This is a genomic window from Microbacterium sp. NFH-22A-Y (assembly GCF_021401375.1).
GTDB lineage: Bacteria > Actinomycetota > Actinomycetes > Actinomycetales > Microbacteriaceae > Microbacterium > Microbacterium hominis.
The window spans coordinates 113792-225471 of record NZ_JACBGF010000003.1 but is presented as its reverse complement, the minus strand read 5'-3'; the positions used below and the strand labels follow the sequence as shown (position 1 = coordinate 225471).

118 protein-coding genes, 3 tRNA genes and 1 other RNA gene (2 of these 122 running past the window's edge) are annotated in these 111680 nt (G+C 71.0%); 32 read left to right on the top strand and 90 right to left on the bottom strand.

Annotated elements, in window-relative coordinates; genetic code table 11:
• The 4 genes from frr to rpsB all read right to left on the bottom strand — a co-directional run.
• Positions 1-164, bottom strand: the start of a protein-coding gene (gene frr, locus L0965_RS12090; protein ID WP_060958581.1) for a ribosome recycling factor. It extends 391 nt beyond the left edge of the window; 164 of the gene's 555 nt are visible here — the first part of the coding sequence; its start codon is at positions 162-164; its stop codon lies off the left edge, out of view.
• Positions 165-220: 56 nt separating this feature from the next.
• The gene (gene pyrH, locus L0965_RS12085; protein ID WP_060958494.1) at positions 221-940 is read right to left on the bottom strand and encodes a UMP kinase; all 720 of its coding nucleotides are present in this window, start codon (positions 938-940) and stop codon (positions 221-223) included.
• 90 nt (positions 941-1030) lie between these two features.
• Positions 1031-1858: a translation elongation factor Ts gene (gene tsf / locus L0965_RS12080; protein WP_101306245.1), complete on the bottom strand. Its 828-nt coding sequence runs from the start codon at positions 1856-1858 to the stop codon at positions 1031-1033.
• Positions 1859-1950: 92 nt separating this feature from the next.
• Positions 1951-2820, bottom strand: coding sequence for a 30S ribosomal protein S2 (rpsB, locus tag L0965_RS12075; protein ID WP_060958492.1), 870 nt, complete (start codon positions 2818-2820; stop codon positions 1951-1953).
• Positions 2821-3110: 290 nt separating this feature from the next.
• Here rpsB and L0965_RS12070 point away from each other — a divergent pair, with 290 nt between their 5' ends.
• On the top strand, positions 3111-3713 hold the full coding sequence (locus tag L0965_RS12070; protein WP_101306244.1) for a murein hydrolase activator EnvC: 603 nt from the start codon (positions 3111-3113) through the stop codon (positions 3711-3713).
• Here L0965_RS12070 and L0965_RS12065 read toward each other — a convergent pair.
• From L0965_RS12065 to L0965_RS12020, 10 genes are all read right to left on the bottom strand, one after another.
• Positions 3698-4291, bottom strand: a complete 594-nt coding sequence (locus L0965_RS12065; protein ID WP_101306243.1) for a DUF3060 domain-containing protein — start codon at positions 4289-4291, stop codon at positions 3698-3700. The two genes, L0965_RS12070 and L0965_RS12065, sit on opposite strands and share 16 nt — an antisense overlap.
• A gap of 24 nt (positions 4292-4315) precedes the next feature.
• The gene (locus L0965_RS12060) at positions 4316-5218 is read right to left on the bottom strand and encodes a tyrosine recombinase XerC (RefSeq protein ID WP_101306242.1); all 903 of its coding nucleotides are present in this window, start codon (positions 5216-5218) and stop codon (positions 4316-4318) included.
• A gap of 85 nt (positions 5219-5303) precedes the next feature.
• The gene (gene dprA / locus L0965_RS12055) at positions 5304-6503 is read right to left on the bottom strand and encodes a DNA-processing protein DprA (protein WP_101306241.1); all 1200 of its coding nucleotides are present in this window, start codon (positions 6501-6503) and stop codon (positions 5304-5306) included.
• Complete coding sequence (locus tag L0965_RS12050; RefSeq protein ID WP_101306240.1) at positions 6500-8032, bottom strand: YifB family Mg chelatase-like AAA ATPase; 1533 nt, start codon at positions 8030-8032, stop codon at positions 6500-6502. The genes dprA and L0965_RS12050 overlap by 4 nt, the downstream gene beginning before the upstream one ends.
• Complete coding sequence (locus tag L0965_RS12045; RefSeq protein WP_101306239.1) at positions 8029-8391, bottom strand: YraN family protein; 363 nt, start codon at positions 8389-8391, stop codon at positions 8029-8031. Before L0965_RS12045 ends, L0965_RS12050 begins: the two co-directional genes overlap by 4 nt.
• Positions 8392-8508: 117 nt before the next feature.
• Complete coding sequence (locus L0965_RS12040) at positions 8509-8832, bottom strand: DUF2469 domain-containing protein (RefSeq protein WP_060958485.1); 324 nt, start codon at positions 8830-8832, stop codon at positions 8509-8511.
• Between the two features lie 54 nt (positions 8833-8886).
• On the bottom strand, positions 8887-9546 hold the full coding sequence (locus tag L0965_RS12035) for a ribonuclease HII (protein ID WP_101306238.1): 660 nt from the start codon (positions 9544-9546) through the stop codon (positions 8887-8889).
• Complete coding sequence (gene lepB / locus L0965_RS12030; protein WP_060958483.1) at positions 9543-10295, bottom strand: signal peptidase I; 753 nt, start codon at positions 10293-10295, stop codon at positions 9543-9545. The genes L0965_RS12035 and lepB overlap by 4 nt, the downstream gene beginning before the upstream one ends.
• 144 nt (positions 10296-10439) lie before the next feature.
• On the bottom strand, positions 10440-10784 hold the full coding sequence (gene rplS, locus L0965_RS12025; RefSeq protein WP_060958579.1) for a 50S ribosomal protein L19: 345 nt from the start codon (positions 10782-10784) through the stop codon (positions 10440-10442).
• Positions 10785-10951: 167 nt separating this feature from the next.
• Positions 10952-11446: an MFS transporter permease gene (locus L0965_RS12020; RefSeq protein ID WP_101306237.1), complete on the bottom strand. Its 495-nt coding sequence runs from the start codon at positions 11444-11446 to the stop codon at positions 10952-10954.
• Positions 11447-11498: 52 nt separating this feature from the next.
• Between L0965_RS12020 and map the strand changes: the two genes are divergently transcribed.
• The gene (gene map / locus L0965_RS12015) at positions 11499-12281 is read left to right on the top strand and encodes a type I methionyl aminopeptidase (protein ID WP_061781801.1); all 783 of its coding nucleotides are present in this window, start codon (positions 11499-11501) and stop codon (positions 12279-12281) included.
• 31 nt (positions 12282-12312) lie between these two features.
• Here the strand turns inward: map and trmD are convergent, their stop codons facing one another.
• The 4 genes from trmD to rpsP are packed head-to-tail and all read right to left on the bottom strand — an operon-like array spanning position 12313 to position 14272.
• Positions 12313-13005: a tRNA (guanosine(37)-N1)-methyltransferase TrmD gene (gene trmD, locus L0965_RS12010; protein ID WP_101306236.1), complete on the bottom strand. Its 693-nt coding sequence runs from the start codon at positions 13003-13005 to the stop codon at positions 12313-12315.
• Position 13006: 1 nt separating this feature from the next.
• Positions 13007-13615, bottom strand: a complete 609-nt coding sequence (rimM, locus tag L0965_RS12005; RefSeq protein WP_101306235.1) for a ribosome maturation factor RimM — start codon at positions 13613-13615, stop codon at positions 13007-13009.
• 1 nt (position 13616) lies between these two features.
• Complete coding sequence (locus tag L0965_RS12000; protein ID WP_060958478.1) at positions 13617-13847, bottom strand: RNA-binding protein; 231 nt, start codon at positions 13845-13847, stop codon at positions 13617-13619.
• Positions 13848-13852: 5 nt separating this feature from the next.
• On the bottom strand, positions 13853-14272 hold the full coding sequence (rpsP, locus tag L0965_RS11995; protein WP_060958477.1) for a 30S ribosomal protein S16: 420 nt from the start codon (positions 14270-14272) through the stop codon (positions 13853-13855).
• Between the two features lie 185 nt (positions 14273-14457).
• On the opposite strand from rpsP, the gene L0965_RS11990 reads away from it, so the two are divergent.
• The gene (locus L0965_RS11990) at positions 14458-15621 is read left to right on the top strand and encodes a glutamate--cysteine ligase (protein WP_101306234.1); all 1164 of its coding nucleotides are present in this window, start codon (positions 14458-14460) and stop codon (positions 15619-15621) included.
• Positions 15622-15696: 75 nt separating this feature from the next.
• A complete protein-coding gene (locus L0965_RS11985; RefSeq protein ID WP_101306233.1) occupies positions 15697-16446 on the top strand; it encodes an SGNH/GDSL hydrolase family protein in 750 nt (249 codons plus the stop codon).
• Positions 16447-16450: 4 nt separating this feature from the next.
• Here L0965_RS11985 and ffh read toward each other — a convergent pair whose 3' ends face one another.
• Positions 16451-18007, bottom strand: a complete 1557-nt coding sequence (gene ffh, locus L0965_RS11980) for a signal recognition particle protein (RefSeq protein WP_061781802.1) — start codon at positions 18005-18007, stop codon at positions 16451-16453.
• A gap of 32 nt (positions 18008-18039) precedes the next feature.
• Positions 18040-18582 carry a TetR/AcrR family transcriptional regulator gene (locus L0965_RS11975; RefSeq protein WP_082808016.1) on the bottom strand — a complete coding sequence of 181 codons (543 nt, stop codon included), beginning with the start codon at positions 18580-18582 and terminating at the stop codon, positions 18040-18042.
• Between the two features lie 118 nt (positions 18583-18700).
• Here L0965_RS11975 and lipB point away from each other — a divergent pair, with 118 nt between their 5' ends.
• Together lipB and lipA are read left to right on the top strand one after the other, a co-directional pair.
• Positions 18701-19348 (top strand): lipoyl(octanoyl) transferase LipB, encoded by a 648-nt coding sequence (lipB, locus tag L0965_RS11970; RefSeq protein ID WP_101306232.1) that lies wholly within the window; start codon positions 18701-18703, stop codon positions 19346-19348.
• A complete protein-coding gene (gene lipA, locus L0965_RS11965; protein ID WP_101306231.1) occupies positions 19345-20370 on the top strand; it encodes a lipoyl synthase in 1026 nt (341 codons plus the stop codon). The genes lipB and lipA overlap by 4 nt, the downstream gene beginning before the upstream one ends.
• Before the next feature lie 106 nt (positions 20371-20476).
• Here lipA and L0965_RS11960 read toward each other — a convergent pair whose 3' ends face one another.
• The 3 genes from L0965_RS11960 to smc are packed head-to-tail and all read right to left on the bottom strand — an operon-like array spanning position 20477 to position 25442.
• Positions 20477-20977: a DUF2004 domain-containing protein gene (locus tag L0965_RS11960; RefSeq protein WP_060958471.1), complete on the bottom strand. Its 501-nt coding sequence runs from the start codon at positions 20975-20977 to the stop codon at positions 20477-20479.
• Positions 20978-21025: 48 nt separating this feature from the next.
• Complete coding sequence (ftsY, locus tag L0965_RS11955) at positions 21026-21898, bottom strand: signal recognition particle-docking protein FtsY (protein ID WP_060958470.1); 873 nt, start codon at positions 21896-21898, stop codon at positions 21026-21028.
• A 34-nt stretch (positions 21899-21932) separates the two neighbouring features.
• On the bottom strand, positions 21933-25442 hold the full coding sequence (gene smc / locus L0965_RS11950; protein ID WP_101306230.1) for a chromosome segregation protein SMC: 3510 nt from the start codon (positions 25440-25442) through the stop codon (positions 21933-21935).
• Positions 25443-25834: 392 nt separating this feature from the next.
• On the opposite strand from smc, the gene L0965_RS16645 reads away from it, so the two are divergent.
• Positions 25835-25966: a hypothetical protein gene (locus L0965_RS16645; protein WP_255266054.1), complete on the top strand. Its 132-nt coding sequence runs from the start codon at positions 25835-25837 to the stop codon at positions 25964-25966.
• 58 nt (positions 25967-26024) lie between these two features.
• Positions 26025-27110 carry a GNAT family N-acetyltransferase gene (locus L0965_RS11945; protein ID WP_101306229.1) on the top strand — a complete coding sequence of 362 codons (1086 nt, stop codon included), beginning with the start codon at positions 26025-26027 and terminating at the stop codon, positions 27108-27110.
• Between the two features lie 19 nt (positions 27111-27129).
• On the opposite strand, the gene mutM is transcribed toward L0965_RS11945, so the two are convergent.
• The 6 genes from mutM to L0965_RS11915 are packed head-to-tail and all read right to left on the bottom strand — an operon-like array spanning position 27130 to position 32292.
• Positions 27130-28059 (bottom strand): bifunctional DNA-formamidopyrimidine glycosylase/DNA-(apurinic or apyrimidinic site) lyase, encoded by a 930-nt coding sequence (mutM, locus tag L0965_RS11940; protein ID WP_101306228.1) that lies wholly within the window; start codon positions 28057-28059, stop codon positions 27130-27132.
• Positions 28052-28744, bottom strand: coding sequence for a ribonuclease III (gene rnc, locus L0965_RS11935; protein WP_101306227.1), 693 nt, complete (start codon positions 28742-28744; stop codon positions 28052-28054). Before rnc ends, mutM begins: the two co-directional genes overlap by 8 nt.
• A 16-nt stretch (positions 28745-28760) precedes the next feature.
• The gene (gene rpmF / locus L0965_RS11930; RefSeq protein ID WP_005050211.1) at positions 28761-28970 is read right to left on the bottom strand and encodes a 50S ribosomal protein L32; all 210 of its coding nucleotides are present in this window, start codon (positions 28968-28970) and stop codon (positions 28761-28763) included.
• Positions 28971-28972: 2 nt separating this feature from the next.
• Positions 28973-29521, bottom strand: coding sequence for a DUF177 domain-containing protein (locus tag L0965_RS11925; RefSeq protein WP_060958465.1), 549 nt, complete (start codon positions 29519-29521; stop codon positions 28973-28975).
• Positions 29522-29573: 52 nt separating this feature from the next.
• Complete coding sequence (coaD, locus tag L0965_RS11920; protein WP_060958464.1) at positions 29574-30071, bottom strand: pantetheine-phosphate adenylyltransferase; 498 nt, start codon at positions 30069-30071, stop codon at positions 29574-29576.
• Between the two features lie 43 nt (positions 30072-30114).
• On the bottom strand, positions 30115-32292 hold the full coding sequence (locus L0965_RS11915; protein ID WP_234057989.1) for an ATP-dependent DNA helicase RecG: 2178 nt from the start codon (positions 32290-32292) through the stop codon (positions 30115-30117).
• 85 nt (positions 32293-32377) lie between these two features.
• Here L0965_RS11915 and L0965_RS11910 point away from each other — a divergent pair, with 85 nt between their 5' ends.
• Together L0965_RS11910 and rsmD are read left to right on the top strand one after the other, a co-directional pair.
• Complete coding sequence (locus L0965_RS11910; RefSeq protein WP_101307222.1) at positions 32378-32983, top strand: 1-acyl-sn-glycerol-3-phosphate acyltransferase; 606 nt, start codon at positions 32378-32380, stop codon at positions 32981-32983.
• Between the two features lie 21 nt (positions 32984-33004).
• Positions 33005-33562, top strand: coding sequence for a 16S rRNA (guanine(966)-N(2))-methyltransferase RsmD (gene rsmD, locus L0965_RS11905; RefSeq protein WP_101306225.1), 558 nt, complete (start codon positions 33005-33007; stop codon positions 33560-33562).
• Positions 33563-33606: 44 nt separating this feature from the next.
• On the opposite strand, the gene thiL is transcribed toward rsmD, so the two are convergent.
• Entirely contained in the window at positions 33607-34587 is a 981-nt protein-coding gene (gene thiL / locus L0965_RS11900) for a thiamine-phosphate kinase (protein WP_101306224.1), read from the bottom strand.
• A 22-nt stretch (positions 34588-34609) separates the two neighbouring features.
• On the opposite strand from thiL, the gene L0965_RS11895 reads away from it, so the two are divergent.
• The gene (locus L0965_RS11895; protein ID WP_060958460.1) at positions 34610-35089 is read left to right on the top strand and encodes a DUF3515 family protein; all 480 of its coding nucleotides are present in this window, start codon (positions 34610-34612) and stop codon (positions 35087-35089) included.
• 33 nt (positions 35090-35122) lie between these two features.
• On the opposite strand, the gene L0965_RS11890 is transcribed toward L0965_RS11895, so the two are convergent.
• The 7 genes from L0965_RS11890 to L0965_RS11860 all read right to left on the bottom strand — a co-directional run bounded on the left by L0965_RS11890 (position 35123) and on the right by L0965_RS11860 (position 42731).
• Positions 35123-36205: a D-alanine--D-alanine ligase family protein gene (locus L0965_RS11890; RefSeq protein ID WP_101306223.1), complete on the bottom strand. Its 1083-nt coding sequence runs from the start codon at positions 36203-36205 to the stop codon at positions 35123-35125.
• Positions 36105-37217 carry an NAD(P)H-dependent glycerol-3-phosphate dehydrogenase gene (locus L0965_RS11885; protein WP_060958458.1) on the bottom strand — a complete coding sequence of 371 codons (1113 nt, stop codon included), beginning with the start codon at positions 37215-37217 and terminating at the stop codon, positions 36105-36107. Before L0965_RS11885 ends, L0965_RS11890 begins: the two co-directional genes overlap by 101 nt.
• Positions 37218-37230: 13 nt before the next feature.
• On the bottom strand, positions 37231-38016 hold the full coding sequence (locus tag L0965_RS11880; protein ID WP_234057988.1) for a 1-acyl-sn-glycerol-3-phosphate acyltransferase: 786 nt from the start codon (positions 38014-38016) through the stop codon (positions 37231-37233).
• Positions 38013-39371 (bottom strand): UDP-N-acetylglucosamine 1-carboxyvinyltransferase, encoded by a 1359-nt coding sequence (murA, locus tag L0965_RS11875; protein WP_060958456.1) that lies wholly within the window; start codon positions 39369-39371, stop codon positions 38013-38015. The genes L0965_RS11880 and murA overlap by 4 nt, the downstream gene beginning before the upstream one ends.
• Positions 39372-39447: 76 nt before the next feature.
• The gene (gene leuD / locus L0965_RS11870; RefSeq protein WP_101306221.1) at positions 39448-40044 is read right to left on the bottom strand and encodes a 3-isopropylmalate dehydratase small subunit; all 597 of its coding nucleotides are present in this window, start codon (positions 40042-40044) and stop codon (positions 39448-39450) included.
• A 1-nt stretch (position 40045) separates the two neighbouring features.
• Entirely contained in the window at positions 40046-41515 is a 1470-nt protein-coding gene (gene leuC / locus L0965_RS11865) for a 3-isopropylmalate dehydratase large subunit (protein WP_082734050.1), read from the bottom strand.
• A gap of 148 nt (positions 41516-41663) precedes the next feature.
• Positions 41664-42731, bottom strand: a complete 1068-nt coding sequence (locus L0965_RS11860; RefSeq protein ID WP_101306220.1) for a TerC family protein — start codon at positions 42729-42731, stop codon at positions 41664-41666.
• 265 nt (positions 42732-42996) lie between these two features.
• On the opposite strand from L0965_RS11860, the gene L0965_RS11855 reads away from it, so the two are divergent.
• On the top strand, positions 42997-43560 hold the full coding sequence (locus L0965_RS11855) for an RNA polymerase sigma factor (RefSeq protein WP_101306219.1): 564 nt from the start codon (positions 42997-42999) through the stop codon (positions 43558-43560).
• The gene (locus L0965_RS11850; RefSeq protein WP_101306218.1) at positions 43557-44687 is read left to right on the top strand and encodes a DUF4349 domain-containing protein; all 1131 of its coding nucleotides are present in this window, start codon (positions 43557-43559) and stop codon (positions 44685-44687) included. The genes L0965_RS11855 and L0965_RS11850 overlap by 4 nt, the downstream gene beginning before the upstream one ends.
• A 77-nt stretch (positions 44688-44764) precedes the next feature.
• Here the strand turns inward: L0965_RS11850 and L0965_RS11845 are convergent.
• Positions 44765-44840 (bottom strand) — tRNA-Glu (locus L0965_RS11845).
• Positions 44841-44961: 121 nt separating this feature from the next.
• Between L0965_RS11845 and L0965_RS11840 the strand changes: the two genes are divergently transcribed.
• Positions 44962-45600 carry an MBL fold metallo-hydrolase gene (locus L0965_RS11840; protein ID WP_101306217.1) on the top strand — a complete coding sequence of 213 codons (639 nt, stop codon included), beginning with the start codon at positions 44962-44964 and terminating at the stop codon, positions 45598-45600.
• Positions 45601-45672: 72 nt separating this feature from the next.
• On the opposite strand, the gene L0965_RS11835 is transcribed toward L0965_RS11840, so the two are convergent.
• The 5 genes from L0965_RS11835 to L0965_RS11815 all read right to left on the bottom strand — a co-directional run bounded on the left by L0965_RS11835 (position 45673) and on the right by L0965_RS11815 (position 50722).
• Positions 45673-45945, bottom strand: coding sequence for an HPr family phosphocarrier protein (locus L0965_RS11835; RefSeq protein ID WP_060958450.1), 273 nt, complete (start codon positions 45943-45945; stop codon positions 45673-45675).
• A 40-nt stretch (positions 45946-45985) separates the two neighbouring features.
• On the bottom strand, positions 45986-48025 hold the full coding sequence (locus L0965_RS11830) for a fructose-specific PTS transporter subunit EIIC (RefSeq protein WP_101306216.1): 2040 nt from the start codon (positions 48023-48025) through the stop codon (positions 45986-45988).
• A 39-nt stretch (positions 48026-48064) separates the two neighbouring features.
• Positions 48065-49012 (bottom strand): 1-phosphofructokinase family hexose kinase, encoded by a 948-nt coding sequence (locus L0965_RS11825; protein ID WP_061781809.1) that lies wholly within the window; start codon positions 49010-49012, stop codon positions 48065-48067.
• Entirely contained in the window at positions 49009-49791 is a 783-nt protein-coding gene (locus L0965_RS11820) for a DeoR/GlpR family DNA-binding transcription regulator (RefSeq protein ID WP_101306215.1), read from the bottom strand. The genes L0965_RS11825 and L0965_RS11820 overlap by 4 nt, the downstream gene beginning before the upstream one ends.
• A gap of 157 nt (positions 49792-49948) precedes the next feature.
• Positions 49949-50722, bottom strand: coding sequence for a hypothetical protein (locus tag L0965_RS11815; RefSeq protein ID WP_060958446.1), 774 nt, complete (start codon positions 50720-50722; stop codon positions 49949-49951).
• Between the two features lie 135 nt (positions 50723-50857).
• Here L0965_RS11815 and L0965_RS11810 point away from each other — a divergent pair, with 135 nt between their 5' ends.
• The 4 genes from L0965_RS11810 to L0965_RS11795 all read left to right on the top strand — a co-directional run bounded on the left by L0965_RS11810 (position 50858) and on the right by L0965_RS11795 (position 57024).
• Positions 50858-52897, top strand: coding sequence for a DUF262 domain-containing protein (locus L0965_RS11810; RefSeq protein WP_101306214.1), 2040 nt, complete (start codon positions 50858-50860; stop codon positions 52895-52897).
• 116 nt (positions 52898-53013) lie between these two features.
• Complete coding sequence (locus L0965_RS11805; protein ID WP_223849523.1) at positions 53014-54453, top strand: diacylglycerol kinase family protein; 1440 nt, start codon at positions 53014-53016, stop codon at positions 54451-54453.
• 110 nt (positions 54454-54563) lie between these two features.
• Complete coding sequence (locus L0965_RS11800) at positions 54564-56219, top strand: serine hydrolase (RefSeq protein ID WP_232783896.1); 1656 nt, start codon at positions 54564-54566, stop codon at positions 56217-56219.
• 79 nt (positions 56220-56298) lie between these two features.
• The gene (locus L0965_RS11795; protein ID WP_101306211.1) at positions 56299-57024 is read left to right on the top strand and encodes a PBS lyase heat domain-containing protein repeat-containing protein; all 726 of its coding nucleotides are present in this window, start codon (positions 56299-56301) and stop codon (positions 57022-57024) included.
• A 125-nt stretch (positions 57025-57149) separates the two neighbouring features.
• On the opposite strand, the gene L0965_RS11790 is transcribed toward L0965_RS11795, so the two are convergent.
• Together L0965_RS11790 and L0965_RS11785 are read right to left on the bottom strand one after the other, a co-directional pair.
• On the bottom strand, positions 57150-57377 hold the full coding sequence (locus L0965_RS11790; RefSeq protein WP_060958434.1) for a hypothetical protein: 228 nt from the start codon (positions 57375-57377) through the stop codon (positions 57150-57152).
• A gap of 213 nt (positions 57378-57590) precedes the next feature.
• Positions 57591-57662: transfer RNA gene (locus L0965_RS11785), tRNA-Gln, on the bottom strand.
• A gap of 114 nt (positions 57663-57776) precedes the next feature.
• Here L0965_RS11785 and L0965_RS11780 point away from each other — a divergent pair.
• Positions 57777-58301: a hypothetical protein gene (locus L0965_RS11780; protein WP_157831614.1), complete on the top strand. Its 525-nt coding sequence runs from the start codon at positions 57777-57779 to the stop codon at positions 58299-58301.
• A 72-nt stretch (positions 58302-58373) separates the two neighbouring features.
• Positions 58374-60407, top strand: a complete 2034-nt coding sequence (locus tag L0965_RS11775; protein ID WP_232783895.1) for a glycosyltransferase family 39 protein — start codon at positions 58374-58376, stop codon at positions 60405-60407.
• 12 nt (positions 60408-60419) lie between these two features.
• Here L0965_RS11775 and gltX read toward each other — a convergent pair whose 3' ends face one another.
• Together gltX and L0965_RS11765 are read right to left on the bottom strand one after the other, a co-directional pair.
• Positions 60420-61934, bottom strand: a complete 1515-nt coding sequence (gltX, locus tag L0965_RS11770; protein WP_101306209.1) for a glutamate--tRNA ligase — start codon at positions 61932-61934, stop codon at positions 60420-60422.
• A gap of 73 nt (positions 61935-62007) precedes the next feature.
• The gene (locus L0965_RS11765; RefSeq protein WP_374198336.1) at positions 62008-62958 is read right to left on the bottom strand and encodes a LysR family transcriptional regulator; all 951 of its coding nucleotides are present in this window, start codon (positions 62956-62958) and stop codon (positions 62008-62010) included.
• 78 nt (positions 62959-63036) lie between these two features.
• Here L0965_RS11765 and L0965_RS11760 point away from each other — a divergent pair, with 78 nt between their 5' ends.
• Positions 63037-64089, top strand: coding sequence for an aminotransferase class V-fold PLP-dependent enzyme (locus tag L0965_RS11760; protein WP_101306208.1), 1053 nt, complete (start codon positions 63037-63039; stop codon positions 64087-64089).
• 351 nt (positions 64090-64440) lie between these two features.
• Here the strand turns inward: L0965_RS11760 and L0965_RS11755 are convergent, their stop codons facing one another.
• The 5 genes from L0965_RS11755 to L0965_RS11735 form a co-directional block, all read right to left on the bottom strand.
• On the bottom strand, positions 64441-65655 hold the full coding sequence (locus tag L0965_RS11755) for an MFS transporter (protein WP_101307220.1): 1215 nt from the start codon (positions 65653-65655) through the stop codon (positions 64441-64443).
• Positions 65656-65669: 14 nt separating this feature from the next.
• Positions 65670-66437: a fumarylacetoacetate hydrolase family protein gene (locus tag L0965_RS11750; protein ID WP_060958430.1), complete on the bottom strand. Its 768-nt coding sequence runs from the start codon at positions 66435-66437 to the stop codon at positions 65670-65672.
• Positions 66434-67564, bottom strand: a complete 1131-nt coding sequence (locus L0965_RS11745; RefSeq protein WP_101306207.1) for a branched-chain amino acid aminotransferase — start codon at positions 67562-67564, stop codon at positions 66434-66436. Before L0965_RS11745 ends, L0965_RS11750 begins: the two co-directional genes overlap by 4 nt.
• A gap of 49 nt (positions 67565-67613) precedes the next feature.
• Positions 67614-68666: a 3-isopropylmalate dehydrogenase gene (locus L0965_RS11740; RefSeq protein ID WP_101306206.1), complete on the bottom strand. Its 1053-nt coding sequence runs from the start codon at positions 68664-68666 to the stop codon at positions 67614-67616.
• 78 nt (positions 68667-68744) lie between these two features.
• On the bottom strand, positions 68745-70292 hold the full coding sequence (locus L0965_RS11735; RefSeq protein WP_061781816.1) for an MFS transporter: 1548 nt from the start codon (positions 70290-70292) through the stop codon (positions 68745-68747).
• Between the two features lie 67 nt (positions 70293-70359).
• Between L0965_RS11735 and L0965_RS11730 the strand changes: the two genes are divergently transcribed.
• Positions 70360-70902, top strand: coding sequence for a TetR/AcrR family transcriptional regulator (locus tag L0965_RS11730; protein WP_101306205.1), 543 nt, complete (start codon positions 70360-70362; stop codon positions 70900-70902).
• Positions 70903-71013: 111 nt separating this feature from the next.
• Here L0965_RS11730 and serA read toward each other — a convergent pair whose 3' ends face one another.
• The 10 genes from serA to L0965_RS11680 all read right to left on the bottom strand — a co-directional run bounded on the left by serA (position 71014) and on the right by L0965_RS11680 (position 81834).
• Positions 71014-72618, bottom strand: a complete 1605-nt coding sequence (gene serA, locus L0965_RS11725) for a phosphoglycerate dehydrogenase (RefSeq protein ID WP_101306204.1) — start codon at positions 72616-72618, stop codon at positions 71014-71016.
• Positions 72619-72720: 102 nt separating this feature from the next.
• Positions 72721-73092 (bottom strand): hypothetical protein, encoded by a 372-nt coding sequence (locus L0965_RS11720; protein WP_060958424.1) that lies wholly within the window; start codon positions 73090-73092, stop codon positions 72721-72723.
• A complete protein-coding gene (locus L0965_RS11715; RefSeq protein WP_060958423.1) occupies positions 73089-73625 on the bottom strand; it encodes a hypothetical protein in 537 nt (178 codons plus the stop codon). The genes L0965_RS11720 and L0965_RS11715 overlap by 4 nt, the downstream gene beginning before the upstream one ends.
• Positions 73622-74347, bottom strand: coding sequence for a copper homeostasis protein CutC (locus tag L0965_RS11710; protein WP_101306203.1), 726 nt, complete (start codon positions 74345-74347; stop codon positions 73622-73624). Before L0965_RS11710 ends, L0965_RS11715 begins: the two co-directional genes overlap by 4 nt.
• Before the next feature lie 106 nt (positions 74348-74453).
• Entirely contained in the window at positions 74454-75479 is a 1026-nt protein-coding gene (ilvC, locus tag L0965_RS11705; RefSeq protein ID WP_060958421.1) for a ketol-acid reductoisomerase, read from the bottom strand.
• Positions 75480-75550: 71 nt separating this feature from the next.
• Positions 75551-76060 carry an acetolactate synthase small subunit gene (gene ilvN / locus L0965_RS11700; protein WP_036290481.1) on the bottom strand — a complete coding sequence of 170 codons (510 nt, stop codon included), beginning with the start codon at positions 76058-76060 and terminating at the stop codon, positions 75551-75553.
• Position 76061: 1 nt separating this feature from the next.
• The gene (locus L0965_RS11695) at positions 76062-77861 is read right to left on the bottom strand and encodes an acetolactate synthase large subunit (protein WP_101306202.1); all 1800 of its coding nucleotides are present in this window, start codon (positions 77859-77861) and stop codon (positions 76062-76064) included.
• A 59-nt stretch (positions 77862-77920) separates the two neighbouring features.
• Positions 77921-79627 carry a dihydroxy-acid dehydratase gene (gene ilvD / locus L0965_RS11690; RefSeq protein WP_101306201.1) on the bottom strand — a complete coding sequence of 569 codons (1707 nt, stop codon included), beginning with the start codon at positions 79625-79627 and terminating at the stop codon, positions 77921-77923.
• A gap of 9 nt (positions 79628-79636) precedes the next feature.
• Positions 79637-80419: a trehalose-phosphatase gene (otsB, locus tag L0965_RS11685; protein ID WP_101306200.1), complete on the bottom strand. Its 783-nt coding sequence runs from the start codon at positions 80417-80419 to the stop codon at positions 79637-79639.
• Complete coding sequence (locus L0965_RS11680; RefSeq protein ID WP_101306199.1) at positions 80416-81834, bottom strand: trehalose-6-phosphate synthase; 1419 nt, start codon at positions 81832-81834, stop codon at positions 80416-80418. Before L0965_RS11680 ends, otsB begins: the two co-directional genes overlap by 4 nt.
• Before the next feature lie 43 nt (positions 81835-81877).
• Here L0965_RS11680 and L0965_RS11675 point away from each other — a divergent pair, with 43 nt between their 5' ends.
• On the top strand, positions 81878-82132 hold the full coding sequence (locus L0965_RS11675) for a hypothetical protein (protein ID WP_101306198.1): 255 nt from the start codon (positions 81878-81880) through the stop codon (positions 82130-82132).
• Positions 82133-82174: 42 nt separating this feature from the next.
• On the opposite strand, the gene L0965_RS11670 is transcribed toward L0965_RS11675, so the two are convergent.
• Positions 82175-82615 carry a GNAT family N-acetyltransferase gene (locus L0965_RS11670; protein WP_060958415.1) on the bottom strand — a complete coding sequence of 147 codons (441 nt, stop codon included), beginning with the start codon at positions 82613-82615 and terminating at the stop codon, positions 82175-82177.
• A 74-nt stretch (positions 82616-82689) separates the two neighbouring features.
• Positions 82690-84198: an MFS transporter gene (locus L0965_RS11665; RefSeq protein WP_232783894.1), complete on the bottom strand. Its 1509-nt coding sequence runs from the start codon at positions 84196-84198 to the stop codon at positions 82690-82692.
• A gap of 81 nt (positions 84199-84279) precedes the next feature.
• On the opposite strand from L0965_RS11665, the gene L0965_RS11660 reads away from it, so the two are divergent.
• On the top strand, positions 84280-84906 hold the full coding sequence (locus L0965_RS11660; RefSeq protein ID WP_101306196.1) for a TetR/AcrR family transcriptional regulator: 627 nt from the start codon (positions 84280-84282) through the stop codon (positions 84904-84906).
• A gap of 40 nt (positions 84907-84946) precedes the next feature.
• Here L0965_RS11660 and L0965_RS11655 read toward each other — a convergent pair whose 3' ends face one another.
• From L0965_RS11655 to L0965_RS11645, 3 genes are read right to left on the bottom strand one after another with little or no spacing between them, the layout of a single operon-like run.
• On the bottom strand, positions 84947-86131 hold the full coding sequence (locus L0965_RS11655; RefSeq protein WP_101306195.1) for an acetyl-CoA C-acyltransferase: 1185 nt from the start codon (positions 86129-86131) through the stop codon (positions 84947-84949).
• Entirely contained in the window at positions 86128-86781 is a 654-nt protein-coding gene (locus tag L0965_RS11650; RefSeq protein WP_198553613.1) for a 3-oxoacid CoA-transferase subunit B, read from the bottom strand. Before L0965_RS11650 ends, L0965_RS11655 begins: the two co-directional genes overlap by 4 nt.
• A gap of 1 nt (position 86782) precedes the next feature.
• Entirely contained in the window at positions 86783-87583 is an 801-nt protein-coding gene (locus L0965_RS11645) for a CoA transferase subunit A (protein WP_101306194.1), read from the bottom strand.
• Between the two features lie 107 nt (positions 87584-87690).
• On the opposite strand from L0965_RS11645, the gene L0965_RS11640 reads away from it, so the two are divergent.
• Complete coding sequence (locus L0965_RS11640; RefSeq protein ID WP_101306193.1) at positions 87691-88479, top strand: IclR family transcriptional regulator; 789 nt, start codon at positions 87691-87693, stop codon at positions 88477-88479.
• A gap of 121 nt (positions 88480-88600) precedes the next feature.
• Here L0965_RS11640 and L0965_RS11635 read toward each other — a convergent pair whose 3' ends face one another.
• The 9 genes from L0965_RS11635 to L0965_RS11595 are packed head-to-tail and all read right to left on the bottom strand — an operon-like array spanning position 88601 to position 97240.
• Positions 88601-89509: an alpha/beta fold hydrolase gene (locus L0965_RS11635; protein ID WP_101307218.1), complete on the bottom strand. Its 909-nt coding sequence runs from the start codon at positions 89507-89509 to the stop codon at positions 88601-88603.
• Positions 89506-90258 carry a 3-hydroxybutyrate dehydrogenase gene (locus L0965_RS11630; RefSeq protein ID WP_101306192.1) on the bottom strand — a complete coding sequence of 251 codons (753 nt, stop codon included), beginning with the start codon at positions 90256-90258 and terminating at the stop codon, positions 89506-89508. The genes L0965_RS11635 and L0965_RS11630 overlap by 4 nt, the downstream gene beginning before the upstream one ends.
• Complete coding sequence (locus L0965_RS11625; protein ID WP_101306191.1) at positions 90251-90928, bottom strand: TetR/AcrR family transcriptional regulator; 678 nt, start codon at positions 90926-90928, stop codon at positions 90251-90253. The genes L0965_RS11630 and L0965_RS11625 overlap by 8 nt, the downstream gene beginning before the upstream one ends.
• Positions 90915-92477 carry a class I adenylate-forming enzyme family protein gene (locus tag L0965_RS11620; RefSeq protein ID WP_101306190.1) on the bottom strand — a complete coding sequence of 521 codons (1563 nt, stop codon included), beginning with the start codon at positions 92475-92477 and terminating at the stop codon, positions 90915-90917. The genes L0965_RS11625 and L0965_RS11620 overlap by 14 nt, the downstream gene beginning before the upstream one ends.
• 22 nt (positions 92478-92499) lie before the next feature.
• A complete protein-coding gene (locus L0965_RS11615) occupies positions 92500-93642 on the bottom strand; it encodes a branched-chain amino acid ABC transporter permease (RefSeq protein WP_101306189.1) in 1143 nt (380 codons plus the stop codon).
• Positions 93639-94514 (bottom strand): branched-chain amino acid ABC transporter permease, encoded by an 876-nt coding sequence (locus L0965_RS11610; protein WP_101306188.1) that lies wholly within the window; start codon positions 94512-94514, stop codon positions 93639-93641. Before L0965_RS11610 ends, L0965_RS11615 begins: the two co-directional genes overlap by 4 nt.
• Positions 94511-95221, bottom strand: a complete 711-nt coding sequence (locus tag L0965_RS11605) for an ABC transporter ATP-binding protein (RefSeq protein ID WP_101306187.1) — start codon at positions 95219-95221, stop codon at positions 94511-94513. The genes L0965_RS11610 and L0965_RS11605 overlap by 4 nt, the downstream gene beginning before the upstream one ends.
• Complete coding sequence (locus L0965_RS11600; RefSeq protein ID WP_101306186.1) at positions 95218-96006, bottom strand: ABC transporter ATP-binding protein; 789 nt, start codon at positions 96004-96006, stop codon at positions 95218-95220. The genes L0965_RS11605 and L0965_RS11600 overlap by 4 nt, the downstream gene beginning before the upstream one ends.
• A gap of 25 nt (positions 96007-96031) precedes the next feature.
• Positions 96032-97240 carry a substrate-binding domain-containing protein gene (locus L0965_RS11595; RefSeq protein ID WP_060959369.1) on the bottom strand — a complete coding sequence of 403 codons (1209 nt, stop codon included), beginning with the start codon at positions 97238-97240 and terminating at the stop codon, positions 96032-96034.
• 155 nt (positions 97241-97395) lie between these two features.
• Here L0965_RS11595 and L0965_RS11590 point away from each other — a divergent pair, with 155 nt between their 5' ends.
• Both L0965_RS11590 and L0965_RS11585 read left to right on the top strand, forming a co-directional pair.
• A complete protein-coding gene (locus L0965_RS11590; RefSeq protein ID WP_101306185.1) occupies positions 97396-97827 on the top strand; it encodes a MarR family winged helix-turn-helix transcriptional regulator in 432 nt (143 codons plus the stop codon).
• Entirely contained in the window at positions 97824-99059 is a 1236-nt protein-coding gene (locus L0965_RS11585; RefSeq protein WP_060959362.1) for an MFS transporter, read from the top strand. The genes L0965_RS11590 and L0965_RS11585 overlap by 4 nt, the downstream gene beginning before the upstream one ends.
• 54 nt (positions 99060-99113) lie before the next feature.
• On the opposite strand, the gene L0965_RS11580 is transcribed toward L0965_RS11585, so the two are convergent.
• Positions 99114-99557, bottom strand: coding sequence for a hypothetical protein (locus L0965_RS11580; RefSeq protein ID WP_101306184.1), 444 nt, complete (start codon positions 99555-99557; stop codon positions 99114-99116).
• A gap of 123 nt (positions 99558-99680) precedes the next feature.
• Positions 99681-99756: transfer RNA gene (locus L0965_RS11575), tRNA-Lys, on the bottom strand.
• 114 nt (positions 99757-99870) lie between these two features.
• On the opposite strand from L0965_RS11575, the gene L0965_RS11570 reads away from it, so the two are divergent.
• On the top strand, positions 99871-100710 hold the full coding sequence (locus L0965_RS11570) for an inositol monophosphatase family protein (protein ID WP_101306113.1): 840 nt from the start codon (positions 99871-99873) through the stop codon (positions 100708-100710).
• Positions 100711-100730: 20 nt separating this feature from the next.
• Positions 100731-101330: a nitrate ABC transporter substrate-binding protein gene (locus L0965_RS11565; RefSeq protein ID WP_101306112.1), complete on the top strand. Its 600-nt coding sequence runs from the start codon at positions 100731-100733 to the stop codon at positions 101328-101330.
• An 84-nt stretch (positions 101331-101414) separates the two neighbouring features.
• Here the strand turns inward: L0965_RS11565 and ssrA are convergent.
• Positions 101415-101784: a transfer-messenger RNA gene (gene ssrA, locus L0965_RS11560) on the bottom strand.
• A gap of 84 nt (positions 101785-101868) precedes the next feature.
• Between ssrA and L0965_RS11555 the strand changes: the two genes are divergently transcribed.
• Entirely contained in the window at positions 101869-102525 is a 657-nt protein-coding gene (locus tag L0965_RS11555) for an SIMPL domain-containing protein (RefSeq protein ID WP_060959358.1), read from the top strand.
• Between the two features lie 65 nt (positions 102526-102590).
• Here L0965_RS11555 and smpB read toward each other — a convergent pair whose 3' ends face one another.
• From smpB to prfB, 4 genes are all read right to left on the bottom strand, one after another.
• The gene (gene smpB, locus L0965_RS11550) at positions 102591-103067 is read right to left on the bottom strand and encodes an SsrA-binding protein SmpB (RefSeq protein WP_060959357.1); all 477 of its coding nucleotides are present in this window, start codon (positions 103065-103067) and stop codon (positions 102591-102593) included.
• Positions 103068-103138: 71 nt separating this feature from the next.
• Complete coding sequence (gene ftsX, locus L0965_RS11545; protein ID WP_060959356.1) at positions 103139-104053, bottom strand: permease-like cell division protein FtsX; 915 nt, start codon at positions 104051-104053, stop codon at positions 103139-103141.
• On the bottom strand, positions 104050-105087 hold the full coding sequence (gene ftsE, locus L0965_RS11540) for a cell division ATP-binding protein FtsE (RefSeq protein ID WP_061781823.1): 1038 nt from the start codon (positions 105085-105087) through the stop codon (positions 104050-104052). The genes ftsX and ftsE overlap by 4 nt, the downstream gene beginning before the upstream one ends.
• Positions 105088-105177: 90 nt before the next feature.
• Positions 105178-106290, bottom strand: a complete 1113-nt coding sequence (gene prfB, locus L0965_RS11535) for a peptide chain release factor 2 (RefSeq protein WP_060959354.1) — start codon at positions 106288-106290, stop codon at positions 105178-105180.
• A gap of 73 nt (positions 106291-106363) precedes the next feature.
• Between prfB and L0965_RS11530 the strand changes: the two genes are divergently transcribed.
• On the top strand, positions 106364-107611 hold the full coding sequence (locus L0965_RS11530) for an MFS transporter (RefSeq protein ID WP_101307214.1): 1248 nt from the start codon (positions 106364-106366) through the stop codon (positions 107609-107611).
• A gap of 35 nt (positions 107612-107646) precedes the next feature.
• A complete protein-coding gene (locus tag L0965_RS11525) occupies positions 107647-108318 on the top strand; it encodes a DUF6226 family protein (protein ID WP_101306110.1) in 672 nt (223 codons plus the stop codon).
• Here L0965_RS11525 and L0965_RS11520 read toward each other — a convergent pair.
• From L0965_RS11520 to L0965_RS11490, 7 genes are all read right to left on the bottom strand, one after another.
• The gene (locus tag L0965_RS11520; RefSeq protein ID WP_101306109.1) at positions 108311-108736 is read right to left on the bottom strand and encodes a pilus assembly protein TadG-related protein; all 426 of its coding nucleotides are present in this window, start codon (positions 108734-108736) and stop codon (positions 108311-108313) included. The genes L0965_RS11525 and L0965_RS11520 overlap by 8 nt on opposite strands.
• Positions 108733-109215 carry a TadE family protein gene (locus L0965_RS11515; RefSeq protein ID WP_101306108.1) on the bottom strand — a complete coding sequence of 161 codons (483 nt, stop codon included), beginning with the start codon at positions 109213-109215 and terminating at the stop codon, positions 108733-108735. Before L0965_RS11515 ends, L0965_RS11520 begins: the two co-directional genes overlap by 4 nt.
• The gene (locus tag L0965_RS11510) at positions 109190-109579 is read right to left on the bottom strand and encodes a TadE/TadG family type IV pilus assembly protein (protein WP_101306107.1); all 390 of its coding nucleotides are present in this window, start codon (positions 109577-109579) and stop codon (positions 109190-109192) included. The genes L0965_RS11515 and L0965_RS11510 overlap by 26 nt, the downstream gene beginning before the upstream one ends.
• Before the next feature lie 12 nt (positions 109580-109591).
• Entirely contained in the window at positions 109592-109771 is a 180-nt protein-coding gene (locus L0965_RS11505) for a hypothetical protein (RefSeq protein ID WP_060959349.1), read from the bottom strand.
• 63 nt (positions 109772-109834) lie between these two features.
• Positions 109835-110761: a type II secretion system F family protein gene (locus L0965_RS11500; RefSeq protein WP_101306106.1), complete on the bottom strand. Its 927-nt coding sequence runs from the start codon at positions 110759-110761 to the stop codon at positions 109835-109837.
• Positions 110758-111615 (bottom strand): type II secretion system F family protein, encoded by an 858-nt coding sequence (locus L0965_RS11495; protein WP_101306105.1) that lies wholly within the window; start codon positions 111613-111615, stop codon positions 110758-110760. The genes L0965_RS11500 and L0965_RS11495 overlap by 4 nt, the downstream gene beginning before the upstream one ends.
• Positions 111612-111680, bottom strand: the final stretch of a protein-coding gene (locus L0965_RS11490) for a CpaF family protein (protein WP_374198335.1). Its footprint extends 1131 nt past the window's final position; the window shows 69 of its 1200 coding nt (coding positions 1132-1200); the start codon falls outside the window, past its right edge; the stop codon is at positions 111612-111614. Before L0965_RS11490 ends, L0965_RS11495 begins: the two co-directional genes overlap by 4 nt.

Here is a 111680-nt window from a genome sequence, read left to right as displayed (position 1 = left end):
GCGAGCTGCGCGAGCGGCGTCGGGGAGCCGTAGTAGTCGACCAGGATCTTCTGGAAGAGCTGGGGGTTCGCGCGGCCCGTGCGCACGGTCGCGAAGTCGTCCTTCGCGGCCTCGACGGCGCGGTCCATGCGGGCGGACGTGTCGGCCAGGATCTCGGCGATCACGGTCACTCCATTCATTCGGTACGTCAGGGAAAGTCTAGTGCGGGGCGTCGTCCGACTCAGACGGTGACGAGCGTGCCGATCGATTCGCCCAGCAGTGCGCGCGTGACGTTGCCGGCCGGCTCCATGCCGAACACGCGCATGTCGATGCCGTTGTCCATGCAGAGACTGAACGCCGTGGAGTCGACGACCTTGAGCCCGCGCTGGAGCGCGTCGCGGTACGTGATCGTGTCGATGCGCTCGGCATCCGGGTTCGTCTTGGGGTCGGCCGTGTAGACGCCGTCGACGCCGTTCTTGGCGACGAGCACCTCGTCGGCGCCGATCTCCAGCGCGCGCTGGGCGGCGACCGTGTCGGTCGAGAAGTAGGGCAGGCCGGCGCCGGCACCGAAGATGACGACGCGGCCCTTCTCCATGTGGCGCTCGGCGCGACGCGGGATGTAGGGCTCGGCGACCTGGGTCATGGAGATGGCCGACTGGACACGCGTGGCGGCCCCCGCCTGCTCGAGGAAGTCCTGCAGCGCCAGGGCGTTCATGACCGTTCCCAGCATGCCCATGTAGTCCGCGCGGCCGCGGTCCATCCCCCGCTGGCTGAGCTCGGCTCCGCGGAAGAAGTTGCCACCGCCCACGACGATGGAGATCTCGACACGATCAACGGCGGCGGCGATCTCACGCGCGATCTGACCGACCACGTCGGGGTTGACGCCGAGCTGGCCCCCTCCGAACGCTTCGCCGGACAGCTTCAGGAGGACGCGGCGGCGTCCGGTGTTCTCATCGATCACAGGGGGTTCCTCTCGTCGAGTTGCAGACTATCGAAGGCAGGGCATGGAAAAGGGGTCCGCATTCGATGAATGCGGACCCCTTCGAACGACTTACGCGCCGACCTTGAAGCGGGCGAAGTCGGTGATCGTGATCCCGGCGTCGCCGGCGACCTTGGCGACGGACAGCTTGTTGTCCTTCGCGTAGTCCTGGTCGAGCAGGGCGACCTGCTTGAAGAACGCGTTCACGCGGCCCTCGACGATCTTCGGAAGGGCCGCCTCCGGCTTGCCCTCGTTGCGGGAGATCTCCGTGACGATCTCGCGCTCCTTCTCGACCTCGTCGGCGGGGACGTCGTCGCGCGTGAGGTAGGTCGGGTTGGCGAACGAGATGTGCTGCGCGATGGAGCGCGCGGTCTCCGCGTCGTCACCGCTGTAGGCGAGCACCACGCCGACCTGCGGGGGGAGGTCCTTGCTCGTCTTGTGCAGGTAGATCTCGAACTTGTCGCCCGAGAGCGTGCGCACGCGGCGCAGTTCGACCTTCTCGCCGATGATCGCGGCCTCGTCGGAGATGAGGTCGGCGACGGACTTGCCGTCGGCATCCGCGGCCAGCGCGGCCTCGACGGAGTCGGCGCCGACGGCGGCGGCCGCGGCGAGCACCTTGTCGGCGAGGGCGATGAAGCGCTCGTTCTTGGCGACGAAGTCGGTCTCGGTGTTCAGCTCGAGGATGGTGACCTTGCCGTCGTTCAGCGCGGCGGTGACGAGGCCTTCGCTGGTGGAGCGGTCGGCACGCTTCGCGTTGCCCTTCGCGCCCTTGAGGCGGAGGATCTCGACGGCCTTCTCGAGGTCGCCGTCGGCCTCCTCGAGCGCCTTCTTGGTGTCGACCATGCCCGTGCCGAGCTGCTCGCGCAGGGCCTTGATGTCGGCGATGGTGAAGTTTGCCATGGGTGGTGGCTCCTTGCGTGTCGTGAGTTCTCGTGGGATGCCGGTGCGAAGCCGTCCCTCAGGAGCGGCTTCGCACCGGCGCGAAAGTGGTCTTACTCCGCAGCAGTCGCAGCGGCGTCGCCCTCGGCCTTGGCCTCGGCGCCCTCGACGTCGGCGGCCGACTCGGTGGCGATGGTCTCGACCTCGGCCACGTCGGTGACGACGGGCGTCTCGAGCAGCTCGCGCTCCCAGTCGGCGAGGGGCTCGGCGTCGGCGGACTCGTCGGTCGGCTGGTGACGCTGGATGAGGCCCTCCGCGGCGGCGTCGGCGATGATGCGGGTGAGCAGGCCCACCGAGCGGATCGCGTCGTCGTTGCCCGGGATCGGGAACTGGAACTCGTCGGGGTCGGCGTTCGTGTCGAGGATGCCGATCACGGGGATGCCGAGCTTCTTGGCCTCGTCGATCGCGAGGTGCTCGCGCTTGGCGTCGACGACCCAGATGGCCGACGGCGTCTTCTGCAGGTTGCGGATACCGCCGAGCGACTTGTGCAGCTTGTCGAGCTCGCGCTTCTTGAGCAGGAGCTCCTTCTTGGTGAAGCCGCTGTCGGCGGGGTTGTCGAAGTCGAGCTCCTCGAGCTCCTTCATGCGGGCGAGGCGCTTGCTGACGGTCGAGAAGTTCGTCAGGAGGCCACCGAGCCAACGCTGGTTGACGTAGGGCTGACCGACGCGGGTCGCCTGCTCGGCGATGACTTCCTGGGCCTGCTTCTTGGTGCCGACGAACAGCACGGTGCCGCCGTGGGCGACCGTCTCGCGGACGTACTCGTACGCCTTGTCGATGTACGACAGCGACTGCTGCAGGTCGATGATGTGGATGCCGGAACGCTCCGTGAGGATGAAGCGCTTGACCTTCGGGTTCCACCGGCGGGTCTGGTGTCCGAAGTGCACGCCGCTGTCGAGCAGCTGGCGGATGGTGACGACGGCCATGGCCGTTCTCCTTTTCGTTGGGTTGATCGCGGGGACCGGTCGGTCCCGTGCGCCTGGCGCCCGGCGCACACCCGCTCGCCGTTCTCACGGTGAGACCTCGGGGTGTGGATGCCGCGGAACCCGTCTCAGGACGGTTCCGCTGTGGGCACGCGGAGTCACCCCGACGCGCGGGGTGCAGGCAACAGTGTATCAGTCGCACCGCCTCCTCCCCCGCCGCGGCGACGCGGGTTCGCGTCCACGGATCGGGCGGTCGGCCGGCACGGACCGCATCTGTCGACCACGGTGGAGGGATGCGTGCACGCGGCCCCGCCGGGGCGATCATCGTGCTCTCGGCGGTCGCGTTCGTGCTGCCGCCCGGGGCGGCGACGGCCGCTGCGCGCCCGCCGGCGGTGCATGCCTCCGGGAACCCGTTCGAAGGTACCCCCGCGGACGTCTCCGCGGCGGCCGACGGCGACGCGGAGCATCCGCCGCGATGGGCCTGGCCGGTGCGCCCGCCGCGGATCAGCGAGCCGTATCGGGCACCTGCTCACGCGTACGGCGAGGGGCATCGCGGCATCGACCTGGCAGCGGCCGTCGGCAGCCCGGTGACCTCACCGGACGACGGAGTGGTCGCCTTCGCGGGCACCGTCGTCGACCGCGGCATCCTGACGATCGATCACGGCGGCGGCCTCGTCAGTACGCTGGAGCCGGTCGAGCCCCTGGTCGCCGCGGGAGCCGTCGTGCGCGCCGGCGACGTCGTGGCGACGGTGGGCACCGGCGGACACGCGAGAACCGGTGAGCTCCACCTCGGCGCGCGCGAGGACGGCGCGTACATCACCCCGCTGCGCCTTCTCGCCGAGGTGCCGCGCGCGATTCTCCTGCCGTGCTGCGACGCGCCTCACGACCCGGGGTAGGTGTTGCCGTCTCCGCTGACGGTGGAGGTGCCGATGCCGGGGGCGGCGATCGTATTGGCACTGCCCGCGATCTCAAGCGTCGCGATCCGGTCGGCGCTCGTGAGGCTGTTTCGTTGCCCGCGGATCGTCACGTCGTCCGCGCGACCGGTCGCGACGACGTTGTCCTGTCCCTCGAGGGTGACCGTCCCCGCGACACCGCTGCCGCTGATCGTGTTGCCGTCGCCCTGGACGAGGAGGGTGTCGATGGCGACGCCTCCCGTCTCGAGGATGATGGCGTTTCCGGCCACGGCGACGCGGGCACACGGCTCGGTCAGCACGTAGCTGCCGGAGCCCGCCGACACGCTGGCGCTTCCACCCGGACAGGCGACCTCGATCGCGCCGGCCGGTGCGGACGGCTCCCCCGTCGGGGACGGCGGGGTGGCGGGAGGCGTCGTCGGCGTGGTCGCCGAAGCGGATGCCGACGAGGTGATGCCCGGCGTCGGCAGCACGGTGCGGCGCGGGGCCGCCTCGGCGGCGCACGAGGTCAGAGCGAGAACGGCCGCGACGGTGACGGCGATGACGACGGAGCGTGTTCCCATGAGTGCAGGCTAGTGCCGCGACCCTCACGCCCGCGGATGAGCCAGACGATAGGCCGCGGCGAGGCGTTCCGCAGAGACGTGGGTGTAGATCTGCGTCGTGCCGAGACTCGCATGGCCCAGCAGCTCCTGCACGGTGCGCAGGTCGGCGCCGCCGTCGAGCAGATGGGTCGCCGCGGAGTGGCGCAGCGTGTGGGGCCCGGCCGCCGCGCCGACGGCCGGGCCGACCGCACGCGAGACGACGTCGTACGCGGTGCGTGCGCCCAGCCGCGCTCCGCGCGCTCCGAGGAACAGCGCCGGCGTCGCCGCGCCGATACTCGCGAGCTGCGGACGGCCGCGCACGAGGTACGCGTCCAGGGCGTGCGCCGCCGGCGCGCCGTAGGGCACGACCCGCTCCTTTCGCCCCTTCCCCATCACGCGCACGGTCCGGCGTGCGGCGTCGACGTCGTCGACATCGACGCCGCACAGCTCCGAGACGCGCAGAGCGGAGGCGTAGAGCAGTTCCAGGACGGCCGCGTCGCGCAGCGCGATCGGATCGGTCGCGTCGGCGTCGGCGCGGGCGCCGGCATCGGCGAGCACGCTCTCCATGGCTCCCGCCGTGGCCACTTTGGGAAGCGGCCTCCCCCGTCGCGGCGCGGTGAGGCGCAGCGCCGGATCGGTGCCGACGTGTCCGTTCTCGACCGCCCACGCGAAGAAGCCGCGCGCCGCCGCGGTGCGACGGGCCAGGGTGGAGCGGGCGTCGCCGCGACGCGTCGCCGCCCACAGCCATTCGCGCAGCGCTTCGAGGTCGATCTCGCGCACGTCGATGTCGCCGACAGCCGCGGTCAGGTCGCGAAGATCCCCGCCGTACGCGCTGACCGTCGCCGGAGACAGACGCCGCACGTCCGCGAGCTCCCGCGTGTACGTCGTCACCGCCTCCGATAGCCGCATGCTCCCAGCATCGCGCGCACCGGCGCGCCGGCGGCGCCGACGCACCGATCGCCGTCATCCTGCGCGTGCTCAGCGGCTCAGCGGCTCAGTGGCGCGGCGCCGAGGACGCCCGGCGCGCCCATCCTCCCCCGCGGCGCTCCACGGCCCCGTCGAGCTCGAGCAGGCCGAGCAGCGCGGCAACCTCCTCCGGCGCCATCCCGCAGCGACGCGCGATGTCGGCGAGGAGCCGAGGGCTGCGCGAGCTGAGCGCATCCAGCACGCGCGTCCGGTCGTCCGTACGGTCGGGATCGACCTCGAGCGTCGCGTCGCCGCCGCGGCCCAGCAGCTCGAGGACGTCGGCGACACCGGTGACGCAGACGGCGTCGGCCTCCCGCAGCAGACGATGGCATCCGGCGGAGGCGGCGCTGGTCACCGGTCCCGGGACGGCGCCCAGCGGCCGACCGAGGGCGGCGGCGTGATGGGCCGTGTTCAGCGCGCCGCTGCGGTGAGCGGCCTCGACCACGACCGTCGCGTCGGTCATGGCGGCGATCAGACGGTTGCGCGCGAGGAACCTCCACTTCGTCGGGGCGCTCCCGCAGGGCACTTCGGCCACGACCGCGCCCCGGACGGCGATCTGAGAGATGAGATCCTCGTGCCCCGCCGGATAGGGACGGTCCACGCCGCCCGCGAGCACCGCGACCGTCGCGCCGCCCGCGCGCAGTGCGGCCCGGTGCGCGGCCGCGTCGATGCCGTAGGCCGCTCCGGAGACGACCGTGATGCCGTCGCTCGCGCAGTCGGCGGACAGCCCAGACGCCACGTGCACGCCGTACGCCGTCGCCGCGCGCGCACCCACCACGGCGACCGCGCCCTCGGCGTCCGCCACCGCGAGCTCGCCGCGCACCCAGAGGCAGAGCGGCGCGTGCACTCCGAGGTCATCGAGCCGGTGCGGCCACGAGCTGTCGCGGGGCGTGAGGAGTGTCACGCGAGCGCGCCGCGCCGCGCTCAGTGCGCCTTCGACCGCGTCTTGTCGGAGCTGCCAGCGGCGGCGCGCCGCATGCACGTCGTCGTGATCGATCCCGGCCGCGGTCGCCGCCGCGCCGGCGGATGCCGTCGACAGCGCGGTCTCGAGCGCGTCGACGGCGCCGAGCGCGCGGATGAGCGCACCGGCGACGCCGTCGCCCGGCTCGACGAGTGTCGACCAGACCGCCGTCGCGTAGATGCGGCGCACGTCGTCGTCACCGAGTCCGTCGTCGACCAGACCCGCCAGCGCACGTCGAGCGGATGCGGCATCGGGCACGGCGCTCATCCCGCGAAGCCTTGCTTGAGGTACAGCGCCCGTCCCACGTCCGAGGATTGCAGCCGGTCATGGCCCGCCAGATCGGCGACCGACCACGCCACGCGCAGCACACGGTCGTAGCCGCGCAGGGTCAGGGTGCCGCGGTGCAACGCCGTGTCGAGCGGACGTCGGATCTGCGCGTCCGGCGCGAGCGGACCGTTGCGCAGCCACGATCCGGAGACCTCGGCGTTCGTCCGCCAGACCGTGGCGCGCAGTCGGGACCGGGCACGGTCGCGCGCCGCGACGACGCGCTCGCGGACGGTCACCGAGGAGCTGCGGAGACCGTCATCGGCGGCGCGCGTCGTCGCGACCCGCTGCAGGGACAGCGCGATGTCGATGCGATCGCGCAGCGGACCCGAGAGCTTTCCCAGATAGCGTCGGATCGCGATCGACGGGCAGGTGCACTCCGCTCCCGGCACGCCGTAGTTCCCGCACGGACAGGGGTTGGTGGCGAGGACGAGCTGGAAGCGGGCCGGGAAGCTCGCCCGGAACCCGGCGCGATGGATCTCGATCGTGCCGGACTCCAAAGGCTGTCGCAGGGCGTCGAGGGCGTGGCCGGCGAACTCGCCCGCCTCGTCGAGGAAGAGCACCCCACCGCTCGCCCGCGCGATCGCGCCGGGGCGCACGGCACGGCTGCCGCCTCCCACGAGCGCCGCCGCACTGGCGCTGTGATGGGGTGCCTCGAACGGCGGAGTGCGGCAGAGGTCGGTGACCGCCTCCCCCGCGAGCGAGCGCAGGGAGGCGGCGTGGACCGCGTCGTCGTCGTCCAGATCGGGGAGGATGCCGGGAAGGCGGCGCGCCAGCATGGTCTTGCCCGCACCGGGCGGTCCGCTCATCAGCACGTGGTGCGCACCGGCGGCGGCGACGGTGAGTGCGTCCACGGCATCGGCCTGCCCGATCACGTCCGCCAGATCCGGCGGGGGCGAGGCCGCACCGCGCCGCGGAGCCGCCGGATGCGGCACGGGCTCTACCGGGACGTCGTCGACGTCAAGCCCGTGCCAGCGGGCGACGTCGCGCAGGCAGGCCGCGCCCAGCACCTCGACACCGTCCACCAGCGCCGCTTCCTCCCGGTTCGCGTGCGGCACGACCACCCTGCGCACGCCCGCGCGTGCCGCTGCGGCCACGGCGGGCAGCACCCCGGTCACCGGACGCACCCGCCCGTCGAGGCCGAGCTCGCCGATGTGCACCGTGGCGGCGAGGGACGCGGCATCCATCGCGTGCTCGGTCGCGAGCGACGCGATCGCGATGGCGACGTCCAGACCGGACCCCTGCTTCGGGAGGTTCGCCGGTGACAGGTTGACGGTGAGTTTGCGTCGCGGGAGCGGCAGGTCGCTGTTCGCGCAGGCGTTGTGCACGCGCTGATGGGCCTCGCCGATGGCCTTGTCGGCGAGGCCGATGATCGAGAACCCCGGCGTCTGATTCGACAGGTCCGCCTCGACCTCGACGAGATCACCCCGCAGGCCCGTCAGCACGACGCCCCAGGTGCGGCCGACCGTCATCGCACGTCCTTCAGGTGCTCCAGCACGGCGGTGGCCGGATCGTCGCCGGTCACCCCGATCACATCCACACGTGTGCGGCGTCGACGCGAGAGGTCGGGATGCGCCGACGCCCACGCGTGGGCCAGGCGCCACAGGCGTGCGCGTTTGCGCGCGTCGACGGCGTCGAACGGGTGCCCGAACATCACCGATCGTCGTGTCTTCACCTCCACGACGACGAGGTCGCCGCCGTCGACGGCCACGATGTCGATCTCCCCCACGGCGCACCGCCAGTTGCGATCGAGGACCGTGTATCCGTTCAGCGCGAGGTGTCGCGCGGCGCGATCCTCACCCGCCCGACCGAGCTCGTCCTTGTCTGCCATGGCAGCAGACTGGCGTCATCGGCGGCCGCGCGCGGGCGCGGCGACGGGATCGGTGGACGGTCGATCGGTGTCGGGCGCTGGGGAGGAGTCGACGTCTCGTCCGGGGCGCGGGTGCGCTCAGGAGTCGAGCGAGAGCTCGTCGGGGAGTTGGAAGTCCCGGCGCTGGAGTTCCTCGACGTTGACGTCCTTGAACGTGAGCACGCGGACCGACTTCACGAACCGGTCGGCGCGGTAGATGTCCCACACCCACACGTCGGTCATGGAGATCTCGAAGTAGAAGTCGTGCTCGGTGTCGCGGCGCACGACGTTCACGTCGTTGGCGAGGTAGAACCGGCGCTCCGTCTCGATGACGTAGGCGAACTGGGAGACCACGTCGCGGTACTCCTTGTACAGCGCCAGCTCGAGTTCGCGGTCGTAGTCGTCAAAGCCCTCGTCGTCCATGGTGCTCCCATCCTATGCGGGCGGCGGGGGCGGGCGGATGCCGCCGCATCCGCGTCAGAACAGCGTCGGCGCGTCGGCGATGGCCCACGACGCCCGATGATGCGCGCTCAGCCCGTGCGCGCGGATCGCATCGCGGTGCTCCAGGCTCGCGTACCCCTTGTTGCGCTCCCACCGGTAGACGGGGTGCTCGTCGTGCAGGCGCGTCATGAGGTCGTCGCGGGCGACCTTGGCGAGCACGGAGGCCGCCGCCGCCGACGCGCAGTCGCGGTCCGCCTTCACGATGGGACGCACCCGCAGACCGGACCCTCCCGCCGGGGTGATGTAGTCGTGGTTGCCGTCGAGGATGACGATCGCCTCTTCCGGGACGATGCCCGCGGCCCGGAGATCCGCGATGGCGCGCAGCGCGGCGAGGCCCAGGGCGCGGATGATCCCCACCTCGTCGATCTCCGCGGCGCTCGCCCAGCCCACCGCAGACGCACCGACCCACGCGGCCGCGCGAGCGGCCACGTCCGGGCGGCGGTGCTCGGCGACGAGCTTGGAATCGCGCAGGCCCTCGGGGATGCGGCGGCGCGCGCCGGCGGCATCCATCACCGCGGCGCCGACCGCCACCGGGCCGGCCAACGCTCCCCGCCCGACCTCGTCGCACGCGATGACAAGCGCGTGCTCCTTGAGCAGCCGGCGCTCGACCGTCAGACGCGGAGCGACGACGCTCATTCCGCTCCCGGCGCGGGCACCCCCGCGAACACCGCGTGGTGCCCGTCGATCGTGCCGAAGCGGTCGAACGGCCAGGTGATCAGGAACGCGCGCCCGACGACGTTGTCCAGCGGCACGAAGCCCTTGTTGGGCTGATCCATGTTGTAGCGCGAGTCGCGCGAGTGGTCGCGGTTGTCGCCCATGACCCACAGCGAGTTCTCCGGTACGACGACGTCGAACGGGACCGGCTGGGGCGCGCTCTGGCCCGGGGAGAGGTTCAGGTACGGGGTCTCGTCGATCGGGGTGCCGTTGACCGTCACCTGGCCGATCGCGTTGCAGCAGACCACGTGGTCGCCGCCGACGCCGATGATGCGCTTGATCAGGTGCTCGTCACTGTCGGACGCCGTGATGCCCACGAGAGACAGCAGCCAGTCGGCGGCCTGGGCGAGCGGCGGCTGATCCGGCGTGGCCGGCGCCGCGGGGAGCCAGCCGCCCGGGTCGCGGAAGACCACGACATCACCGCGCTCGTACCCGCCGAAGCGGGGAGTGAGCTCGTCGACGAGGATGCGGTCCTTGATCAGCAGCGTCTGCTCCATCGAGCCCGACGGGATGTAGAACGACCGCACCAGGAATGTCTTGATCACGAACGAGACCACGACGGCGATCAGCACGATCACCAGCACGTCGCGCAGCAGCATCCAGATGCCTCGACGGCGGCGTTGGCGAGGAGGGAGCGCCGTGTCCGGAGCCGTGATGTTGTCCGAAGTCATGCCTGTCTTTCTCGATCTCGGAGCCGCCCGTCGGTACCGCCCCTCAAGGGTCGCACATGCGCGCGCCGTCGGCTCCACACGCCTCGCCGGGACGACGGATGCCCCGGACCGCAGAGGTCCGGGGCATCCGTGAGGAGGAACGCGTCAGCCGCGCTTCTCCTTGATCTTGGCCTTCTTGCCGCGGAGGTTCCGCAGGTAGTAGAGCTTCGCGCGGCGGACGTCACCACGGGTGACGACCTCGATGTGGTCGATCACCGGGCTGTGCACGGGGAACGTGCGCTCCACGCCGACCTGGAAGCTGATCTTGCGGACGGTGAAGGTCTCGCGCACTCCGTCGCCGGAGCGGCCGATGACGACGCCCTGGAAGACCTGGATGCGGGAACGGTTGCCTTCGGTGATGTTCACGTGCACCTTGACGGTGTCACCGGGGGCGAAGGCGGGGATGTCGCTGCGCAGCGATGCCGCGTCGACGGCGTCGAGAATCTGCATGATCGTCACTTCCTGCGACCGCCACAGGTCGATCGCGAGATGGGGATGGTAAGGATTCGTGTGCCCGAGGCGATCGTTGCCGACGCCGTGCTCCCCTGAGGCAGAGCCTGTTCAGGGCACAAACAGCCATTCTGCCATGGATGCCGGGTGCATCCAAACCGCGTCGGTCAGGACGACGGGGGCGTGTTCTCGCGGATCACGATGATCTCCTCCGGCTCCGATGCGCGCGGAGCGTCGTCGCGCGCCGGGGCCACGTATCCCATGCCGGACGGCGTGCGCAGGATCGAGACCCGCGGACCGGCCTCGCGCCACAGCTGCGACAGCGACGACCACATGGCCGCGACGCCCAACGCGACGGTCACCGCGAAGACGGGCCACCACCACCGGCCGTCGAACACGCCGAGAGCGACGACGAGCACGTGCCACGCGCCGATCACCCCGGCATCGCGCCACGAGACGGCACGCTCGGCCCGCACGGTGCCGCGCGCCCGCACGAGCAGCGCGAGGATCAGCTGCCACACGAACACGATCGGCGCCGACAGCAGCACCCACAGCAGCGCCCACGGGCTCGCACCGAACACGATCCAGCCGACGACCAGCCACAAGGGCAGGACGAACGCCGCCGGAACGAGCCACCGGAAGAACCTCTGTCGCAGCCACATACCTTCGATGCTACGCCGGTCGGACAGAATAGATCCTGACGAAAGGATCACGATGATCGAGCTGCGCACCCCCGCCGAGATCGAGGCGATGCGTCCCGCGGGACGATTCGTCGCCGAGACGCTGGCGGCCCTCCGCGAGGACACGAAGGTCGGCACCAACCTGCTGACCATCGATCGGCGGGCGCACGAGCTCATCCGACGCGCCGGCGCGGAGTCGTGCTACATCGACTACCACCCGTCGTTCGGCGCCAGCCCGTTCGGCAAGGTGATCTGCACCTCGGTCAACGACGCCGTCCTGCACGGCCTCCCCCACGACTACGCGCTGCGCGACGGCGACCTCGTGACGCTCGACTTCGCCGTGTCGATCGACGGCTGGGTCGCCGACTCGGCGGTCTCCTTCGTCGTGGGCACGGCGCGCGACGAGGATCTGGCGCTCATCGACACGACGCAGCGCGCCCTCGACGCCGCGATCGGCGCGGCATCCGTCGGGGGGCGGATCGGCGACATCTCGCACGCGATCGCCGAGGTCGCGCGCGCCGACGGTTACGAGATCAACACCGATTTCGGCGGGCACGGGGTCGGACGCACGATGCACGGCGACCCGCACGTGCCCAACGACGGCAAGCCGAATCGCGGCTACCCGCTGCGGGCCGGACTCGTGGTCGCCCTGGAGCCGTGGTTCCTGCAGACGACCGACGAGCTCGTGACCGATCCCGACGGCTGGACCCTCCGCAGCGCCGACGGTTCGCGCGGCGCGCACGCCGAGCACACCGTCGCCATCACCGACGACGGTCCGCTGATCCTCACGGATCGCTCGTTCCTCGGCGTCGACTGAGGGCTGGATCGCGGCGGGTCCGCCCCGCCGCTCAGTCCGCCAGCAGATCCGGCCTGCGCGCGCGGGTCCGTTCGACCTGCTGCGCGCGTCGCCAATCGGCGACACGTCCGTGGTGGCCGCTGAGCAGCACGTCGGGCACGTCGTAGCCGCGCCAGGCGGCGGGCTTCGTGTACGACGGGTACTCCAGCAGCCCGTCCTCGTGCGACTCCTCCACGAGGCTCTCGGGATTGCCCACGACGCCGGGGACGAGCCGACCGACGGCTTCGATCATCGCCATGGCGGCGACCTCGCCCCCGTTGAGCACGTAGTCGCCGATGCTCGTCAGGCTGACCTCGCCGAGGGTGGCGGCGTAGGCGAACACGCGTTCGTCGATGCCCTCGTAGCGGCCGCAGCCGAACACCAGATGCGTCTCGGCGGACGCCCAGTCCCGCGCGGTCCGCTGCGTGAACACGGTGCCCGCGGGCGACGGGAACACGAAGCGGAGCGGCCCGTCGGCATCCGCGGCGATCGCGTCGAGCACCTCGCCCCACGGCTCCGGCTTCATGACCATCCCCGCCCCGCCGCCGTAGGGCGTGTCATCGACGGTGCGGTGACGATCGTGCGCGTAGTCGCGCAGGTCGTGGACCCGCACGTCCAGGATGCCGGCGCCACGGGCTCTGCCGAGGAGCGAGACCTCCAGCACGTCGAAGAACGCCGGGAAGATCGTGACGACGTCGATCCGCACGTCAGTCCTCGGCGGGTGCAGCCTCGGCGTCGGCGTCCGCCTCGGGGGCGTCGTCGTCGCCCGGGAGCTCCTCGAAGAGCCCGGCGGGGGGTGTCACGGTGATCGTGCCGGCGGCGATGTCGACGTCGGGGACGATCGCGGCCACGAAGGGCACGAGGATCTCGTCGTCGCCCCTGAGAGGGCGCACGACGAGCAGATCCTGGGCCGGCAGGTGGTCGACGCGGATCACACGGCCGACGGGCTCGCCGTCCCGCTGAACCGTGAGCCCGACCAGCTGGTGGTCGTACCAGGCGTCGTCCTCGGCCACGGCCGACTCGTCCTGGTCGATCCAGAGGATGGCGCGCACGATGCTCTCGGCGGCCGTGCGGTCCTCGACCTCCTCGAAGAAGGCGACGGGGTGGGAGTTCATCCAGCGGAACTCGCGCACCGTCAGCGTCTTGCCGTGCCACGGGGAGGACTCGGGGACCTGCAGGGTGAAGACGGCGCCCGGGACGAATCGTCCGTCGGGGTCGTCGGTGTACAGCTCGAGCTTGAGGGCGCCCTTCAGGCCATGGGCCTTCACGAGACGCCCGACGCGCAGCTGCGTGCGTGCGGGGCCGGCCGTCGCCATGTCAGTCGTCCGCGACGTCGACGCGGACGCGGGCACCGTCGGCGAGAGCGGACACGAGGGTGCGCAGCGCCTTGGCCGTGCGTCCGCCGCGCCCGATCACCCGACCTCGGTCGTCGGGGTGCACGCGCACCTCGAGGACGTCGCCACGCGGCGACGAGGAGGAACGGATGATGACATCCTCAGGGTGATCGACGATCCCCTTGACGATGTGTTCGAGCGCGGCGGAGAGCAACGGTCTTACTCTGCGTCGGTCTGCTCGGCCTCGGCCGGAGCCTCGACCTCGGCGGCGGGCTCTTCGGCCTTCTTCTCCGCCTTCGGCTTGATGACCGACTTCTTGGCGGAGTCGATCTGGAACTCCTCCTTGGCCGCGGCCGTCTTGACGGTCGAGACGGCGTTCGCGTCGCCCTTGAAGCGACCCCAGTCGCCCGTGAGCTTCAGCAGCGCGGCGACCTGCTCGGTCGGCTGCGCGCCGACGGACAGCCAGTACTGCGCACGCTCCGAGTCGACCTCGATGAACGACGGCTCCTCGGTGGGGTGGTACTTGCCGATCTCCTCGATCACACGACCGTCGCGCTTGGTGCGCGAGTCGGCGACGACGATGCGGTAGTAGGGCGCACGGATCTTGCCGAGGCGCTTGAGACGGATCTTGACAGCCACAATTCTCCTGAATGGTGTTGTGAGGTGATGAACGACGCTCGGGCTGTGGGGTGCACACCCGGCGGAAGCTCTAGGGTGGACGCGATCGCCGGATAGAGGGTCGAGCGAGCGGTCCAACGGTCTATTTTGCCAGATCGTGACGGATGCCGCGAACACGCCGCACTCCGCGTGTCAGACTGTGGGCCATGACGGTGCCCTTCGCGACATCCAGCCGGTCCACTGTCGGCATCGAGTGGGAGCTCATGCTCGCCGACGAGCAGACCGGGGACCTCGTCCCCCGGGCGCCGGAGATCCTCGCCGCACTGGGCGATTCCACGTCGTTGGAGCGTCACACGATCACCGGCGAGCTGCTGACGAACACGATCGAGGTCACCAGCGGCGTCGGCGACACGGTCGCGGCGGTCGTCGACGACATCGCCGACGCCATCGCGGCGATCCGCCGGGAGACCGATCCGCGCGGCATTGCGCTCCTGTGCGCCGGAAGCCATCCGTTCGCCCAGTGGTACGAGCAGGAGGTCACCGACAAGACGCGCTACCACAAGCTCATCGAGCGCACCCAGTGGTGGGGCCGCAACATGATGATCTGGGGCATCCACGTGCACGTCGGCGTCGACGACGTCAACAAGGTCTTCCCGATCATCGGTGCCCTCACCGCCTATCTGCCGCATCTGCAGGCGTTGTCGGCATCCAGCCCCTTCTGGGCCGGCGAACGCACGGGATACGCCTCGAACCGCGCCCTCGTCTTCCAGCAGCTGCCCACGGCCGGACTGCCCTGGCCGCTGACCGCGTGGCCGGAGTACGAGTCGTATCTCGACGACATGGTGCGCACGGGGGTCATGGAGGACGCCACCGAGGTCCGTTGGGACATCCGCCCGGCACCGCGCTGGGGGACGATCGAGGTGCGCGCGTGCGACGGGATGTCGACACTTCCCGAACTGGCCGCCGTCGCGGCGCTGGTCCAGGTGCTGGTGGAGCACTTCTCGCGCGAGCTCGACGCGGGGCGCACTCTTCCCGCACTGCAGCCGTGGTTCGTCCGGGAGAACAAGTGGCGCGCGGCGCGCTACGGCACCGAGGCGCGCGTCATCGTCGATCGCGACGGAACCCAGCGCCTCGTGGCCGAGCACCTGCGCGAGACGCTCGCCGCGCTGGAGGACGTCGCTCGCGATCTGCACTGCGCGCGCGAGTTCGCGGGGGTCGGCCGCATCCTCGACGAGGGCGGCAGCTCCGCTCGTCAGCTGCTCGTCGCGGACGCGGCCGGAGGGGACCTCCGCGCCGTGGTGCACCACCTGATCCGCGAGTTCCGCGCCGGACCCACGCTGCACGAGCACCTCGCCGGCCTGGCCGACTGAGCGGCGTCGGCGCTCTCGGCCCGCGCATCGGATCACCCGGGCGTGTTCACACCGGGCGGAGCCTAGAGTGAAGCGGTGCGCACCCGCAGGCTCGTTCCGGTCGCCGCCGTCTCCGGCGCCGTCATCGCCGTGGCAGCGCTCGCCCTGTCCGGGTGCGCCGCGGCGGTTCCGGACGGCTACGCCGACGCGCGGCGCCCGGAGGCCGCCCGCGACGCGCCGACCGCCGCCCCGGTGCCCGCCGCACGCGCGGCCGCGCCGAGTGCGACCGGTGGCCTGGTGGTCACCATCGGCGACTCGATCATGGCCGGGCTCGGTCTGGACGAGGACGAGGCCTGGCCCGCGCTGCTGGCGCGCGACACCGGCGCGGACATCGTGAACCTGTCGTGCAGCGGCGCGGGCTTCACGATCGAGGGCGACTGCGGCGATGATCTCGGCGGCCTGGTCGACGAGGCCATCGCGATGGACCCGGCGGTGGTCATCATCCAGTCCTCCGACAACGACCTGGACGCGGCGCAGGACGAGATCGACGACGCCACGCGGGCGGCCGTCGACCGGCTCCGCGCCGGCCTCCCGGATGCGCGACTGATCGGCATCGACACCCTCTGGCACATCGACGACGACGAGCCCGACGCGATCGGCTGGGCCAGCGACGCCCTGCAGAGCGCCCTCGACGCCGACGACGGTGTCTTCGTCTCCATCGGGCAGCCGTTGCGCGGACGACCCGACCTGCTGCAGTGGGACGGCGAACATCCCACCGCCGAGGGACAGGTCGTCCTGGCGGATGCCGTGGAGGCCGCCCTCGACGAGGCCGGCATCACCCTCTGACGGGTCAGCCCTTCCCGAAGAGCTTCTGGATCTCCGCGAGCTCCGCCTCGGTCGGCTGCGGCGCGGAGGCGCCGAGGCCGAAGCCCGACCCGGCGGGACCGCTCGGCGCCGCGGCCGCGAGGCCCGCGTTCTCGGCGGCGCGCTTGGCCGGGTTGCCGGAGCGGGAGCCGCTGCGCGCCTTCTGCTTGCCGCCCCGCTTGCTCGACGCGCCGGGCCTTCCGCCCACCGGCCCCATGCCCGGGATGTTGGGCACTCCGCCCCGTGCGACGGTCTTCATCATCTTGGCAGCCTGCTCGAAGCGCTGCACGAGCTGGTTGACATCGGTGACGGTCATCCCCGAGCCGCGCGCGATCCGCAGGCGACGGGAGCCGTTGAGCACCTTGGGGTTGCGGCGCTCCCCCGGGGTCATGGAGCGGATGATCGCCTCGGTGCGGTCGATCTCGCGGTCGTCGAAGTTCTCCAGCTGCTGCTTCATCTGGCCCATGCCCGGCAGCATGCCGAGCATCTTCTTCATCGACCCCATCTTCTTCATCTGCTGAAGCTGGTCGAGGAAGTCCTCGAGGGTGAACTGCTCGGTCGCGAGCTTCTCGGCGACCTTGCGCGCCTCCTCCTCGTCGAAGGCCTGCTGCGCCTGCTCGATGAGGGTGAGGATGTCGCCGAGGTCGAGGATGCGGCTGGCCATGCGATCGGGGTGGAAGGCCTCGAGGTCCTCGAGGTTCTCGCCCGTCGAGGCGAAGATGATCGGACGGCCCGTCACGGACGCGACCGAGAGGGCCGCGCCGCCGCGAGAGTCGCCGTCGAGCTTGCTGAGCACCACACCGGTGAAATCGACGCCCTCCTGGAACGCCTTGGCGGTGTTCACGGCATCCTGACCGGTGAGCGCGTCGATCACGAACAGCACTTCGTCGGGATCGGTGGCCGTGCGGATGTCCGCGGCCTGCTTCATGAGCTCGGCATCCACACCCAGGCGACCGGCGGTGTCGATGATGACCACGTCGTGCTGCTGGCGGCGCGCGGTCTCGACGCCGTCGCGGGCGACCCGCACGGGGTCGCCGACGCCGTTGCCCGGCTCCGGCGCGTAGATCGCCGCACCGGCGCGCTCGGCGACGACCTGGAGCTGGTTGACGGCGTTCGGACGCTGGAGGTCGGCGGCCACGAGCAACGGGGTGTGCCCGTCCTTCTCGAGCTGCTTCGCGAGCTTGCCGGCGAAGGTCGTCTTGCCCGATCCCTGGAGACCGGCCAGCATGATGACGGTCGGCGGGTTCTTCGCGAACTGCAGCCGGCGCTGCTGACCGCCGAGGATCGCGACGAGCTCTTCGTTGACGATCTGCACGACCTGCTGCGCGGGGTTGAGTGCCCGGTTCACCTCGTCGCCGAGGGCGCGTTCGCGCACCTTCGCGGTGAACTCCTTGACCACGATCAGCGCGACGTCGGCGTCGAGGAGGGCCCGACGGATCTCGCGGACCGTCCCGTCGACGTCGGCGGGCGTGAGCTTGCCCTTGGTGCGCAGATTGCGGAAGGTCTCTGTCAGCCGATCGCTGAGGGTGCCGAAAGTCGCCATGATGCCCCGATTCTACGGGACCGGCCTCGCCCTCAGCCCTTCGCGAGCGCCAGCGCGTCCTCCCAGAGCGGTGCGAGCGCCGACCGTCCCGGTCCCGCGACCGCCCATGCCCAGACGGCGGCGAGCAGGGCGCCGGCCAGCGCGCCGCCGCGGACGTCCGCGGCGAGACGACCCGCGCCGCGGTCCACGAGCCCGTCGCTGACGGCGCGCGCCAGCCGGGCCGTGCGCAGCGCTCGTTCCGTCGCGAGGTCGGCCTCCATGCCCATCGCGGCCGCGTGCGTGATCGCGAGGGCCAGGCTGTCGGGGGCGAAGCCGTCCACGAGAGCCCGCAGGGCCGACACCGGGTCGGCGCCGGCCGCGAGCGTCGCGCACGCCGTGTCGGCGCGTTCGTCGAATCCGCTCCAGAGGACGTCGGCCTTGGAGGAGAAGTAGTTGAAGAAGGTGGAGCGGCTCACTCCGGCGCGTGTCGTGATGTCGGCGACGGTGGTCTCGGCGTAGCCGCGTTCGAGGAACAGCTCCGAGGCGGCCTCGGCGATCGTCGCCCGAGATGTGGCGCGCGGGCGACCGGAGCTCATCCCCTCACCCTACTGGGGCGTATTGTGGGTTCCCGATCGTGTTTTTAGACGCCGTGCAGAAATGATGCCACCAGCATCCCTTCTGCCTCCTCACCCACCGACACCGGAGGAGCACACCATGCTCGATGTGCAGACCGTGGGCCTCGCGCCTGATCTCGTCCCCTATACCGAGGGCTGGAGCCTGCAGCGGGAGATCCACGCCGGCGTCGTCGCCGGGGAACGCCCCGACACGCTGCTGCTGCTCGAGCACGAGCCCGTCTTCACCGCGGGCGCGCGCACGGCCCGCAACGAGCGTCCGACCGACGGCACGCCCGTCGTCGACGTCGACCGCGGAGGGAAGATCACCTGGCACGGCCCGGGGCAGCTCGTCGGCTACCCGATCGTGCGGCTGACCGAGCCGGTCGACGTGGTCGCCCACGTGCGGCGCATCGAGCAGATCCTCATCGAGGTGCTCTCCGGCCTCGGCGTCGAGGGCTACCGCGTCGAGGGGCGCAGCGGCGTGTGGGTGAGTCGCCCCCTCTCTGAGGACAAGATCGCCGCCATCGGGGTGCGCGTGCAGCGCGGTGTCACGATGCACGGGTTCGCCCTCAACTGCGACAACTCCCTCCTGCCCTTCTCCCAGATCGTCCCGTGCGGCATCTCGGATGCCGGAGTCACGACGATCAGCGAGGTGCTCGGGCGCGACGTCTCCCCCGCCGACGTGCAGGGTCTCGTGGCCGATGCCTTCCGGGCGTCGTTCGGCCCGGCCGTGGAGGTCGCGGCATGAGCGCGTGCGGCGTGACCCCCAGCGGCGACACCGGTCCGGCCAACGCGCCGGAGGGCCGCAAGCTCCTGCGTCTGGAGGTGCGCAACGCCCAGACGCCGATCGAGCGCAAGCCCGAGTGGATCCGCACGAAGGCGAAGATGGGCCCCGAGTACCAGGCCCTGCAGTCGCTCGTGAAGGACGAGGGACTGCACACCGTCTGCCAAGAGGCGGGCTGCCCCAACATCTACGAGTGCTGGGAGGATCGCGAGGCGACCTTCCTCATCGGCGGCTCGCAGTGCACACGGCGCTGCGACTTCTGTCAGATCGACACCGGCAAGCCGGCGGACTACGACACCGATGAGCCCCGGCGCGTCGCGGACAGCGTGCGCAGGATGCAGCTGCGGTATGCCACGGTCACCTGCGTGGCCCGCGACGACCTCCCCGACGGCGGTGCGTGGCTGAACGCCGAGACCATCCGTCAGATCCACGCCGTCAACCCGGGAACCGGTGTAGAGCTGCTCGCGACCGACTTCAACGGCGAGCCACGTCTCCTCGACGAGGTCTTCGCCGCGCGCCCCGAGGTGTTCGCGCACAACGTCGAGACGGTGCCGCGCATCTTCAAGCGCATCCGCCCCGCATTCCGCTACGAGCGCTCGCTCGATGTGCTCACCCAGGCGCGCGCGGCCGGGCTGATCACGAAGTCGAACCTCATCCTCGGCATGGGCGAGGAGCCGGAGGAGGTCGTCCAGGCCCTCCAGGACCTTCACGACGCCGGCACCGACATCATCACGATCACGCAGTACCTCCGCCCGACGCCCCGCCACCTGCCGGTGGCGCGGTGGGTGCGTCCGCAGGAGTTCGTGGAGTTCAAGGAGCAGGCGGAGCGGATCGGCTTCCTGGGCGTCCTCGCCGGTCCGCTCGTGCGCTCGTCCTACCGTGCCGGCCGCCTCTGGGCGCAGTCGATGACGGCGAAGGGCCGTGAGATCCCGGCCCACCTGTCGCACCTCGCCGACGCTCAGCTGGGATTCGCCCAGGCCGTCTGACGCCGCCGCTCCGCGCGCGAGCCGCTACTGCGCGTCCGAACCGCCATCGCGCGTGCCGTCCGGGCTGTAGCGGCTCGGCCAGGGCGTAGCGGCTCGCGGGTGGGGGTCAGTCGGCGCTCGTGACCGACTGGACGTCGCCGTCGCTGGTGAGGTTGACCAGCAGCACCTCGTCGGTGGCGTCCGGGTCGAGCGCGTACTCGAGCACGGCGAAGGGGTCGGAACCGCCGTGCTCGTCGGCGAGGATCGTCATGCTCACCAGCTGCAGCGAGCGGATGATGTCGATGTGCACGTCGCCGGAGATGTCGACGAGCACGTCCTCGAGGTCGTCTCCGAGGGTCTCCTGCTGTTGCAGCAGGTACTCCGTCACCTCGCTCGTGCGGTCGTCCAGCTCCGCCACCATGGCGTTCCGGGCCTGCAGGTCGATCTGCTCGAGCGCGTTGATCATGGCCGCGGCGACGTCGAGCGCGGCCGCGGACACGTCGTCCTGATCGGGCGCCGTGAGGTCCACCGTCACGCGCTGATCCGCGAAGTCGACCACCTCGGACCAGAAGATCGATCCGTCGGGCCCGGACTCCAGCAGTCCGAAGTAGTCGTGCTCGATCGCCATGTCCCTATGCAACCACCCTCGGCGCCCGTGCGCGACCCCGCGGCGTCATCAGTCGACGAGCGCGGCGGCGAAGACGTGCGGCGTGAAGCCGGTGAGGTCTCCGATGCCTTCGCCCTGTCCCAGGAGCTTCACGGGGATGCCGGTGCGCTCCTGCACCGCCAGCACGAACCCGCCCTTCGCGGAGCCGTCGAGCTTGGTGATCACCAGTCCCGTGACGCCGGCGTGCTCGAGGAACGCCTCCGCCTGCATGACGCCGTTCTGGCCCGTCGTGGCGTCGAGGACGAGGAGCACCTCGCTGATGGGGGCCTGCTTCTCGATCACCCGACGGATCTTCGTCAGCTCGTCCATGAGGCCGCCCTTGGTGTGCAGGCGTCCCGCGGTGTCGACGAGCACGATCTCGGTGCCGTGGGCCTTCGCGTAGTCGATCGTCTGGAAGGCCACGGATGCCGGATCCTGCCCCTCCTGCTGCGGGCGGACGATCGTCGCTCCCCCGCGTTCGGCCCACGTCGCCAGCTGGTCGACCGCGGCGGCACGGAAGGTGTCCGCTGCGCCGACGACGACCGAGCGGCCGTAGCGCTGCAGGAACTTCGCGAACTTGCCGATCGTGGTCGTCTTGCCCACGCCGTTGACGCCGACGACGAGCACCACCGCCGGGCGCTCCGTGAGCCGCAGCGTCGTGTCGAACTTCGCGAAGTGCTCTTCGAGGGTCTCCCTCAGCATCCGCTGCAGATCGCGCGGGTCGGTCGTGCGGAAGCGGTCGACCTTCTCGTGCAGCTCATCGATGATGCGTTCGGTGATGTCTGGGCCGAAGTCCGCGGTCAGCAGTGCCGTCTCCAGGTCGTCCCAGGTGTTCTCGTCGATCGTGGGCTTGACGAACATGCCGCGCAGAGCGCGACCGAGCGACCAGGGATTCTCCGCCATGACTTCAGCCTAGATGCCCGCGCGGCGCACGCCGTCAGGCGCTCTCGCGCTCGCGCACCCGCTGGCCGACGACGGCGGAGACGCCGTCCTGGCGCATGGAGACGCCGTAGAGGGCGTCGGCGATCTCCATCGTGCGCTTCTGGTGGGTGATCACGATCAGCTGGCTGGACGCGCGGAGCCGTTCGAACACGCCCAGGAGCCGGCCGAGGTTGGCGTCGTCGAGCGCCGCCTCGACCTCGTCGAGGATGTAGAACGGGCTGGGCCTGGCCATGAAGATCGCCGTCAGGAGCGCCACCGCGGCGAGCGAGCGCTCACCGCCGGAGAGCAGCGACAGGCGCTCGATCTTCTTCCCCACGGGGCGCACGGCGACCTCGATGCCGGTCGTGAGCGGGTTGTCGGGGTCGGTCAGCGAGATGCTCCCCGAGCCTCCGGGGAAGAGGATCGGGAACACCTCGCCGAACGCGACGCGGGTGTCCTCGAACGCCGCGACGAAGATCGTCTGCATCCGCTCGTCGAGCTCGGCGATGATCGTCTGCAGATCGGAGCGCGTCTGCACCAGGTCGGCGAGCTGCTCCGTGAGGAACGCATGGCGCTGCTCGAGCGCCGCATACTCCTCGAGCGCGAGCGGGTTCACCCTGCCCAGCTGCACGAGCTTGCGTTCGGCCTCCTGGAGGCGCTTTCGCTGCGCGGCACGGTCGTACGTCTCCGGCGGTGCGTCATCCCCGGTGGGGATCGGCACGTCGGGACCGTATTCCGCGACGAGAATATTCTCGTCCAGGCTCAGTTCGGAGGCGACCCGCTCGAGCAGGCTCGTCACGTGGAGGCGCTTCTCGTGCATCTGGAGCTCGAGGCCGTGGACGCTCTCGGTGAGACGGCTGAGGCGTTCGCGGACGGTCGCCTCCTCCGCCCGGAGGGTCGTGAGCTCCGCGGTCAACGCGGTGCGCGCCTGCTCGGCGAGCTGCAGCTCCACGCGAGCCTGCATCACGGACCGGTCGACCGAGTCGAGCACGGGAGGCAGCGCGTCGGCGACGTCGGCGGCGAGCTCCCGCTGCGCACGGCGGATCACGGCGCGACGCGCGGCCTCTGCCGCCGCGGCGCGCTCCCGCTCGCGCTGACGCACCAGCTGATCGACGCGGGCCTCACCCGCCCGTACCCGTTCGCGGAGCGTCTCGACGTCGAGACGGGCACGCATCTCCCGGTCGCGCGCGGCCTCGAGGGCGTCGAGGAGACCGTCGCGTGCGGAGGCGTCGAGCATCGGGCGGGGTGCCTGCTGTGCGCTCTCCAGCGCGTCGTTCGCCGCACGCGCCGCCTTCTCGGCATCCGCGACGGCGGCCGACGCCTGCGCGAGGCCCGCCTCGAGGCGTTCGCACTCCGCGACGGCCGCCTCGTGGCGCACCGTCGCACGATTGACCTGCTCGGTGTGGGCGGCGAGGGCGGCGTCGTGCTCCCTGAGGCTCTGCAGCGCGTCGCGGGTTCGGGTGCGCGCCGCGTTCCACCCGTCCTGCGCCTCGGCCAGGGCTTCGCGCAGCGAGTCGGCGACCACGGTGATCTCCGACAGGCGCTCCGCGGCCGCGTCGCGCTCGGCGGCCAGCTCCAGGCGGGACCGGCCGGCGCCCGACCCGGCCCGCATCGTGTACTCGGTCACCACCTCGCCGAGACGGGTGACGACGGTCACGGGCAGACCGCCGTTCGCCGCCGCCAGAGCGCGTCCGGCGGCGTGCGCGGAGTCGAGGTCCTCGACGATGGCGACCCTCGACAGGATGCCGAGGATGCCGTCGGGGGCGGTGACGACGTCCCGGGCGCTCACCGCCGCGGTGCCGGCGACGGCCAGAGCGGATCCGGCGGAGAGATCGGCGACGGCGATGTCGACCCGCCCGAGATCGGCGGCGCCCGCGGCACGCGCGAGCGCGACGGCCGCTTCCACGTCGTCGACGAGCACGCCCTCGGCGAGGGCGCCGAGGGCGGCCGCGATCGCCGCCTCGTAGCCCGGGCGCACCTTCACGTCGTCACCGACGAGTCCGCGGATGCCGGTGCCACCGCGGGCGATGAGCTCGGCCGCGGCGTTGCGAACGTCCAGCGCGCGCCCGAGGGCCGCGGTCTGGGCCGTGAGCGACTCGCGCTCCCGCTCCGACGCGTGCAGGCGCTCGCGCAACGCGGTCACCTCGTTCTCCGCCGTCGTCGCGTCGCGCTGCGCACGCTCGTACGCGGCGGTGTGCTCGGCCGAGGAGCCCTCCGCCGAGAGATCGGGATCCACCCCGGCGAGCACATCGGCCGCCTCCGATCGCCGGGCGAGCGCCGCATCCAGGGCGCGCTGCTGACGCTCGACCGCTGCGCGCACGGCGTCGAGGCGGGACGCGGCGGCATCCGCGGCACCGCGCAGCTTCGTGAGACGCATGTCGTGGGCGGAGACCAGAGCGCTCTGCGCGGCGATGTCGGCGTCCAGCGCGTCGAGCTCGGCGCGGGCGCGCATCACGTCGCGCGCCGCCGCCTCCGCGGCATCCTGAGCACCACCCAGGCCCGCGGAGATCTCGTCGATCTCGGCGCGCGCCTCGTCGATCGCGGACTGGCTGACGGTCGCCACCTCGATGCCGAGTGTGCCGTCGTCCTCCAGGAGCGCCAGCCGCTGGCCGGCCAGGGAGAAGAGTCCGCGCAGGCGCTCCTGCACGCGTTCGAGGCCGAAGGCGACGGCCCGGGCGCCGTCGACGGCCTCGGAACGCTGCTGGGCCTCCAGCGCGTCGATCCGCAGCTTCAGCTGCTCGGACGAGTCCTGGAGCACGAGCCGCTCCGCGCTGCGTTCCTGCTCGTTGCGGGCGTGGTCGGCCAGCTGCGCCCGCAGGCCCACGAGTTCGTCGGCGAACAGGCGCGCCTTCGCATCACGCACGACCGCGGCGATCGTCGCGGCCTCTCGGGCGATCTCGGCCTGCTTCCCGAGCGGCTTGAGCTGCCGGCGCAGCTCGCCCGCGAGGTCGCTCAACCGCGTCAGGTTCGCTTCCATCGCCTCGAGCTTGCGGAGCGTCTTCTCCTTGCGGCGGCGGTGCTTGAGGATGCCCGCGGCTTCCTCGATGAAGCCGCGCCGGTCCTCCGGAGTCGCCTGAAGCACGCTGTCGAGCCGGCCCTGGCCGACGATGACGTGCATCTCGCGTCCGAGCCCCGAGTCGCTGAGCAGCTCCTGCACGTCGAGGAGGCGACAGCCGACCCCGTTGATGGCGTACTCGCTCGTGCCGTTGCGGAAGAGGGTGCGGCTGATGGTCACTTCGCTGTACTCGATCGGCAGCGCGCCGTCGCTGTTGTCGATCGTCAGCTGCACCTCGGCACGGCCGAGGGGTCCGCGGGTGGAAGTCCCGGCGAAGATGACGTCTTCCATCTTGCCGCCGCGGAGGGTCTTCGCCCCCTGCTCGCCCATCACCCAGGCCAGGGCGTCGACGACGTTCGACTTCCCCGACCCGTTGGGGCCGACGATGCAGGTCACACCGGGCTCGAGTGCGAAGGTGGTCGGCTGCGCGAACGACTTGAAGCCCTTGAGCGTCAGGCTCTTCAGGTGCATTCGGGCGTCCTCCAGGGGTGGGTGTGCGAACCACGCTATCGGAACGACACGCGAACGCCGGCTTGACGCGCGACGAGAACAGCCGCTATCGTCACAGATCGCGTCTGAAGTCGAGAAAGGAGGTCCCCGACATGATTCGTTTGAACGCCACCGGCAGCGCCGCATTCGCGATGCGCGCCCTTCCGTTCCGTGAGCCGACGGGGACCGTCTCCTTCGACGCCTTCCGCGGCGTCTGCTGACGCGAACACAGGAGAACTCCGCCCGTCACGCGGGCGAGAGCGACCTCGCGCAGTCCTCCGGCACCGACGTCCACGTTGCGTGTGCCCACCGCCGTAGCCCGGCCAGACACCTGCCCTCGCGCGCATCTGCGCGCACTCACCGAAAGCACCACGATGCATACCTTCATCGCGTCGGTTCTGCACGCCAACGATCCCGAACGCCGCCGCATCCGTCTCGCCGAGCGCGAGCGCGAGCAGCGCGAGCTCGAATGGCAGCGCCGCCGACAGATCCTTCCGTATCTCTGACCCGCGCCCGGGGGCGACGACGACCGTCGCCCCCGGCCCTCACCACCAAGGAGAGAACATGACCACCACCGCCGCGGAGCTCCGCTTCCGCCCCTTGAACGTCCCGACATCGATGAGCGGTGACGACGCTGCCGACTTCCGCGAGTTCACCCGGGTGCGCAACCTCGTCTACCGCGAGATCGCCGGCAACGACGACGACGCACTGACGCCGGAGGAGCTGCTCCCCCACTACCAGCCGGATCCAGACGAGATCCGCATCGCCTGGATGGCGCTGTCCGACGGCGAGGTCGTCGGCCGTGTCGGCATCGACATCCCGCTCGAGAGCGGGTCGCGCAACGCCTTCTGGCTGGTGGAGCTGCTCGCCGCGCACCACGGGCTCGGCATCGGTTCTGCCGGCTACGCGCTCATCGAAGAGGCGGCGCGCGCACACGGGCGCACCGTCCTGCAGTCGTGGGCACAGCATCCCGACGCCGCGGGCGAGCGCCTGCAGGCGCCGACCGGGTTCGGCTCGATCCCGAAGGACCACGCGGCGCGCTTCTACCTGCGCCACGGCTACGCCCTCGAGCAGATCGAGCGTCAGAGCGAACTCGATCTGCCCGCGAGCGACGCCACGGTGGCCCGGCTCCTCGACGAGGCGGCCTCGGCGTCGGCGGGCTATCGCGTCGTGCAGTGGCAGGCGCCGACACCGGCGGAGTACGCCGAGGGGTTCGCCTGGATGAAGTCGCGCATGTCCACGGACGCCCCCAGCGCCGATCTCGAGTTCGACGAGGAGGTGTGGGATGCCGAGCGTCTCGCGCGTCACGATGCGAAGTACGCCGAGTCGGGTCGCATCAAGCTCGTGACCGCTGCCCAGCACATCGGCACCGGCGCGCTCGTGGCCTTCAACGAGCTCGTGCTCGGCACCGATCCGACCGGGCCCAGCCACCAGGAGGACACCCTCGTGCTCCGTGAGCACCGGGGACACAAGCTCGGTCAGCTGGTCAAGTGCGCCGGTCTGCGGACCTGGCGCAGCGAGATCGCCCCGGCATCCCCGAAGGTCATCACCTACAACGCCGAGGAGAACCGGCCGATGCTCGACATCAACGAGGCCATCGGCTTCGTGCCGGTGGCCTACAACGGGGCGTGGAAGAAGGTGCTCGCGTGAGTCGGCGGGTCGGCGCCGCTCATCGCAGCGGCGCCGACCCGGTGGGGCGCTGGCACCGCGGACAGTAGTGGCTGGACCGGTTCATGAACGAGTCCCGCACGATCGGGCGGCCGCACCGCGGACACGGCAGGCCGTCCCGGCCGTAGGCGTTGAGCGAGTGCGCGAAGTAGCCGGCCTGGCCGTTCACATTGACGTACTGCGCGTCGAAGCTCGTGCCGCCTTCCGCGAGCGCCTTCAGCAGCACCGCGCGCACCTCGGCGAACAGGCGGCGCACCGCGCGGACGCTGAGGGCGTCGCCGGGCGTCTCGGGATGGATGCGGGCGGCCCACAGCGCCTCGTCCGCATAGATGTTGCCGATGCCGCTGACCACGGTCTGATCCAGGAGGATCCGCTTGACCGCCGAACGCTTCGCGCGCACCCGGGCGACCACCGCGGCCTCGTCGAAGGCGTCGTCGAGCGGATCGCGGCCGATGTGGACCACCTGCGAGGGGACGAGCGCCTCGTCGCTCCCCCATCCTCCGACGCGCCCGTCGGCCGTGGGCACCAGATCGTCGATCGCCAACGAGCCGAAGGTCCGCTGATCGGCGAACACGACGGCGAGGTCGCCGTGGTCCGGGTGATGGACGTCCAGGCGCACCCGCTCGTGCCGTTCCACCAGGGCACCGGATGCCCGGAGAAGCATCTGTCCGCTCATCCCGAGGTGGGCGATGACGGCGCCGCGAGGGGCGTCGTCGGCGGATGCCGGAGCCAGCGGCATCCAGAGGAACTTGCCGCGTCGCGCGACGCCGGTGATCAGGCGGCCGGTCAACGCGCGCTCGAAAGAGCCGGCATCGCCGTCGTGACGCGTCAGCGCGCGGGCATCGCGCGCGTCCACCGCGACGATGCGCGCCCCGACCACCGCCGGTGCGAGACCGGCGCGGACGACCTCGACCTCGGGAAGCTCAGGCACGTTCGCTGAGCGTGCGCCACAGGGTGAGCGCCGCGGCCATCTCGGCCTGCTTCTTGCTCGATCCCACTCCCTGGCCGGCGGTGTCTCCGACGGACACGGTGGCGGTGAAGACGCGGTTGTGGTCGGGGCCCTCGGCCGCGATCTCGTAGACCGGGGGCGTGAGCCCGAGACGCGCGGCCAGTTCCTGGAGGCTCGTCTTCGGGTCCATCGCCGCGCCGTACCGGTCGGGATCGGCCATCAATGGCTGCACGAGCCGCAGCACGAGCGCGGTGGCCGCGTCCGGACCCGCCGAGAGGTAGGTGGCACCGATGACGGCTTCCATCGTGTCGGCGAGGATGGAGTCCTTGTCGCGTCCGCCGGTCTGGTCCTCGCCGCGGCCCAGGCGGAGATGCCCGCCGAGCCCGATACCGCGCGCGACCTCGGCCAGGGCGACCGTCGAGACGACGCTCGCCCGGCGCTTGGCGAGGGCGCCTTCCTCGAGGTCGGGGTGCGCGACGAACAGATGCACCGTCACGGCCTGACCGAGGATCGAGTCGCCGAGGAATTCGAGCCGCTCGTTGTGCGGCACGCCGCCGTTCTCATACGCGAACGAGCGGTGCGTGAGCGCAACCGACAGAAGCTCGGGGTCGATGTCGACCCCGAGCTTGTCGGTGAGCACACGGTGCTCGATCACGGCATCCGCCATCAGATGGCCGCCGCGATCAGATGTCGGCGACCTTGCGGCCCTTGTACTCGAGGAACAGCTCGGTGCCCTGCGAGTCGGTGACGACCTTCGCCTGGTGCGGGCGGCTGTAGACGACCTTGCCGTTCTCGACGGTCTTGACGAGCGTGGGGGCCTCGGCCTTCCACTGCGCGCGACGCGAACGAGTGTTGGAGCGGGAGACCTTCCGCTTCGGGGGGTTACCTGCCATGGCTAGCTCTTCTCTGTGTCGGTGACGACAGGGCGCGGAGCCTCGTCGTCAGGGTCTGGGGTGAGGGCCTTCAGCGCGGCCCAGCGCTCGTCGATCGGGATCTCCGGCGCGGTTCCTGCGGCCAGCTTCTCGCCCGTGACGGGGTCGAGCCCCGGGCAGTCCGGCTGGCACACCGGCTGGAACGGAAGCGAGAGGACGATCGCATCCCTGACCGGAGTTTCAAGATCCACGTGGTCGTCTTGAACCTCGAAGTCGATCGCTTCCGTGCCAGGATACCCGAAGAGCTCCTGAATCTCGACTTCGACAGGCTGGACGATGTCGGTGAGGCACCGTCCGCAGACGCCGGAGTACGCGGTGTCGATCTCCGCCGTGACGAGGATGCCTTCGTGCACCGACTCCAGACGCACCGCCAGATCGATGGGCTCGCCCTGCGCGATGGAGACGAGTCCTTCGCCCCATTTCGCCGGTGCAGGGACCTCGACGTCGAACTCACGCATCTCTCCCGCGCGATGGGCGATGTCCCGGACGGGGAAGACGAACGGACCGCTCACATGCTTTCTGACCACCACGCAATGCTAGTCGTCCGTGCGCCCGAGAGGGCCGTCAGCGCTCCCCCGCGCCCGTGTCGAGGAAGCGCGCGACCGGCCCGGGCACGAACGGCGACACGTCTCCGCCGAGAGCGGCGACCTGACGCACCAGCGAGCTCGATACCAGCGCGTGCGCGGGATCGGGCAGCAGGAAGACGGTCTCGATGTCCGCGAGGTGACGGTTGACGATGGCCATCGGGGTCTCGTAGGCGACGTCCACCTGCGAGCGGATCCCCTTCACGAGCACGCCGGCGTCCACGTCCTGCGCGTAGTCGACGAGGAGTCCGACACTCCAGGACGCGACGATGACGTCACCCTCGACGCCCTCCTCGGCGATGGACTGCTCGAGCAGGCTCAGCCGCTGCGCGATCGGCAGCATCGCCTCTTTGCCCGGATTGTGCACGACCAGCACGTGCAGCTCGTCGTAGAGGGCCGCGGCGCGGCGGATGACGTCGAGATGACCGAGGGTCGGCGGATCGAAGGAGCCCGGGACCACCGCGATGCGGTTGTTCATGCGGATCAGCCTAGCGGCGGGGCCCGGGGAGCCTCCTGAGGACTCAGCTCTTGGACAGCGCGGCGCGTTCCTGCTGCCCGACCCGGCGTTCGATCGCGGCGACCAGCCCGGGATGCCGAGAGAGCGTCGGATCCTCGGCCAGGACGTCCTCGGCGGCGGAGCGCGCCGAGGCGATGAGATCGGCGTCGGCGACCACCCTCAGCAGCCGCAGCGACGTGCGCGCGCCGGACTGCGCGTCGCCGAGGACATCGCCCTCGCCGCGCAGTTCCAAGTCGACCTCGGCGAGCAGGAAGCCGTCGGTCGTGGCGGCCACCGCCTCGACCCGCGAGCGCGCGGGCGTTCCCTCCGGAGCCTCCGTGACCAGCAGACACAGGCCCGGCACCTCGCCGCGGCCCACGCGTCCGCGCAGCTGGTGCAGCTGGGAGACGCCGAACCGATCGGCCTCCAGGATGATCATCGCCGACGCGTTGGGCACGTCGACGCCGACCTCCACCACGGTCGTCGCGATGAGCACGTCGATCTCACCGCGCGCGAAGGCCTGCATGACGGCATCCTTCTGCTCACCCGGCATCCGTCCGTGGAGGATCTCGACGCGCAGCGCGTCGAACGCGGGGATGCCCGCCAGCAGCGCGGCCACCTGGACGACGCCCCACCGCGTGCGGGGCTGCTCGCCCTCGACCGGCGGCGCGCCGGCGGGAGCCTCGTCCGCGGCATCCCGCGCCTCTTTGCCCGTGGCCTCGGCGTCGATCGCGGCGCACACGACGAACACCTGGTGGCCGGCTGCGACCTCCTCCGCTGCCCGCTCCCACACGCGCCCGAACCAGCCCGGCTTCTCGGCGAGAGGTGCGACGTGGGTCGCGATGCTGGCACGGCCGCTGGGCATCGTGCGGATGGTCGACACGTCGAGGTCGCCGAAGACGGTCATCGCGACGGTACGGGGAATCGGCGTGGCGGTGAGGACGAGCACGTGGGGCGCGGTGCCCTTCGCGCGCAGGGTCTCCCGCTGCTCGACGCCGAAGCGGTGCTGCTCGTCGACGACGACGAGCCCGAGATCGGCGAAGGTCGTCGACGCGCTCAATAGCGCGTGCGTCCCGACGACGATCCGCGCCTGCCCCGACGCCACGCGCAGGGCCGCCTTGCGCCGCTCCGCGGCGGGCAGCTGACCGGTCAGCAGCGTCGGCATGAGCTCGGGGGCGAGTCGGGGTCCCAGCATCCGTGCGATCGAGCGCACGTGCTGAGCGGCGAGCACCTCGGTGGGCGCGATGAGGGCCGACTGCCCGCCGGACTCCGCGACCTGCAGCATCGCCCGAAGCGCCACGAGCGTCTTCCCCGATCCGACCTCGCCCTGCACGAGCCGGTTCATCGGCCAGTCGCCCTCGAGGTCGGCGGCGATGCGGTCGCCGACGGAGAGCTGGTCGGGCGTGCGCGCGAACGGCAGCCGTTCGTCGAACTCGGCGAGCAGCCGCCCGGGGCGCCGTGCCGTCGCCGCCATCTCCCGCACGGCCTCGCGCTGCTGCAGCAGCGCCGTCTGCAGGACGAAGGCCTCGTGCATGCGCAGGGTGCGGCGGGCGTCGTCGATCTGCTCGAACCCCTCGGGGGCGTGGATGCGGCGCAGCGCCGCATCCGCCTCCAGCAGTCCCTCCCGGCGGCGCAGCGGCTCGGGAAGCGGGTCGGCCACCCCCGCCAGGCCCTGCAGGACGACGCCGACCGCCTTCTGCACCTGCCAGGTGGCCACCGTGCTGGTCGCGGGGTAGATGGGGATGGGCGTGTGCTGCTGGGCCTGGGCGTTCAGACGGGCCGTGTCCACGTCCTCGAAGAGCGTGTAGTCGGGGTGGGCCAGCTGCTGGTGGCCCTGGAACTGTCCGACCTTGCCGGAGAACATCCCCTGGCGACCGACCTGGAGGTCGCTGGCGCGCCACGCCTGATTGAAGAAGGTGAGCGTCAGCGCTCCCGCCCCGTCGCTGATGACGACCTCCAGGAGCGAGCCGCGGCGCTGACGCATCTGCCGCGACGACACCGAGCGCACCTCCGCGACGATCGTCACCTGCTCCCCCAGCGGCAGCGAGTCGATCGGCGTCAGCTCTCCGCGACGGGCGTAGCGGCGCGGGTAGTGGGTGAGCAGATCGGCCACCGTGATCATGCCGAACGCACGCTCGAACAGCTTCGCGGTCGGGGCCCCCAGCGCATCGACCAGAGCGGTGTCGAGCGTTAACGCGGGCATGCACCGAGTCTATTCAGGCCCGCCGACGCCGAGCGCGGCCCGCCGCGCTCGGCGGGAGCACAGCCCGCGCCCGTAGAGTCGCGTGGTGCTCCGACGCTTCCTCTCCCGACTCTTCTGGCTGTGCAGCCGGTGGCGCCTGCGATCCACCCCCGCCCCCACGCGGCCGACGGTGCTCATCGGCGCGCCCCACACCTCCAACTGGGACTTCGTCTTCATGTTGGCGATCTCGTGGCGCCTGGGCATGCGCATCCACTGGCTCGGCAAGGACGCGCTGTTCGCCGGCTGGAGAGGGCCGCTCATGCGCGCGCTGGGCGGCATCCCCGTCGATCGCACCGATGCGGGTCGCGTCGTCGAGGAGATCGTCGCCCGCATCCGTGCCGGTGAGGTGTTCGGGCTGGTCGTCACGCCTGACGGGACGCGCGGAGCGAACGCGTATTGGAAGAGCGGCTTCTACCGCATCGCCCGGGAGACGGGCATGCCGCTGACCCTCGGCTACGTCGATCGCACGACGATGACGACCGGGCTCGGTCCGACCGTGGAGCTCACCGGCGACGTCGCGAGCGACATGGACCGCATCCGCGCGTTCTACGCCGACAAGGCGGGATTCCGCCCCGAATGGCGGACCGAACCGCGACTGCGCAGCGAGGACGACGGCGCCGCCGGCGAGCGGGCCGACGCGCCCGCGGCGTGAGGTGCCCGTTAAGGTGAAGCCGTGACGCGCATCATCTCCGGCCGCGCCGGCTCGCTGGCTCTCGCGGTCCCGGATGCCGGGACACGACCCACCAGCGACCGCGTGCGCGAATCGCTGTTCGGCGCGCTCGACGCGGCCGATCTGGTCGCCGGGGCGGCGGTGCTCGACCTGTACGCGGGCTCCGGTGCGCTCGGGCTCGAGGCAGTGAGCCGCGGCGCCGCCTCGGCGGATCTCGTCGAGCGCGCGCCCCGCGCCGCCGCGGTCGCCGAGCGCAACGTGCGCGCCGTCGCGAAGGCCGTGCCGGGGGTCTCGGTACGCGTGCACCGTTCGTCGGTCGACGCGTTCCTGCGGGCGAGCACGGCCGCGTTCGATCTCGTCTTCCTCGATCCTCCGTACGACCTTCCCGAAGACGAGCTGAGCGGCGCGCTCGACGCGCTGGCTCCGCGCCTGTCGGCGGATGCCGTGGTGATCGTGGAGCGGGCGACGCGGTCGGGAGCGCCGATGCTCCCCGCGTCGCTCGTCCCCGAGCGCGACCGCGCCTACGGCGACACCACGCTCTGGTGGGTGCGACCGGCCTGACCACGGCCCGCTCCCGGGGCCCGATCCCGTGGCACTCGCCCGGGCTATCCCCGTCCGGCGTCCCAGTCGCGGTGGGGATCCCATCCGCTTCTGCCGCCGGGGAGGGCGCCGCCGACCGTGACGACGCCGTCGCCGGCCGTGACGCGGCCGATGCGCCGGAAGCCGTCGGGCAGGTCGGCTCCCGCCCCGAAGCACGCCAGCAGGGCGTGATCCTCACCGCCGCGCAGCGCCATGTCGTCGAGGGTGTCGTCGAGGTCGATGCTCACGCCCGAGGCGTCCGCCATCCGCGACGCGTCCAGCAGCAGACCATCCGACACGTCCATCATGGCGGTGGCGCCGGCACGGGCCGCCACCGGTCCGAGAGCGATCGGCGGCCGCGGACGCCGTTGCGCCTCGACGTCGGCGCGTTCGGCCGGAGTGAGGACCGCGGCATCCACCGCGATGGGCCGCCCACAGTCGTCGCGGAAGCGATCGAACAGCAGCGCGAGTCCTCGGCCCGCCGCCCCCAGATCACCCGCGACCGCGACCACATCGCCGACGCGCGCACCGGAGCGTCGCACGGGCGCCGCACCGTCCAGCACGCCCAGCACGGTGACCGCGATGCTCAAGGTGTCGGATGCCGCCAGGTCGCCGCCCTCGACGGCGCACCCCGGGGCGAGGGCGTCGCACGCGGCGCGCATTCCGCGCGCGATGTCGGTGACCAGCTCGGCCGTCGTGTCGTCGGGGAGCATGAGCGCGACGAACAGCGCGGTCGGACGGGCGCCCATCGCGGCGATGTCGGAGAGGTTCACGGCGGCCGCCTTCCACCCCAGGTCGAAGCCCGACGACCACGCGAGACGGAAGTCGGGACCGTGGACCAGCGTGTCGGTCGAGACCACGACCCGCCCGTCGTCGACGCGGAGCACCGCGGCGTCGTCCCCGGGGCCCACGACGGCCCGCGACGACCCCTCGAAGACCCCCAGGATGCGTCGCAGGAGCTCGCGTTCGCCGAGGTCGCGCACGGTCTCGGTGGGAGGCGGGGTCATTCCTCCACGGTAGCCTGGAGGGGTGCCTGCTTCGCGTCCGCTCGTCATCTCGGCGACCGCGGTGCTCGCCGTCGCGGTCGCCCTCGGCGTCACCGGGTGCAGCGCCACCGTGTCGATGACCCCGGCCAAGAGCGCCAACGACCCCGCCTGCGCTGCGGTCACGGCGCGCCTTCCCGCGACCGTCGACGGCCAGGAGCGCCGGTGGACCGACGCCCAGGCGACCGGAGCATGGGGCTCCCCCGCGAGCGTCCTGCTCACGTGCGGACTCGCGGCGCCGGGCCCGAGCACCCTGGTCTGCCAGACCGTGGACGGCATCGACTGGCTCGTCGACGACGCGGAGGCGCCGCACTACCGCTTCACCACGTTCGGCCGCACGCCGGCCGCCGAGGTCTATCTCGACTACGACCTCGTGAGCGGCCGCGATGTCCTGAGCGCGCTGTCGTCGGCGGTGCAGCAGCTGCCCACGGACGGCCGATCCTGCACCGACCGTCCGACGTCCTGAGCGTCGATCTCCCGCTGCGGGGCTCGCGCCCGTTCAGTGCACGCGGGCGAGGTCGATCAGCTCGCTGATCAGCTCCGGGTAGCTCATCCCCGACGCGATCCAGCACTTCGGGAACATCGAGATGGGCGTGAAGCCGGGCATCGTGTTCACCTCGTTGACGAAGAACTCCGTCCCGGTGAAGAAGAAGTCCACGCGCGCGAGTCCTTCGCCGCCGACCGCCTCGAACGCGCGCACCGCGATGCGCTGCATCTCGACGAGCTCGCCCTCTCGAAGGTCGGCGGGGCACACGAGGTCGATGCCGGGGGCGTCGAGGTACTTCGCGTCGAAGTCGTAGAACTCACGCCCGCTGATGACGATCTCACCGGCCACGCTGACCCGCGCCGGCTCGCCGTCGCGGCCGGCCAGCACACCGCACTCCACCTCGCGACCCACGACGGCCTGCTCGACCAGGACGGTGTCGTCCTCGGCGAAGGCCGTCGCCAGCGCGGCGTCCAGCTCCGACCAGTCGGAGACCCTCGAGACCCCGACGCTCGAGCCCGCGCGGGCGGGCTTCACGAAGGCGGGCAGGCCGAGCGAGCGGATGCGGCGGTGCCAGAGATCGTGGTCGCGCGCCAAGTCGCGCTCCGTCACCGTGACCCACGGCACGACCGGCACGCCCGCGGCCTTCAGGACGCTCTTGGTCGTGTGCTTGTCCATGCCGATCGCGGACATGAGCAGGCCCGCGCCGACGTACGGCAGATCGAGCAGCTCGAGGAAGCCCTGGATGGTGCCGTCCTCGCCGAAGCGGCCGTGCAGGATCGGGAAGACCACGTCGATCGGACCCAGCGAACGGATGCCGTCGGCATCCTGGACCTTGAGCTCGCGCGAGCGGACGGAATCCGGCCAGACGATGCGCGTGCCGTTGTCGACCACCTCGGGCAGATGCCCGGGGTCGAGGGCGAACTTGTCGGGGTCGTCGTCTTCGAGGACGAAAGCACCCTCGCGGGTGATGCCGATGGGGATGACCGCGAAGCGGTCACGGTCGATCGCCCGCAGCACTCCCCCCGCCGTGGCGGAACTGATCGAATGCTCGCTGGAACGCCCTCCGAAGAGCACCGCCACTACCGCTTTGTCCATTCTGGGTCCTCTCGCCCGTCGGCTTGTCGTCGTCGGTGGTCAGGTGGGGCGCGATGTCGCGCGGGTTCATCGTGCCGTCCAGGACCATCTTGACCTGCTCCACGATCGGCATGTGCACACCCGACTCCCGCGCGAGCTGCAGCACCGGGGCGACCGACGCGAGTCCCTCGGCGGTCTGGTTCATCTGCTTCACGACGTCCTGGAAGCTGTAGCCCTGGCCCAGCAGCCGGCCCGCGGTGTTGTTGCGGCTCAGCGGCGACTGGCAGGTCGCGATGAGGTCGCCCAGGCCGGCGAGCCCCTGCAGGGTCTCCTGCTGGGCGCCCTGCGCGACCGCGAAGTCGGTCATCTCGACGAGACCCCGCGTGATGATCGAGGCCTTCGTGTTCTCGCCGTAGCCGACGCCGTCGACGATGCCGATCGCGACGGCGATGAGGTTCTTCAGCACGCCGCCGAACTCTGTGCCGATGACATCGGTGTTGACGAAGGTGCGGAAATAGTCGTTGCGGGCGCGGCGGGCCACCGCCTCGGCCGTCTCCCGGCTCGTCGAGGAGATGACGGCCGCGGTCGGCTGCTCGCGCGCGATCTCCAGGGCCAGGTTCGGCCCGGATGCCACGGCGATGCGCGTCGGGTCGCAGTGCAGCTCCTGCTCGATGACCTGGCTCATCCGCAGGCCGCTGCGCTTCTCGACGCCCTTCATCAGCGACACGATCGGCGCGTCGGAGTCGGCGACGAGGGGGCGCACCGCTTTGAGGTTCTGGCGGAGGGCCTGGCTGGAGATCGCGAGGTACACCTGCGACGCTCCCTCGAGCGCCTCGGACAGGTGCGTCGTGGCGGACATGGCGCGCGGCAGGTTGATCCCGGGCAGGTACTCGCTGTTGCGGTGGCCCTCCTGGATCTCCTGGGCTAGCTCGGCACGACGAGCCCACATGACGACGTGCGCTCCCCCGTCGGCGAGCACCTTGCCGAACGTCGTGCCCCAGCTGCCCGAGCCGATCACGGCGACCCGGGGCATCGCCGACTCGCCCCTACGACTCAAGGCGACCCGTCTCGTTCTGGCCGTGGGCGGCCGGGTTCCAGCGCTCGGCGGGGGGCTCCTCGCCGCGCAGGGTGCCGAGGAGCGCGGCGACGTCGGCCATCACGGCATCCGTGGCCGCGACGAGGTTCGCCGCACCCATCGCGCCGGCGCCGGTGTAGGCCGAGAGATCGGTGGCGGGACCCAGCGCCAGCCGCACGCGTCGCCGCGGTGGCCAGAGGCGGAGCTTGCCGTAGCGCGGGAGGATCTGCTGCACGCCCCAGGTCGCGGCCGGGATCACGGGGATGGGCTCCGCGGCGGCCAGAGCCAGGCGCACGGCCCCGGTCTTGCCGCGCATCGGCCACATGTCCGGGTCGCGGGTGAGCGAGCCTTCCGGGTAGACGATGACGCCGCGGCCGTGGGTCACGAGGTCTTCGGACTGCTGCAGCGTCTGCTTCGCCGCCGCGGACGACGACGACCGGGCGACGGGGACCATGCCGGTCGCCCGCAGGGCGGCGCCCAGGACGGGGACGCGGAACAGGCTCTCCTTCGCCATGAACCGCGGAGCGCGGCCCATGCGCCACGTGCCCACCGCCAGGATCAGCGGGTCGAACTCGCTGTAGTGGTTGGGGGCCAGCACGTACGGACCCTCGGCGGGCAGGTGCTCGGCGCCGGTGATCTCGATCTTCGCGAACCATCCGACGGCCGGCACGATGATTGCGGCGAGCGGCCAGAAGGCGCTGGGCCGCGTCTTCTCGGCGGAGGCGCGTCGCCGCGCGGGACGGGCCACGCCGGTCATCCGACGACGTCGAAGTCGGCGCCCAGCGCCGTCAGCTTCTCGAGGAACTTCTCGTAGCCGCGGCGGATGATGTCCACCCCCGCGACGCGGGAGGTCCCCTCCGCGGCCAGGGCGGCGATGACGTAGCTGTAGCCGCCGCGCAGGTCGGGAACGACGACGTCGGCGCCGTGCAGCGGCGTCGGGCCGGTGATGACGGCGGCCTGCTCCAGCGCGCGGCGCGGGACGCGGCGGTCGGCGCTGGCGATGCCCTCGGGGTGCACGACGATGTCGGCGCCCATCTTGTTGAGGGCCTGGGTGAAGCCGAGACGGTTCTCGTAGACCGTCTCGTGAACGGTAGAGACGCCCTCGGCCTGCGTGAGCGCGACGATGAGGGGCTGCTGCCAGTCGGTCATGAAACCGGGGTGGACATCGGTCTCGACGACGACGGGCTTGAGCGCACCGCCGCGGCGGAAACGGATGCCGTCCTCGTGGATGTCGAAGTCGCCGCCCACCTTGCGGAAGACGTTGAGGAAGGTCAGCATCTCCTGCTGCTTCGCTCCGCCGACGAAGATGTCGCCGTCCGTGGCCAGCGCCGCGCAGGCCCAGGATGCGGCCTCGTTGCGGTCGAAGATGCTCCGGTGGTCGTAGCCGCGCAGCGACTCGACACCCTCGATGAAGATGACGCGGTTGGGCTCGTAGGAGATGATCGCGCCCATCTTCTGCAGGACGGCGATGAGATCCATGATCTCCGGCTCGATGGCCGCGTTGCGAAGCTCGGTGGTGCCCTTCGCGCGCACGGCCGTCAGCAGCACCTGCTCGGTCGCTCCCACGCTCGGGTACGGCAGGGCGATGTTCGCCCCGGAGAGCCCGTTCGGAGCGGAGAGGCGGATGCCGCTGGGCAGCTTGTCCACCGTCGCGCCGAAGGCGCGCAGCGCGTCGAGGTGGAAGTCGATCGGACGGTCGCCGATGCGGCATCCGCCGAGGTCCGGGATGAAGGCCTGGCCGAGCAGGTGCAGCAGCGGTCCGCAGAAGAGGATCGGGATGCGCGACGCGCCCGCGTGGGCGTCGATCTCCTCCATGTGCGCCGAGACCGCTCCGCGCGGGTCGAGACGCAGGACGCCGTCGCCGTCGTCGGTCACGGTCACGCCGTGCACCTCCAGGAGCGATCGCACGACCTGGACATCGCTGATGTCGGGTACGTCGCGCAGCACGCTCTCGGTCTCGCCGAGCAGCGCCGCGACCATCGCCTTGGTGGCGAGGTTCTTGGCGCCCTTCACCTCGACGCGTCCGGTCAGCGGCCGCCCGCCCCGGATCTCGAGGACCGAGCCCTCGCCTCCGGCGGGTGTCGACGCCGAAGCGCTCAGGAGGGTGTTCATGGATCGAACCTCACATCGTGTGTCGAGGACGGGAAAGGAGAGGGGCGGGCATGCCCCGATCGGGGGCGGGTCCGTCCTAGCGGACCGGCAGCGTCCGGGGGCGCCACGCCTCGCGGCGCGCCTCGAACTGCGCGATCCTGTCCTCGTTGCGCAGGGTCAGCCCGATGTCGTCGAGGCCTTCGAGGAGTCTCCACCTAGTGTAATCGTCGATCTCGAACGAGACCCGGAGCTCGCCGATCGTCGCGGTGCGCTCGACGAGGTCGACGGTGATCTCGGCGCCCGGATGCGCGTCGATCTCGGCCCAGATCGCCTCGAGGTCGGCCTCGGAGATCACGCCCGTGACCAGGCCCTGCTTGCCGGCGTTGCCCCGGAAGATGTCGGCGAACTTCGGGCTCAGCACCACCTGGAAGCCGTAGTCGCGCAGCGCCCACACGGCGTGTTCGCGGCTCGACCCGGTTCCGAAGTCGGGACCCGCGACGAGCACCGAGGCGTGCGAGAACGTCGGCTGGTTCAGGACGAACTCGGGGTCCTGTCGCCAGTTGGCGAACAGCGCGTCCTCGAAACCGGTCTTGGTCACCCGCTTGAGGTAGACCGCCGGGATGATCTGGTCGGTGTCGACCGCCGAACGCTTCAGCGCGGCGGCGACGCCGGTGTGGGTCGTGAACTTCTCCACGTCAGGCTCCAATCCCGGTCGTCGCGCGCTCCGCAGGTGAGTCGATACGGGGCAGATCGGACGGACTCGCGAGGCGGCCCAGCACCGCGGTGGCGGCGGCCACGAGCGGCGACACGAGGTGCGTGCGCCCGCCCTTGCCCTGACGGCCCTCGAAGTTGCGGTTGCTGGTGGAGGCGCAGCGCTCGCCCGGGGCGAGCTGGTCGGGGTTCATGCCCAGACACATCGAGCACCCCGCGAACCGCCACTCGGCGCCGAACGCGGTGAAGACCTTGTCGAGGCCCTCCGCCTCGGCTTCCAGGCGCACGCGCGCCGAGCCGGGGACGACCATCACCCGCACGTGCTCCGCCTTCTGACGCCCCTCGATGACCGACGCGAAGGCGCGCAGGTCCTCGATGCGGCTGTTCGTGCAGGAGCCCATGAACACGGCATCCACCGCGACGTCCTTCAACGGCGTGCCGGCGGCGAGATCCATGTACTCCAGCGCACGCTCCGCGGCCGCGCGCTCGTTCGCGTCGGCGAAGGATGCCGGGTCGGGAACGACGTCCGACAGCGAGACGCCCTGCCCGGGATTGGTGCCCCAGGTGACGAAGGGCTCGAGCTCGTTCGCGTCGAGGAAGACCTCGGCGTCGTAGACGGCGCCCTCGTCGCTCGGCAGCGTGCGCCAATAGGCGACGGCGTCGTCCCAGTCCTGGCCCTGGGGGGCGTGCGGCTTGTCCTTCACGTAGGCGAACGTCGTCTCATCGGGGGCGATCATGCCGGCGCGGGCGCCCGCCTCGATGGACATGTTGCACATCGTCATGCGGCCCTCCATCGACAGCGACCGGATGGCGCTGCCGCGGAACTCGAGCACGTAGCCCTGGCCGCCGTTCGCCCCGATCTTGGCGATGATCGCGAGGATGATGTCCTTCGCGGTGACCCCGGGCTTCAGCTCGCCCTCGACGGTGATGGCCATCGTCTTGAACGGCTTCAGCGGCAGGGTCTGCGTGGCCAGGACGTGCTCGACCTCGCTCGTGCCGATACCGAAGGCCATGGCACCGAACGCGCCGTGCGTCGAGGTGTGGCTGTCGCCGCAGACGACGGTGATGCCGGGCATGGTCAGGCCCAGCTGGGGCCCGACGACGTGGACGATGCCCTGTTCCTTGTCGCCGAGCGAGTGCAGGCGTACGCCGAACTCCTCCGCGTTGCGACGCAGGGTCTCGATCTGCGTCCGGCTCGTCAGGTCGGCGATCGGCTTGTCGATCTCGAGCGTCGGGGTGTTGTGGTCCTCGGTCGCGATCGTGAGGTCGAGTCGCCGCACCGGGCGGCCCTCCGCACGCAGGCCGTCGAAGGCCTGCGGGCTCGTGACCTCGTGCACCAGGTGCAGGTCGATGTAGATCAGGTCGGGCTGGCCGTCTTCGCCCTTGACCACGAGGTGGTCGTCCCACACCTTCTCGGCGAGGGTCCGCGGGCGGTCGGGAATCGTCATGCTCATGCTGTCTCGTTCTCCAGATAAGAGGATCAAGCCCGCGACGGACTCCGCGACGAGTGAGGGCTCAGAACGAGGTCTCGTCGCGGCCGCTAAGGAGAAGACGAGCGATCCGCACGGCCTCAGAATACCACCGCGTGGATCGGCGTCGCCCTCAGCGCCCCTCGACGGTCGGCGGCGTGCCCTTCTCGTCGGCGACCGCTTCGGCCGCCGCTGCCGGCGTCCGGGGCGCCGCCGCGGGCTCTGCGCCGCGCTCCCGCGCGGAGGCCACGAGGCTCGCCCCGGTCGCCACGACCATCGAGACGACGATGACTCCGAGCGACATCCAGGTCGAGATGTCGGGCGCCCACGCGATGTGCTCGCCGCCGTTGATGAACGGGAGCTCGTTCTCGTGCATCGCGTGCGCGATCAGCTTCACCCCGATGAAGGCGAGGATGAAGGCGATGCCGTAGTGCAGGTACTTGAGCCGGTCGAGCAGGTCGCCCAACAGGAAGTAGAGCTGGCGCAGCCCCATCAGCGCGAAGATGTTCGCCGTGAACACGATGAACGCGTTCTGGGTGATGCCGAAGATCGCGGGGATCGAGTCGAGCGCGAACAGCAGGTCGGTCATGCCGATGGCCACGAACACGATGATCATGGGCGTGAACATCCGCTTGCCGTCGACGACCGTGCGCACCTTCGGACCGTCGTAGTCGTCGCTGATGTCGATCGTGCGCCGCAGCAGCCGCACGATGTACGACTCCTTCTTGACCTCGTCCTCGTGGTCGCCGCCCGGGAAGGCCTGCTTCCAGGCGGTGTAGATGAGGAAGGCCCCGAAGATGTAGAAGATCCAGCTGAACTGCTCGATGATCGCCGCTCCGGCGAGGATGAACAGGCCCCTGAGCACGAGCGCGATGATGATGCCCACCATCAGCACCTTCTGCTGGTACCGGCGCGGCACCGAGAACTGGCTCATGATCAGCACGAAGACGAAGAGGTTGTCGATGGAGAGGCTGTACTCCGTGAGCCACCCGGCGACGAACTGCCCGGCATACTCGCCGCCGGCGAAGAACCACATGAATCCCGCGAACACGAGCGCGAGGGCGACGTAGAAGACGACCCACAGGCTCGACTCCTTGGGCGACGGGATGTGCGGTCGCTTCGCGATGAGCACGAGGTCGGCGACGAGGATGAGCACCAGCACGACGAGCGAGCCGATCTCGAACCAGACGGGGAGGTCCATGCAGCCCTTTCGAGGGATGACGAAACGTCGAAAGTCTCTCCCCCGCGACCACCCGTCGGGCGGCGGCGGCGCGCGCCCGGGGTCCCGACGACGGGCCCGTGATGACGGACGCGCGAGGACGGGATACTCCCTCTCGCTCAGGACACGATACCGGCTCGCACCCCGGCGGCGCTCCCCGCCGGTCGGCCCGCAGGCCGGCGGCGATCGGATCTGAGACGATTCCTCCACCGCCGACACTTCCTGAGTGAGAGACGATGAGGACACGATGACCCAGGACACCGGCACGCGCACCGATGCCGAGCTCGTCGCGGAGGCCGCCGCCGGCAGCGAGCTCGCCTTCCGGACGCTCTACCGCGCCTATGCGCGGCCCGTCTATTGGATCGCGCACGGCCTGGTCGGCACGGCGCAGGATGCCGAGGACGTGACCCAGGAGACGTTCCTGGCCGCGTGGCGCAAGCTCCGGGAGCTGGAGCTGCACAGCGCGTCGCTGCTCCCCTGGCTCGTCACGGTCTGCCGATTCCAAGCGGCGAACCGTGTGCGCCGCCAGCGCCGCGACCGCGCGCACCTCGGAGCGCCCATCGACGAATCCGTGCCGGACGGCGTCGACATCGAACGTCAGGTGATCGACGCCGACCTCGCCGATCGGATCGCAGCGGAGGTCGCCACCTTCAGCGAGCTCGACCAGAGCATCTTCCGTCTGTGCGCCGCCGAGGGCTACGGCTACCAGGCGGCGGCCGAGCACCTCGGCGTCACGCACGGCGTCGTCCGCAATCGTCTCTCCCGCATCCGCAGCTCACTGCGCACCACCATCGCATCGGAGGGGTCATGACCACCGCACACACCGCACTGCCCGAGCTCGGCGACGATCGCGTGGAGGCGATCGAGCACGCGCTCTTCGCACGCATCGCGGACGAACGTCGCGCGCAGTGGGAGCACAGCGAACGCGAACGGATCCGCGCCGTCCGCCGCGGCCGCATCTGGATGGGCGGGGCCGCGGCCGCCGCCGTCGTGGCGGTCGCGGCGATCATGGCACCGTCGATCGCGGGAACCCTGCAGGGCACGTCCGGGGCGTCGTCCGCCGCACTTCCCGCGGTGATCGCACCGGGCGGGAGCACCGCCGAGCTCGGGCTGACCGACGGACGGGCCGGGGATGCCGCGGCCGGCGGCATGAGCGGAGCCGGCGTGGCGGCCGACGCCGCCACCGGGAGCGCGGGACGCGAGATCGCGACGACCGCCTCGGCGACCGTCGAGGTCGCGGACGCCGCTGCCGCGGCCGAGGGCATCGCGGCGGCAGCCGTCGCCGCGGGCGGCTACGTCGAATCCCAGAGCACCGGCGCCGGAGCGCCCGTCGACGTCATGTCGGGAACGGGAGTCGTCATGCCGATGCCGTCGGGCGCGTGGATCACCGTCCGCATCCCCGCAGACCGCCTCTCCGAGACGGTCGCGGGACTGTCCGCCTACGGGACGGTGACCTCGTCGCAGACCGACCGGCGCGACGTGACCACGGAGGCCGTCGACCTGCGCGCCCGGGTCTCCGCCCTCGAGTCCTCCGTCGCACGCCTCACGGAGCTGATGCAGCAGTCGTCGTCGACCGCCGACCTGATCGCGGCGGAGTCCGCGCTGTCGGAGCGTCAGTCCGAGCTGGAGTCCCTCCGACAGCAGCTGAGCTGGGTGCAGTCCCAGGTCGAGATGTCGACGCTGAGCGTCTCGCTCGTCACGCCCGCCCCCGCCGTCACCGCCGATCCGGCGGGATTCGGCGACGGCGTCGCGGCCGGCTGGAACGGTCTCGTCGCGACTCTCAACGGCCTGGTCATCGCGATCGGGTTCCTGCTCCCCTGGCTCGGCCTGATCGCGTTCGCCGCCCTGATCGTGTGGGGTGCCCGCCGGCTCGTCCGCCGTCGTCGGGCCCGCACCCGCGCGCCCGAGACCGTCGACGAGGCCGGTCCCGCAGCCTGACCCACCTGCGGGTCTGTCGCGTCGCGATAGACCCGCAGACGACAGAAGCCCGGTCCGTGTGGACCGGGCTTCTGCGGTGGTGACCCCAGCGGGATTCGAACCCGCGTTACCGCCGTGAGAGGGCGGCGTACTAGGCCGCTATACGATGGGGCCGTACCTTTTCGCTGCGTAAGCAACCGTTCGATTATGCCATGGCGAACGACCCCTCGCCAAATCGAGGCCCGGATGCGCGTCCGGCTTGCCCGGATCGCGGGACAGGCGTTGACTGAGCGACATGCGCGTCACCAAACACGAACACGCTTGCCTGCGCCTCGAGCGCGAAGGAAGCCAGCTGATCATCGACCCCGGAACCTTCACTCTTCCGCTGCAGGATCTGGCCGGGACGGTGGGCGTCGTGCTCACCCATGAGCACCCCGACCACTGGACGCCCGAGCACCTCCGTCGCATCCGTGAGCACGCGCCCGACGTACCGATCTACGGGCCGCAGGGTGTCGCGGATGCGGCCGCGGAGTTCGGCGTCACCGTCGTCGCTCCGGGCGACAGCGTGAGCGCCGGCCCGTTCGCGCTGCGCTTCTTCGGCGGGCGGCACGCCGTCATCCACGAGTCGATCCCCGTCATCGACAACGTCGGCGTGCTCGTGGACGACGAGCTCTACTACCCCGGCGACTCCTACGCGGTGCCCGAAGGGGTCGAGGTCCGGCTCCTCGCCGCGCCGGTGGGCGCGCCGTGGCTGAAGATCGGCGAGGCGATCGACTTCGTCCTCGCCGTGCGGCCCGAGCACGCCTTCGCCACGCACGACATGACGCTCTCGCGCATCGGACTCGACATGCACCGCGGACGCCTGCAGTGGGCGGCCGAACAGGGCGGGGGTCGGTTCAGCCCGCTCGACCCGGGCGACGCCATCGATCTCTGACGCCCCGAACGCCGGATGCCGCGACCCCCGGCGAACATCCGGGGGTCGCGGCATCCGTGGATCCGTGTCCGATCAGGCCTCGGCGTCGTGGTCCGTCTCGAGGAACGCGACGAGCGTGTCGAGGGCCGCCTCGGCGCCCTCGCCCTCCGCCTTGAGCGTGACGACGGTGCCCTGCGTGGCGCCCAGACCCATCAGCGTGAGGATGCTGCCGGCGTTGAGGTCAGGACCGCCCTCGACCGCGATCGTCACGGGGACGCCGGTCTGCTGGACCGCCTGCACGAAGAGCTTCGCGGGGCGCGCGTGCAGACCCGAGCTGCTGGCGACGGTGGCCTGGCGTTCTGCCATGGGATCCTCCTTGGATCGTGTTGGGATATCTCCATCGAGACTAGGCGTTCACGGCCTCGGGAGAAACCGAGGACGCACCGGGAATACCCTCGTTCACGGCCGATCCACGGCGTGCGAAGCGCTTGAGCGCGACGACGGTGAATGCCGAGACGACCGTTCCCGCGGCGATGGCGAGCAGCCAGAGCCAGAAGTTGTCGATCGCGAAGAAGACGAAGATGCCGCCGTGGGGCGCCTTGCTCGTGACGGCGAACGCCATCGAGAGCGCACCGGTCACCGCACCGCCGAGCATCATCGCCGGGATCACCCGGAAGATGTCGGCCGCCGCGAACGGGATCGCACCCTCGGAGATGAACGCAGCGCCGAGCAGCCAGGCCGCCTTGCCGTTCTCGCGCTCCGGCTCGGTGAAGAGCTTGCGGTCGATGACGGTGGATGCCAGGGCCATCGCCAGCGGCGGGACCATGCCCGCAGCCATGACGGCCGCCATGATCTGCAGGTAGCGCTCGTCGCCCGCGATGCCCGCGGCGAGGTTGCCGGTCGCGAAGGCGTAGGCCACCTTGTTGACCGGACCGCCGAGGTCGAAGCACATCATCAGGCCGAGGATGATGCCGAGGATGATCACGCCGGCGCCGGTGAGGCCCGACAGCCAGTCGTTGAGGGCCTTGGTGAGCCAGGCGATCGGACCGCCGAGCACCAGCAGCATGAGACCGGAGGCGAAGATCGAACCCAGCAGCGGGATGATCACGACCGGCATGAGACCGCGCAGCCAGCGCGGCACGTCGAGGCCGTTCAGCCAGCGGGCGGCGACACCGGCGAGCAGACCACCGACGATGCCGCCGAGGAAGCCCGCGCCCATGAAGCCCGCGACGGCACCGGCGACGAAACCGGGGGCGATACCCGGCCGGTCGGCCATGCCGTACGCGATGTAACCGGCGAGGGCCGGCACCAGGAAGCCGAACGACAGCGCGCCGATCTTGAACAGCACGGCGCCGAGGTAGACGATCAGCGAGGTGTCGCCGAGGTTCCACAGCGTCGACGCGCCCAGGATCTTGTCCGCGTTGAACGCGATCTCATAGCCGCCCAGCAGGAAGCCGAGGGCGATGAGCAGACCGCCGCCGGCGACGAAGGGGATCATGTAGCTGACGCCGGTCAGCAGCGCGCGCTTGATGCTCGCGCCGTACGACTCCCCCGCGCCCGACGTGGCGGTGGATGCCGCCGCCGCCGATCCGCTGACGCGGGTCGCGTTCGGGTTCTTCGCAGCGGCGATGGCCTCGGCCACCAGCTGACCGGGCGCCTCGATGCCGCGCTTGACGCTGGCGCGGACGACGGGCTTGCCGGCGAAGCGCTGCGGCTCGCGCACGTCCACGTCGACGGCGAAGATGACGGCGTCGGCGGCCTCGATGATCTTCGGGTCGAGCGCCTTGTATCCGCTCGATCCCTGCGGCTCCACGATGAGGTCGACGCCGTCCTTGCCGCCCTGCGCGGTGAGGGCGTCGGCCGCCATGAAGGTGTGGGCGATGCCGGTCGCGCACGCCGTGACCGCCACGATCCGGGCGGGGCGTCCGTCGATCAGGTGCGCGCTGTCCGCGCTCGCCGTCGCGGCGGGCGCCGTCGATGCTGCCGGAGCAGCGGTGCCCGACACGGCCGCGGTCACGAGGGCGACGACGTCCTCCGGCCGTTCGGCCGCGCGCAGTCCCGCGGTGAAGTCCTCGCGCATGAAGCTGCGCGCGAGCTGCGACAGCACGGCGAGGTGCTCCTCGGCCGCCGTGTCCGGGGCGGCGATGAGGAAGACGAGGTCGGCCGGACCGTCCTCCGCGCCGAAGTCGATGCCCGGCTTCAGACGGGCGAAGGCGAGCGTCGCCTCGCGCACCGCGGCGCTCTTGGCGTGCGGGATCGCGATGCCGCCGGGCAGACCGGTCTCGTCGGTCTGCTCGCGCTTCCAGGCGTCGGCGGCGAGGGCTGCGGCATCGCTCGCCCTCCCCGTCGCCGCCACGCGCGCGGCGAGGGCGTCGATGACGGCCCGCTTGTCGGTGCCGAGCGACGCGTCAAGGCTGACGAGCGCCGGCGTGATGATCTCTGACACGGTGACCTCCAGTGGTCGAGTGGGTTCAGGATGGGGTTTTCAGGGGGCGAGAGGGCTCACCGGCACGTCGCCGGGGAGCAGATCGTCGGGCGTCGGGGCCTGCGTTCCGGGCAGCGCGGCCGCCGCGGACCCGTAGCGGATGCCGCTGCGCACCCGCTCGTCGGGAGCGGCTCCCGCGACGTCGGCGAGGAGGAAGCCCGCCAGCGAGCTGTCTCCGGCACCGACGGTGCTGCGTACCCGCGTCGGCGGCGGCGTGCCGAACCAGGCTCCGTCGGCCGTCACGAGGACCGCGCCGTCGCCACCCAGCGTGACGAAGGCGGCGCCCACCCGCTCGGGCACGAGCTGCGAGGCGACGGCGCGGACGGCCTCCGCCAGCGGCAGCGCCGGGTCGAGGGGGACGCCGGCGAGCTCCACGAGTTCCTCGTCGTTGGGCTTGATGAGATCGGGCGCTCCGCGCTCGACGACGGCCCGCAGGGCGGCCCCCGACGTGTCCACGGCGATGCGCGGCGCTTCGGGGCCGGTCGCGCGGACGGCGGTGATCACGTCGACGTAGAAGTCGTCGGGCAGTCCGGGTGGCAGCGACCCCGCCAGCACCAGCCATCGCGCACCCGCCGACGCCTGCACCGTCGCGGCGATGAGTGTCGCGGCATCCGCGTCGCTGCGTGTCACACCGGGCAGGTTCACCTTCGTGGTCACGCCGTCGTGGTCGGTCAGCGTGAGGTTCGCCCGCGCGGTTCCGGGCAGGGGCACGGCGACGACCGGCACGCGCGCCGAGCGGAGCACGGATGCGAACGGGTCGTCGGCGTCGAGCGGGAGGACCGCGGTGCTGGGCACACCTGACCCGGTCAGCACACGGGTGACGTTGATGCCCTTCCCCCCGGCATCCTCGCGGACGGCGACGGCGGACTGCACCTCGCCGACGCGCAGGGCCTCGGCGAGGGTCACCGTCCGGTCGAGCGACGGGTTCGCGGTGAGCGTGACGATCATGCGGTCCACACCTCCACATCGGCGTCGTTGAGGGCGGCGACGAGGTCGGCGGGCGGCGGCGCATCGGTGACGAGGATGTCGAGATCGGCGAGCCGGCCGAAGGAGACGAGCAGCTCCCCGTCGAACTTCTCGGCGTCGGCGAGCACCACGATGCGGCGCGCCGAGGCGATGATGGCGCGCTTGACCGCGGCCTCGTCGGGATCGGGTGTGCTCAGTCCGAAGGTGGCGGACAGGCCGTTGGTGCCGATGAAGGCGAGGTCGGGGCGCAGCCGGGAGATCGCATCGACCGTCTGGGCGCCCACCGCCGCCGCGGTCAGCCCGCGCACGCGGCCGCCGATGGCGGTGAGGTTGAGCCCGGGCGCTCCGGCCAGCAGGTGCGCCACCGTCATCGAGTGGGTGACGACCTCGAGCGGATGCCCGGTGACCGGGCGCTGGGCGAGCAGTCCGGCGACGGCGGCCGTCGTCGTCCCCGCGTCGATGTAGATGGATCCGTCGCCATCGGCGCCGATGGCCTCCAGGGCCCGCTCCGCGATCGCGCGCTTCGCGTCGCTGCGGCGCTGCGTGCGCTCCACGAAGGAGGTCTCGACCGTGCTGACCCGGGTGCGGGCCACGGCCCCGCCGTGCACGCGACGCACGATTCCCGCCGTCTCGAGCTGGTCGAGATCGCGGCGGACGGTCTCGGTGGTCACGCCGAAGCGGCGCGCCAGGTCGACGACGGCGACGCGTCCGTCTGTGCTGACCAGGTGCTCGATGAGCTGCTGTCGCTCCGTTGCGTACACGTATCCTCCTTGAATATCCACACGGTACAACACAAACACAGCTATAACAACAGTCTGCTCCGTGGAAAACCACACGAGGGCCACGGACGACGAAGGGCCCCGATCCGAAGATCGGGGCCCTTCGTGCGGACGGGACGTCCGCGGTGGATGCCGAGGCTCAGGCCTCGCTCATCACCGTGACCTCCTGCTGGCCGCGGGCGGCCAGGGCGGCGGCACGGGCGGCGATGCGGCGCTCCTGCTCGATCTGCCCGGCATCCAGCGTCTCCTGGTCGACCGGGTAGCTGTCCACCTTGTTCACCCCGTTGTACTTGGCGATGTAGGCGTCGAGCTCGGGGCCCGACTCCCACGAGGTGATGAGGCAGTAGCGCGGCTCGTCGCCGTAGTGGGCGGCGGCGTGCCAGAGGCGCTGGGTGTCGACGATGAGCTGCGCGCCCGCGGGCAGGGCGATGCGGGTCTCCTCGCTCGGATCGGTGCGGTTCTCCCGCAGCACGAAGTAGCTCGTCTTGTCGTCGGTGAGGTTGAAGAAGCCGCGCACGACCCAGCCGGTGCCGTCCGGGTTCAGACGGTTGTTGTCGTCCTGGTGCAGGTTGTAGAGGCAGTCGGCATACGTGTTCGGCTGCAGCTCGATGATGCGGCAGCGGCCGACGTTAGCCCCCGGCTCCTGCGCACGCGCGGTGAGCGTCGGTGCGATGGCGGTCTGCGCGTCGATCCAGACGCCGTCCTTGTCGGTGCGCGGCGGCTTGTGGTTCCAGAAGCCGTTGCACTCGATCTCGCCCTTGGCGGAGGCCAACGGGGCGAACCGGGTGTCGCCCGAGGACTTCCAGTCGACGTACTCGACGTCGAGCCACTCCTTCGGGTCGATCTCCTTGTTGTAGCGGTCGAGGACGACGTAACCGGTCTCCTCGAGGGCCGCGCTCTTGATGTAACCCATGACGGATCCAACCTTTCTGCCGGACGAGCGAAGTTTTTACAGGCCCGGCCGAGGCAAGCCTACCGAGCGGTCCCGGGAACGCGATTAGACTCGACGGCGGTCATCGAGAGCGAGCGCGGAGGCGACACGGAGAACATGAGCACCGGCACGAACCTCGCCCCCTCGGTCTCCGCGTCCCACGTCTCCGCGACCGCCGTCGCCACGATCGCGTGGCTCTCGGCATCCGACACCACCATCGTCGTTCCCGTCTACCAGCGGCAGTACCGCTGGGACATCGGCGGCTGCGAGCAGCTCCTCGGCGATGTGCGCGCGGTGGCGGATGCGGGCGCCGGCCACACGCACTTCATCGGCTCGATCCTCTCGACCGCCTCGGTCTCCGACGACGATGACGCCCATCTGGTCCTCATCGACGGACAGCAGCGCATCACGACCCTCATGCTCCTGGTCGCCGCCCTGCACCACACTCTGCGCGACGACGACCCGGATCTGGCCGCCGAGCTCGAGCGGGTGCTCGTCCGCGACGACGATCCCGCACGGACGAAACTCCGGCCGCATCGCGCCTGGGCGGAGGTCTTCGAGAGCGTCGTGCGCGACCGTCGGACGCCCGACGATGAGACGCGCGTGTCGCGTTTCGACGACAACTACGCGTTCTTCCGCAGCCAGATCCGTCCCGACGAGGCCGCCCACATCTGGCGGGGCCTCCAACGCCTCGAGCACGTCGCGATCACCCTCGGACCCGAGGCGAACGCGCAGCAGACCTTCGAGAGCCTCAACTCGACGGGCGAACCGCTGCGCGACCACGAGCTGATCCACAACTACGTGCTGATGGGCCTCTCCCACGCCCAGCAGAGCGAGATCGAGGACCACTACTGGGTTCCGATCGAGGAGAACACCGGCGAGCAGATCGGCGACTTCTGGCGGCACTACCTCGTCATGCTCACCGGCCGCGAGGTCACCGTGGCCGGCGAGCGGGGCGTCTACGACACCTTCCGCGCCGAGTTCCCGCACCTCGACCTGGCGACGCTGCGCGAGCGCGCCGCGCAGTGGCGCGACTACTCCGCGCTCTACGCCACCCTCCTCGACCCGGCGCGCGTCGCCGACGTCGCGATCGGGCAGCAGCTGGCCCTGCTCAACACCTTCGGCCGTGGCATGTATCCGCTCGCCCTGCGCCTGCTCCACGAGCATCGCTCCGGACAGCTCCCGACCTCGGAGCTGATCACGTCGCTCGAGCAGGTGCAGTCGCTGCTGATGCGCCGCACCGTCGTCGGGGTGACCACCGACCGGCTCGTCGCTCGCCTCTGCCGCGCCGCGGCGCTCTCGCGCGACGATCTGGTCCGGGCGATCGCGCGGATCACGCCCTCCGACGAGCGCACCCGCGTCGGTCTGAAGTTCAGCGCGCTCCCCCACCCGGCCTACGTGCTGGGGCGGCTCGCGGGCGACATCGACACGGCGCCGCTGGATCTCGAGCACATCGTGCCGCTCGCACCGTCCGACGAGTGGTCGCCCGACGGCTCGCGCCGCTGGGCCGAGCTCTCCGACGACGAGCAGAACAGCTTCCGTGCGCTGGCCCAGACCCTGGGAAACCTGACGCTGCTCGAACGGGAGCTCTTCGACCGCGCGTTCGAGGCCTCGTTCCCGCAGAAGCGGAACGCCTACCGCGACAGCGCGCTCGCCGTCACGCAGTCCGTCGCGGACGCCGAGGCGTGGTCGACCGCGGCGATCGCGGCGCGCACGCAAGAGCTGACCGACCTCTTCCTGAGCGTCTGGAAGCGACCCGCCGTCGTCTCCATCGACGACGACAACCTCACACCCATCCTCGACGCCCGCAAGCGCCGCGGATGGCCTCGGGGCTGGCAGCGCGAGTTCGACTACGTCGAGTTCCGCGGCGAGCACTGGGAGGTTCCCGACATCCGCTACCTCTTCAACCGCATCTTCAAACGGTTGTGGGCGGACTCGCGACAGAGCGTGATCGACTTCAGCGCACGCCGCGGCGGCCCCGTCTACCCGGCCAAGGCGTGGAACGGCCAGTGGGATGAGCTGGGCGACGGCCAGTACCTCTACATGGGGTGGGACTCCAAGTACATGCTCACGGCGGTGCAGGGCGTGCTCGACGAGGCCGGCTGGGCCTCCGAGGTGTTCGTCAAGTACTCCTACATCGGCAACGCGATGAACTGATCGGAGCGATCATGGCCCGGCGTCGACCACCGTCCGCTCGCACACGCGCCTCCCGAGACGACGGGGGCGACACGCGGCGATGGCGCTCCGTCCGGCGTCAAGTGGACGCGCTCGACGTGGCCACCTTCACGGCGATCGCCGGCACGCGCAGCCCGATCCTCGACGGGGCGATGCCGCCGCTCACGCGGGCCGCCGACCGCTCCGTGCTCTGGATGGGGGTGGCGGCGCTCCTCGCGGCCACCGGTCGGCCCCGGGCGCGCCGGGCCGCGGTGCGCGGCCTCGCCGCGATCGGGCTCACCAGCCTCCTCGCCAACCAGGTGTCCAAGCGTCTGCACCGCCGCCCGCGGCCGGCCATCACGCAGGTGCCGGTGCAGCGGCTGGCCCACCGCATCCCCGCCTCGACGTCGTTTCCGAGCGGCCACTCGGCCAGCGCGATGGCGTTCGCCGCGGCGGCATCCGCCGAGTCCCCGATCCTGACCGTGCCGCTGCGCATGCTGGCGGGCCTCGTCGGCTTCTCGCGGGTCGCCACCGGAGCGCACTACCCGTCGGACGTCGCGGCGGGTTTCGCGCTCGGCGAGGCGGTCGCCTGGCTGACGACGCGGATCGTGCCGGTGGAGCGCGTGGACCCGCTGCAGGACGCGCTCGCGGTGCACGCGGGCACGCCGCGGCCGGACGGCGCGGGCATCGCGCTCGTCATCAACCCTCGATCGGGCTCGGGGCGCGCGGCGCGGATCCTCCCGGTGGTGCGCCGCACGCTGCCGGCGCTGCGGATCGTCGAGCTGGGTGCGGACGACGACTACGCCGAGGTGATCCGCCGCACCGCGCAGGAGTGCGAGGTCCTCGCGGTCGCCGGCGGCGACGGCACGGTGCAGCAGGCCGCGGCCGCCGCCCACGAGAACGGCATCCCGCTGGCGGTTCTGCCGGCGGGCACCTTCAACCACTTCGCGAAGGACCTCGGGATGTACCCGCTGTCGGCTGCCATCGACGCCGTCCGGGCCGGCACCGTCGCGAAGGTCGATCTCGGCGAGGTGAACGGCAGGATCTTCGTCAACACCGCCAGCGTCGGCGCGTACACCGATTTCGTCGCGATCCGCGAGCGGTACGAGCACCGCATCGGCAAGCCTCTCGCCGCCCTCGTCGCGGCGGTGCGGACGCTGGGACGGGCCCGCGCCGTGCGCGTGCGCGTCCGCGACCTCGACGGTCGCGCCGTCGACGCGCGGTTCAGCCTGCTCTTCCTCGGCAACGGCCGGTACGAGCCGCGCGGGTTCGCCCCCGTCCACCGCGCGACGCTCGACGACGCGCGGCTGGATCTGCGCGTGCTCGGTGTGTCGCGTCGCGGCTCCCGCGCGCGCGTGGTCCTCGACCTGTTCACGGGACGGATCTCGCGCAACCGCCGCTACCAGGAGTTCTCGGATGCCGAGTTCGATCTCGAACTGCTCGACGGGCCCTACCGGATCGCCCGCGACGGGGAGCTCGGCGAAGAGGTCGATCACCTCTCCGCGCGCGTCCTCCCGCGCGCCCTCACCGTGATCGCGCCCGCCTCGGCGTCGCGCTGATCGGCGCAGCGGCGCCGGCCGACGCTGGACCGCACGGTCGCGGTCGCCCTATCCTCGACACGAGCGGACGTCGGCGTGCCGCATGAGGGGGCACGAGGATGGCTTCGACCATGGCTGATGCGCGGCGCCGACCGAGACTTCTGACGACGACGGTGACGGCGACGGCCGTGGGGCTGGCCCTCTCCGGCTGCGCGTGGAGCTCCCCGCCCGAGCCGGCGCCCACGGTCGCCGTGACCACGGGGACCTTCCCGAATCAGGACGTCGTCGCGCTGTACACCGATCGTGAGAGCGCCGTCGCCGCCGCCCTCACGGCTCTGCCCGGCCAGATCGACGACGCACTGCGTCGATCGAAGGTTCCGGGGCTCGCCGTCGCGGTCGTCTCGCACGATGCCGTGCTGTACGAGGGCGGGTTCGGCGTGCGCGACGTGTCCACCGGCGTCAATGTCGACACCGACACCGTGTTCGAGCTGGCATCGCTGTCGAAGCCGCTGTCGGCCACGATCGTCGCCAAGGCCATGACCGAGAACCCCGAGCTCTCGTGGTCCACGCCGGTGCGCACCTTCATGCCCGACTTCGCGCTCGATGACACGTACGTCACCCAGAACGCCACGATCGGCGACTTCTTCGCCCACCGCACCGGCATCCCCACCGGCGGCGGAGACGACCTCGAGGACCTCGGCTTCGACCGCGACTACATCCTCGACCACCTCCGTGAGATCCCCCTGCAGCCGTTCCGTTCGACCTATCAGTACTCGAACTTCGGTCTGACGGCCGGCGCGCAGGCCGTCGCGGCCTCCCGCGGTCAGACGTGGGAACAGACGGCGCAGGAGCTGCTGTTCACGCCCTTGGGCATGACGTCGACGAGTATGAGCCACGCCGACTACCTCGCTGCCGACGACCGCGCCGTGCTGCACGCACGGATCGGCGACGACGATTTCCAGCCGCTGTTCGACCGCGACGCGGATGCCGAGGCGCCCGCGGGCGGCGCATCCTCGACCGTCGGCGACCTGGCGACGTGGATGCAGCTGCTGCTGTCCGACGGGCAGCGAGGCGGTTCCGCCTTCATCGCCACGGGGCCGCTGAACGAGGCGCTGTCGGCGCAGATCGTCAGCTCCCACCCGGGCGATCTGGATCAACGGCCCGGTCACTACGGCTTCGGCATCAACGTGGGCTCCGGCGCCGGCGGCCGTGTCACGCTCAGCCACTCGGGTGCCTTCGGCCTCGGCGCCGCGACCGCCGCGACCCTCGTCCCCGATCTCGACCTCGGCATCGTCGTCCTCACCAACGGCGCCCCCGTCGGCCTTCCCGAAGCGGTCGTGCAGACGTTCCTCGACGAGGTCATGTACGGGCACTCCACCCGCGACTGGGTGGACACGATGCACGGCTTCTTCGCGTCCTACAACGCGCCGTCCGGCGACCTGGCCGGCATGCAGGCACCGGCGGATGCCGCGGCATCCGGGCCCGTCGCCGACTACACCGGAACGTACGTCAGTCCGTATTTCGGCACCCTGACGGTGACCTCGGCGGGCACCGGCCTCCGCGGCTCGCTCGGACCGAAGGGCGAGACCGCGTTCGACATCACGCCGTGGGACGGCGACACGATGGCGTACGTCCCCACGGGCGAGAACGCGTTGCCGGGCTCCCTCTCGTCGGTCGTCTTCACCCGCGCGGACGGACGGGTGACCTCCGTGACCCTCACCTTCCTCAACCGCTATGCGCAGATCCCGACGCCGTCGGGGTTGGGGGTCTTCACGAGGTCGGGCTGAGATCGGACATCGGCGCGAGTGGAATTGACCCGGCACGCGACGCGGCGACGGCAGTGCCCGGCGCGATAGCGTCGCACGCATGACGAGCGTGCCGGCGTGGATCGCCCAGCTGTCAGGAATGGACCCGCTCAGCTGGGCCGCGTTCCTCGATGCCCATTCCGGGTTGCCCGGTCCGCGCGCGGATCTCGCACTCGTCGACGCGGCGGCGCGCACCGCCGACGCAGCCGTCATCGACGCGCTCCTTCGAGATGGACGCGAATACCCCGTCATGTGCGCCGCCGCAGCGCTCGGCCGACGGGCGGGCGAACCGCGTGACGCCCACCATGCGCGCGCTCTCGCCGCCGACGACCGGTGGCGTGTACGCGAGGGCGTGGCGATCGGACTGCAGCTGCTCGGCGACGACTCCCCCGCGATCCTCAGGGCGCTGGTCGCGGACTGGGTCGACGACCCCGACCCGCTCGTGCAGCGCGCCGCCGTCGCCGCGATCTGCGAGCCGCGACTGCTGCGGACACCGGACACCGCCCGCGCCGGGTTGGCGGCGTGCGCGCGTGCGACCGCCCACCTCGCCGCGGCGGACACCTCCCACCGCAGGCAGGACGGGGCGCGCACCCTGCGGCAGGCGCTCGGCTACTGCTGGAGCGTCGCCATCGCCGCCGACCCCGTCCGAGGGCTCCCCGTCTTCGCAGCCCTCGACGAGAGCGATCCCGATGTCGCGTGGATCATCCGCGAGAACCGCAAGAAGAAGCGTCTCGCGACGCTCCTGTCTGCCCCGGCGGCGCGGACCGCGACCGACGGCGCGGGCTGACACGATCGCTCGGGAACGTCCGGATGGCGCCACCAATGCTCGGCGCGGAGTACCGACTCCACGATGGAGCGCACCCCGCGGGCCGGAGACCCGAGAACGCGCCAGAGAAGAAGTCGCGGATCGCGCTAGACGATCCCGCCGATCATGGCGTCGCGACGCAGCTGCGCGTGCGTCGCATGGAACCGACCATCGGCCGTCCACCACGCCTCGTGACCCGCGGCATCCGGATGCTGCTCGACGACGGCCGGCCAGTGCGCCTTGATGTCCTTGAGGTAGTAGCGGATCTCACCGCCGACCGTGCGCTTGACCACCTTGTCCGACGACTCGAGCTGCTCCTGCGTGGGTTCGGTCATGCGGTCAGCATAGGCTCGGCGATCGCCGTTGGCGAGGGTGTGCGGCTGCCGCGGCGCCTCGCATGCCGTGGTGGGCCGATCAGCTCAGTGCGGATGCCTGCCGGACACGGCAACAGGCACACGCCTCAGAAACAAGGAGCCTCCCTCGACATGAGCGTCGAAGGAGGGGTTCGGACATGCAGAGAGCTTGCTCATTCGAGAGCGATGAATTTGCTGGGGTACCTGGACTCGAACCAAGAACAACTGAACCAGAATCAGCCGTGTTGCCAATTACACCATACCCCAGAGGGTGACGACCGAAGTCGTACCGAGGGTCAAGCTTAGCCCACACACAGGCGGTGTCCAAACCAGCCGGATCCCGCATTGCCCGCCGGGCGGCGCCCCGGCGACACTGAGCGCATGACCGCCGTCCGCTCCACCACCGTCGTGGGCGCCACCACCCTCCTGCTCCTGCTGACCGGGTACGCGGCATCCGGCTCACCCGCCTCGACGACGGGCGACGTGAGCGCGTCGGCCGCGCACGACGCCCCCGCGGCGCCGGCAGGCGGCGACGCGTTCGGGTGCACCGACGCGATGATCTCGTTCATGGATGCCAACGGCTACGCCGATCCGACCCTGGCCGACCCTGCCGGCTTCACCTTCCCCGAGGCGGGTGCTCCCCCGACGGTTCCCGCGTGCTACGTGGTGGACGACTTCGGAGGGACCGCGCGCAAGGGCGCGATCTTCGTCGGCGACGCGGATGCCGCGATCGCCGCCATCGGATCGACGCTCTCGGCCGCGGGCTACCAGCAGAACTCCGGCTACGGGGCCTACATCTGGTGGCTGGACGGCGAAGACCCGAGCTCTGCCCGGTACGCGGTGGGCGCCGGCCCGCAGCAGATCGACGGGGAGGACGTGATCTGGGCCACCTGGCCGTCGGACTGATTCCGCGCGTCGCGGCGTATTCATAGCTCGCGCTTGCGAGACATCGGGCGCAGCGGTCCTAGCGTGACCGTCGTGACCGTTCTCTCCGCGTCGGCGCCGTCGACGCCGTTCTCCTCCACGCGCGCCCGAACCGGTGTGCGCCGGCGCCTCGGCACGCCCTGGCACTGGTCTCTGCTCGGCATCGGCCTGGTCGCGCTGGTGCTCACCGCGTGGGGTGTCGGCGGGTCGATGTCGGACTACTACGCCTCCATCGCGCTGTCGATGAGCCGAAGCTGGCCCGACTTCTTCTTCGGGTCGTTCGATCCCGCCGGCACGGTCACCCTCGACAAGATCCCGGGCTCGTTCTGGATCCCGGCCCTCGTCGTGCGCGTGTTCGGGTTCTCCCCCGCCGCCGTGATTCTGCCCAATGCGCTGGCGGCCGCCGCGGCGGCGGTCATGACGGCGATCACGGCGCGGCGGTGGGTGGGACGGACCGCGGGCGTCATTGCAGGCGCCGTCGTCGCGACGACTCCCATCCTCGTCGCCGTCGCTCGCTCGAACCAGCCCGAGACCTTCTTCGTCCTGGCGTTGGCACTGACCGCGTGGGCCGCGACCCACGCCCTCCGACGAGCCCACCTCGGCTGGCTCCTGCTCTCCGGCCTGTTCATCGCCGCCGCCTTCCAGACCTACATGCTCGAGGCCTGGGCGGTGTGGCCCGGACTTGCGGCGGCCTACCTCTGCACCCGCCAGCCGTGGTGGCGCCGGGTCTGGCACGTCGCCGTCGCCGGCGTGGTCAGCCTGGCAGCCTCCCTCGTCTGGATCGTGGCGGTCGCGCTGGTGCCGGCATCCGACCGCCCCTATATCGGCAGCACCCTGTCGAACAACCCGTGGGAGATGGTGTTCGGATACAACGGCCTGGGCCGGTTCGGCGCGAGCACCGCCGACACGGAGGCGTACCGCTCGTTCACTCCCCCGTTCTCCGGCGAGCCGTCGGTCGTGCGGCTGCTCAACGGAGCGCTCGCCGACCAGATCGGGTGGATGATCCCGACCGCGGTCCTCGCCGTCGTGGTGCTCGCCGTGCTGCGCTTCCGCACGCCGCTGCTCGTCTTCGGGGCGGTCTGGTTCGGCACTTTCGCCGTGATGTTCTCCGTGGTTGCGGGGATGCACCAGTTCTACACGGCGTCGCTGGCCATCCCGATGGCACTGCTCATCGGTGCGGGCTTCGCCTGGGCGCGTCGACGCCGTGCGCTGTGGGCGCAGATCGCTCTGCCCGCCGTCGCGGCCGTCACCGCGGTGCTGATCGGCGTGGCCGTCGCGGCCGATCGCGGCGCCGCGTTCTCGCGGCCGGTCGCGGTCGTGCAGGTGGTCGTGCTGGGACTCGCCGTCGTGCTCCTCGTGCTCGAGCATCGGCGGGCTCGGCCCCTGCCTCTGACGGCCGCGGTCGCCGTCGTCGCGATGCTGCTGACCCCGGCGGCCTGGTCCGTCGTGACCATGTGGTCGCCCAACTCGACCAACCCCACGGCAGCCGGCGTCGCAGCGACGTCCGGGATCGGCGGCATGGGCGGCTTCGCACGCGGTGGGATGGGGGCGCCCGGACAGGCGGCCGGCTCATCCGGCTCCGGGCCTTTCGGCTCCGCCCGGCCCGGAACGCCTCGCAGCGACGGCTCGACGCGCACCGACGCGGGCGGATCCATGGTCCGCCGCGGCGCGGGCAGCGGTGTCGCCGGCGGCGGGGGGACGACGGGCGGCGGGGGGACGAGCCAGGCCACCGCGGCGACGGTGGCCTGGCTCACTGAGCATCAGCAGGGCACCGCCTACCTCGCGGCCGCGTTCGGCGCCCAGAGCGCCGCCGGCTTCATCCTCGCGTCCGACGGCGGATCGTTCCTTCCGATCGGCGGCTTCAACGAGCGCGATCCTGCCCCGACCCTCGCCACGTTCCAGCGCCTCGTGGCCGACGGTGAGTTGCGCTACGTGATCGCAGGATCGAGCGGCGGCTTCGGCGGTGCGGGATTCGGCGGCACGGATGCCGCGTCCACCGCCGCCGGGCAGATCCGCACGTGGGTGCTCGACAACTGCACCGAGGTCACCGACGCGCCGGTCTCCGGGCTGTACTCGTGCGGCGCGTGAGCGCGTCGGCGATCAGCCGACCCGCTGGACGAGCGCGGCGAGGCGGCGGATCGACTCGGCCTTGCCGAGCAGTTCCAGCGACTCGAACAGGGGCGGCGACACGCGCCTGCCGCTCACGGCGACGCGCAGCGGACCGTATGCGACGCGCGGCTTGAGTCCCAGACCCTCGATCAGCGCCCGCGACAGCGCGTCCTGCACCGCCGCGGCCGTGAAGCCGTGCTCCGGCACCAGCTCGAGCGCGCCGACGGATGCCACGAGCACCTCCGCCGCATTGGCGGGAAGGCCCTTCAGCGCGTCGTCGTCGTACTCCACCTCGTCGCGGAACAGGAATCCCAGCAGGCCCGGCGCTTCACCCAGCAGCTGCATCCGCTCCTGCACGAGCGGGGCCGCGGCATCCAGCGTCGCCTGCTGCGCCGGCGTCGGCGGGGTCTCGACCAGACCCGCGGCGTGCAGATAGGGCACCAGGCGGCCTGCGAAGTCCTCGGCATCCAGCATGCGGATGTGGTCGCCGTTGATCGACTCGGCCTTCTTCTGGTCGAAGCGTGCCGGGTTGGGGTTGACGTCGACGATGTCGAAGGCGGCCACGAACTCCTCGAGGGAGAACACGTCACGGTCGGCGGCGATCGACCAGCCGAGAAGAGCGAGGTAGTTCAGCAGTCCCTCAGGGATGAAGCCGCGCTCGCGGTGCAGGAACAGGTCGGCCTGCGGGTCGCGCTTGGAGAGCTTCTTGTTGCCGGTCTCGCCGAGGACCAGCGGCATGTGACCGAATCGCGGCATGAAATCGGTGACGCCGGCCTCGATGAGAGCACCGTAGAGCGCCAGCTGGCGGGCGGTCGAGGGCATGAGGTCCTCACCGCGGATGACGTGCGTGATGCCCATCAGCGCATCGTCCACCGGGTTGGTGAACGTGTACAGGGCCTGACCGCCCGCGCGCACGACGACGAAGTCGGGGAACGAGCCGGCGGGGAAGGTGACCTCGCCGCGGATCAGATCTACATAGGTGAGGTCCTCGTCCGGCACGCGCAGACGCCACGCGGGCTCGCGCCCCTCCGCGCGGAACGCGGCCTTCTGCTCGTCGGTGAGGTCACGGTCGAAGTTGTCGTACCCGAGCTGCTTCGCGCGACCCGCGGCCTCGTTGCGGGCGTCGATCTCCTCTGCCGTGGAGTAGGACTCGTACACCGCACCGGACGCGATGAGCGTCTGCAGCACGCCCGCGTAGATGTCGCGCCGCTGAGACTGGCGGTACGGCTCGTGCGGGCCGCCCTTCTCCACGCCCTCGTCCCAGTCGATCTTGAGCCAGGTGAGCGCGTCGACGAGCTGACGGTAGCTCTCCTCGCTGTCGCGCGCGGCATCGGTGTCTTCGACGCGGAAGATCAGCTTGCCGCCGGTGTGGCGCGCGTACGCCCAGTTGTAGAGCGCGGTGCGGACCATGCCGACGTGCGGAAGACCCGTCGGCGAGGGGCAGAACCGCACGCGGACGTCGGTTCCGGAGGCGGTGGTGGTACGGGGATGGATCGCGGCAGACATCCGTCTCAGTCTAGTTGCCGCCCTCCCCCGTCCTGCGGCTCGCGGCTCGGCGATCGGCCGGACGCCGGGTCGGTCATGCGCTCTCGGCGCCGTCGGAGACCCGGCGGTGCAGCGCGCTCACCTGCTCCATCAAGACATCGAGCACGGCCCGCACCGAGGGCACGCGCTCGGCATCGCGTGCGGTCACGACGTGCAGGCCCCGTGCCTCGGATGCCGGCAGGGGCGCGGTGACGACGCCGGGCAGCACCGGGAACGACGCGACGGCCATCCGTGGAAGCGTCGCGACCCCGATCCCCTGGGCGACCAGTCCCTCCACCGCCACGGCGTTGTCGGTCTCGAAGCCGATGCGCGGCTCGAACCCCGCGCGTCCGCAGAGCTCCAGCAGGTGACCGCGGCATCGCGGGCATCCGGCGATCCACGTCGCCGCGGCGAGGTCGGCCAGGTCGGACACGGCGCCGTGCCCCTCCGGCAGCACCAGCAGCAGCTCGTCGCGACCCGCGCTGCGCACCGAGAGGCCGCGGGCGCTCGTCCCGTGCGGATCGTCGCGGTCGCCGGGATAGCTGAAGGTCAGTGCGATGTCAGCGCGGTCCTCGCGGATCGCCTCGACCGCTTCGGGCGGCTCCGCCTCGACATACGTCAGTGACAGGCCCGGATGCGCGACCGCGAGCGCCGCGATCAGGCGCGGCACGAGCACCGGCGACGCCGACGGGAAGGCGACCAGCCGGACGACGCCGGTGCGCAGGCCCCGCAGTTGGGCGAGCTCTTCCGCCGCGGCATCGAACGCATGTGTGACGGCGGGGGCGTGGCGGGCGAGCACCCGGCCCGCCTCCGTCAGCCGCACGCCCCGCCCGACCCGTTCCACAATCGCGACGCCCAGGCGCGCCTCGAGCCGGCGCAGCTGCTGGCTGATCGCCGGCTGGCTGTACCCGAGGGCGGCGGCCGCGGCGGTGATCGAACCGGTGTCGGCGATCGCCCGCACGGTGCGGAGCACCTGGACGTCGAGGTCGGGCGCGTCTGGCATCATGAACACATAATGTCACGGCATGCTTTCCATGCATCACTTGCCGTAGACGCATGCGTGGTGCGGCGTCACGCTGGAACCATGAGCATCGTCGACCTCGAGTCTCTCGCGGACCTGCGCGCACAGTTCCCCTCGGCCGCCGGCTACCTCGCCGCGTGCACGGTCGGGCTGCCCATGAACGCCACCCGTCGCGCGGTCACCGCCGACCTCTGCGGCACGCCCGACATCGCCGCCTACAGCCGTGCCGTCGAGGCCTCTCGAGCGCATCTGGCCGACCTGGTGGGCGTCACCGCCGACCGCGTCGCGATCGGTTCGCAGACCTCGGTCCAGGTCGCGCTCCTCGCCGCCGCACTTCCCGACGGCGCGGACGTGCTCGTCCCCGAGGACGAGTTCTCGTCTCTCGTGCTCCCCTTCGTGCACGCGGGCCGCGGCATCCGCGTGCGCACCGCGCCGCTGTCCCGACTCGCTGACGCGATCACCGCCGACACCGACCTCGTCGCCTTCTCGCTCGTGCAGTCCGCGTGCGGGCACGTCGCCGACCTCGACGCGATCTGCGATGCGGCCGCCGCGGTCGGTGCGAGGACGGTGTGCGACGCGACGCAGGCCGTCGGCTGGATGCCGGTGGATGCCGGGCGCGTCGACGCCCTGCTCTGCCACGCGTACAAGTGGCTCTGCTGCCCGCGGGGCGTCGCCTTCCTGGTGCTGAGCGAGGATTACGCGCGGACGCTGACGCCCGTCCAGGCGGGCTGGTATGCGGGAGACGACCCGTGGGCCTCCTGCTACGGCGGCGGCGCCGACCTCGCCGCCTGCGCGCGACGCTTCGACGTGTCGCCCGCGTGGCAGGCCTTCGTCGGAGCCGAGCCCGCGCTGCGCTCCTTCGCCGCGGCGGACATGCAGGCGGTGCATGCCCACACGACGGGCCTGGCCGCCCGCTTCCGCGCCGCGGTGGGAATCGAGGAGCCCGAGACCGCGACGGCGATCGTCACCTGGCTCGATCCCGACGGCGCGGACCTGGCGCGCCTCCAGTCCGCCGGCATCACGGCATCCGGCCGCAACGGTCGCGCGCGCGTCGCGTTCCACGTCTTCAACGACGCCGACGACGTCGAGCGCGCGGTCGCCGCCCTCGGCCGCTGACCCTCGCGCGGGTGCATTCTCGCCCCGGCGCGCGCGGTGGGCGTGCCGTACTCAGTCTGCGCGCCCGCACCGAACCCCTGCACCCGCGGAATCACGCGGGCGTCGAGGCTCGCCGGCGCCGGCGAGACTGAATACGGCACGCCAGCTGGACGACCTGGCACGGGAATCGGGGTCGGCGTCGGCGGACCGACGCGCGTCGAGCGCGCTGCGCCGGGCGTGCGCACGACGCCGATTCCGCGGAGATGTCGGGATCAGAGGACCGATCCGTGTCAGATCATCCTCGGCATCCGCCAGCTCCTCGGTATCCGCCCCGTGCCCCCCGGCACACCGGCACCCCGGCACCCCGGCGAGTCAGGCGCGCCGCGCGTAGGGCGAGAGCACCGTGACGGCGGCGACGACGACGAGGGCGACCAGCGCGAGACCGCCGTAGCCGACCTGACTCAGCACCACCCCCGCGAGAACCGCACCCACGGCAGCACTGAAGGTCATGATCGTGTCGCTGAGCCCCTGCCGTCGCGGCCGGAGAGCCGTCAACGAGCTCTCGGTCAGCAGCGCCGCTCCCGACACGGTCGCCGCGCTCCACCCGGCGCCGAGCAGGAACAGCGCGACCAGCACGGCCCACTGCGAGTCGGGGGCCACGGCGGCGAGCACGAGGGCGGCGGCGAGCAGCGCCTGTCCGAGGAGGATCGTCGCGATGCGGCCCCACCGGTCGGCGAGCACGCCGAACAGTGGCGACAGTCCGTACATCCCGAACACGTGCAGCGCGATGGTGGTGCCCACGACGACGGTGACGTGATCCGGCGCGAGGTGAGCGAGGTGGATCGGCGTCATCGCCATGACGGATGCCATCACGACGTGCGAGCCGGCGACGGCGAACACGGCGTAACGCGCCGCGACCGGGCGATCGACCTCGACGATGCGCTCCCGGCGGGCCTCGCCGCTGCGGGCCAGACGTTGCGCGAGCACGAGCGGATCGGGCCGCAGGGCCACGACGTACAGCACGAACGCGGCGAGCTGAGCGACGATCGAGAACGCGTACGAACCGGTCAGCGGCGGCATCCCGAGTGCGGAGCCCACCGCCTCCCCGGGCGTCAGCAGCAGCGGCCCGAGAACCCCTCCCACCGTGGTGGCCCACACGACCGTGCCCAGGTCTCGTCCGCGTCGTTCGGCGGGCGCGAGGTCGGTCGCGGCGAATCGCGACTGCAGGTTGCCCGCGTTGCCGGCGCCGATCAGGATGACGCCCACGATCAGCAGCGGGAAGCTCCGCACCGCGGCGGCCGTGATGACCACCGCGATGCCGACGAGCGCGAAGAGGTTGCCGAGGGTGAGGGCGACCCGGCGTCCGCGTCGCGCGGCGAGACGCGCGAGCGGGATGGCGCAGAAGGAGGCACCGAGCGTGACGGATGCCGTGGCGAGCCCCGACAGCGCCTCCTGCCCGGACAGATCCGCCGCCAGCAGGGCGCCGAGCGACACCGTGGCACCGAAGGCGATGCCGCCCAGCACCTGGCCCGCCGCGAGCACGCCGACCGTTCGCCGCTGCACACGGCCGACGGTCGCGGCATCCAGCTCCGGCTCGACGGTCACGCGTTTCGCGCGGTGTTGCGGAGTGTCCCCAGTCCGGTGATCTCGACCTCGACGCTCTGACCGGCCTCGAACGGCCCGATGCCCGCGGGCGTGCCCGTGAGGATCACGTCGCCGGGAAGGAGCGTGAACGCCGCCGACGCGTAGGCGATGATGTCCGGCACGGAATGCACCATGTCGGAGATCGGACCGTCCTGGCGGACCTCCCCGTCGACCCGGGTGACGATGCGGGCACCGCCGTCCAGGTCGAACTCTGTCTCGATCGCGGGCCCCAGCGGGCAGAACGTGTCGAAGCCCTTGGCGCGCGCCCACTGGCCGTCGGACTTCTGCAGGTCACGGGCGGTGACATCGTTGCCGATCGTGTAGCCGAACACGTAGTCGAGCGCCGCGGATGCCGGGACGTTCTTCGCCACCCGGCCGATCACGACGGCCAGCTCGCCCTCGAAGTCGGTGCGCTGCGACTGCGGCGGGCGCACGATGGCATCTCCGGGACCGATGACCGCCGTGTTGGGCTTGAGGAACAGCAGCGGCGCCTCGGGGGCCTCGCCACCCATCTCCGCGGCGTGGTCGCGATAGTTCTTGCCCACGCACACGATCTTCGACCGCGGGATCACCGGCGCGAGCAGCGCCGCCTCGCCGAGCGGCACACGCTCACCGGTGGTGTCGAAGCCGGCGAACAGCGGATCGCCCGCGAGGACGACGAGCTCGGCGCCGTCGACGATGCCGAAACGGATCGCGTCGTGATGACTGAAGCGGACGATCCTCACTCCGCCGGCTCCGCAGCGGTCGTGGGCTCATCCAGCCGGAGCAGCCAGCCGTGGGTGTCTTCGCGCCGCCCGTACTGGATGTCGGTGAGTTCCTCGCGAAGCGACAGTGCGAGCGGTCCGAGGGGCTGCTCGTCGACGAAGTCGCGTCCCTTCAGCACGCCGATCGGCGCGACGACCGCGGCGGTTCCGCACGCGAACACCTCGACGATGTCGCCCGAGGCCACACCGGAGCGCCACTCGTCGATCGACACGGCGCGTCCCTCGATCTTGTGGCCGCGGTCGGCCGCGAGCTGCAGGATCGAGTCGCGCGTGATCCCCTCGAGGATCGAGTCGGACTGGGGAGTGACGATCGTGCCGTCCTTGTAGACGAACACGACGTTCATGCCGCCCAGCTCCTCGACGTTGCGATCCTGGTCGAGGAAGACGACCTGGTCGCAGCCCTGCTCGTACGCCTCGGCCTGCGGGAGCAGGCTCGCGGCGTAGTTGCCGCCGGTCTTGGCGGCGCCGGTGCCGCCCTTGCCGGCGCGGGCGTAGTCCTCGCTGAGCCAGATCGACACCGGCTTCGCGCCGCCCTTGAAGTAGGCACCCACCGGGGAGGCGATCACGTAGTAGCCGACCTTGTTGGCCGGGCGCACGCCCAGGAACGCCTCCTTGGCGAACATGAACGGGCGCAGGTACAGGCTCTGGTCCCCGCCCGAGGGCACCCAGGCGCCGTCGACCGCGATGAGCGCCTTCAGCGACTCGACGAAGTACTCCACCGGCAGCTCGGGCAGCGCGAGGCGGCGGGCGCTGCGCTGCAGACGACGACCGTTCTGGTCGGGACGGAAGGTCCACACCGAACCGTCGGCGTGGCGGTAGGCCTTGATGCCCTCGAAGATCTCCTGGCCGTAGTGCAGCACGGCGGCGGCGGGGTCGAGCGACAGCGGCCCGTAGGGCTGCACGCGGGGGCGGTGCCAGCCGCCGCGCACCGACCAGCAGATGTCGACCATGTGGTCGGTGAAGGTGGTGCCGAAGGCCGGGTCGGCGAGCAGCTGCTCGCGCTCGGCGGCGGATTTCGCCGCCAGGTTGCGGGTGACCGCGAACTCCAGTGGGGCGAGTCCGGCGTCGGGTTCGTAGGTGAGGCTCATGTCTAGTCCTGAGGGTGTGAGCGGTCGGCGTACGTGCGGCGGTTCCAGGCTACGCCCGGACAGCGGCGGCGATGGCGTCGCCGACCTGGGCGGTGGTGCGGGGCTGCGATCCCCGGGCGGCGATGTCCGCTTCGACGGCGCGGGTGACGCGCGCGGCTTCGTCGGCCAGCCCGAGGTGATCGAGCATGAGAGCGACGGAGAGGATCGCGGCCGTGGGGTCGGCCTTCTGCTGTCCCGCGATGTCCGGCGCCGAGCCGTGCACGGGCTCGAACATCGAGGGGAACGCGCCGTCGGGGTTGATGTTCCCCGAAGCGGCGAGGCCGATGCCTCCGGTGACGGCGCCGGCCAAGTCGGTGAGGATGTCGCCGAAGAGGTTGTCGGTGACGATCACGTCGAAGCGGCCCGGGTTCGTGACCAGATAGATGGTGGCCGCGTCGATGTGCACATAGTCTACGGTCACGTCGGGGTGCTCGGATGCCACGGCATCCACGATCCGCTTCCACATCCCGCCCGCGTGCACCAGGACGTTGGTCTTGTGCACGAGCGTGACCTTCTTACGGCGACGCTCGGCCTGCGCGAACGCGTAGCGCACGACGCGCTCGATGCCGAAGGCCGTGTTGACCGACGTCTCGTTGGCGACTTCGTGCGGGGTGCCCGTGCGGATCGACCCGCCGTTGCCGACATAGGGCCCCTCGGTGCCTTCACGGACGACCACGAAGTCGATCGCGCCGGGGTCGGCCAGCGGGCCGGGCGCTCCCGGGTAGAGCTTCGAGGGGCGGAGGTTCACGTAGTGATCGAGCGAGAAGCGGAGCTTCAGCAGCAGCCCGCGCTCGATGTTCGCGTCTTTCAGCCGCGGATCTCCCGGCACGCCGCCGACGGCCCCCAGCAGGATGACGTCGTGCGCGGCGATCGCGGCCAGGTCGTCGTCGGTGAGCGTGTCGCCGGTCTCGAGGTAACGCGCCGCGCCGAGCGAGAACCGTGTCTTGTCGAAGGTCACGTCGGATGCCGCGGTCACGGCATCCAGCACCTTCTCCGCCTCGCCGACGACCTCGGGACCGATGCCGTCACCCGGGATGACGGCGAGCTTGATGACACGCGACATGGAACTCCTCGAAACTGCTCGAAACTGCCCGAACCGTCGACGCGCGGCATTGTCGGCGTCGTCGTCCGGGAGGACGGCTCAGTGCTCGACGTGCGCGCTGCGGGACCCCTTCAGCGTAGTGGCCGCGATGACCGCCGCGATGGCGACGAGCACCGCGCCGATGACGGCGGTGATGCCGACGCCGGCATCGAAGGCGTGCGCCGCGGCGCTGCGCAGGGCCTCGGCGGTCGGGGTGTCGAGCGTGCCCGCGACCGTCATCGCGCCGGCGAGCGTCTCGCGCGCGGCATCCGCGGCCGCCCCCTCGACTCCCGCGGGCAGGACGATCCCGCTGCGGTAGGCCGCGGTCAGGATGCCGCCGAGCACCGCCGTGCCGAGCACGGCGCCCAGCTCGTAGGCCGTCTCGGAGACGGCGCTGGCGGCACCCGCCTTCGCCGGGGGCGCGCTCGCGAGGATCAGCTCGTTGGAGACCGTCTCGGCCGCTCCGATGCCGATGCCGAGCAGCACGAACGCGGCCACGAGCAGCGGCAGCGCGCCGTCGCCCACGGCGCCCGGGACGAGCAGGTACGCCACCACCGAGAACGTCAGCGCGATCGGCACGACCACGCGCGCCGAGACGCGACGCGCGATCGGCACGACCAGGAGCCCGGCGACGATCATGGCCGCCATTCCGGGGACCAGCGCGAAGCCGGCCTCCATCGGCGACAGCCCGACGATCAACTGCAGGTGCTGTGCGACGAAGTACAGGAAGCCCACCAGCGACACCACGCTCAGGAGGTTGACCAGCAGCGCACCGCTGAACGTGCCGCGCGAGAACAGGCGCATGTCGAGCATGGGCTGCGTCGAGCCGAGCTGGCGACGCACGAACAGCACGCCGAACGCCACGCCGGCGACGGTCAGCACCACCGGCAGCACGCCGAACCCGTGGACGGCGACCTCCTTGATGGCGTAGACGATCGGCACCATCGTCAGCATCGACAGGGCGATGCTCACGGGGTCGATGCGTCCCGGGTGCGGGTCGCGGCTCTCGGGCACCAGCAGCGGTGCGAACACCAGCAGCGGCACGAGCACCGGCACCGACATGAGGAAGACCGAGCCCCACGCGAAGTGCTCCAGCAGGATGCCGCCGACGATCGGACCGAGCGCCGCGCCGGCGGAGAACATCGACGCCCACACCGCGATGGCCATGCGGCGCTGGTCGCGGTCGGTGAAGATGCTGCGCAGCAGCGACAGGGTCGACGGCATCAGCATCGCGCCGAAGACACCCATGCCCGCGCGTGCGGCGATGAGCCAGGCGGCGCTGGGGGCGAACGCGGCGAGCACCGAGACGGCCGCGAATCCGGTCGCGCCGATGAGCAGCATCCGCCGTCGGCCGAACCTGTCGCCGAGGGTTCCCATCGTCACGAGCAGGCCCGCGAGCACGAGGGGGTAGGCGTCGATGATCCAGAGCTGCTGCGCACTGGAGGGGTTGAGGCTCAGGGCGATGTCGGGCAGCGCGAAGCTCAGCACCGTGTTGTCCACGGACACGAGCAGCACGGGCAGCATCAGCACGACGAGTGCGAGCCAGCCGCGCCATCCGACGCGCTTGCCGTTCGCCTCGGCCAAGGTGATCTCTTCTGTCAAAGTCATGATTTCTTTACCGTCCAGCCGGTATAGTAACAGAGATGGAGATCACCCGCTGGATAGCATCGAGACCATGAGTCGCCCTCCCCTGGCCCGCGAGAAGGTGCTGGACGCCTTCGAGGCGATCCTCGTGGACGACGGTGAACGCGCGGCGACGATGGATGCCACGGCCCGCTCAGCGGGCGTCTCGAAGGGCGGCCTGCTCTACCACTTCGCCTCGAAGGAACTGCTCGAGGCCGGCCTGATCGAACGCCTCCGCGCGCTCGTGGAGGACGACGTGGCGGCGATGTCGAGCTACCCGGGCGGCCCCATCGCCCACTACCTGCGGTCGTCGGTGATGTCCAACGACCCGATCGACCGCGCCATCCTCGCCGCCTCGCGCCTGGCGCAGGGCGGGAACGCGCAGGCCGCGGAAGCGCTGCGCGAGGTGCGGGAGAAGTGGGCGGACGCCCTGCGCCCGTACGCCCCCGACGGCGCCGCGCTGGATCTGGTCATGCTCGTCGGCGACGGCCTGTACTTCAACAACGCCCTGTCGGGCGGCTCGATCCCCGGGCCGGTCCCCCGCGGCGACGCGCTCGACGCGCTCGTCGCCCTGGTCGAGCGCGCGGTCCGCTGACCCGGGGGCACCGCGTCTCGACTCGTCGCTGCGCTCCGCGCTCGACGACCGGGAAGAGGCGGCTCCCCCGGTCGTCGAGCGAGCGCCGCGAGTCGAAACGCCCTGCGGGCCTCAGGCCTCGCTGATCTCCAGCTGGCGGAACAGGTCGGCGCCGATCGCTGCACGCGTGTCGTCCAGGATCGCGTCGGGCACGGGCTGGTCGACGGTCAGCACCGAGAGGGCGCGACCCGAGGCATCCGGCTGCGCGACGAACAGGCCCGCGATGTTGATGCCGGCCTCCCCGAGCTTCTGTCCGTAGATCGCGACGATGCCGGGACGGTCGGCGTAGCGCATCACGAGGTGGTGCTTCTCGATCGGCACCTCGATCTCGTAGCCGTTGATGCCGACGATCTTCGGCACCATGCGCGTGCCGGCCAGGGTGCCGGCGACCGTCAGCACGGATCCGTCGGACAGCGTGCCGCGCAGGATCGTGATGTTGCGGTACAGGGGGCTGTCGGCCTCGACGATCAGGCGGGTCTCGATGCCGCGCTGCTCGGCGAACAGCGGCGCGTTGACGTACGACACGTTCTCGCTGACGATCTTGGTGAAGATGCCCTTGAGCGCCGCCAGGCGGTAGACGCTCACGTCGTAGGCGGCGAGCTCACCGCGCACCTCGATGTCGAGGCTCGTGAGCGCGCTCGTCGCGAGGCCCGAGAAGACCTGCCCGAGCTGCTCGACGAGCGCGATGCCGGGACGCACGAACGGATCGATCACGCCACCGGCGACGTTGACGGCGTCGGGCACGAGGTCGCCCTCGAGGGCGAGCTTGACGGAGCGGGCGACCGAGATGCCGGCCTTCTCCTGCGCCTCGTCCGTCGAGGCCCCCAGGTGCGGGGTGACGACCACGTTCGGCAGCGACAGCAGCGGGAACGCGGTGCCCTCCGGCGTGGGGGGCTCGCTCGTGAAGACGTCGAGACCGGCCCCGGCGATCTCACCGGTGGTGAGGGCCGTGTACAGCGCCTCCTCGTCGATCAGTCCGCCGCGGGCGACGTTGACCACGTAGGCGGTCGGCTTCATCCGCGCGAACTGCTCGGCACCGATCATGCCGGTCGTCTCCGGCGTCTTGGGCATGTGGATCGTGATGAAGTCGCTCTGCTCGAGCAGGTCGTCGAGGCTCAGCAGGCTCACTCCGAGCTGCTGGGCGCGCGTGGGGGTGACATACGGGTCGTACGCGACGACCGTCACACCGAACGCCTGCAGCCGGGCCGCGATGAGCGCCCCGATGCGGCCGAGGCCGATGATGCCCACCGTCTTCTCGAACAGCTCGGTGCCGGTGAACGAGCTGCGCTTCCATGCGCCCGCCGCGAGCGACGCGTGCGCGGCCGGGATGTGGCGCGCCAGGCTCAGGATGTGCCCGACGGTCAGCTCCGCCGCGGAGATGATGTTCGAGGTCGGCGCGTTGACGACCATGACGCCGGCGGCCGTCGCCGCCTTGATGTCGACGTTGTCGAGGCCCACGCCCGCACGCGCCACGACCTTGAGCACGGGAGCGGCGGCGATGGCCTCGGCATCCACCTTCGTCGCCGAGCGGATCAGGATCGCGTGCGCCTCGGCGATCGCCGACAGCAGCGCCGGGCGGTCGGTGCCGTCGACCTGACGGACGTCGAAGTCCGGCCCGAGGGCGTCGATCGTGGCGGGTGAGAGTTCTTCGGCGATGAGGACGACGGGCTTGGACACAGCGGCAGGACCTTTGCGAAGGATGGGATCGGTGGAAGGATGCCAGCCTACCGGTCGTGCCGCCCTGCCCCCGACCGTGTGACGGCCGGGAAAACCCGGCTCTCAGCCGATCATCGACGTGCCGGAGGGCCCGACGCTGTAGGTCAGGATGTTCAACCAGAACACCGCGACGACGCACAGCCCGGTGACGAGCACGAGCGAGAACTGCCACCACGAACGCCGCCAGCCCACGGCGAAGGCGACGCCGAAAGCGACGAGCGGGAAGACCACCGACAGCAGCAGGACGAACCAGCCGTAGCCGTTGAGGGGCTGTGCGCCGGATGCCGCCTGGACGAGGAAGTCCACGGCGTTCCAGACGAAGTACGCGTAGAAGAGCCCGAAGAGCACCGAGATCGTCACGATCAGCCAGGTCGGCAGCGCGCGCCGCTTCCCTGCGGCCACGGGGGTCGTCGCGGAGGACGTGTCCGGGGTCATCGTCCCACCGCCCCGACCAGGATGAAGGGCCACGGCACGAGGAGTGCGAGTCCGCCGAGCAGGAGCAGCACGCGGATCCAGGCCTTGGCGAGCCGGGTGAGCACGAACACCGTCAGGAACCACAGCGCCGGCGCCGCGACGGCGAGCCAGAACGCGACCGTGTACCCGACGGGGCTGACCAGGAACTGGGCGGTGCCCTGCAGCCGCAGTCCGCCGATGATCCAGCCGATCGTGAAGAGGAGGTAGGCGCCGGCGAGGATGCCGAACGTCACCAGCATCGCGTTCGACAGCTGTGCGGGCTCGTCCGGCATGGTGACCGTGCCGTCGGCCTCGATGCGGCCGACCTCCGCGCTCCCCTTCCCCACGGCCGTGTAGCCGTCGGGGAGGGCGAGGGGCTCCGCCGCGGGCTCATCGTCCTCGATCGGCGCGCCGTCCGCGACCGCCGTGTCGGCGCCGGGCCGGTGGCCGACATCGAGCGTGGGGTCGTCGTCGCCGTCCCAGCTGAGGGCGTCGTCGTCGCGTGGTGTGCTCACGCTTCGAGCGTAGCGCCGACCGCGGCCACCGCCGCCGCCACGACCGCGGCGTCGGTGACGTCGTGGCCGCTCGCGCCGCCGCCGGGCCCGGCGGGCGTGTCGCGGCCGGCGACGGCTCGCGCCGACAGATGCACGGCGTCGACGCCGGTCGCCACGATGGCCGGGATGTCGGGCACGCGGATGCCGCCGCCGGCCATGATCTCCACGCCCGCCCCGAGTGCGACGAAGCGGCGCAGCGCGCCGACCCCGTCGATGGAACGGTCGGCCCCGCCCGAGGTGAGAACCCGGTCGACGCCCAGCTCGGCGAGGCGCTCGAGCACCGCGAGCGGATCCGCGGACGCGTCAATCGCCCGGTGGAAGACGAGCGTGAGGTCGCCGGCGGCCTCACGCCAGCGGCGCAGCGCCTCCGCGTCGACCGCGCCGGCGGCCGTCAGCGCACCGACGACGACGCCCCCGGCGCCCGCACGCGCGATCGCGGCGATGTCGGCGGCGACCAGGGCGACCTCCTCGGCGTCGTAGACGAACCCGCCGCCCCGAGGGCGCACCAGCACATTGACCGACTCTCCCCCGACGCCGGCCACCGCGGCCTCGACGAGTCCGATCGAGGGTGTCAGGCCGCCGACGCCGAGCGCCTGGCACAGTTCGAGACGGGAGGCTCCGGCATCCATCGCGGCGCGGGAGCCCGCGGCATCCTGCACGGCGATCTCGACGGCGACGGTCATGACCGCCACGCTAGCAAAGGCGAAGGCCCGACCCCCTTGTGAGGGGGCCGGGCCCGTGTGGCTTTCGCAAGCCTGCTCGGCGGGTGTGCCGAGGGTCTGGACGGGATCAGCGCGCGGCGGATCCCTCGGTGTAGTCGGCGTCCTGCTGCTTCCACGCGAACAGGGCACGCAGGTCCTTGCCGACGGCCTCGATCGGGTGGGCGGCGGCCTTCGCGCGCAGCTCCTGGAACTCGGGCGCACCGGCGTCCTGGTCGCCGATGAAGCGCTCCGCGAACGCCCCGGACTGGATGTCGGCGAGCACGCCCTGCATGTTCTCCTTGACGCGCGGGTCGATGACGCGCGGGCCGGAGACGTAGTCGCCGTACTCGGCCGTGTCGGAGACCGACCAGCGCTGCTTGGCGATGCCGCCCTCCCACATGAGGTCGACGATGAGCTTCAGCTCGTGCAGCACCTCGAAGTAGGCGATCTGCGGCTGGTAGCCGGCCTCGGTCAGCGTCTCGAAGCCGTACTGGACGAGCTGCGAGACACCGCCGCACAGCACCGCCTGCTCGCCGAAGAGGTCGGTCTCGGTCTCCTCGGTGAAGGTCGTCTTGATGACGCCGGCACGGGTGCCGCCGATGGCCTTCGCGTACGAGAGCGCGGTCTCCCAGGCGTGACCCGACGCGTCGCGCTCGACGGCGATGATGTCGGGGATGCCGCGACCGGCGACGAACTCGCGACGCACCGTGTGTCCCGGCGCCTTCGGGGCGACGAGGATGACGTCGACACCCTCGGGCGCGTCGATGTAGCCGAAGCGGATGTTGAAGCCGTGGGCGAAGGCGAGCGTCTTGCCGGCGGCGAGGTTCGGCTGGATGCTGTCGCGGTAGATGCCGCGCTGGTGCTGGTCGGGCGCGAGGATCATGATCAAGTCGGCCCAGGCCGCCGCGTCGGCGACGCTCTTGACCTCGAATCCGTCCTCCTGCGCCTTCGCGATGGACTTCGAGCCGTCCTTGAGCGCGATGACGACCTCGACGCCCGAGTCGCGGAGGTTCTGCGCGTGCGCGTGACCCTGCGAGCCGTAGCCGACGATCGCGACCTTCTTGCTCTGGATGATGGACAGGTCGGCGTCGGAGTCGTAGAAGATCTCAGCCATGGTGTGTGTTTCTCCTTGGTTTCTTTCCGGTCGTTGAGCGGGCGCAGCGCGTCGAGACGCCCGCGAGAGGTTCAGCCGCGCAGGACGCGTTCGGTGATGGACTTGCCGCCGCGGCCGATCGCGAGCAGACCCGACTGGGCGAGCTCCTTGATACCGAACGGCTCGAGCGCGCGCAGGATCGCGTCGATCTTGCCGCGATCGCCGGTCACCTCGACGACCAGCGCATCGGTCGCGTAGTCGACGACCGAGGCGCGGAAGAGATTCACGACCTCGATCACGTTGGAGCGCGTCTGGTTGTCGGCGCGCACCTTGATGAGCATGTGCTCGCGCTGTACGGATGCCGCGGGCTCCAGCTCGACGATCTTGATGACGTTGATCAGCTTGTTGAGCTGCTTGGTCACCTGCTCCAGCGGCAGCTCCTCGACGTCGACGACGACCGTGATGCGGGACAGGCCCGGCACCTCGGTGACGCCCACCGCGAGGGACTCGATGTTGAACCCGCGACGGGCGAACAGCCCCGCGACGCGGGTCAGCAGGCCCGGCTTGTTCTCCACCAGGAGGCTCAGGACATGACGGCTCATCTCAGTCCTCCTGATCGAAGCTCGGGGCGTGGTCGCGCGCGTACTGGATGTAGCTGTTACTGACGCCCTGCGGCACCATCGGCCACACCATCGCGTCGGCGGAGACGACGAAGTCGATCACGACCGGGCGGTCGTTGGTCTCCAGCGCCGTCTGGATGGCGGCATCCACGTCTTCCTCCTTCTCCACGCGGATCGCGAGGCACCCGTAGGCCTCCGCGAGCTTCACGAAGTCGGGGATGCGGATGCTGCCGTGGCCCGTGTTGAGGTTGGTGTTGGAGTAGCGGCCGTCGTAGAACAGCGTCTGCCACTGGCGCACCATGCCGAGGCTCGAGTTGTTGATGATCGCGACCTTGATCGGGATGTTGTTGATCGCGCAGGTGGCGAGCTCCTGATTGGTCATCTGGAAGCAGCCGTCGCCGTCGATCGCCCACACGACGCGGTCGGGTTCGGCGACCTTGGCCCCCATGGCGGCGGGGACGGAGTAGCCCATCGTGCCGGCTCCACCGGAGTTGAGCCACGCGTTGGGGCGCTCGTACGTAATGAACTGCGCGGCCCACATCTGGTGCTGGCCCACGCCCGCCGCGTAGACGCCCTCGGGGCCGGTGAGCGCGCCGATGCGAGAGATCACGTACTGCGGCGACATCAGTCCGTCGCTCGGCTGCGTGTAGCCGAGGGGGAACTCGTCACGCAGGCCGTCGAGGTACGACCACCACTCGGCGATCTCGGGCTTCTGCCCCTCCGCCGCGCCGCGGAACGCCGCGTCGAGGTCGACGAGCACGTCGCGCACGTCGCCGACGATCGGCACGTCGGCCGTGCGGATCTTCGAGATCTCGGCGGGATCGATGTCCACGTGCACGACCTGCGCGTTCGGGGCGAACAGCGCCGCCTTGCCGGTGACGCGGTCGTCGAAGCGGGCGCCGAGCGCCACGATGAGGTCGGACTCCTGCAGGGCCAGCACCGCCGGCACCGTGCCGTGCATGCCCGGCATCCCCAGGTGCTGCGGGTGCGAGTCGGGGAACGCGCCGCGCGCCATGAGCGTCGTCACGACCGGGGCGCCGGTCGTCTCGGCGAGGGTGCGCAGCTCGACGGCCGCCCCGGCGCGGACCACGCCGCCGCCGACGTACAGCACCGGCTTGCGCGCGGTGACGAGGAGCTGGGCCGCGGCCTGGATCTGCTTGCCGTGGGCCTTCGTGACGGGGCGGTATCCGGGCAGCTCGATCTTCGGCGGCCACACGAACGGCGCCTCGGCCTGCTGCGCGTCCTTGGTGATGTCCACCAGCACGGGGCCCGGACGGCCCGTCGAGGCGATCTCGAAGGCGGCCGCGATGGCGCCGGGGATCTCCGACGCCTCCTTCACGAGGAAGGAGTGCTTCGTGATCGGCATCGTGATGCCGACGATGTCGGCCTCCTGGAACGCGTCGGTGCCCATCAGGGTCGAGAACACCTGGCCGGTGATCGCGACGATCGGCATCGAGTCCATGTAGGCGTCGGCGATCGCGGTCACCAGGTTGGTGGCGCCCGGACCGCTCGTCGCGATGGCGACGCCGACCTTGCCGGATGCCGCGGCGTAGCCCTCGGCGGCGTGGCCGGCGCCCTGCTCGTGGCGCACGAGGATGTGGCGCAGCGCCGTCGAGTCCATCAGGGGGTCGTAGACGGGGAGGATCGCGCCGCCGGGCAGGCCGAAGACGTCGGTCACTCCGAGGAGCTCGAGCGAGCGGACGACGGCCTGGGCGCCGGTCAGCACCGGTGCGGAGGATCCTCGGGCGGGTGGTCGCGGCACGGCCGCGGTGTCGAGAGACATAGTGGTACCTCGGGTGTCGGATGCGTGTGAGGGCGGCTTCCCGCCCTGGAGTCTCGGCCTCAGCCGGTCGTCGCGCCCTCCGCTGCGGAGCGCACGAGTTTCGAGTACTTGGCCAGAACGCCACGGGTGTAGCGCGGGGGAAGCGGCTCCCAGCCGTCACGGCGGGAGTTCAGCTCTGCGTCGTCGACGAGTAGGTCGAGAGTGCGAGCCGCGATATCGACCCGTATCAGATCACCATCGCGCACGAAGGCGATAGGACCTCCGTCCACCGCTTCGGGTGCTATGTGGCCGATGCACAGGCCGGTTGTGCCGCCTGAGAATCTGCCGTCCGTCAAGAGTAGTACATCTTTTCCGAGCCCCGCGCCCTTGATGGCCGCGGTGATCGCGAGCATCTCCCGCATGCCGGGGCCGCCCTTGGGGCCCTCGTAGCGGATGACGATGACGCTGCCGGCCTCGATCTCGCCGGCTTCCAGGGCATCCATCGCGCCGCGCTCGCGCTCGAACACCCGCGCCGGGCCCTCGAACACCGACGCGTCGAAGCCGGCGGTCTTCACGACGGCGCCCTCGGGGGCGAGGGTGCCGTGCAGGATCGTCAGGCCGCCGGTCGCGTGGATCGGGTCGTCGAAGGTGTGGATGACGGTGCCGTCGATGGGGTCGGGGTCGAGCTCGCGGAGGTTCTCGGCGAGCGTCTTTCCGGTGACCGTGAGGGCGTCGCCGTGCAGCAGGCCCTCGTCGAGCATGGCCTTCATGATGACGGGGATGCCGCCGTGGCGGTCGACGTCGTTCATGACGTACTTCCCGAACGGCTTCATGTCGGCCACGTGCGGCACCCGGTCACCGATGCGGTTGAAGTCGTGCAGGCTGAGCTCCACCTCGGCCTCGCGCGCGATGGCCAGAAGGTGCAGCACGACGTTGGTCGAGCCGCCGAGCGCCATCGCGAGGGCGATCGCGTTCTCGAACGCCTCCTTCGTGAGGATGTCGCGGGTCGTGATGCCCTGGCGCAGGAGGTTGACGACGGCCTCGCCCGAGCGGTGCGCGTAGTAGTCGCGGCGACGGTCGGCGGACGGCGGGGCCGCCGAGCCCGGAAGGCTGAGACCGAGCGCCTCCGCCACCGAGGCCATCGTGTTGGCGGTGTACATGCCGCCGCAGGCGCCCTCGCCCGGGGCGATGGCGCACTCGATGCGCTTGAGGTCCGCTTCGCTCATCTTGCCCGCGAGGCAGGCGCCGACGGCCTCGAAGGAGTCGATGATCGTGACGTCCTTCTCCGTGCCGTCCGACAGCTTCACCCAGCCGGGGGCGATCGAGCCGGCGTAGAGGAAGACGCTCGACAGGTCGAGGCGAGCGGACGCCATGAGCATGCCCGGGATCGACTTGTCGCAGCCGGCGAGCAACACGGTGCCGTCCAGACGCTCGGCCATGACGACGGTCTCGACCGAGTCGGCGATGACCTCGCGCGAGACGAGCGAGAAGTGCATGCCCTCGTGACCCATCGAGATGCCGTCCGAGACGGAGATGGTCCCGAACTGCAGGGGGTAGCCGCCGCCGGCGTGCACGCCCTCCTTGGCTCCCTGAGCGAGCCGGTCGAGGCTCAGGTTGCAGGGGGTGATCTCGTTCCAGCTGGAGGCGATTCCGATCTGGGGCTTGTCCCAGTCCTCGTCGCCCATGCCGACCGCACGGAGCATGCCGCGGGAGGTGGTCGCCTCGATGCCGTCCGTGACGACACGACTGCGGGGCTTGATGTCGATGGTGGGATCGCTGTCCGGCATCCTCGAAGTCTATTCCCGCAGGGTGTCGCGTTCGCGCGCGAGACCCGACAGCAGCGCCGCCAGTTCGGAGATGCCGTCGACACGCACCGTGGCGGCCGTCGCTCCCCCGCCGACGCGCACGCCCACGTCGCCGGACTCGAGGCTGCGCAGGGCGTCCTCGTCGGTGACGTCGTCGCCGGCGAACAGCACGGCGGTCGCACCGGTGCGCTCTCGCAACCGCGCCACAGCGCCGTCCTTGCCCTCGGTGCGGAACGCGTACTCGAGGATGTCGTGGCCGTCGCGGCGGCGCCAGTCGGGCGCTTCGACGGCCATGAGCCGGGCGATCGCGTCGTGCGCCCGTGCCGCGCGGGCCGGATCGGCGACCAGCCGTGTGTGCAGCGCGAACCCGAACTGCTTCGGCTCGATCCATGCGCCCTCGGCCTGCGCAGCCAGCGCCTCGGCGCGGCGGCGCAGGTCGTCGCGGAGGGCGAGGAGCGCGGCATCCGCACTGTCGGCGTCGCGATCGTCGTCAGAGGCGGGCCAGTGCTCGGCGCCGTGGGATCCGGCGAGCAGCACCGGCGAGGCGTCGTCGTGCTCCGCGATGATGCGGAGGTCGTGCAGAGTGCGCCCCGAGACGAGGGCGACCGTCGTCGCGGGCGCGCGCACGAGAGCGTCGACCGCGGCGCGGGCGTCCGCGGTCATCCGCGCCGCCATCGGCTCGTCGATCAGCGGCGCGAGGGTGCCGTCGAAGTCGAGCGCCACCAGCAGACGCTCGGTCCGCGCGAGCGCGGCGACGGCCGGAGCGAGGCTCACGACCGTGCCTTCACGGCGTCGAGGTCGGTGAGGAAACGACGTGACCAGTCCGCGACGTCGTGATCCCGCACGCGGCGGCGGAGTCCTCGCATCCGCCGCGCCTGTTCGGCGGGCTGCATGTCGATCGCGGTCATGATCGCGTCCTTGAGACCGTCGATGTCGTGGGGGTTGACCTTCACCGCCTGGGCGAGTTCGTCCGCCGCGCCGGTGAACTCGCTCAGCACGAGCACGCCGCGACTGTCGACCCGGCTGGCGACGTACTCCTTCGCGACGAGGTTCATCCCGTCGCGCAGCGCCGTGACGAGCATGACGTCGGCGGCCAGGTAGAGCGCGACCATCTCCTCGCGCGGATACGAGTGGTGCAGGTATCTGATCGCGGTGTGCCCCACCGTGTCGTAGTCGCCGTTGATGCGTCCGACGGTGAGCTCGATCTCGTCGCGCAGCTGCATGTAGGCGGCCACGCGCTCCCGGCTGGGGCTCGCCACCTGCACGAGCGTGACGTCCTCGACCTCCAGGCGGCCCTCCTCGAGAAGCTCGCCGTAGGCCTTCAGCCGGTGGCCGATGCCCTTGGTGTAGTCGAGGCGGTCGACGCCGAAGAGCACCGTCTGCGGGTTGCCGAGGCTCTCCCGGATCTCCTTCGCGCGCGCCTGCACCTCGGGCCGGCGCGCGATCTCGTCGTACAGCTGCGCGTCGATGGAGATCGGATACGCCTTCGCCACCGCGGTGCGCACCGAGCCGTCGTCGGCCACGATGCGGATGGTGCCGGACTTGGTCTCGAAGCCGAGCTGGCGACGGACCGCGTTCGTGAAGTTGCCGGCATCCTGCACCCGCTGGAAGCCGATGACGTCGGCGCCCAGAAGTCCCGACAGCACGTGTCTGCGCCACGGAAGCTGGGCGAACAGGCCGTATGCCGGGAACGGAATGTGGTGGAAGTAGCCGATCACGACGTCGGGGCGCATCGCGCGCAGCAGGCGCGGGACCAGCTGGAGCTGGTAGTCCTGCACCCACACGATGGCGCCCGGGGCGGCGACGGATGCCGCGGCCTCGGCGAACCGCTCGTTGACGCGGACGTAGGCCTCCCACCACTCGCGATGGTAGGCCGGCGGCGAGATGACGTCGTGGTACAGCGGCCAGATGGTGTCGTTGGAGAAGCCCTCGTAGTAGAGCTCGACGTCCTCATCGGTGAGGGTCACCGGGACCAGCTCCATGCCGTCGAGCTCGAACGGCTCGAGTTCCAGCCCCGCGGTCCCGGGCCACCCGACCCACGCACCCCCGGTCTGCTGCAGCACCGGCTCGAGCGCGGCGACGAGGCCTCCGGGCGAGCGCCGCCACCCGCCCTCGACGCTCGGGTCGTGGTCTACGGGCAAACGGTTCGACACGACGATCACGTCGGCCTTGGACTTCCGGTCGCTCACGCGGCTCCTCTCGGCAGGCGTGGGTCCAGGCTAACGTGGTCCCATGCGCAAGTACCTGTTCGGGACCGGGATCATCTCCGCCGTCACCAGCGGCCTCGCCCTGCTGCGCGGCCTCCGTGGCGACGTGCCCTTCACGTGGCGGCAGGCTCTCGCGTGGCTGAGTTGGGGCATCACGCTCGCGCTGTCGATCGGCACGATCGTCGACACGTACCGCGCCTCGCGCGGAAAGCTCGTGGCGACCGACTCGCCGCTGCGGGGCAGCGAGGAGAAGTTCCTCGCCAAGCGCCTCTCCCGCTGACGGCGGGTCCCCTCTGCGCGTCCGCGGCCGACGGATGCCGGGTCAGAGCGCGATCTGGTAGTGCACGAAGCCGGTGTCCTCGGCGACGCGGTCGTACAGGGTGCGCGCCGTCGCGTTGCCGCTCTGGGTGAGCCAGTAGACCTTCGCCGCCCCCTCGATCTGCGCGCGGTCGCGTACGTGGGCGATGAGCGCACGCCCGACGCCGCCGCCACGGACATCCGGCGAGACGAACAGGTCCTCGAGGTAGCAGTACGCACCGATGCTCCAGGTGGACGGGTGGAAGAGCCAGTGCACGAGGCCGACCGCACGTCCGTCGTCGTCGCGCGCGATCGCCCCGCGCAGCGCCCCGCCCTCCACGAGCCGGCGGAAGACGTCCGCGGTGACCTCGTCGGTCAGCTCACTCTCGTAGAACGTGAGGTAGCCGGCCCAGAGGGCGGCCCACTCGTCATGGTCGGCGGCGGTCAGCGCTGCGATGGTCACCATCCGGTGAGACTATCGCGACGACGCGCGCCGCCCGGCGTCGCGAGGCGACGTCCGGACGGCGCGCGACGGCCGCCTCAGTGGGCGAGCACCGGCTCGGATGCCGCGTCGGGCGCCGGGGCGCCGGCATCCCCCGCCGCAGCGGCGCCCTTGCGTCGGAAGGCCACCGCGGAGATGAGCGCACCGAGGCCGAATGCCCCCGCACCCCACCAGTACGCCGTCGCGTAGCTGTGGATGGCCGCGTCCGCGAGCACGTCCGGCGTCACGGGTGTGTGCGCGGCGACGAAGTCCGCCGCGGCGGTGGCGGCGAGGGTGTTCAGCAGTGCCGTGCCGATCGAGCCGCCCACCTGCTGCGAGGTGTTGACCATCGCGGAGGCGACGCCGGCGAACTCGCGGTCGACGCCGAGGGTGGCCGTCTGGATCGACGGCGGCATGATCGATCCCATACCGAGCCCCAGCAGCATCAGGGCCGGCAGCACGTTCGCGGCGTACACGCTGGAGCGATCCAGGAACGTGAGCAGCACCATGCCCGACATGGCCAGCAGCATGCCGATCGGAACCATCGTCTTCGGACCGAACCGCGGCAGGAAGATGTTCGTCGACAGCTGCGCGCTGAGCACCAGCATCGCGATCATCGGGAGGAACGACAGCCCGGTCTGGATCGGGGAGTAGCCGAGCGTGGTCTGGAGGTAGTAGGTCACGAACAGGAAGATCCCGAACATCCCCGCGCCGGCGATGAGGATCGAGCTGTACGCGGCCGCCCGGTTGCGGTCGAGGACGATACGCAGGGGCAGCAGCGGATGCGCGGCCCGGCGCTGCCACAGGACGAAGGCGACGAGCAGCACGCCCGACGCGGTGAGCATGCCCCACGTCAGCGGCGCATCCCAGCCGTCGGTCTCCGCGTGGGCGAACCCGTAGACCAGGGCGAAGAGGGCACCGGACACCAACACCGTCCCGGGCACGTCGAGCTTCGGACGCGGGCCCGTCCGCGGGATCGTGTGCACGAAGAAGATCGCGCCGATCACGGCGATCACCGCGATGACGTCGTTGATGTAGAGGTTCCAGCGCCAGCTCAGGTCCTCCGTGAGGATGCCGCCGAGCAGGAGCCCGATGGCGCCGCCGGCACCGGCGATCGCACCGAAGACGCCGAAGGCGCGACCGCGCTCCTTGGGGTCGGTGAAGGTCGTGGTGAGCACCGCGAGCGCCGTCGGCGCCAACAGTGCACCGAAGGCGCCCTGCAGCGCCCGGGCGAAGACGAGGAGTCCGAAGGTGTCGGCCATGCCGCCGAGGGCGGAGGCGAGCGCGAAGCCGAGGAGCCCGATGATGAAGGCGCGTTTGCGTCCGATGAGATCCGACAGGCGGCCGCCGAGCAGGAGCAGGGAGCCGAAAGCCAGGGAGTAGGCCGTGATGATCCACTGCCGGTCTCCGTCGGAGAACTGCAGGTCGGCCTGCGCGGCGGGCAGGGCGATGTTCACGACGGTCGCGTCGAGCACGACCATCAGCTGGGCCAGCGCGACGACGGCGAGCGTCAGCCAGCGCCGGCTGGAGTGCGCCGCCGCAGCGGCTTCGGGTGAGGAGGAGGTCATGCGGGAGATTCTATACGACACTCGCCAGTTCCGAAACCAAATAGTTCCTGAACACGCCGGTTCCTGAACTACACTGTTCTCATGACTGACACCACCCTCAGCGCCGAGGACGTCGACCCCGCCCCCAAACTCGGGCGCAAGCGCGATCACTCGCGGGATCCGGAGATCCTCGCCGCAGCGCTCGACATCCTCGCCGAGAAGGGCTACGAGCGCATGACGGTCGACATGGTCGCCGCGCGTGCGCGCGCCGGCAAGGCGACCCTCTACCGGCGCTGGCCGTCGAAGGCCGAGCTCGTGATCGATGCGGTGGCCTGCATGAAGAGCGGCTCCCCCGCCGATCTCCCCGACACGGGCTCGCTGCGCGGCGACCTCGTCGCCAACATCAAGGCTCCCGTGATGAAGGACGGTGAGCGCAAGCTCCGGATCATGGCCGGGATGGTCTCCCTCATGTCGGAGTCTCCCGAGTTCGCCGACGCCGCGCGCGCGGTCATCGTCGAGCCCCGTTCCGCCGCGCTGCGCGTGCTCATCCAGCGCGCGATCGAACGCGGTGAGGTCGCGTCCGACGTCGATGTCGCCCTCGTGGCGCAGGTGATCCCGGCCATGACGGCGTACAAGACCCTCATGCTCGGCACCGCCGTCGACCGCGACTACATCATCGCCCTGGTCGACGACATCCTCCTGCCCGCACTCGGGCTGCGCCCCGCCTGACCCGTCGCGCGCGGGTGTCGCCCCGCGCACGCCGCCGTGCTCAGCGCGTGAGGATCAGCGCTTCCCCCTGACCGCCCCCGCCGCAGAGGCCGACGGCTGCCGTGCCCGAACCGCGGCGGACGAGCTCGTGCACGGCGTGCACGACGAGCCGCGCGCCGGAGGCGCCGATCGGGTGACCGAGCGCGATGCCGCCGCCGTGGACGTTCACGACGTCCTCCCCCACCCCGAGCTCGCGCTGCGAGCGGGCGACGACGGCGCCGAACGCCTCGTTGATCTCGATGAGATCCACATCGGATGCCGCGAGGTGCTGGCGCTGCAGGGCCTGGGCGATCGCGCGCGCGGGCTGCGCGTGCAGCGAGTTGTCGGGGCCGGCAACCTGACCGGCCGCGCCCACCACGGCAAGAACGGGCCAGCCGCTCGCGTCGGCGTGCGCACGCGTGGTCAGCACCACGGCGGCCGCGCCGTCGGAGATCTGCGATGCGTTGCCGGCCGTGATCGACCCGTCGGCCGAGAACGCGGGGCGAAGACCGGCGAGCGTCTCCTCGGTGGTCTCGTCGCGGATGCCCTCATCGGTGGTGATGGTCACCGCGGGACCGCGGCGCTGCGCCACCTCGACCGCGACGATCTCGGCGTCGAAGACCCCGGCATCCCGCGCCGCCGCGGCGCGCCGGTGCGACAGGGCGGCGACGCGGTCCTGCTGTTCGCGCGTCACCTCGAACCGCGGGTTCAGCCGCTCGGTCGACGCACCCATGCTCTCGCGGTCGTACGCGTCGGTCAGACCGTCGTAGGCCATGTGGTCGAGCACCTCGACGGATCCGTAGCTCCAGCCCTCGCGCGAGCCCATCAGCAGGTGCGGCGCGCGCGTCATCGACTCCATGCCGCCCGCGACGACGACCCTCGCGTCGCCGGAGGCGATCATCCGCTTGGCGTCGATGATCGCGGTCAGTCCCGACAGGCACACCTTGTTGACGGCAGATGCCGGGACGTCCCAGCCGAGTCCGCCGGCGAGGGCCGCCTGGCGCGCCGGGTTCTGTCCGGAACCGGCCGGCAGCACCTGGCCCATGATCACGGCATCCACGGCGTCGGCGGGGATGGCCCCCTGTGCGAGCGCGCCGGCGATGGCGAACCCGCCGAGCTGCGGGGCGGTGAAGGAGGCGAGCTGCCCCTTGAGCCGGCCCTGCGGCGTGCGGGCGGCGGCCACGATGACGATGTCGTCGGTGCTCATGCGATCTCCTCGAGTGCGTCGGCGATGATCAAGTGGGGTTCGGTGGCGGCGACGACCTCGGCGACGCTGACACCCGGAGCGGTCTCCACGAGCACGAGCCCGTCGGCCGTGACGTCGATGACGGCGAGGTCGGTGATGATCCGGTCGACGACTCCGCGTCCCGTGAGCGGCAGCGAACACGCGTCGACGATCTTGGCCGAGCCGTCGCGCGCGACGTGCTCCATCAGCACGATCACGCGTTCCGCGCCGTGGACGAGGTCCATGGCGCCCCCCGGACCCTTGACCATCTTCCCGGGGATCATCCAGTTCGCCAGGTCGCCGGAGGCCGACACCTGCATGGCGCCGAGGATGGCCGCGTCGATCTTCCCGCCGCGGATCATGCCGAAGCTCAGCGCCGAGTCGAAGAACGCGGCGCCCGGGAGGACCGTGACGGTCTCCTTGCCGGCGTTGATGAGGTCGGGGTCGACGTGGGCCTCGGTCGGATACGGACCGACGCCGAGGATGCCGTTCTCCGACTGCAGCACGACGGTGACGTCGTCGGGCACGAAGTTCGGCACGAGCGTCGGCAGACCGATGCCGAGGTTCACATACGACCCGTCGGCCAGCTCCGCGGCCGCACGTGCGGCCATCTCGTTGCGGGTGCGCGCCATCTCAGGCTCCTTCCGGGATGTCGCGGTCGGCGCTGTCGTCGACCGTGACGGTGCGGCGCTCGATGCGCTTCTCGATGTCGGTGCCGACCTCCACGATGCGGTGCACGTAGATGCCGGGCAGGTGGATGCCGTCGGGGTCGAGTTCGCCGGGGGCGACGAGCTCTTCCACCTGCGCGATGCATACCCTCCCGGCCATGGCGGCGAGCGGATTGAAGTTGCGGGCGGCCTTGTGGAAGACGAGGTTGCCGTGGGTGTCGCCCTTCGCGGCGTGCACGAGCGCGAAGTCGGTGACGATCGCCTCTTCGAGCACGTAGTCGCGCTCCTCGCCGGTGACGGCGAAGGTGCGGACATCCTTCGGCGGCGACGCCACCGCGATGCCCCCGGCGCCGTCGTACTTGCGCGGCAGTCCGCCCTCCGCGACCTGGGTCCCGACGCCGGTCTGGGTGAAGAAGGCCGCGATGCCCGCGCCGCCGGCGCGGAGCTTCTCGGCGAGCGTGCCCTGGGGCGTCAGCTCCAGCTCGAGCTCGCCGGAGAGGAACTGCCGCTCGAACTCCTTGTTCTCGCCGACGTAGGAGGAGGTCATCTTGCGGATGCGTTTCGCGTTCAGCAGCACGCCGAGGCCCCAGTCGTCGACGCCGCAGTTGTTCGAGACGATCGACAGGTCGCGCGTGCCCTGGGCCAGCAGCGCCTCGATGAGCGCGATGGGATTGCCCGAGAGGCCGAATCCGCCGACGGCCAGCGATGCGCCGTCCGGGATGTCGGCCACCGCATCGGCGGCCGACGGGTAGGTCTTGTCGATCACGAATCACTCCTTTGTCACCGCGTGTCCGCCTCCATCCTCCGCCGTCGCACCCGGCCGCGCACGTCGGCGCTTGCCATGTGGATGCCGCGGCGCGTACTGTCCACATCATGGACACCGCGCGACGAACGGTTCCCGGCGCGCAGTCGGTGGCGCGGGCGGCGGCGCTGCTGCGGCTCGTGACGTCGGCGGGCGAGGAGGGCCTCTCGGTCGCCGAGATCGCCCGCCGCGCCGAGCTGACCCGCCCGACCACGCACCGTCTGCTCACCGCGCTGCGTCACGAAGGCCTCGTCGACCAGGACGAGCGCACCGGCGCGTGGATGCCGGGACCCGAGCTCTACCTCATGGGGACGGTCGCGGCATCCCGCTACGACATCACCGCCATCGCGCGCGACATCGTCCGGTCGCTCGCGGTGCGCACCGAGGAGAGCGCGTTCCTGTCGGTGCGCCGCGGCGACGAGACGGTGTGCCTCATCCGCGAGGACGGCGCGTTCCCGATCCGGTCGTTCGTCTTGTCGGAGGGCGTGCGCTTCCCCCTGGGCGTCGCATCGGCGGGGCTCGCCATCCTCGCCTTCCTGCCGCCCCACGATGTGGACGCGTACTTCGAGCGGCATCCCGAGCTCGCCGAGCGCCACGGCGCGGCGCACGCCGAGCCGCGTCTGCGCGCGCGTCTGCGCGAGACGCAGGCCCGCGGCTACGCCCTCAACCCGGGACTCATCGTCGAGGGCAGCTACGGCATCGGAGCGGCCGTGTTCACGCGCGCGGGGCACCCGCAGTGGGCGCTGAGCCTCACGGGGGTCGACTTCCGGTTCTCCCCCGAGCGCATTCCCGATCTCGGACGCACGCTCCTCGCCCACGCGCACCAGCTGACCACGCGCGTCGCCGCCGGCGCCCACTAGCCGCCGCCTCTGCCGCGGCCCCGGCATCCCCCGCCGAGAAACCACCGCCACCCCGAGAAACCACCGCAGCGGTGATGTGTCGAGACGCCGATGGTTTCTCGGGATGCCGAGGGCGGCGGAGCTACGGCGTGAGCGGCACGGCGGCGGCGAGCTGCTCCTCCACCAGCGCGGCCAGGCGGTCGGCACCGGCGTGGGAGAGCACCACCGTGTAGTGGTTGAACTCCGGCCACGCCACGTGCGCCACCGACGGATACGTCCGCAGGAGTGCGGCGAGGTGCGCGGGCGGATACAGCCCCGGCCCCTCGTCCTGCAGCCCCCGCGGCACGGTGACGAGGGTGGTCGGCGCCGTGAGCGCCTCGAGGGCGTCGCGCACCGTCGAGCGGGTGTTCATGTCGACGGTGTCCTCGACGGTGGTGGCATAGCTCGTCGCCGGTCGGTACGAGCCGTCGGCCTCGCGGTCGAGGTCGTACGCGAGGTAGTGCTCGAGGGCGGGCGACCAGTCGGCCGCGAACGCGGGGTGCCCGCGCCAGAACGCCAGGTAGTCGTCCACGTCAGCGAAGCGGCGCGAGAGCCGCGCGGCCGTCGGCCCGAGGATGGCCGCGACCAGCTCGTCCGGCGTCAGGTCGGCCGGGGCGACCAGCGGAAGTCCCCCGTCGACGAGGAGGAGACGCGCCACGAGGTCGGGATGCCGGTGCGCGAACACCACCGACACGAACGCGCCCATGGAGTGCGCGACCACCAGGTCGGGCACGAGCTGCAGCGCCGCGCAGACGGCGGCAAGATCGTCGGCGTGCGCCGCCATGCCCGCCGGTCCCTGCACGCCGTTGCTGCGACCGCGACCGCGCAGGTCCGGCGCGACGATCCTCACGTGCGGCAGCGCCTCGGCGAGCAGCTCCCACGCGAGGTGCGACGAGGTGACCCCGTGGACGGCGAGGATCGTCGGGGCGCCCGGCTCGGCCTCCCACACACCGACCCGCAGCGAACCGCCGGGGACGGCGACATCGACGGCGCGCGCCGTGCGGGTGCTCATCGTGCCGTCCATCCGCCATCCATCGTGTAGCTGGCGCCGGTGACCATCCCGGCGTGATCGCTCGCCAGCCAGCCCGCCAGAGAGGCGACCTCGGCCGGCTCGATCAGGCGTTTGACGACCGATTCGGTGAGCATGATCTTCTCCACGACCTCCTCTTCGGGGATGCCGTGCACGCTCGCCTGGTCGGCGATCTGCTTCTCGACCAAGGGCGTGCGCACATACGCGGGGTTGATGCAGTTGCTGGTGACCCCGTGGGGGCCGCCCTCCAGCGCCGTCACCTTCGACAGCCCCTCCAGGGCGTGCTTGGCGGTCACGTACGCCGACTTGTAGGCGCTCGCGCGCAGGCCGTGCGCGCTGGAGATGTTGATGATGCGTCCCCATCCCCGCTCGTACATCCCGGGCAGCACGGCGCGGATCAGCAGGAAGGGCGATTCGACCATGAGCCGCTGCATGAACCGGAAGCGCTCGGGCGCGAACTCGGTGATCGGCGCGACGGTCTGCACACCCGCGTTGTTCACGAGGATGTCGGCATCCAGCGAGAGGTCGTCCAGCGCCGCCGTCGCGGAGAGGTCGACGACCCACGCCTCTCCGCCGAGGCGCTCCGCCACCTCCTGCGCGGCGTCGCCGTTGAAGTCGGCGATCACCACGTGCGCGCCGCGGCGCGCGAACTCCTCGGCGCAGGCGAGGCCGATGCCGCTCGCGCCGCCGGTCACGACGGCGCGGCGCCCGGCGAGGTCCTGCTCAGTCATGGTCCTGTCCCCTCTCGCCGCGTGCCGCGAGCGCGTTGCGGATGAAGCGCATCATGCCGTCGATGACGGCGTCGGGGATCGCCGCCGGAGGCTGCCCCTCCTCATCGCGCTCCCAGAGCAGGAAGCGCATGCCGATCAGCTCACCGGCGCCCATGAGAGCCCAGGCGGTCACCTCCGGGTCGAGCCCGGTGTCGACGTCACCGGATGCCTGCGCGGCGCGCAGACCGGCCTCGTAGCCTTCCACGATGCGCGTGTAGTGCAGCCGCAGCATCTCGGGCGAGACGAACTCCGCCTCGCGCACCACCCGGTACAGCGCCGGGTGGGCGGCGGTGAAGCGGAAGAACCCCTCGAAGCCCGCGCGCTCCGCGTCGATGCGGTTGTCGGTGTCGGCCATCGCCTCGGCCATCGCGTGGCGTACGCGGCGGTTGAGATCGACGACCAGCTCCTCGAAGACCTGCTGCTTGCTGTCGAAGTAGAGATAGAAGGTGCCGAGCCCGATCCCCGCGCGCTCCGTGATCTTCACGATCGACGCCTCGTGGTAGCCGAGGTGGGCGAAGACCTCCTCCGCGGCTTCCAGGAGCTTGCGGCGGGTGGCCTCGCCGCGCTTGGTCAGCGGTTTCCCGGCCGCGGAGAAGGCCGCTTCGGGCTCGAACTGCTCAACTGTGCTCACGAGCACTTCCTCTCACCAGGTCGGCGGCCCGAGCGCGCAGTCGAGAACGGGCCAGCTTCTCGATCGTGGACCGTGGCAGGTCGTCGACGAACGCGACGCGCACGGGGACTTTGAAACCCGCCAGTTCCGCGCGGGCGTGGGCGAGCACCTCGTCGGCGCCGAGCGCCGCGCCCTCCGCCCGTACGACGAACGCGACGCCGCGCTCGCCCCACACGTCGTCGGGCACTCCCACGACCGCGGCATCCGCGATCGCCGGATGCAGGAGGAGGGCGCGCTCCACCTCGGCGGGGGCGACGTTCTCGCCACCGGAGATGAAGATGTCCTTCCTGCGGTCGACGATGCGGAAGACCCCGTCCGCGTCGCGGTGCACCACGTCCCCCGTGCGCAGCCAGTCCCCCGTCATCGCCCGCGCGGTCGCCGCGGGGTCGTGGAGGTAGCCCGCGAACACGCTCGGCCCCCGCACCCACAGCTCGCCGGTCGCCTCCCCGCTCAGCTCGAGGCCCGCGTCGGGATCGACGACCCGCACGTCGACGTGGGGGTAGGGCCGCCCGACCGCTCCGGGATGGACACCGCTCTCGGATGCCGGCAGGCACAGCACGTTGGGAGCCGCCTCGGTCAGGCCGTACCCCTGGGTGAGCGGCACACCGGCATCCGCCCACCGCGCCGCGAGCGCCGGTGGGATCGTCGCGCCGCCGACGAGCGCCTGACGCAGCCGTCCGCGGGCGAGGGCGCCGAAGCCGGGGTCGTCGATCAGCAGCCGGTACTGGGTGGGCACGCCCATCATGGCCGTCACACCCCGCTCGGCGAGCAGCTGCAGCACACGCCGCGGCTGGAACGAGCGTTCCAGCACGACCGTCGCGCCGACCCACCAGGCCAGCAGCGGCTGACAGTTCCAGGCGGCCACGTGGAACTGCGGCAGCACCGCCAGCACGACGTCGTCGGCGGTCAGCTGCGCCACGCCCGCGAGCGCGAGGTTGTTCCAGAAGCAGTTGGCGTGGGTCAGGACGACACCCTTCGGCGCCGCCTCGCTGCCGGAGGTGTAGATGACCAGAAGCGGATCGTCGTCGCGCACGGCGCGGGCGGGCGCGGCCGCGCTCGCATCGCCGCGCGGCGGGACGGCCGCCTCGATGCCGGTCGTGCCGAGCAGTGCCGTCGGTGGCGGCGCGGCCACGCGCGACAGCGCGTCGGTCGCCACGCCGAGGTACTCGTCCTCGATCGCCACGAGCGACGGGGCCGCATGCAGCAGAGCCTCGCCCAACTCCCGCGACGACAGCCGCCACGACAGCGGCACCATCGCGATGCCCGCCTTCGCGCACGCGAAGAACACCACGACGTGGTCGATCGAGTTGCCGGTGATCGTCGCGAGCCGATCGCCCGGGCCGTAGCCCGCGCGACGGAGGGATGCCGCGAGCTCGCGGGCCCGCGCTTCGAGGTCGCCGTAGCCGATCCGCACGCCGCGGTCGTCGATGGCGGTGCGGTCGGGCGTGCCGCCGGCACGATCGGTGAGCCAGCGGCCGATCGTGTGCGCGCCGTCGAGGTCGCCGGTCATCACCCTCGCCCCCTCCCGCCGCTCACGCGCGCACCTGCGCGGGCTCGGCGACGGCGTCGTCCGCATCGTCGATCTGGCGCAGCTGCGAGCGGGTGCGCTCGCCGCGACGACGGCGCACCGCCGCATCGATCGTGCCGGCGATGCCGCCGGGCAGGAACATCACCACGAGGATGAACAGTACGCCCAGCAGGAACAACGGCTCCGACAACGGGATGCGCAGCACGTCGGGAAGGTCGCGGATCCACTCCGCGCGCGCCAGCACCGTGAGCCGCTGGTCGAGGATCGTGTAGAGCACGCCGCCCACGATGGCACCCCACCGGAACCCGACGCCACCGAGCACGACCATCACGAGCACGGTGATCGTCAGATCGGCGCCGACGGCGCTGGGCTGCGTGCCCGACTGCAGCAGCATGTAGGCGATACCGGCGAGGGAGGCGCACAGCGCCGCCGCGACGAACACGAGCAGCTTCGCGGCGTAGGGGCGCAGGCCGAGCACCTGCACGCGCAGCTCGTTCTCGCGCGTCGCCTGCGCCAGGTGGCCGAGCCGCGACCGATCGACCCACAGCACCACCAGGTACACGATCACCAGCACGACGAGGGTCACCCAGTAGAGGTTGCGGGTGTTCGACACGCCGACGAGCCAGGCGGGGATCTGGTCGACGGGCAGACGCAGCCCCTCCTCACCGCCCGTGACGTCCTGATTGCGGCGGACGAGCACCGATCCCGCCTGGGCGAACGCGAGCGTCACCATCGCGAACGGGATGCCGGACACCCGCATCGAGATCGCGCCGGTGAACGCGGCGATGGCGAGACCGCCCACGAGCGCGATGAGCACCCCGGGCCACAGCGGCACCCCGACGAGCTTCAGCGCGAGGCCCAGCCCGTAGGCGCCGGCACCGAAGTACAGCGCATGACCGAACGACAGCATCCCGGAGGTCCCCAGCAGCAGGTTGTACGACAGCGCGAGCGCGGCGAACACCATGCACAGCGACAGCAGTGCGAGCGTGCCGGGTGTGTAGGTGGCACCGGGGAGGATGCCGGGGATCGAGATGTTCAGCAGCGGCAGCACGGCCATGACCACGACGAGGGCGGCGCCGACGACGAAGGGCAGGGCGGCGCCGCGGCGGCCCGGGATGAGGGTGGGGACCCCGGTGGTGACGGTCATGCTTTCCTCCCCATGAGGCCGGTGGGTCGCACGAGGAGCACGACGGCCAGCAGCACGACGACGATGAAGTCGCCCGTGCCGCTGAGGTACACGTTGGCGAACTGCTGGAGAACGGCCACCAGCACCGAGGCGATCGCCGCCCCCGTCAGCGAGCCGAGCCCGCCGATCACCGTGACGATGAAGGCGAAGATCAGGAGCGTCGCGCCGAGGTGGGCCGAGACGAACGTCGTGTAGTGCATCGCGAGCACGCCGCCGATGCCGGCCGCCGCGCCTCCGATCGCGAACACGAGCGTGAAGCTCCGGCGCACGTCGATGCCGAGCGCGGTGACCATCGATCGGTTCTCGACACCCGCGCGGATGATCATGCCGTACCGCGTCTTCTTCAGGAACAGCACCAGGGCGATCAATACGAGGGCGGCGGCCAGCATCAGCACCCAATAGGTGTTCGGGATGCGGGCGCCGAGGATCTCGGTGGTCTCCTTGAGCCAGGCAGGGCCGGCGATGTTCACGGCATCCGTCCCCCAGATGCCCTCGAACAGCGCCACCGCGGCGAAGGAGAGGCCGACGGTGACGAGCACCTGTTCGATGTGGCGTTCGTACAGCGGCCGGATGAGCACCAGCTCGGTCAGCGTGGCGAACACCGCTCCCACCAGCGCGCCGACGAGGATCGAGACGACGAACGAGCCCCACGAGGCGGTGCCGAGCGCCTGCGCGACCTGCCAGCCGATGAAGGCGCTGAGCGTGAGGAACGCGCCGTGGGCGAAGTTGAGCACGTGCATGAGCCCGTAGATGAGGCTGAGCCCCGACGCGACCAGGAAGTAGAGGGCGCCGAGTCCGATACCGGTCAGCAGGATGAGGACGATGCTGCTCATGCGTGGGCCTCCGCGCTGACGCCGAGGAGGCGGGTGGTGAGGGCGTCGTCGTCGAGGATCTCGCGGGCCTTTCCGGTGTGGACGACACGGCCGCCCGCGATGACGATCGCGTCGTCGGCGAGGCGGCGGACGACGTCGAGGTTCTGCTCGACGAGCAGGATCGGGACGATCTTGGCGGCCTCCTGGAGCGCCTGGGCGACCTCCCCGACGATCTTCGGGGCGAGACCCTTGGTCGGCTCATCGACGAGCAGGATCCGGTTCTCGTTGAGCAGCGCGCGGGCCACCGACACCATCTGCTGCTGCCCTCCGGACAGGGTGCCGGCGAGCTGGCCGCGGCGGGCGACGAGGTCGGGGAAGAGCTCCGCGACGAACTCGCGTCGTGGCTTCTTGTCGCGCTCGGCGAGGGCGAGGTTCTCCGCGACCGTGAGAGCGGCGAACACCTCCCGGTCTTCGGGCACGTAGCCGACGCCACGCTGGACGATGCGATACGTCGGAAGGGTGTCGATGCGCTCCCCCGCGAGCGTCACCTCGCCGCGACGCGAGATGAGACCCAGGATGCCGCGGATCGTCGAGGTCTTGCCGACGCCGTTGCGGCCCAGGACGGCGGTGATGCCCGTCGCCGGGACCTGGAAGGACACGTCCTCGACGACCTGCTGCCCGGCGATGGATGCCGACAGGTGCGAGACGGTGAGGATCGGTGCGCTCATGCGGCCGACTCCTGCGTCGGCTCTCCGGTGCGGCCGAGGTAGGCGCTCTGCACCACGGGGTTCTCCATGATCTGCTGGGGCGCGTCGAACGCGATGATCGACCCGGAATACATGACGGCGACCTTCTGCACGAAACCCATGAGCACGTCGATGTGGTGTTCCACCATCAGCACCGTGCAGCCCGTGGCATCCTGCATCGCGCGGATCGTGTCCACGAGTCCCGCGACATCGCCCGACGCGACACCCGCCATCGGCTCGTCGAGCAGCACGATCTTCGCCTCGGTGGCCAGCAGCACCGCGATCTCGAGCTTGCGCTTGTCGCCGTGCGAGATGTCGCCGGCGGCGGTGTCGAGCTTGTGGGTGAGACCCACCTTGACGAGCTGCTCGAGGGCGAGGGCGGTCGCGGCATCCGTCCGGCGGGGAAACCGCAGCAGCGAGTAGTTGCCGCCGAGACCGACCTGCGCGGCCAGGCGTACGTTCTCCAGCACGCTCAGGCGTGGGAACAGGCTCGAGGTCTGGAACGTGCGCCCCAGTCCCGCCCGCGCGCGCTGCGGAACCGACGCGCGGGTGATGTCGACGCCATCCATCAGGATGCGACCGGAGGTGGGCCGGATGACGCCGGAGATCACGTTGAACAGCGTGGTCTTGCCGGCGCCGTTCGGACCGATCACGCCGACGGTGCTGCCGGGCGCGATGTCGAGGTCGACGTCTTTCAGGATGGTGGCTCCGCCGATCTGCAGGCCGAGGCCTTCGATCGACAGCGCGGACGGGACGGGGGTGCTCATGCGGGTGCGCCTCGCTTCGTTCCGGTCACTTCTCGGCCGGTGCGACCTCGTCCGCGGGGACGGTGTCGACCAGTTCGGGAGCGAAGCTCCCGCCGGACGCGACGAGCTTGACCTGGTACATGTCCTGGATCAGCGCGTGATCGCCGGCACGCACGGTCAGCGAGCCCTTGGGGCCCTGGAAGGTGAAGCCCTCGAGGCTCTTGACCATCGCCTCGACGTCACCCTTGCCCTCCTTGACCGCCTGCACGACCATCAGGGCCGCGTTGAAGCCGTCGGGGGTGAACAGGTCGGGAGTGCCCCCGGCCGTGGTCACCGCGTCGACCATGGCGGTGTTGACCTCGTTGTCGGGCGCACCCGGGAAGTAGTAGTTGAGGAACTTGATCTTCTCGGATGCCGCGCCGTACGCCCCGAAGGTGGCGGAGTCGCCGAGGCCCGTGACGACGGGGACGGCGTCGAGCACGCCCTGCTGGCTCATCGCTTGCCACATCGCCCCCGAGGTGGCGCCGGCCCACGCGACGAAGACGAGGTCGGGCTTCGCGGCGAGCACCTGCTGTGCGAACGGCGTGAACTCGGTGACGTCCTCGGCGACGAGCACGCTGTTCACGGTCGCGCCCTTCGCCCCGAGGATCGCCTGGACCGCCGCCTCGTTGCCTTTGCCGAACGCGGTGTTCTGCGCGAACACGGTGACGGTCTTGCCGTTGAGGTCGCCGAGGAACGTGCCGGCCGTGGCGACGTCCTGCGCCGACTGCCGACCGCTGCGGAACGTGTAGGCGTTGACGCCGGTGAGCGCATCGGCGGCGGCGGGGCCCGAGATGAAGAGCACCTTGTTCTGACCGGCCTGCTCCGCCACCGCGGCGGCGACGCCCGACGAGGCGCTGCCGGCGAGGAGGGTGACACCCTGGCCGATGAGTTCCTTGACCGCGCCGACGGCGGTGTCGGGGTCGCCCGCGTCGTCGCGGTAGTCGATGGTGATCTTCGTGCCGTCGACCTCGTTCGAGCCGTCGGTCGCATAGTCGAGCCCGGCCTTGAAGCCGTCGAGGTACTGCTTGCCGTAGCTGGCGAGGGGGCCCGTCTCGCTGGTGACGACGCCCACCGTGATCTCGGCCGGGCCGGAGCCCTCGGTCGAGCCGCCGCCTGCGGCCCCGTCCTGCGGCGCGCAGGCCGACAGAGCGATGGCCGTCGTCGCGACGACGGCCACAAAACTCGCGTGGAGCAACTTCTTCGTAACCCGCATGTGCGTGCCTTTCACCATTGGAAGGAAGACCTGAGAACTGATTCAGGTACTGCCATCTTGTTCAGGTCTCTCCCCGATGTCAAACGCCGCGGGCGAGCCGGTGGTCACGATCCGGTAACCCACCCCTTTCCATACCGGCGGTATATACTGTGGGTATGCAACACACCGACGACATCCTGCGCCTGCTCGTCGGCGCGCACGCGCTCACCCGCGTCGCGTCGCTCGAGACCCGCACCGAAGCCCCCGCCGCCCAGTGGCGGACGCTCGTCCTGCTCCGCGACAACGGCCCCCTCCGCATCGGCGATCTCGCGACGCTCAGTCGCGTCACCCAGCCCGGCATGACGCGGCTGGTCACGCAGATGGCCGAGGCCGGGCTCGTCGAGCGCACCACAGACCCGGGCGACTCGCGCGCCACTCTCGTGTCGGCGACGGATGCCGGGATGAGCGCCCTCGACGAGTGGCTGCGGGTGCTGAGCGCCGCCCTCGCGCCGCGTTTCGCCGACCTGGACGAGCAGGAGTGGGCGACGATCCGTCGCGCCGCCGACATCGTCGATGCCCGCACGCGAGTCGCGGAGGTCGCCCGATGAGCGCCTCCCCCGCATCCTCCCGCGTCAACATCTGGCGTCAGCCCGCGCAGGTGTGGGCCGTCGCGTTCGCGTGCGTGATCGCCTTCATGGGCATCGGTCTGGTCGACCCGATCCTTCCCGCCATCGCCGAATCGCTGCAGGCGAGCCCCGTCGAGACCGAGCTGCTGTTCACGAGCTACCTGGTGGTCACCGGCCTGGCGATGCTCGTCACGAGCTGGATCTCTTCGCGCATCGGCACGAAGGCGACCCTGCTGATCGGCCTCGGCCTCATCGTCGTGTTCGCCCTGCTGTGCGCCCTGGCCGGCAGCGTCGACGCCGTCATCGGCTTCCGCGCCGGATGGGGTCTGGGCAACGCCCTGTTCATCTCGACCGCTCTCGCCACGATCGTCGGCGCAGCCTCGGGCGGCAGTGCCGCGGCGATCATCCTGTACGAGGCGGCGCTCGGTCTGGGCATCGCGATCGGACCGCTGCTCGGCGGCATCCTGGGTGAGATCAGCTGGCGCGGCCCGTTCTTCGGTGTCGTCGCGCTGATGGCGATCGCCTTCATCGCGGTGCTCGTGCTGCTGCGCGGCGGCGAGGAGAAGCGCACACCCGTGAAGCTGTCGGCGCCGTTCCAGGCGCTGCGCCAGCCCGCGCTCGCGGTGCTCGCGATCGCGGCGCTGTTCTACAACATCGGGTTCTTCGTGCTGCTGGCCTTCTCGCCGTTCCCGCTGGGATTCGGCGCGATGGGCATCGGTCTGACCTTCTTCGGCTGGGGAGTGGCGCTCGCCGTGACGAGCGTGTGGGTGGCTCCGATCCTGCTGCGTCGCCTGTCCCGCAGCACGGCCATGCTGGTGGTGCTGCCGCTGCTGGCGATCGATCTGCTCGTCGCCGCCGTCGTCGTCACCTCCCCCGCGGGGCTGGTGACCTGCATCATCGTCGGCGGTCTGCTGCTGGGTCTGATGAACACGATCCTCACCGAGTCGGTGATGGAGGCGACCGACCTGCCGCGCTCGGTGGCATCGTCGGCGTACTCCGCCGTGCGCTTCCTCGGCGGAGCCGCCGCTCCCCCGATCGCCGCCGCCCTGTGGCACGCGTTCAACGCCTCGGTGCCGTTCGTGTTCGCCGCCGTCTCGGTGCTGATCTCCGCGGCGACCATCCTGATCGGCCGGCGGGCGCTGGCCCGCATCGACGCCCACGACGCGGATGCCGCGGAGGAGGCCGCCGCGGTGCTCGTCGGCGACGCCGCGTAAGCGGGTGGCGGATGCGTCGGCGCTGATCGGCCTCGTCGGGCCGACGCATCCGCCTCACAGCGACCGCGCCGTGAACAGCGAGCTCGGGAGGTGCCCCGCCGCGAGCACGACGGCGGCGACCGCCATCCACGGATTGGCGAGCCACGCGGAACCGGCGAGGAACGCGGCGACGGGAAGCACGGCCATCGGCACGGGAACCCCCCACACGGGGCCGAAGAGGAGATCCAGCCCGCACCCGCCGGCGACGAAGCGGATCCACAGCGCCCCGTAGGCGACGACCAGCAGCGACACCGGCAGGGCCCACCACCAGCGCACATCCCCGCCGACGGTGATGACCGGCACCGTCACGCAGAGCACCTGCCCCACACGCTCCAGCGCGACCACGCCGCGCGGGACCCCGACGCTCGTCGGCGCCGGGCGCGGGGGAAACCGCACGAGCACGAGGCTGGGCGCGAACAGAGCGATGCTGAGCACGAGGCCGAGAGGCGAGAAGCCCATGCGTTCGAGAGTATCGACGCGGTTCGCAGCGCCGTGATGCGCGACGCCGTCAGTAAGTCGCGACCGTCGTCGGCGTCACAACGCAGACAGTCCCCCGACCTTGCGATCGAGGGACTGTCTCGGTGGTGCACCCCCTGGGACTCGAACCCAGAACCCACTGATTAAGAGTCAGTTGCTCTGCCGATTGAGCTAGAGGTGCGTTCCGTTCGGCCGCCGGATCCTCGAGAAGATCACTGGCGAACCGAGGGACAACGTTACCATCCCGAAAGGCTCACCGCGAATCGAGGCGACCGCGGCGCGTATCCTTGAGTGTGTGACCTCCCCCGCCACCGCGTCTCCCTGGAGCACGCCCTTCGACGGTGACCTCACCGACGACCTGCAGCTCGCGCTGCGACTCGCCGACGCGGCGGATGCCGTGACCATGGCGCGCTTCGACGCCGCCGATCTCGACATCCAGCTCAAGGCCGACGCGTCGCACGTGACAGAGGCGGATCTCGCCACCGAACGGGCCCTGCGCGACCTGCTGTCGACGCAGCGGCCGGATGACGGCATCCTGGGCGAGGAGTACGGCACCTCGGGCGACGAGACGCGGCAGTGGATCATCGACCCGATCGACGGCACGGCCAACTATCTCAAGGGCATCCCGATGTGGACGACCCTCATCGCGCTCGCGATCGACGGCGTGCCGCGCGTCGGCGTCGCGAGCCAGCCGGCACTCGGCCGGCGCTGGTGGGCGGCATCCGGACACGGCGCGTGGACGAACACCCCCGACGGCGGTAGCCGCCGACTCGGGGTCTCGAGCGTGGCGAGCGTCGCGGATGCGAGCGTGAGCTTCCAGTCCATCGCCCAGTGGGACGAGGTCGGCCGAACCGACGACCTGCTGCGCCTCAGCCGTGCCGTCTGGCGCGACCGCGGCTACGGAGACACGTGGCCCTACATGCTGCTCGCCGAGGGTCGCCTCGAGTTCGTCGCCGAGTTCGGCGTGAAGGAGTACGACATCGCCGCACTCGTGCCGATCGTGCACGAGGCCGGCGGCCGCTTCACCGACATCGACGGCGCCGACTCGATCGCGTCGCGCTCGTCCCTGGCGACCAATGGGCGCCTGCACGACGACTTCCTCACCCTCCTCGGCGCCTCCCCCGCCGCCCGCTGATCCGATCGGACCCCCCACCGATGACACGTTCTCGCTTCGCGCCCCTCGCCCTTCCGGCTCTGGCCCTCGCCACGGCGCTGGTGCTCACGGGGTGCGCGTCCGCCGCGCCGTCCGCCGCCGATCCCACGACGACCGGCAATGCGGTCTCGCCCACCCCTACCGGGGCCCTTCCAGAGCCGACGCCGGACGCCTCGGCGTCCTCCGGGTCGACCGACAGCTGCGAGGGCATGATCGACCCCGACACGCTCGCCGAGTTCAAGAGCAAGGGATGGACGTTCAAGCAGACCCCGTTCACGTTCGAGACCCAGCCGCCCAGCTCGGCGCTGGACGGCGGTCTCATCTGCACCTGGGCGAACTACTCGGTGGCGTCGGGGAACCTGATCGAGTTCGGCTGGTCGGCGATCACCGCGGACGAGGCGGAGACGATCGCGGAGCAGCTCGTGCAGGAGGGGTGGCGCCGCGAGCCCTCCGACGACGGCTTCTACATCACGCAGGACTCCGCTCGTGCGCTCACGACGGATGCCGACGGCTACGGCATGACGTATCAGTTCGGCGACGGCTGGGTCGCCGTCTCCGACACGAAGCAGAACCTGCTGCTCATCCCCGCCACCGCCGGCTGACGACGCGGCCACCCGGCTCTCCCACGACGAAGGCCCCGGCATCCATCGAAACGGATGCCGGGGCCTTCGCCGGTGACAGTGACGTCGTGGAGCTGGGGGGAATCGAACCCCCGTCCAACGCTGAGATACTGCGTCTTCTCCGGGCGCAGTCTGTGCAGACGTTCTGCTCGGCTCCGACCTTTGTCACAGACACCTAAGTCGACGAGCCCAGCCTGGGAAGAGTCCCGCGTGACGTCCAGGCGCCGTCACACAGCAAGACCCCTAGATGACGCCAGGGTCCGTGGCGGGGTCACACACGGTCTGACGGACTATCGGGCTCGCTTAGGCAGCGAGGGCGAAGTCAGTGCGCTTGGATTCGGCACTTGTAGTTTTGCAGAGATCGTTTACGAGATAACCCTGCATCCTCGGCCCGCTTCTCGCAGATTCACAGACGCTGTCGAAACCGATCAGCCCCGTGTGCCTTGCGGCGAATGAGCCACTGTCACGCTGTGGAGTTGTCACCGGATGCCGAAGGCACCCGAGCATTACAGTTTACCCCATGACCGATGTCACGATCACCGTCCGCGGCGAGAGCCATGCCCGTGTGCTTCCGGAGCGGGCGGTCGCGCACGTGACCGCGACCGCCGACGGCCCGGAACGCACCGCCGTCATCGAGCGCGTCTCGGCACTCGCCGAGCCGCTTCGAGGCGAACTGGCGGCACGTGCCGCGACGGGGGCGGTCGCGGAGTGGTCGAGCCAGCGCCTGTCGGTGTGGGCCGATCGTCCGTGGAACAACGAGGGACGCCAGCTCGATCTCGTGCACCACGCCGCCGTCGAGTTCACGGCGACCTTCGTCGACCCCACCGATCTGTCGGACTGGCTGAACGACATCGCCCTGACCGATGGCCTGCAGGTGGGCGCGATCGAGTGGCAGCTGACCCCGGCGACGCGGGCCCGCCTGGAGCGCGAGGTCGCGACGGATGCCGTGGCCGTCGCCGTCGACCGCGCCGCCGCCTACGCAGCGGCCATCGGGCGCCACGAGGTCGCCCCGGTCGAGATCGCCGACCTCGGACTGCTCGGATCGGCGACCGCGCCCGCGGCCCCGCGGATGATGGCGAAGGCCGCCGCGTTCGACTCCGCCGGTGCGGCCGTCGTGCTCCGCCCCGAGGAGATCGTCGTCTCCGCCGGGGTGGAGGCCCGCTTCACCGCCCGGTAACGGGCGCGCCCTCGGTCGTCGAGCAAGGCGCCGAGCGCCGATTCGAAACGCCCGGCCGTCCGCGACTATTCGCCGCGGAGGTTGCGGCTGCGCATCGCCCGCTCGGCTTCGCGCTTGTCCTCACGCTCGCGGATGGTCTGGCGCTTCTCGTACTCGCGCTTGCCCTTCGCCACCGCGATCTCGACCTTCGCACGGCCGTCGGAGAAGTACAGCTTCAGGGGGACGAGCGTGTACCCGCCCGCGCTGACGGCGTGTGACAGCTTGACGATCTCCTCCTTGTGCAGGAGGAGCTTCCGCGTGCGCTTCGAAGCGTGGTTGGTCCAGTGACCCTGCGAATACTCGGGGATGTGGACCGCGTCGAGGAACGCCTGCCCGCCGTCGATGTACGCGTATCCGTCGGTCAGATTGGCCCGCCCCTGACGCAGCGACTTCACCTCGGTCCCGGTCAGCACGAGGCCCGCCTCGTACGTCTTCTCGATGGTGTAGTCGTGGTGCGCGCGACGGTTGGTCGCGATGACCTTCTCCCCGCGTTCCCTGGGCATGGCTGATCCTTCGTCGTGTGGTCCGCCGAATGCGACGGGATGCCGCGGACACGGCAGCCCGTCAGTCTATCTCACGCCCGCAGCCACCGGCGGATCGCGAAGCCCGCGGACAGTGCCGCGAGGACCAGGCCGATGACGATGATCAGAGGGATGACGATCGCGGCATCCCCCATGTTCACCCAGTTGGTGATGAAGGTCACGCGTCCCTTGAGGTACTCCCCCACACCGAAGTGCACGCCGACGACGATCGCCGCCCCCGCCATCACCGACCCGATGAAGGCCGCGAAGACGCCCTCGAGGATGAACGGCGTCTGGATGAATCTGTTCGAGGCGCCAACGAGTCTCATGATCCCCACCTCCCGCCGTCGCGCATAGGCGGACAGGCGGATCGTGGTGGCGATGAGCAGGACCGCGGCGATCAGCATGAGCACGGCGATGCCGACCGCGATGTAGGTCGCGATCGTCAGCGCCGAGAAGAGCGGTTCGAGGTACTGCATCTGGTTCTTGACGCCCTCGACGCCGTCCATGCCCTGGAAGGCCTCGGTGATGACATCCGCCTTCCCGGGATCGACCAGCCCGACCCAGTAGGTCTCGCCGAGCTGCGCGGGGGTGACGTAGTCCTTGTACTCGTCGCCGTAGAGGTCGATGAGGTTCTGGTAGGCCTCGTCGGCGGACTCGTAGCGCACGTCGCGGACCACGCCGCCGAGAGCCGAGCTCGACAGCCGTTCGGAGACCTGATCGATCTGCTCCTGGGTCGCCGCGCCGTCTGCGCAGGTCGTCGCGGTGGAGTCGTCGCGGCACATCAGGATCGACACCTGCGCGCGATCGACCCAGTAGTCGCGCATCTTGCCGATCTGCATCTGCATCAGCATCGCCGCACCCACGAACGTCAGCGAGACGAACGTGACGAGCACGACGGAGATGACCATCGACGCGTTGCGGCGGAGCCCCGTGAGCGCCTCCGCGAGAATCAGCTGCATCCTCATGAGGTCGGTCCCACTTCGTCGTTCTCGTCGGTCTCGCGGCGGAGGCGATCGGCCACGCCGAGCCTGCCGAGGTCGATGTCACCGAGGCCGAGCTGGCCGAGGTCGACGTCCGGGGCGTTGATCGCGATCGGTCTCGTCGTGGGGGCCGGCTCGGCGGCGTCGGCCGCGGGCCGCTGCACGGGCGGGGTGCGCTCGGCGGGGACGGATGCCGCGGCATCCACCGTCGGCGGGGCGGGAACGGGCTCGACGGGCGCCTGCGCGATCTCGCGCTGCAGCTCGAGCACGGCGCTGAACGCCGCGGTCGCGGCGGCACCCTTCTCCGCCTGCGGGGTGAGCGACGGCAGCGACGACGTGTCGCCGTAGCCGCCGTGACGGTCGTCGCGCATCATCACGCCGCCGCGCAGCTCGATGACGCGCCGCTTCATCTGATCGACGAAGCCCGCTTCGTGGGTCGCCATCACCACCGTGGTGCCGCCGGCGTTGATGCGTGCGAGCAACTGCATGATCCCGATGGAGGTCGCGGGATCCAGGTTGCCGGTGGGCTCGTCGGCCAGGAGGATCTGCGGGCGGTTCACGATCGCCCGCGCGATCGCGACGCGCTGCTGCTCACCGCCGGAGAGCTCGTGCGGCAGTCGCTTCTCCTTGCCGTCGAGGCCCACGAGGGCGAGCGCCTCGGGCACCGCCTGCTGGATGAACCCTCGCGACGATCCGATGACCTGCAGCGTGAAGGCGACGTTCTGGAAGACGGTCTTGTTGGGCAGCAGCCGGAAGTCCTGGAAGACCGAGCCGATGTGTCGGCGGAAATAGGGGACCTTGCGCGTGGACAGCGTCTTCAGGTCGCGACCGAGCACGACGACGCGGCCCTCGCTCGGGCCGTCCTCCCGCAGGATCAGACGCAGACAGGACGACTTCCCCGAGCCGGACGCGCCCACGAGGAAGACGAACTCCCCGCGCTGCACCTCGAAGTCGACGTCGCTCAGCGCCGGCTTGCTGGTCCCTCGGTATTTCTTGGTGACGTGCTCGAACCGGATCATGACTCGACGAGCCTACGTCGACGCCCGTCGGATGCCGGGTGCGACACTCGCCGCGTGTCGACTGCACGCCGCGGGTGATCGCGGAGCTGATCAGTCGTCGGCGTCCTTGCGCTTGCGCCACCGGATGCCGGCGGCGATGAGACCGTCGAGGTCGCCGTCGAAGACGACGGCGGGGTTTCCGACCTCGTAGCCGGTGCGGAGGTCTTTGACGAGCTGCTGACCGTAGAGGAAGTAGGAGCGCATCTGGTCGCCCCAGCTCGCCGTGATCGTGCCGGCGAGCTCCTTCTTCTTGGCTGCCTCCTCCTCGCGCTTGAGGAGGAGCAGACGGGTCTGGAGCACCCGCATGGCGGCCGCACGGTTCTGGATCTGGCTCTTCTCGTTCTGCATCGAGACGACGAGGCCGGTCGGAAGGTGGGTGATGCGCACGGCCGAGTCGGTGGTGTTGACCGACTGTCCGCCGGGGCCGGACGAGCGGAACACGTCGACGCGGATGTCGTTCTCGGGCACCTCGACCTCGACGGCCTCTTCGAGCGCGGGGATGACCTCGACCGCGGCGAAGGACGTCTGGCGCTTGTCGGCGCCGCCGAACGGGCTGATACGGGCGAGACGGTGCGTTCCCGCCTCGACCGAGAGGGTGCCGTACGCGTAGGGCGCGTCGACCTCGAAGGTCGCCGACTTGATGCCCGCGCCCTCGGCGTAGGAGGTGTCCATCACCTTCACGGAGTACTTGTGCCGCTCGGCCCAGCGCAGGTACATGCGCAGCAGCATCTCGGCGAAGTCCGTGGCGTCGTCGCCGCCCGCGCCCGAGCGGATCGTCACGACCGCGGGACGGTCGTCGTACTCGCCGTCCAGGAGCGTCTGCACCTCGAGCTGGCCGATGACGTCCTGGAGCGCGGCGATCTCGCGGCGCGCCTCTTCGGCGGTGTCCTCGTCGTCCATCTCGTGGGCGAGCTCGACCAGCACGTCGAGGTCGTCGAGGCGCTGCTCGACATCGGCGACGCGCTTGAGGTCGGCCTGGCGGTGGCTGAGCGCACTGGTGACCTTCTGCGCCTTCTCGACGTCGTCCCAGAGGTCGGGGGCGCCGGCTTCCTCCGACAGTCGCGCGATCTCCGCGCGCAGCCCCTCGACGTCGACCACCGCCTGGATGTCGGAGAAGGTGGAACGCAGCGCCTGGATGTCGGCGGAAGGATCGAAATCAAGCATGACACTCCAGACTAACGTGGATCGGGTGAGCTCCCGCATGCCCGACCCCGCGTCCGCGCCCGGCATGGGGCCGATGCTCTGGCGTCTCGCCCCGATGATCTACGGTCCGACCGTGCTCTTCGCGCTCGGCGAGGGCGCGGTGGTGCCGCTGTTCCCGGTGATCGCGGCGCAGCTCGGCGCCGACGTGCCGACGGCCGCACTCGTGGCATCCGCTCTCGTCGTCGGCCAGCTGTGCGGCAACATCCCGGCCGGCTGGGCGGTGGGCCGCATCGGCGAGCGGCTGACGATGATCATCGGCGGCGTGCTCGCGATCGGCGGCGTGACGGGGATGCTGTTCGCCCCGAGCCTGCCGGTGCTGGCCGCCGCCGTGTTCCTCATCGGCTTCTGCGCGGCCGCGTTCGGCCTCGCGCGCCATTCGTTCATGACGACGCGGGTGCCCCTGGCGTACCGCGCTCGGGCGTTGTCGCTGCTGGGAGGCACGTTCCGGCTCGGCATGTTCGTGGGGCCCTTCATCGCCGCCGCGCTCATCGCGATCTTCCAGGACGAGCACTCGACGGTGTGGTTCTTCGGCGCGTGCCTCGTCGCCACGATCGCTCTGCTCGTCTTCGGGCCCGACCCCGAGGATGCCGCGCCGCTGCCCCGGACGACCACGACCGGCGACTCCCGGCTCGCGGAGGACACCGGCGAGCCCGTGACCGGATCGATCCCCGTCCCCGAGCGTGTCGGGGTGTTCCGCACGATGTGGCGCTATCGGGGCGTGCTGTCGCGGCTGGGGCTGGCGGCCGCGTCGCTGTCGGCGGTGCGCTCGGCGCGTCAGGTGGTGCTGCCGCTGTGGGGCGTGTCGATCGGGCTCGACGCCCAGACGATCGCGCTCGTGGTCGGCATCTCGGGCGCGATCGACTTCGCGCTCTTCTACGCGAGCGGGCAGGTGATGGACCGCTTCGGCCGACTGTGGGCGGCGCTTCCCGCGATGGTGCTGATGGGCTCGGGCTTCCTCGCTCTGGCCTTCACGCACGACCTGTCGCAGGCGGCGATGTGGTTCGCATTGTTCGCCGCGGTGCTCGGCGTGGGCAACGGATTGTCGAGCGGCATCCTGCTGACCCTCGGCGCCGACGTCGCCCCGCAGGACGATCCGGCGGCGTTCCTCGGATCGTGGCGCACCCTCACGGATGCCGGCGGCGCGATCGCCCCGCTGCTCGTGTCGGCCGTGGCGGCGGCGGTGTCGCTGTCGGTGGCCACCGGCGTGATCGGTGCGATCGGGCTGGCGGGCGCGGCGGGCTTCATCCGCTGGGTGCCCCGGTTCGTGCCGCGCGAACGGTGAGTGCGCCCCGCGGCGGCCTGCGGCAGGATGACGGCATGAGCGCCTACGTCCGCCCGTCGATCGAGCCGCAGGTGTTCGTCGACGCGGACGGCGAGGTCATCGAGTACGGCCGGCGGTGGGAGGATTCACCTCCGGACGAGGCGTACTCGTTCACCGCGCACCCGGAGCGGTACGCGCCGCTGCACGCGGTCGCGGCGGCACTCATCGAGCATCTGCGCGACACGTACGACGTCGAGATCGAGGAGAGCGACGGCGTCGTCGCAGACCTCCTGGCTCCCCCGAGCTGGGAGGTGCCGCGCGCCGTGCGGATGAGTCCGCGGGATCCGGCCTCCGCTCCGCTGACGTTCGTCTTCACCGCCTTCCCCGGACTGTTGCTCCACGCGGGTGTGCTGCACGACTTCCCCTTCCCTCAGTGCGGGTGCGACGCCTGCGACACGACCTGGCAGAGCGAGGCCGACGACCTGGAAGAGCACGTCTTCGCCGTCGTCTCCGGCGACTACGGCGAAAGCGTCGATCACCGGAGCGGCGAACCGACGGCGTGGTACCGGCTGCGATACCCGACCGGGTCGTCCGGGGGCTCTTCGAGCGCGATCGCCCTCCCTCCGGACCGTCTCACCGCGGCGGAGCGCATTCTCGATGAGCTGCCGTCAGGATGGGCCGCATGGCCGCGCCGCCGGCCCGCCGCGGAGGGCGCCTCCGCTATCTGAGAGCCGTGCGGCTCGTCGCGGTGGCCTGCAGCGGCCATCCGTCCGGCACGAACAGCGTGAGCACCGGTGGATGCCAGGTGGTGGCCACGGTGACCCGGGCCGAGACGCCGTCCGGCGCGGATGCTGCGACCAGCTCCGCCGTCCCCACGGCGGCGAGCAGGTCGGCGGCCTGCGCGTACACGCCGGCGTCGGTCAGGCGCGCGGCGGGCACGCCCCCGTCGGTCGACAGCGTGAAGCCGTCGGCACCGGCGAGAGCGGCCGCGTCCGCCGCGGCATCCAGGCGCTTCTGGGCGAGGTAGAGGCTGCTCGCGTCGACGCAGACGAGCACGAGGACGATCGCGATCACGGCGTAGCCGAGCGCGAGCACCAGGACGCTGCCGCCCTCGTCGTCGCGGCAGGCCGCAGCGAGCGCTCTCACGGTTGCGCCCCATAACGCGAGACCTTCTGGACCCCCGTCGCCGTGACCGGCACGCGGGACACCTGGTCGAGACCGAACACGGGCGGCACGAGTGGGAGCGCCACCTCCGTGGCAACGGTCACCGACACCACCGCCCCCGCCGCCGGGCACGGACCGGGCGTCGAGCACCGCACCTGCACGTCGATGCGCGACGGATCGATGCCGTACTCGGCGGCGATCGCCTCCCGCACGCGCTGGGCACGAAGCTCGGCAGTCGCGGCATCGGGCGCCGATGCGATCGTGCGTGCGAGCTGCCGGGACGCGGTCTCGACGCCGAGCGCCTGCGACTGGATGGTTCCGAGGGCGACGATGAGGTAGACGAGGGGAACGAGCAGGATGAGCCCGACCGTGATGAACTCCAGGGATGCCGAGCCGCCCTCGTCGGTCAGCACACGCCGGCTGCGGCGCGCGGGATCAGTCGAAGCTCTCGCGCGGGGCACGAGCCGTCACCTCCCATCCCGCGGGAACGCCGAGGAAGCCGACCAGCGGCAGTGTCGCGACGACGCGCACCTCGACCTCCGGGCCGCGGGCCGATTCCGTGTCGGCGGCGGTGACCTCCGCGCCGATGCCGGCGCCGACGGCGGTCTCGATCAGCTGTGCGGTGCGGGTCGCGCCGGCCGCGGCATCCGTGTCGGCGAGCGCACCGAAGTAGGCGCCCTCCACCGCGGCGTCGTGGACGACGTTGCGGACGTAGACGGCGAGCGCGAGCTGGAGCACACCGAGGGTGAGGAGCGTCAGGAGCGTTCCGACGAGAACGAACTCCACGGTGCTGGAGCCGCGCTCGTCATCGCGCAACGCGTGCATCGCGCGCTCCGATCAGAATCCGGAGACGCGGCTGAGCGCCTGCTCGAACAGGTCGGCCAGCGCGGGCCCGGCGAGCGTCCAGATCGCGACCACCAAGCCGGCGGTCATCAGCGTGACCAGCACCCAGCCGGGAACGTCTCCCGTCTCGTCCTCGGCGAGATCGCGGACAGAGGATCGCTGTGAACCGGCCATGCCTCGAGTGTCGCGAGATGCACGGGTCGGCGCGGAAATTATCCACAGCTCCCCCGCGCGCGGTCAGCCGACGCCGAGGCGCAGCATCACGATGCCCGGGAAGATCGCGAACACCACCGACAGCGGCAGGATCAGGAACACGAGCGGCAGGAGCATGAGGATCTCCTTGCGGCCGGCCATCTCCAGCAGCCCCCGTTTGGCGTCCTCTCGCGCGTCGACGGCCTGCTCCTGGAGGACGTGCGCGAGCGGGGCCCCGCGGTCCATCGCGGCGACCAGGTGCTCGACCGCGCGCGAGAGCGCGGGCACGTCGAGTCCTTTTGATATCGCCAGCAGCGCGTCGGGCAGGCTCGACCCGGTGCCGCTGGCAAGCACCGCCCCGCGCAGTTCGGCCGTGAGCACGCCCGACCCCACCTCGCCGACGCGCCGCAGGGCATCGCGCAGGCCCTCACCGGCGGCCAGACACAGGGCCAGGAACTCCAGCACCGTCGGCAGCTCCTCCTCGACACGCGTGATCCGCGCGCGCGCCGCCCGGCTGAGGCGGTTGTCGCATCCGACGATGCCCGCGGCGGCCAGCAGCGGCGGCACCAGGGCGAGAGCCGGCGCGCCGCGTCCCACGACCGACAGCATCACCACGACGACGGCGCCGATCGCGAGGCCACCGACGGCCCAACCGAGCTGAGTCGCACGGAAGGCGACGACGTCCTGCGCCCATCCGGCCTGTCGCAGGCGGCGGGCGACGGTGCCTGCTCCCCCCACGCCCACCCAGGTCGAGGCGAGGCGGTCGCGGGTGAGCCGCCAGGGAGAGGTGACGGTGGTGGAGGGAAGCGGCGTGAGACCCCGCGGATCGGCGATGTCGCGGAGATAGGGCGCGACACGCCTCGTCAACGACGGGGCCGCCCACCGGGGCATCCGCCCGAGCGCCAGCAGCAGCCCCGTGCCGAGCGCGGCGCCGAGGATCACCGCGGATGCCGCGAGGCTGACGACGTTCATGCGAACCACCGCCGCGGCTCGGGCAGGCGCCCGATGCGGAGGGTGAGCCGGTACGCGCACACCGACACCACCGCACCGCCGATGACGACCGCGACCCCCGCCGCACTGCCATAGGCGGTTGCTCCCTCGGGCCGCAGGGCGAGCAGGCCGAGCACGATCCACGGCGCGACGACACCGACGACGGCCGCGCCGCGCACCCACGACTGACGCGCCTCGACCTCGGCGCGGAGCGTCGCGTCGGCACGCACGGATGCCGAGAGTGCGCGCAGCACGCCGGTGAGCTCCGTGCCTCCCACTCGCCGTGCCATCCGCAGCGTCTCGATGATGCGATCGGCGACGGGATCGCCCAGTGCCGCTTTCAACCGCCGGGCGCTGGAATCGAAGTGTCCCGATGCCGCCATGTCGGCGCGGAACCGCTCGAACGCCGGTCGCAGCGGCGGGGGTCCGTTCACGGCGAGGGCGGACACGGCATCCGGCAGCGACGTGCCGGCGCGCGCCGAGGAGATCAGCAGGTCGCAGACGTCCGACCAGAGCGCGCGACGTGAGCGCCGCAGTCGTCGCACCCGCGCCCGCAACCAGGAGAACGGCGCCGCGCCGGCGGCGACTGCGGCGACGAGAGCCACGGCGCCCAGCCCCGTGATCACCCACGCGAGCGACGCGCCGACGGCGGCGAGGACGGCGCCGATGAGCACGGGACGGCCCACCGAGGCGTGCGCGAAGCCCGCTTCCTGCAGCAGCCGGGCGATCGGCCCCTCGGAGCCGGCGCGCTCCGCACGGGCGGTCAGCGGCCACAGCCAGGGCGACAGCGCGAGCAGCAGGCCCGCCGCCAGGAGCGCACCCCAGAAGATGGTCACGCGCGCGCCCCGCGGTAGAGCACGTGCGTCTCCACGACCCCCGCCGAGACCGCTCCGGTCGTCTC

Coding starts and splice junctions, on each gene's coding strand:
- L0965_RS11530 (WP_101307214.1), top strand. CDS start 106,364: ATGCTCTGGCGTCTCGCCCCGATGATCTACGGTCCGACCGTGCTCTTC.
- thiL (WP_101306224.1), bottom strand. CDS start 34,587: ATGACCCCGCCTCCCACCGAGACCGTGCGCGACCTCGGCGAACGCGAG.
- L0965_RS11590 (WP_101306185.1), top strand. CDS start 97,396: ATGCAACACACCGACGACATCCTGCGCCTGCTCGTCGGCGCGCACGCG.
- ftsE (WP_061781823.1), bottom strand. CDS start 105,087: ATGATCCGGTTCGAGCACGTCACCAAGAAATACCGAGGGACCAGCAAG.
- coaD (WP_060958464.1), bottom strand. CDS start 30,071: ATGAACAACCGCATCGCGGTGGTCCCGGGCTCCTTCGATCCGCCGACC.
- L0965_RS11945 (WP_101306229.1), top strand. CDS start 26,025: ATGACCACCACCGCCGCGGAGCTCCGCTTCCGCCCCTTGAACGTCCCG.
- L0965_RS11640 (WP_101306193.1), top strand. CDS start 87,691: ATGGACACCGCGCGACGAACGGTTCCCGGCGCGCAGTCGGTGGCGCGG.
- L0965_RS11880 (WP_234057988.1), bottom strand. CDS start 38,016: ATGACCGGCGTGGCCCGTCCCGCGCGGCGACGCGCCTCCGCCGAGAAG.
- L0965_RS12050 (WP_101306240.1), bottom strand. CDS start 8,032: ATGACGGTCGGCCGCACCTGGGGCGTCGTGCTGACGGGCCTGCGGGGT.
- dprA (WP_101306241.1), bottom strand. CDS start 6,503: ATGAGCGCCGTGCCCGATGCCGCATCCGCTCGACGTGCGCTGGCGGGT.
- L0965_RS11790 (WP_060958434.1), bottom strand. CDS start 57,377: ATGACCGAACCCACGCAGGAGCAGCTCGAGTCGTCGGACAAGGTGGTC.
- L0965_RS11670 (WP_060958415.1), bottom strand. CDS start 82,615: ATGGTGACCATCGCAGCGCTGACCGCCGCCGACCATGACGAGTGGGCC.
- L0965_RS11735 (WP_061781816.1), bottom strand. CDS start 70,292: ATGACTTTGACAGAAGAGATCACCTTGGCCGAGGCGAACGGCAAGCGC.
- L0965_RS11655 (WP_101306195.1), bottom strand. CDS start 86,131: ATGAGCACCGACGACATCGTCATCGTGGCCGCCGCCCGCACGCCGCAG.
- L0965_RS11960 (WP_060958471.1), bottom strand. CDS start 20,977: ATGGCGATCGAGCACGACTACTTCGGACTGCTGGAGTCCGGGCCCGAC.
- L0965_RS11580 (WP_101306184.1), bottom strand. CDS start 99,557: ATGGGCTTCTCGCCTCTCGGCCTCGTGCTCAGCATCGCTCTGTTCGCG.
- L0965_RS11505 (WP_060959349.1), bottom strand. CDS start 109,771: ATGGCCGGTTCACAGCGATCCTCTGTCCGCGATCTCGCCGAGGACGAG.
- L0965_RS12035 (WP_101306238.1), bottom strand. CDS start 9,546: ATGAGCGTCGTCGCTCCGCGTCTGACGGTCGAGCGCCGGCTGCTCAAG.
- L0965_RS11745 (WP_101306207.1), bottom strand. CDS start 67,564: ATGAGCCTCACCTACGAACCCGACGCCGGACTCGCCCCACTGGAGTTC.
- prfB (WP_060959354.1), bottom strand. CDS start 106,290: ATGCTTGATTTCGATCCTTCCGCCGACATCCAGGCGCTGCGTTCCACC.
- L0965_RS11915 (WP_234057989.1), bottom strand. CDS start 32,292: ATGCCCGCGTTAACGCTCGACACCGCTCTGGTCGATGCGCTGGGGGCC.
- L0965_RS11825 (WP_061781809.1), bottom strand. CDS start 49,012: ATGATCGTCACGCTCACCGCGAACCCGTCGCTCGACCGGACGGTGACC.
- L0965_RS11890 (WP_101306223.1), bottom strand. CDS start 36,205: ATGGACAAAGCGGTAGTGGCGGTGCTCTTCGGAGGGCGTTCCAGCGAG.
- L0965_RS11675 (WP_101306198.1), top strand. CDS start 81,878: ATGCGCAAGTACCTGTTCGGGACCGGGATCATCTCCGCCGTCACCAGC.
- L0965_RS11855 (WP_101306219.1), top strand. CDS start 42,997: ATGACCCAGGACACCGGCACGCGCACCGATGCCGAGCTCGTCGCGGAG.
- L0965_RS12065 (WP_101306243.1), bottom strand. CDS start 4,291: ATGGGAACACGCTCCGTCGTCATCGCCGTCACCGTCGCGGCCGTTCTC.
- rpsB (WP_060958492.1), bottom strand. CDS start 2,820: ATGGCCGTCGTCACCATCCGCCAGCTGCTCGACAGCGGCGTGCACTTC.
- L0965_RS12020 (WP_101306237.1), bottom strand. CDS start 11,446: ATGTGGCTGCGACAGAGGTTCTTCCGGTGGCTCGTTCCGGCGGCGTTC.
- L0965_RS11815 (WP_060958446.1), bottom strand. CDS start 50,722: ATGGGTTACATCAAGAGCGCGGCCCTCGAGGAGACCGGTTACGTCGTC.
- ftsY (WP_060958470.1), bottom strand. CDS start 21,898: ATGGCGGAGAATCCCTGGTCGCTCGGTCGCGCTCTGCGCGGCATGTTC.
- L0965_RS11595 (WP_060959369.1), bottom strand. CDS start 97,240: ATGCGGGTTACGAAGAAGTTGCTCCACGCGAGTTTTGTGGCCGTCGTC.
- L0965_RS11695 (WP_101306202.1), bottom strand. CDS start 77,861: ATGTCTCTCGACACCGCGGCCGTGCCGCGACCACCCGCCCGAGGATCC.
- L0965_RS11650 (WP_198553613.1), bottom strand. CDS start 86,781: ATGGCGCGCACCCGCAACGAGATGGCCGCACGTGCGGCCGCGGAGCTG.
- L0965_RS12045 (WP_101306239.1), bottom strand. CDS start 8,391: ATGGCAGACAAGGACGAGCTCGGTCGGGCGGGTGAGGATCGCGCCGCG.
- L0965_RS11760 (WP_101306208.1), top strand. CDS start 63,037: ATGAGCATCGTCGACCTCGAGTCTCTCGCGGACCTGCGCGCACAGTTC.
- L0965_RS11630 (WP_101306192.1), bottom strand. CDS start 90,258: ATGACTGAGCAGGACCTCGCCGGGCGCCGCGCCGTCGTGACCGGCGGC.
- L0965_RS11525 (WP_101306110.1), top strand. CDS start 107,647: ATGAGCGCCTACGTCCGCCCGTCGATCGAGCCGCAGGTGTTCGTCGAC.
- L0965_RS11710 (WP_101306203.1), bottom strand. CDS start 74,347: ATGACCGTCGCCGTCGAGATCGCCGTGCAGGATGCCGCGGGCTCCCGC.
- lipA (WP_101306231.1), top strand. CDS start 19,345: ATGAGCGCGTGCGGCGTGACCCCCAGCGGCGACACCGGTCCGGCCAAC.
- ffh (WP_061781802.1), bottom strand. CDS start 18,007: ATGGCGACTTTCGGCACCCTCAGCGATCGGCTGACAGAGACCTTCCGC.
- L0965_RS11720 (WP_060958424.1), bottom strand. CDS start 73,092: ATGACCCCGGACACGTCCTCCGCGACGACCCCCGTGGCCGCAGGGAAG.
- L0965_RS11510 (WP_101306107.1), bottom strand. CDS start 109,579: ATGCACGCGTTGCGCGATGACGAGCGCGGCTCCAGCACCGTGGAGTTC.
- rplS (WP_060958579.1), bottom strand. CDS start 10,784: ATGCAGATTCTCGACGCCGTCGACGCGGCATCGCTGCGCAGCGACATC.
- rimM (WP_101306235.1), bottom strand. CDS start 13,615: ATGGCGACGGCCGGCCCCGCACGCACGCAGCTGCGCGTCGGGCGTCTC.
- gltX (WP_101306209.1), bottom strand. CDS start 61,934: ATGTCTGCCGCGATCCATCCCCGTACCACCACCGCCTCCGGAACCGAC.
- L0965_RS11730 (WP_101306205.1), top strand. CDS start 70,360: ATGAGTCGCCCTCCCCTGGCCCGCGAGAAGGTGCTGGACGCCTTCGAG.
- L0965_RS11500 (WP_101306106.1), bottom strand. CDS start 110,761: ATGAACGTCGTCAGCCTCGCGGCATCCGCGGTGATCCTCGGCGCCGCG.
- L0965_RS11795 (WP_101306211.1), top strand. CDS start 56,299: ATGACGAGCGTGCCGGCGTGGATCGCCCAGCTGTCAGGAATGGACCCG.
- map (WP_061781801.1), top strand. CDS start 11,499: ATGATCGAGCTGCGCACCCCCGCCGAGATCGAGGCGATGCGTCCCGCG.
- murA (WP_060958456.1), bottom strand. CDS start 39,371: ATGAACACCCTCCTGAGCGCTTCGGCGTCGACACCCGCCGGAGGCGAG.
- ilvD (WP_101306201.1), bottom strand. CDS start 79,627: ATGCCGGACAGCGATCCCACCATCGACATCAAGCCCCGCAGTCGTGTC.
- L0965_RS11740 (WP_101306206.1), bottom strand. CDS start 68,666: ATGTCGCGTGTCATCAAGCTCGCCGTCATCCCGGGTGACGGCATCGGT.
- L0965_RS11765 (WP_374198336.1), bottom strand. CDS start 62,958: ATGATGCCAGACGCGCCCGACCTCGACGTCCAGGTGCTCCGCACCGTG.
- L0965_RS16645 (WP_255266054.1), top strand. CDS start 25,835: ATGCATACCTTCATCGCGTCGGTTCTGCACGCCAACGATCCCGAACGC.
- rnc (WP_101306227.1), bottom strand. CDS start 28,744: ATGGCGGATGCCGTGATCGAGCACCGTGTGCTCACCGACAAGCTCGGG.
- L0965_RS11800 (WP_232783896.1), top strand. CDS start 54,564: ATGGCTGATGCGCGGCGCCGACCGAGACTTCTGACGACGACGGTGACG.
- L0965_RS11665 (WP_232783894.1), bottom strand. CDS start 84,198: ATGACCTCCTCCTCACCCGAAGCCGCTGCGGCGGCGCACTCCAGCCGG.
- L0965_RS11620 (WP_101306190.1), bottom strand. CDS start 92,477: ATGACCGGCGACCTCGACGGCGCGCACACGATCGGCCGCTGGCTCACC.
- L0965_RS11610 (WP_101306188.1), bottom strand. CDS start 94,514: ATGAGCAGCATCGTCCTCATCCTGCTGACCGGTATCGGACTCGGCGCC.
- L0965_RS11835 (WP_060958450.1), bottom strand. CDS start 45,945: ATGGCAGAACGCCAGGCCACCGTCGCCAGCAGCTCGGGTCTGCACGCG.
- L0965_RS11635 (WP_101307218.1), bottom strand. CDS start 89,509: ATGAGCACCCGCACGGCGCGCGCCGTCGATGTCGCCGTCCCCGGCGGT.
- smpB (WP_060959357.1), bottom strand. CDS start 103,067: ATGCCCAGGGAACGCGGGGAGAAGGTCATCGCGACCAACCGTCGCGCG.
- L0965_RS11975 (WP_082808016.1), bottom strand. CDS start 18,582: ATGAGCTCCGGTCGCCCGCGCGCCACATCTCGGGCGACGATCGCCGAG.
- L0965_RS11780 (WP_157831614.1), top strand. CDS start 57,777: ATGACCGCCGTCCGCTCCACCACCGTCGTGGGCGCCACCACCCTCCTG.
- L0965_RS11840 (WP_101306217.1), top strand. CDS start 44,962: ATGCGCGTCACCAAACACGAACACGCTTGCCTGCGCCTCGAGCGCGAA.
- lipB (WP_101306232.1), top strand. CDS start 18,701: ATGCTCGATGTGCAGACCGTGGGCCTCGCGCCTGATCTCGTCCCCTAT.
- L0965_RS12070 (WP_101306244.1), top strand. CDS start 3,111: ATGCGTGCACGCGGCCCCGCCGGGGCGATCATCGTGCTCTCGGCGGTC.
- L0965_RS12040 (WP_060958485.1), bottom strand. CDS start 8,832: ATGGACGACGAGGGCTTTGACGACTACGACCGCGAACTCGAGCTGGCG.
- lepB (WP_060958483.1), bottom strand. CDS start 10,295: ATGACTTCGGACAACATCACGGCTCCGGACACGGCGCTCCCTCCTCGC.
- L0965_RS11585 (WP_060959362.1), top strand. CDS start 97,824: ATGAGCGCCTCCCCCGCATCCTCCCGCGTCAACATCTGGCGTCAGCCC.
- L0965_RS11660 (WP_101306196.1), top strand. CDS start 84,280: ATGACTGACACCACCCTCAGCGCCGAGGACGTCGACCCCGCCCCCAAA.
- L0965_RS11860 (WP_101306220.1), bottom strand. CDS start 42,731: ATGGACCTCCCCGTCTGGTTCGAGATCGGCTCGCTCGTCGTGCTGGTG.
- ilvN (WP_036290481.1), bottom strand. CDS start 76,060: ATGAGCCGTCATGTCCTGAGCCTCCTGGTGGAGAACAAGCCGGGCCTG.
- L0965_RS11885 (WP_060958458.1), bottom strand. CDS start 37,217: ATGCCCCGGGTCGCCGTGATCGGCTCGGGCAGCTGGGGCACGACGTTC.
- L0965_RS11555 (WP_060959358.1), top strand. CDS start 101,869: ATGACCGATGTCACGATCACCGTCCGCGGCGAGAGCCATGCCCGTGTG.
- smc (WP_101306230.1), bottom strand. CDS start 25,442: ATGCACCTGAAGAGCCTGACGCTCAAGGGCTTCAAGTCGTTCGCGCAG.
- L0965_RS11605 (WP_101306187.1), bottom strand. CDS start 95,221: ATGAGCGCACCGATCCTCACCGTCTCGCACCTGTCGGCATCCATCGCC.
- L0965_RS11600 (WP_101306186.1), bottom strand. CDS start 96,006: ATGAGCACCCCCGTCCCGTCCGCGCTGTCGATCGAAGGCCTCGGCCTG.
- L0965_RS12060 (WP_101306242.1), bottom strand. CDS start 5,218: ATGCGGCTATCGGAGGCGGTGACGACGTACACGCGGGAGCTCGCGGAC.
- L0965_RS11565 (WP_101306112.1), top strand. CDS start 100,731: ATGACACGTTCTCGCTTCGCGCCCCTCGCCCTTCCGGCTCTGGCCCTC.
- ftsX (WP_060959356.1), bottom strand. CDS start 104,053: ATGAGGATGCAGCTGATTCTCGCGGAGGCGCTCACGGGGCTCCGCCGC.
- ilvC (WP_060958421.1), bottom strand. CDS start 75,479: ATGGCTGAGATCTTCTACGACTCCGACGCCGACCTGTCCATCATCCAG.
- tsf (WP_101306245.1), bottom strand. CDS start 1,858: ATGGCAAACTTCACCATCGCCGACATCAAGGCCCTGCGCGAGCAGCTC.
- rpmF (WP_005050211.1), bottom strand. CDS start 28,970: ATGGCAGGTAACCCCCCGAAGCGGAAGGTCTCCCGCTCCAACACTCGT.
- leuC (WP_082734050.1), bottom strand. CDS start 41,515: ATGAGCATGACGATTCCCGACCGCCCGCGGACCCTCGCCGAGAAGGTG.
- L0965_RS11990 (WP_101306234.1), top strand. CDS start 14,458: ATGACGGTGCCCTTCGCGACATCCAGCCGGTCCACTGTCGGCATCGAG.
- L0965_RS11850 (WP_101306218.1), top strand. CDS start 43,557: ATGACCACCGCACACACCGCACTGCCCGAGCTCGGCGACGATCGCGTG.
- L0965_RS11810 (WP_101306214.1), top strand. CDS start 50,858: ATGAGCACCGGCACGAACCTCGCCCCCTCGGTCTCCGCGTCCCACGTC.
- L0965_RS11615 (WP_101306189.1), bottom strand. CDS start 93,642: ATGACCGTCACCACCGGGGTCCCCACCCTCATCCCGGGCCGCCGCGGC.